General features: G+C 48.6%; 100 protein-coding genes, 2 tRNA genes, 3 other RNA genes, 3 pseudogenes and 1 other annotated feature (1 of these 109 cut by a window edge). Of the genes and pseudogenes, 57 read left to right on the forward strand and 51 right to left on the reverse strand.

Annotated features, from left to right (window positions below; translation table 11 throughout):
• Positions 1 to 94: 94 nt before the first annotated feature.
• From DES37_RS05150 to DES37_RS05180, 7 genes are all read right to left on the reverse strand, one after another.
• Positions 95 to 225, reverse strand: a non-coding RNA gene (locus DES37_RS05150) — RtT sRNA.
• 45 nt (positions 226 to 270) lie between these two features.
• A non-coding RNA gene (locus tag DES37_RS05155) (RtT sRNA) lies at positions 271 to 401 on the reverse strand.
• A 45-nt stretch (positions 402 to 446) separates the two neighbouring features.
• A non-coding RNA gene (locus tag DES37_RS05160) (RtT sRNA) lies at positions 447 to 577 on the reverse strand.
• Between the two features lie 45 nt (positions 578 to 622).
• Positions 623 to 707 (reverse strand) — tRNA-Tyr (locus tag DES37_RS05165).
• Between the two features lie 68 nt (positions 708 to 775).
• Positions 776 to 860, reverse strand: a tRNA-Tyr gene (locus DES37_RS05170).
• 140 nt (positions 861 to 1,000) lie between these two features.
• Positions 1,001 to 1,843 carry a formyltetrahydrofolate deformylase gene (purU, locus tag DES37_RS05175; RefSeq protein WP_036105290.1) on the reverse strand — a complete coding sequence of 281 codons (843 nt, stop codon included), beginning with the start codon at positions 1,841 to 1,843 and terminating at the stop codon, positions 1,001 to 1,003.
• 55 nt (positions 1,844 to 1,898) lie between these two features.
• Positions 1,899 to 2,357 carry a YchJ family protein gene (locus DES37_RS05180; RefSeq protein WP_110025104.1) on the reverse strand — a complete coding sequence of 153 codons (459 nt, stop codon included), beginning with the start codon at positions 2,355 to 2,357 and terminating at the stop codon, positions 1,899 to 1,901.
• A 111-nt stretch (positions 2,358 to 2,468) separates the two neighbouring features.
• Here DES37_RS05180 and rssA point away from each other — a divergent pair, with 111 nt between their 5' ends.
• The 5 genes from rssA (at position 2,469) to DES37_RS05205 (ending at position 7,960) form a co-directional block, all read left to right on the forward strand.
• The gene (gene rssA, locus DES37_RS05185) at positions 2,469 to 3,362 is read left to right on the forward strand and encodes a patatin-like phospholipase RssA (protein WP_110025105.1); all 894 of its coding nucleotides are present in this window, start codon (positions 2,469 to 2,471) and stop codon (positions 3,360 to 3,362) included.
• A gap of 90 nt (positions 3,363 to 3,452) precedes the next feature.
• Positions 3,453 to 4,466 carry a two-component system response regulator RssB gene (gene rssB / locus DES37_RS05190; protein ID WP_036105300.1) on the forward strand — a complete coding sequence of 338 codons (1,014 nt, stop codon included), beginning with the start codon at positions 3,453 to 3,455 and terminating at the stop codon, positions 4,464 to 4,466.
• 199 nt (positions 4,467 to 4,665) lie between these two features.
• Entirely contained in the window at positions 4,666 to 5,574 is a 909-nt protein-coding gene (gene galU, locus DES37_RS05195) for a UTP--glucose-1-phosphate uridylyltransferase GalU (RefSeq protein WP_036105304.1), read from the forward strand.
• Positions 5,575 to 5,598: 24 nt separating this feature from the next.
• Positions 5,599 to 6,942, forward strand: coding sequence for a UDP-glucose dehydrogenase family protein (locus tag DES37_RS05200; protein WP_110025106.1), 1,344 nt, complete (start codon positions 5,599 to 5,601; stop codon positions 6,940 to 6,942).
• 10 nt (positions 6,943 to 6,952) lie between these two features.
• Positions 6,953 to 7,960 (forward strand): NAD-dependent epimerase, encoded by a 1,008-nt coding sequence (locus tag DES37_RS05205; RefSeq protein WP_110025107.1) that lies wholly within the window; start codon positions 6,953 to 6,955, stop codon positions 7,958 to 7,960.
• Positions 7,961 to 8,130: 170 nt separating this feature from the next.
• Here DES37_RS05205 and hns read toward each other — a convergent pair whose 3' ends face one another.
• Positions 8,131 to 8,544, reverse strand: a complete 414-nt coding sequence (hns, locus tag DES37_RS05210) for a histone-like nucleoid-structuring protein H-NS (RefSeq protein ID WP_036105313.1) — start codon at positions 8,542 to 8,544, stop codon at positions 8,131 to 8,133.
• Between the two features lie 622 nt (positions 8,545 to 9,166).
• Between hns and tdk the strand changes: the two genes are divergently transcribed.
• A complete protein-coding gene (tdk, locus tag DES37_RS05215) occupies positions 9,167 to 9,778 on the forward strand; it encodes a thymidine kinase (RefSeq protein ID WP_036105316.1) in 612 nt (203 codons plus the stop codon).
• Between the two features lie 499 nt (positions 9,779 to 10,277).
• Here tdk and adhE read toward each other — a convergent pair whose 3' ends face one another.
• Positions 10,278 to 12,956, reverse strand: a complete 2,679-nt coding sequence (gene adhE / locus DES37_RS05220; RefSeq protein ID WP_036105317.1) for a bifunctional acetaldehyde-CoA/alcohol dehydrogenase — start codon at positions 12,954 to 12,956, stop codon at positions 10,278 to 10,280.
• Positions 12,957 to 13,433: 477 nt separating this feature from the next.
• Here adhE and DES37_RS05225 point away from each other — a divergent pair, with 477 nt between their 5' ends.
• From DES37_RS05225 to oppF, 6 genes are all read left to right on the forward strand, one after another.
• Positions 13,434 to 14,081 carry a YchE family NAAT transporter gene (locus DES37_RS05225; RefSeq protein ID WP_036105320.1) on the forward strand — a complete coding sequence of 216 codons (648 nt, stop codon included), beginning with the start codon at positions 13,434 to 13,436 and terminating at the stop codon, positions 14,079 to 14,081.
• 762 nt (positions 14,082 to 14,843) lie between these two features.
• Positions 14,844 to 16,475 (forward strand): oligopeptide ABC transporter substrate-binding protein OppA, encoded by a 1,632-nt coding sequence (oppA, locus tag DES37_RS05230; protein WP_036105323.1) that lies wholly within the window; start codon positions 14,844 to 14,846, stop codon positions 16,473 to 16,475.
• 87 nt (positions 16,476 to 16,562) lie between these two features.
• Positions 16,563 to 17,483: an oligopeptide ABC transporter permease OppB gene (gene oppB / locus DES37_RS05235; protein ID WP_036105328.1), complete on the forward strand. Its 921-nt coding sequence runs from the start codon at positions 16,563 to 16,565 to the stop codon at positions 17,481 to 17,483.
• A 16-nt stretch (positions 17,484 to 17,499) separates the two neighbouring features.
• A complete protein-coding gene (gene oppC, locus DES37_RS05240; RefSeq protein ID WP_036105331.1) occupies positions 17,500 to 18,405 on the forward strand; it encodes an oligopeptide ABC transporter permease OppC in 906 nt (301 codons plus the stop codon).
• A 9-nt stretch (positions 18,406 to 18,414) separates the two neighbouring features.
• Positions 18,415 to 19,428, forward strand: a complete 1,014-nt coding sequence (gene oppD, locus DES37_RS05245) for an ABC transporter ATP-binding protein (protein WP_110025108.1) — start codon at positions 18,415 to 18,417, stop codon at positions 19,426 to 19,428.
• On the forward strand, positions 19,425 to 20,429 hold the full coding sequence (gene oppF, locus DES37_RS05250; protein ID WP_036105337.1) for a murein tripeptide/oligopeptide ABC transporter ATP binding protein OppF: 1,005 nt from the start codon (positions 19,425 to 19,427) through the stop codon (positions 20,427 to 20,429). The genes oppD and oppF overlap by 4 nt, the downstream gene beginning before the upstream one ends.
• A gap of 100 nt (positions 20,430 to 20,529) precedes the next feature.
• Here the strand turns inward: oppF and DES37_RS05255 are convergent, their stop codons facing one another.
• Together DES37_RS05255 and cls are read right to left on the reverse strand one after the other, a co-directional pair.
• Positions 20,530 to 20,859, reverse strand: a complete 330-nt coding sequence (locus DES37_RS05255) for an HI1450 family dsDNA-mimic protein (RefSeq protein WP_072006907.1) — start codon at positions 20,857 to 20,859, stop codon at positions 20,530 to 20,532.
• 37 nt (positions 20,860 to 20,896) lie between these two features.
• Complete coding sequence (gene cls, locus DES37_RS05260; RefSeq protein ID WP_110025109.1) at positions 20,897 to 22,357, reverse strand: cardiolipin synthase; 1,461 nt, start codon at positions 22,355 to 22,357, stop codon at positions 20,897 to 20,899.
• 145 nt (positions 22,358 to 22,502) lie between these two features.
• Here cls and DES37_RS05265 point away from each other — a divergent pair, with 145 nt between their 5' ends.
• The 3 genes from DES37_RS05265 to DES37_RS05275 all read left to right on the forward strand — a co-directional run bounded on the left by DES37_RS05265 (position 22,503) and on the right by DES37_RS05275 (position 26,357).
• Positions 22,503 to 22,676, forward strand: a complete 174-nt coding sequence (locus DES37_RS05265; RefSeq protein ID WP_110025312.1) for a YciY family protein — start codon at positions 22,503 to 22,505, stop codon at positions 22,674 to 22,676.
• A 236-nt stretch (positions 22,677 to 22,912) separates the two neighbouring features.
• Positions 22,913 to 24,487, forward strand: a complete 1,575-nt coding sequence (locus DES37_RS05270) for an EAL domain-containing protein (protein ID WP_110025110.1) — start codon at positions 22,913 to 22,915, stop codon at positions 24,485 to 24,487.
• Positions 24,488 to 24,767: 280 nt separating this feature from the next.
• The gene (locus DES37_RS05275; RefSeq protein WP_110025111.1) at positions 24,768 to 26,357 is read left to right on the forward strand and encodes a methyl-accepting chemotaxis protein; all 1,590 of its coding nucleotides are present in this window, start codon (positions 24,768 to 24,770) and stop codon (positions 26,355 to 26,357) included.
• A 73-nt stretch (positions 26,358 to 26,430) separates the two neighbouring features.
• Here DES37_RS05275 and DES37_RS05280 read toward each other — a convergent pair whose 3' ends face one another.
• Positions 26,431 to 26,727, reverse strand: coding sequence for a YciI family protein (locus DES37_RS05280; protein ID WP_036105354.1), 297 nt, complete (start codon positions 26,725 to 26,727; stop codon positions 26,431 to 26,433).
• A gap of 69 nt (positions 26,728 to 26,796) precedes the next feature.
• Between DES37_RS05280 and DES37_RS25580 the strand changes: the two genes are divergently transcribed.
• Complete coding sequence (locus tag DES37_RS25580) at positions 26,797 to 26,952, forward strand: hypothetical protein (RefSeq protein ID WP_170123727.1); 156 nt, start codon at positions 26,797 to 26,799, stop codon at positions 26,950 to 26,952.
• Entirely contained in the window at positions 26,942 to 27,679 is a 738-nt protein-coding gene (locus DES37_RS05285) for an energy transducer TonB (protein WP_110025112.1), read from the forward strand. The genes DES37_RS25580 and DES37_RS05285 overlap by 11 nt, the downstream gene beginning before the upstream one ends.
• 19 nt (positions 27,680 to 27,698) lie before the next feature.
• On the opposite strand, the gene yciA is transcribed toward DES37_RS05285, so the two are convergent.
• Together yciA and DES37_RS05295 are read right to left on the reverse strand one after the other, a co-directional pair.
• The gene (gene yciA, locus DES37_RS05290) at positions 27,699 to 28,091 is read right to left on the reverse strand and encodes an acyl-CoA thioester hydrolase YciA (RefSeq protein WP_036105361.1); all 393 of its coding nucleotides are present in this window, start codon (positions 28,089 to 28,091) and stop codon (positions 27,699 to 27,701) included.
• A 142-nt stretch (positions 28,092 to 28,233) separates the two neighbouring features.
• Complete coding sequence (locus DES37_RS05295) at positions 28,234 to 28,614, reverse strand: hypothetical protein (protein ID WP_110025113.1); 381 nt, start codon at positions 28,612 to 28,614, stop codon at positions 28,234 to 28,236.
• Positions 28,615 to 28,877: 263 nt separating this feature from the next.
• On the opposite strand from DES37_RS05295, the gene DES37_RS05300 reads away from it, so the two are divergent.
• Positions 28,878 to 29,066 carry a YdiH family protein gene (locus DES37_RS05300; RefSeq protein WP_036105367.1) on the forward strand — a complete coding sequence of 63 codons (189 nt, stop codon included), beginning with the start codon at positions 28,878 to 28,880 and terminating at the stop codon, positions 29,064 to 29,066.
• A 273-nt stretch (positions 29,067 to 29,339) separates the two neighbouring features.
• On the opposite strand, the gene DES37_RS05305 is transcribed toward DES37_RS05300, so the two are convergent.
• Both DES37_RS05305 and DES37_RS05310 read right to left on the reverse strand, forming a co-directional pair.
• On the reverse strand, positions 29,340 to 29,876 hold the full coding sequence (locus tag DES37_RS05305) for a septation protein A (protein ID WP_036105370.1): 537 nt from the start codon (positions 29,874 to 29,876) through the stop codon (positions 29,340 to 29,342).
• A 53-nt stretch (positions 29,877 to 29,929) separates the two neighbouring features.
• Complete coding sequence (locus DES37_RS05310) at positions 29,930 to 30,673, reverse strand: YciC family protein (protein WP_036105372.1); 744 nt, start codon at positions 30,671 to 30,673, stop codon at positions 29,930 to 29,932.
• Positions 30,674 to 31,047: 374 nt separating this feature from the next.
• Between DES37_RS05310 and ompW the strand changes: the two genes are divergently transcribed.
• The gene (gene ompW, locus DES37_RS05315) at positions 31,048 to 31,680 is read left to right on the forward strand and encodes an outer membrane protein OmpW (RefSeq protein WP_110025114.1); all 633 of its coding nucleotides are present in this window, start codon (positions 31,048 to 31,050) and stop codon (positions 31,678 to 31,680) included.
• Positions 31,681 to 31,876: 196 nt separating this feature from the next.
• On the opposite strand, the gene trpA is transcribed toward ompW, so the two are convergent.
• The 5 genes and pseudogenes from trpA to DES37_RS05340 all read right to left on the reverse strand — a co-directional run bounded on the left by trpA (position 31,877) and on the right by DES37_RS05340 (position 38,453).
• Complete coding sequence (gene trpA / locus DES37_RS05320; protein ID WP_036105399.1) at positions 31,877 to 32,683, reverse strand: tryptophan synthase subunit alpha; 807 nt, start codon at positions 32,681 to 32,683, stop codon at positions 31,877 to 31,879.
• Positions 32,683 to 33,876: a tryptophan synthase subunit beta gene (gene trpB / locus DES37_RS05325; protein WP_036105402.1), complete on the reverse strand. Its 1,194-nt coding sequence runs from the start codon at positions 33,874 to 33,876 to the stop codon at positions 32,683 to 32,685. The genes trpA and trpB overlap by 1 nt, the downstream gene beginning before the upstream one ends.
• 61 nt (positions 33,877 to 33,937) lie before the next feature.
• Positions 33,938 to 35,296, reverse strand: a complete 1,359-nt coding sequence (gene trpCF / locus DES37_RS05330) for a bifunctional indole-3-glycerol-phosphate synthase TrpC/phosphoribosylanthranilate isomerase TrpF (protein ID WP_110025115.1) — start codon at positions 35,294 to 35,296, stop codon at positions 33,938 to 33,940.
• Positions 35,297 to 35,299: 3 nt separating this feature from the next.
• Positions 35,300 to 36,891 (reverse strand): annotated as a pseudogene (trpD, locus tag DES37_RS25845) (bifunctional anthranilate synthase glutamate amidotransferase component TrpG/anthranilate phosphoribosyltransferase TrpD).
• Positions 36,891 to 38,453, reverse strand: coding sequence for an anthranilate synthase component 1 (locus tag DES37_RS05340; RefSeq protein ID WP_110025116.1), 1,563 nt, complete (start codon positions 38,451 to 38,453; stop codon positions 36,891 to 36,893). The pseudogene trpD and the gene DES37_RS05340 overlap by 1 nt, the downstream one beginning before the upstream one ends.
• 23 nt (positions 38,454 to 38,476) lie before the next feature.
• Positions 38,477 to 38,572, reverse strand: a sequence feature (Trp leader region).
• A gap of 159 nt (positions 38,573 to 38,731) precedes the next feature.
• On the opposite strand from DES37_RS05340, the gene rnm reads away from it, so the two are divergent.
• From rnm to rluB, 3 genes are all read left to right on the forward strand, one after another.
• Entirely contained in the window at positions 38,732 to 39,610 is an 879-nt protein-coding gene (gene rnm / locus DES37_RS05350; RefSeq protein WP_036105417.1) for an RNase RNM, read from the forward strand.
• Positions 39,607 to 40,227: an L-threonylcarbamoyladenylate synthase gene (locus DES37_RS05355; protein ID WP_036105422.1), complete on the forward strand. Its 621-nt coding sequence runs from the start codon at positions 39,607 to 39,609 to the stop codon at positions 40,225 to 40,227. Before rnm ends, DES37_RS05355 begins: the two co-directional genes overlap by 4 nt.
• Positions 40,228 to 40,464: 237 nt before the next feature.
• Positions 40,465 to 41,328, forward strand: coding sequence for a 23S rRNA pseudouridine(2605) synthase RluB (gene rluB, locus DES37_RS05360; protein WP_036105425.1), 864 nt, complete (start codon positions 40,465 to 40,467; stop codon positions 41,326 to 41,328).
• A gap of 129 nt (positions 41,329 to 41,457) precedes the next feature.
• On the opposite strand, the gene cobO is transcribed toward rluB, so the two are convergent.
• Positions 41,458 to 42,048 (reverse strand): cob(I)yrinic acid a,c-diamide adenosyltransferase, encoded by a 591-nt coding sequence (gene cobO / locus DES37_RS05365; protein WP_110025117.1) that lies wholly within the window; start codon positions 42,046 to 42,048, stop codon positions 41,458 to 41,460.
• A complete protein-coding gene (locus DES37_RS05370) occupies positions 42,045 to 42,806 on the reverse strand; it encodes a YciK family oxidoreductase (protein ID WP_110025118.1) in 762 nt (253 codons plus the stop codon). Before DES37_RS05370 ends, cobO begins: the two co-directional genes overlap by 4 nt.
• A gap of 230 nt (positions 42,807 to 43,036) precedes the next feature.
• Between DES37_RS05370 and sohB the strand changes: the two genes are divergently transcribed.
• Entirely contained in the window at positions 43,037 to 44,086 is a 1,050-nt protein-coding gene (gene sohB, locus DES37_RS05375; RefSeq protein ID WP_036105554.1) for a protease SohB, read from the forward strand.
• A gap of 35 nt (positions 44,087 to 44,121) precedes the next feature.
• Here the strand turns inward: sohB and DES37_RS05380 are convergent, their stop codons facing one another.
• Positions 44,122 to 44,373, reverse strand: a complete 252-nt coding sequence (locus DES37_RS05380) for a YciN family protein (protein ID WP_036105435.1) — start codon at positions 44,371 to 44,373, stop codon at positions 44,122 to 44,124.
• Positions 44,374 to 44,565: 192 nt separating this feature from the next.
• Between DES37_RS05380 and DES37_RS25485 the strand changes: the two genes are divergently transcribed.
• The 6 genes from DES37_RS25485 (at position 44,566) to acnA (ending at position 52,345) form a co-directional block, all read left to right on the forward strand.
• Positions 44,566 to 44,796: a hypothetical protein gene (locus DES37_RS25485; RefSeq protein WP_146211493.1), complete on the forward strand. Its 231-nt coding sequence runs from the start codon at positions 44,566 to 44,568 to the stop codon at positions 44,794 to 44,796.
• The gene (gene topA, locus DES37_RS05385) at positions 44,771 to 47,368 is read left to right on the forward strand and encodes a type I DNA topoisomerase (protein ID WP_110025119.1); all 2,598 of its coding nucleotides are present in this window, start codon (positions 44,771 to 44,773) and stop codon (positions 47,366 to 47,368) included. The genes DES37_RS25485 and topA overlap by 26 nt, the downstream gene beginning before the upstream one ends.
• A 241-nt stretch (positions 47,369 to 47,609) precedes the next feature.
• Positions 47,610 to 48,584, forward strand: a complete 975-nt coding sequence (gene cysB, locus DES37_RS05390; RefSeq protein WP_110025120.1) for an HTH-type transcriptional regulator CysB — start codon at positions 47,610 to 47,612, stop codon at positions 48,582 to 48,584.
• A 314-nt stretch (positions 48,585 to 48,898) separates the two neighbouring features.
• On the forward strand, positions 48,899 to 49,057 hold the full coding sequence (locus DES37_RS05395; RefSeq protein ID WP_074388768.1) for a YmiA family putative membrane protein: 159 nt from the start codon (positions 48,899 to 48,901) through the stop codon (positions 49,055 to 49,057).
• 8 nt (positions 49,058 to 49,065) lie between these two features.
• A complete protein-coding gene (locus DES37_RS25595) occupies positions 49,066 to 49,236 on the forward strand; it encodes a hypothetical protein (protein WP_160173961.1) in 171 nt (56 codons plus the stop codon).
• A 424-nt stretch (positions 49,237 to 49,660) separates the two neighbouring features.
• The gene (acnA, locus tag DES37_RS05405; RefSeq protein ID WP_110025121.1) at positions 49,661 to 52,345 is read left to right on the forward strand and encodes an aconitate hydratase AcnA; all 2,685 of its coding nucleotides are present in this window, start codon (positions 49,661 to 49,663) and stop codon (positions 52,343 to 52,345) included.
• A 45-nt stretch (positions 52,346 to 52,390) separates the two neighbouring features.
• Here the strand turns inward: acnA and ribA are convergent, their stop codons facing one another.
• Positions 52,391 to 52,981 carry a GTP cyclohydrolase II gene (gene ribA / locus DES37_RS05410; RefSeq protein WP_036105452.1) on the reverse strand — a complete coding sequence of 197 codons (591 nt, stop codon included), beginning with the start codon at positions 52,979 to 52,981 and terminating at the stop codon, positions 52,391 to 52,393.
• Positions 52,982 to 53,183: 202 nt separating this feature from the next.
• Here ribA and pgpB point away from each other — a divergent pair, with 202 nt between their 5' ends.
• The 5 genes from pgpB (at position 53,184) to yciH (ending at position 56,764) form a co-directional block, all read left to right on the forward strand.
• Positions 53,184 to 53,915, forward strand: coding sequence for a phosphatidylglycerophosphatase B (gene pgpB, locus DES37_RS05415; protein ID WP_110025122.1), 732 nt, complete (start codon positions 53,184 to 53,186; stop codon positions 53,913 to 53,915).
• A 153-nt stretch (positions 53,916 to 54,068) separates the two neighbouring features.
• Positions 54,069 to 54,368 (forward strand): LapA family protein, encoded by a 300-nt coding sequence (locus DES37_RS05420; protein ID WP_110025123.1) that lies wholly within the window; start codon positions 54,069 to 54,071, stop codon positions 54,366 to 54,368.
• Positions 54,369 to 54,371: 3 nt separating this feature from the next.
• Positions 54,372 to 55,541: a lipopolysaccharide assembly protein LapB gene (gene lapB / locus DES37_RS05425; RefSeq protein ID WP_036105461.1), complete on the forward strand. Its 1,170-nt coding sequence runs from the start codon at positions 54,372 to 54,374 to the stop codon at positions 55,539 to 55,541.
• Between the two features lie 161 nt (positions 55,542 to 55,702).
• Positions 55,703 to 56,437, forward strand: a complete 735-nt coding sequence (gene pyrF, locus DES37_RS05430) for an orotidine-5'-phosphate decarboxylase (RefSeq protein ID WP_110025124.1) — start codon at positions 55,703 to 55,705, stop codon at positions 56,435 to 56,437.
• The gene (gene yciH, locus DES37_RS05435) at positions 56,438 to 56,764 is read left to right on the forward strand and encodes a stress response translation initiation inhibitor YciH (RefSeq protein ID WP_110025125.1); all 327 of its coding nucleotides are present in this window, start codon (positions 56,438 to 56,440) and stop codon (positions 56,762 to 56,764) included.
• A gap of 82 nt (positions 56,765 to 56,846) precedes the next feature.
• On the opposite strand, the gene osmB is transcribed toward yciH, so the two are convergent.
• Entirely contained in the window at positions 56,847 to 57,065 is a 219-nt protein-coding gene (gene osmB / locus DES37_RS05440; RefSeq protein WP_036105471.1) for an osmotically-inducible lipoprotein OsmB, read from the reverse strand.
• Between the two features lie 297 nt (positions 57,066 to 57,362).
• A complete protein-coding gene (gene yciZ / locus DES37_RS05445) occupies positions 57,363 to 57,542 on the reverse strand; it encodes a protein YciZ/DeoL (RefSeq protein ID WP_036105474.1) in 180 nt (59 codons plus the stop codon).
• A gap of 502 nt (positions 57,543 to 58,044) precedes the next feature.
• On the opposite strand from yciZ, the gene DES37_RS05450 reads away from it, so the two are divergent.
• On the forward strand, positions 58,045 to 58,914 hold the full coding sequence (locus DES37_RS05450; RefSeq protein WP_036105477.1) for a crotonase/enoyl-CoA hydratase family protein: 870 nt from the start codon (positions 58,045 to 58,047) through the stop codon (positions 58,912 to 58,914).
• Here the strand turns inward: DES37_RS05450 and pdeR are convergent.
• From pdeR to pspF, 9 genes are all read right to left on the reverse strand, one after another.
• Positions 58,911 to 60,902, reverse strand: a complete 1,992-nt coding sequence (pdeR, locus tag DES37_RS05455; RefSeq protein WP_036105480.1) for a cyclic di-GMP phosphodiesterase — start codon at positions 60,900 to 60,902, stop codon at positions 58,911 to 58,913. The genes DES37_RS05450 and pdeR overlap by 4 nt on opposite strands.
• Before the next feature lie 378 nt (positions 60,903 to 61,280).
• Positions 61,281 to 63,212 (reverse strand): exoribonuclease II, encoded by a 1,932-nt coding sequence (locus DES37_RS05460; RefSeq protein ID WP_110025126.1) that lies wholly within the window; start codon positions 63,210 to 63,212, stop codon positions 61,281 to 61,283.
• 497 nt (positions 63,213 to 63,709) lie between these two features.
• On the reverse strand, positions 63,710 to 64,498 hold the full coding sequence (fabI, locus tag DES37_RS05465) for an enoyl-ACP reductase FabI (RefSeq protein WP_110025127.1): 789 nt from the start codon (positions 64,496 to 64,498) through the stop codon (positions 63,710 to 63,712).
• A 183-nt stretch (positions 64,499 to 64,681) separates the two neighbouring features.
• Positions 64,682 to 65,491 (reverse strand): putrescine export ABC transporter ATP-binding protein SapF, encoded by an 810-nt coding sequence (sapF, locus tag DES37_RS05470; protein ID WP_036105487.1) that lies wholly within the window; start codon positions 65,489 to 65,491, stop codon positions 64,682 to 64,684.
• A gap of 2 nt (positions 65,492 to 65,493) precedes the next feature.
• Complete coding sequence (gene sapD, locus DES37_RS05475) at positions 65,494 to 66,486, reverse strand: putrescine export ABC transporter ATP-binding protein SapD (RefSeq protein ID WP_036105490.1); 993 nt, start codon at positions 66,484 to 66,486, stop codon at positions 65,494 to 65,496.
• Positions 66,486 to 67,376 carry a putrescine export ABC transporter permease SapC gene (sapC, locus tag DES37_RS05480; RefSeq protein ID WP_036105492.1) on the reverse strand — a complete coding sequence of 297 codons (891 nt, stop codon included), beginning with the start codon at positions 67,374 to 67,376 and terminating at the stop codon, positions 66,486 to 66,488. The genes sapD and sapC overlap by 1 nt, the downstream gene beginning before the upstream one ends.
• Positions 67,363 to 68,328: a putrescine export ABC transporter permease SapB gene (gene sapB, locus DES37_RS05485; protein WP_036105496.1), complete on the reverse strand. Its 966-nt coding sequence runs from the start codon at positions 68,326 to 68,328 to the stop codon at positions 67,363 to 67,365. Before sapB ends, sapC begins: the two co-directional genes overlap by 14 nt.
• Positions 68,325 to 69,962 (reverse strand): ABC transporter substrate-binding protein SapA, encoded by a 1,638-nt coding sequence (sapA, locus tag DES37_RS05490; protein WP_110025313.1) that lies wholly within the window; start codon positions 69,960 to 69,962, stop codon positions 68,325 to 68,327. The genes sapB and sapA overlap by 4 nt, the downstream gene beginning before the upstream one ends.
• A gap of 98 nt (positions 69,963 to 70,060) precedes the next feature.
• Positions 70,061 to 71,050, reverse strand: coding sequence for a phage shock protein operon transcriptional activator (gene pspF, locus DES37_RS05495; protein WP_110025128.1), 990 nt, complete (start codon positions 71,048 to 71,050; stop codon positions 70,061 to 70,063).
• A gap of 250 nt (positions 71,051 to 71,300) precedes the next feature.
• On the opposite strand from pspF, the gene pspA reads away from it, so the two are divergent.
• From pspA to tyrR, 7 genes are all read left to right on the forward strand, one after another.
• Positions 71,301 to 71,972, forward strand: a complete 672-nt coding sequence (gene pspA / locus DES37_RS05500) for a phage shock protein PspA (protein ID WP_110025129.1) — start codon at positions 71,301 to 71,303, stop codon at positions 71,970 to 71,972.
• Positions 71,973 to 72,018: 46 nt separating this feature from the next.
• A complete protein-coding gene (gene pspB, locus DES37_RS05505; protein WP_036105505.1) occupies positions 72,019 to 72,246 on the forward strand; it encodes an envelope stress response membrane protein PspB in 228 nt (75 codons plus the stop codon).
• Entirely contained in the window at positions 72,246 to 72,605 is a 360-nt protein-coding gene (gene pspC, locus DES37_RS05510) for an envelope stress response membrane protein PspC (protein WP_110025130.1), read from the forward strand. The genes pspB and pspC overlap by 1 nt, the downstream gene beginning before the upstream one ends.
• Positions 72,602 to 72,826, forward strand: a complete 225-nt coding sequence (locus DES37_RS05515; RefSeq protein ID WP_110025131.1) for a phage shock protein PspD — start codon at positions 72,602 to 72,604, stop codon at positions 72,824 to 72,826. The genes pspC and DES37_RS05515 overlap by 4 nt, the downstream gene beginning before the upstream one ends.
• A gap of 207 nt (positions 72,827 to 73,033) precedes the next feature.
• Positions 73,034 to 74,431: a YcjX family GTP-binding protein gene (locus tag DES37_RS05520; RefSeq protein WP_110025314.1), complete on the forward strand. Its 1,398-nt coding sequence runs from the start codon at positions 73,034 to 73,036 to the stop codon at positions 74,429 to 74,431.
• On the forward strand, positions 74,428 to 75,492 hold the full coding sequence (locus tag DES37_RS05525; protein WP_110025132.1) for a YcjF family protein: 1,065 nt from the start codon (positions 74,428 to 74,430) through the stop codon (positions 75,490 to 75,492). The genes DES37_RS05520 and DES37_RS05525 overlap by 4 nt, the downstream gene beginning before the upstream one ends.
• Before the next feature lie 194 nt (positions 75,493 to 75,686).
• The gene (gene tyrR / locus DES37_RS05530) at positions 75,687 to 77,252 is read left to right on the forward strand and encodes a transcriptional regulator TyrR (protein ID WP_110025133.1); all 1,566 of its coding nucleotides are present in this window, start codon (positions 75,687 to 75,689) and stop codon (positions 77,250 to 77,252) included.
• 50 nt (positions 77,253 to 77,302) lie between these two features.
• On the opposite strand, the gene tpx is transcribed toward tyrR, so the two are convergent.
• Positions 77,303 to 77,809, reverse strand: a complete 507-nt coding sequence (tpx, locus tag DES37_RS05535) for a thiol peroxidase (RefSeq protein WP_036104160.1) — start codon at positions 77,807 to 77,809, stop codon at positions 77,303 to 77,305.
• 221 nt (positions 77,810 to 78,030) lie between these two features.
• Here tpx and ycjG point away from each other — a divergent pair, with 221 nt between their 5' ends.
• On the forward strand, positions 78,031 to 78,999 hold the full coding sequence (gene ycjG, locus DES37_RS05540; protein ID WP_110025134.1) for an L-Ala-D/L-Glu epimerase: 969 nt from the start codon (positions 78,031 to 78,033) through the stop codon (positions 78,997 to 78,999).
• Here the strand turns inward: ycjG and mpaA are convergent.
• Positions 78,996 to 79,703 carry a murein tripeptide amidase MpaA gene (gene mpaA, locus DES37_RS05545; protein ID WP_036104164.1) on the reverse strand — a complete coding sequence of 236 codons (708 nt, stop codon included), beginning with the start codon at positions 79,701 to 79,703 and terminating at the stop codon, positions 78,996 to 78,998. The two genes, ycjG and mpaA, sit on opposite strands and share 4 nt — an antisense overlap.
• Positions 79,704 to 79,915: 212 nt before the next feature.
• Between mpaA and DES37_RS05550 the strand changes: the two genes are divergently transcribed.
• Together DES37_RS05550 and DES37_RS05555 are read left to right on the forward strand one after the other, a co-directional pair.
• A complete protein-coding gene (locus DES37_RS05550; protein WP_245930013.1) occupies positions 79,916 to 81,517 on the forward strand; it encodes a peptide ABC transporter substrate-binding protein in 1,602 nt (533 codons plus the stop codon).
• A 318-nt stretch (positions 81,518 to 81,835) separates the two neighbouring features.
• Positions 81,836 to 83,089 carry a mechanosensitive ion channel family protein gene (locus tag DES37_RS05555; protein ID WP_110025136.1) on the forward strand — a complete coding sequence of 418 codons (1,254 nt, stop codon included), beginning with the start codon at positions 81,836 to 81,838 and terminating at the stop codon, positions 83,087 to 83,089.
• A gap of 5 nt (positions 83,090 to 83,094) precedes the next feature.
• On the opposite strand, the gene DES37_RS05560 is transcribed toward DES37_RS05555, so the two are convergent.
• Positions 83,095 to 83,439, reverse strand: a complete 345-nt coding sequence (locus tag DES37_RS05560; RefSeq protein WP_110025137.1) for a hypothetical protein — start codon at positions 83,437 to 83,439, stop codon at positions 83,095 to 83,097.
• 47 nt (positions 83,440 to 83,486) lie between these two features.
• The gene (locus DES37_RS05565) at positions 83,487 to 84,668 is read right to left on the reverse strand and encodes a GGDEF domain-containing protein (RefSeq protein ID WP_146211494.1); all 1,182 of its coding nucleotides are present in this window, start codon (positions 84,666 to 84,668) and stop codon (positions 83,487 to 83,489) included.
• 163 nt (positions 84,669 to 84,831) lie between these two features.
• Here DES37_RS05565 and zntB point away from each other — a divergent pair, with 163 nt between their 5' ends.
• Positions 84,832 to 85,815, forward strand: coding sequence for a zinc transporter ZntB (gene zntB / locus DES37_RS05570; protein WP_110025139.1), 984 nt, complete (start codon positions 84,832 to 84,834; stop codon positions 85,813 to 85,815).
• 499 nt (positions 85,816 to 86,314) lie between these two features.
• Here the strand turns inward: zntB and ttcA are convergent, their stop codons facing one another.
• The gene (gene ttcA / locus DES37_RS05575) at positions 86,315 to 87,241 is read right to left on the reverse strand and encodes a tRNA 2-thiocytidine(32) synthetase TtcA (protein WP_110025140.1); all 927 of its coding nucleotides are present in this window, start codon (positions 87,239 to 87,241) and stop codon (positions 86,315 to 86,317) included.
• Between the two features lie 48 nt (positions 87,242 to 87,289).
• Positions 87,290 to 88,159, reverse strand: a pseudogene (locus DES37_RS05580) (tyrosine-type recombinase/integrase); the annotation flags it as partial.
• Between DES37_RS05580 and DES37_RS05585 the strand changes: the two are divergent.
• A complete protein-coding gene (locus DES37_RS05585; RefSeq protein ID WP_110025141.1) occupies positions 88,137 to 88,661 on the forward strand; it encodes a hypothetical protein in 525 nt (174 codons plus the stop codon). The pseudogene DES37_RS05580 and the gene DES37_RS05585 sit on opposite strands and share 23 nt — an antisense overlap.
• Positions 88,662 to 89,458: 797 nt before the next feature.
• Here DES37_RS05585 and DES37_RS05595 read toward each other — a convergent pair.
• Positions 89,459 to 89,965 carry a YrhA family protein gene (locus DES37_RS05595; protein ID WP_110025315.1) on the reverse strand — a complete coding sequence of 169 codons (507 nt, stop codon included), beginning with the start codon at positions 89,963 to 89,965 and terminating at the stop codon, positions 89,459 to 89,461.
• Positions 89,966 to 89,974: 9 nt separating this feature from the next.
• Complete coding sequence (locus DES37_RS05600) at positions 89,975 to 91,003, reverse strand: HNH endonuclease signature motif containing protein (protein WP_110025142.1); 1,029 nt, start codon at positions 91,001 to 91,003, stop codon at positions 89,975 to 89,977.
• A 454-nt stretch (positions 91,004 to 91,457) separates the two neighbouring features.
• Between DES37_RS05600 and DES37_RS05605 the strand changes: the two are divergent.
• A pseudogene (locus tag DES37_RS05605) lies at positions 91,458 to 91,623 on the forward strand (NADP-dependent isocitrate dehydrogenase); the annotation flags it as partial.
• 703 nt (positions 91,624 to 92,326) lie between these two features.
• The gene (locus tag DES37_RS05610) at positions 92,327 to 94,579 is read left to right on the forward strand and encodes an autotransporter outer membrane beta-barrel domain-containing protein (protein ID WP_170123730.1); all 2,253 of its coding nucleotides are present in this window, start codon (positions 92,327 to 92,329) and stop codon (positions 94,577 to 94,579) included.
• Between the two features lie 31 nt (positions 94,580 to 94,610).
• On the opposite strand, the gene nifJ is transcribed toward DES37_RS05610, so the two are convergent.
• Positions 94,611 to 98,144: a pyruvate:ferredoxin (flavodoxin) oxidoreductase gene (nifJ, locus tag DES37_RS05615; protein WP_110025144.1), complete on the reverse strand. Its 3,534-nt coding sequence runs from the start codon at positions 98,142 to 98,144 to the stop codon at positions 94,611 to 94,613.
• Positions 98,145 to 98,458: 314 nt separating this feature from the next.
• On the opposite strand from nifJ, the gene DES37_RS05620 reads away from it, so the two are divergent.
• On the forward strand, positions 98,459 to 98,734 hold the full coding sequence (locus tag DES37_RS05620) for a putative hemolysin (RefSeq protein ID WP_036112929.1): 276 nt from the start codon (positions 98,459 to 98,461) through the stop codon (positions 98,732 to 98,734).
• Here the strand turns inward: DES37_RS05620 and DES37_RS05625 are convergent, their stop codons facing one another.
• Both DES37_RS05625 and DES37_RS05630 read right to left on the reverse strand, forming a co-directional pair.
• Complete coding sequence (locus tag DES37_RS05625) at positions 98,735 to 99,157, reverse strand: META domain-containing protein (RefSeq protein ID WP_110025145.1); 423 nt, start codon at positions 99,155 to 99,157, stop codon at positions 98,735 to 98,737.
• Between the two features lie 125 nt (positions 99,158 to 99,282).
• Positions 99,283 to 100,272 (reverse strand): 2-hydroxyacid dehydrogenase, encoded by a 990-nt coding sequence (locus DES37_RS05630; RefSeq protein ID WP_036112937.1) that lies wholly within the window; start codon positions 100,270 to 100,272, stop codon positions 99,283 to 99,285.
• Between the two features lie 213 nt (positions 100,273 to 100,485).
• Here DES37_RS05630 and DES37_RS05635 point away from each other — a divergent pair, with 213 nt between their 5' ends.
• Genes DES37_RS05635 through DES37_RS05645 form a run of 3 tightly spaced genes read left to right on the forward strand, consistent with a single transcriptional unit; the run spans position 100,486 to position 103,620 of the window.
• Positions 100,486 to 103,119 (forward strand): YdbH family protein, encoded by a 2,634-nt coding sequence (locus tag DES37_RS05635; protein ID WP_110025146.1) that lies wholly within the window; start codon positions 100,486 to 100,488, stop codon positions 103,117 to 103,119.
• The gene (locus tag DES37_RS05640) at positions 103,116 to 103,304 is read left to right on the forward strand and encodes a YnbE family lipoprotein (RefSeq protein WP_036112943.1); all 189 of its coding nucleotides are present in this window, start codon (positions 103,116 to 103,118) and stop codon (positions 103,302 to 103,304) included. Before DES37_RS05635 ends, DES37_RS05640 begins: the two co-directional genes overlap by 4 nt.
• A gap of 46 nt (positions 103,305 to 103,350) precedes the next feature.
• Complete coding sequence (locus tag DES37_RS05645) at positions 103,351 to 103,620, forward strand: YdbL family probable chaperone protein (RefSeq protein ID WP_072006995.1); 270 nt, start codon at positions 103,351 to 103,353, stop codon at positions 103,618 to 103,620.
• A gap of 101 nt (positions 103,621 to 103,721) precedes the next feature.
• Here the strand turns inward: DES37_RS05645 and DES37_RS05650 are convergent, their stop codons facing one another.
• Positions 103,722 to 104,321, reverse strand: coding sequence for an FMN-dependent NADH-azoreductase (locus DES37_RS05650; protein WP_036112947.1), 600 nt, complete (start codon positions 104,319 to 104,321; stop codon positions 103,722 to 103,724).
• Positions 104,322 to 104,529: 208 nt separating this feature from the next.
• Here DES37_RS05650 and hrpA point away from each other — a divergent pair, with 208 nt between their 5' ends.
• Positions 104,530 to 108,423, forward strand: a complete 3,894-nt coding sequence (hrpA, locus tag DES37_RS05655; protein WP_110025316.1) for an ATP-dependent RNA helicase HrpA — start codon at positions 104,530 to 104,532, stop codon at positions 108,421 to 108,423.
• 156 nt (positions 108,424 to 108,579) lie between these two features.
• Here the strand turns inward: hrpA and DES37_RS05665 are convergent, their stop codons facing one another.
• Entirely contained in the window at positions 108,580 to 109,239 is a 660-nt protein-coding gene (locus DES37_RS05665; RefSeq protein WP_110025148.1) for an O-methyltransferase, read from the reverse strand.
• Positions 109,240 to 109,398: 159 nt separating this feature from the next.
• On the reverse strand, positions 109,399 to 110,721 hold the full coding sequence (locus DES37_RS05670) for an MFS transporter (RefSeq protein WP_110025149.1): 1,323 nt from the start codon (positions 110,719 to 110,721) through the stop codon (positions 109,399 to 109,401).
• A 391-nt stretch (positions 110,722 to 111,112) separates the two neighbouring features.
• Here DES37_RS05670 and DES37_RS05675 point away from each other — a divergent pair, with 391 nt between their 5' ends.
• Positions 111,113 to 111,925 (forward strand): YdcF family protein, encoded by an 813-nt coding sequence (locus DES37_RS05675; RefSeq protein ID WP_110025150.1) that lies wholly within the window; start codon positions 111,113 to 111,115, stop codon positions 111,923 to 111,925.
• Between the two features lie 2 nt (positions 111,926 to 111,927).
• On the opposite strand, the gene DES37_RS05680 is transcribed toward DES37_RS05675, so the two are convergent.
• Positions 111,928 to 112,839 carry an alpha/beta hydrolase gene (locus tag DES37_RS05680; protein ID WP_110025151.1) on the reverse strand — a complete coding sequence of 304 codons (912 nt, stop codon included), beginning with the start codon at positions 112,837 to 112,839 and terminating at the stop codon, positions 111,928 to 111,930.
• 183 nt (positions 112,840 to 113,022) lie between these two features.
• On the opposite strand from DES37_RS05680, the gene cybB reads away from it, so the two are divergent.
• Both cybB and DES37_RS05690 read left to right on the forward strand, forming a co-directional pair.
• Positions 113,023 to 113,556: a cytochrome b561 gene (gene cybB / locus DES37_RS05685; protein WP_036113612.1), complete on the forward strand. Its 534-nt coding sequence runs from the start codon at positions 113,023 to 113,025 to the stop codon at positions 113,554 to 113,556.
• Positions 113,557 to 113,853: 297 nt separating this feature from the next.
• Positions 113,854 to 115,343 carry the 5' portion of a putative bifunctional diguanylate cyclase/phosphodiesterase gene (locus DES37_RS05690; protein WP_110025152.1) on the forward strand. It continues 154 nt past the right edge of the window, so 1,490 of the gene's 1,644 nt are visible here — the first part of the coding sequence; it begins with the start codon at positions 113,854 to 113,856; its stop codon lies beyond the right edge, outside the window.

Genomic DNA, 115,343 nt, shown 5'->3' on the forward strand with positions numbered 1-115,343 from the left:
GTGTCGAACCTTAGTCGAACCTTCTCATCCTTCCCCATGCTGGAGAATATGCAAAAATATTTATTGGGGTTTAATAAGGATGAATTGGCGAGGATGGTGGTGGGGGAAGGATAACTCGTCACTGCGTTCCTCGCCCTGCGGGCCGTTGCTGAAGCAACGTTCCCTCACATACGTTCGGGTCGAACCTTAGTCGAAGCTTCTCATCCTTCCCCGTGCTGGAGAATATGCAAAAATATTTACTGGGATTTAATAAGGATGAACTTGTGAGGATGGTGGTGGGGGAAGGATAACTCGTCACTGCGTTCCTCGCCCTGCGGGCCGTTGCTGAAGCAACGTTTCCTCACATACGTTCGGGTCGAACCTTAGTCGAACCTTCTCATCCTTCCCCATGCTGGAGAATATGCAAAAATATTTATTGGGGTTTAATAAGGATGAATTGGCGAGGATGGTGGTGGGGGAAGGATAACTCGTCACTGCGTTCCTCGCCCTGCGGGCCGTTGCTGAAGCAACGTTCCCTCACATACGTTCGGGTCGAACCTTAGTCGAAGCTTCTCATCCTTCCCCGTGCTGGAGAATATGCAAAAATATTTACTGGGATTTAATAAGGATGAACTTGTGAGGATGGTGGTGGGGGAAGGATTCGAACCTTCGAAGTCGATGACGGCAGATTTACAGTCTGCTCCCTTTGGCCGCTCGGGAACCCCACCAAATTGTAGAAAACTAACCAACGATTAAAACTAAACTCGACACCCGTCACTCAACATTCAAGTGAAGATGGTGGTGGGGGAAGGATTCGAACCTTCGAAGTCGATGACGGCAGATTTACAGTCTGCTCCCTTTGGCCGCTCGGGAACCCCACCACTGGCCTGCTTCCTGATTAGGAAGCGGGGCGCATAATATCAAATGAAACGGCGCTGTAAAGCCCCGTTTTCATGAAAATGAACTGTTTGCATGCTTTTTGCCCATAAAGCATTAAAACCAAACAGTTCATTATTTGTAGTCAGAGAATAATTGTACGGTTACCGTAAACAAAGACACGCTGAGACAGCACTTTATCCAGAGCACGGCTCAGCACATTCTTTTCAACATCCCGTCCGGCTTTCATCATTTCTTCTGCGGTGAAGGTATGATCAACATTAATCACATCCTGCATAATGATTGGGCCTTCATCCAGGTGGTCATTAACATAGTGGGCGGTGGCACCAATTATCTTAACACCACGCTCATAGGCCTGGTGGTATGGACGGGCACCAATAAATGCCGGCAGGAAGGAGTGGTGAATATTGATGATTTTATTTGAGAAGCGCGAGACAAACGAAGGCGTCAATACACGCATATATTTAGCCAGAACCACATAATCAGGCTCATGAGCTTCAATGGCATCAGCCATCAGTTTATCGTGCTCTTCACGTGTCACACCTTCGTGGCTAACCAGTTCAAAAGGAATATCGAAGCGTTCGACCAGCGTGCGCAACGTGTCGTGGTTACCAATTACGGCTGCAATTTCTACATCCAGGCCACCAAATGATGCTTTCATCAGCAGGTCACCAAGACAATGGGCTTCTTTGGTAACCAAAATGACGATGCGGCGGCGCCCGGCAGGGTTGAGTTCGCGCACAGAACCTTCTGGTAAGGCACTGTCTAAATCAGCCAGTAAAGTGACATCATTAAATATACCTTCCAGCTCGGTACGCATAAAAAATCGTCCGGTACGATGGTCCACGAACTCATTATTGTGAACAATATTAAGTTCGTGCTTATAGCAAATGTTGGTAATACGGGCGATAAGACCTTTCTGGTCGGGACAAATAGTTCTCAGTACTTTTCGTTGTAGCGCTTGCATCGCAAGGTCAATCCTGTTGAATGGTGTTTGCATAAATGAGTATTGTTAGTGCGAATCAGCGACCACAACACTTCTTGAATTTTTTCCCGGAGCCACAAGGGCACGGGTCATTGCGACCAAACTCAGGCCGCATTCCGTCAATATAATACCACTGACCGTTTTGATTTAAGAACCTGGAACGTTCAATTATTGCGCTGTCATGTTGCTTATCACGATAGCGGGCGACAAAACTAACAAAACCTTCATTGTCATGGTTGCCTTTTTGTGTGGCAAAAATAGTCAACCCCAACCACTCTGTTTGTTCAAAACCCGCCAGTAAATCATGACGTAACTGCTCTGCATGGCAATCCGGATGCCAGGTATTAATGAGGTAATCCGCATTTTTAAGCACAAAAGCACAATAGCGAGAGCGCATTAATTGTTCCGGTGTTTGTGCAACCGCGCTACCGGCCAGGAAGGGGCCGCAACATGCGCTATACTCCAAACCGCTATGACAAAGACATTCCGATGACACAAAACACTCCTGTTTTAAACATACATTCACAATTAAGTGACAGTTAAATAATATACTAACGTAATGAGGTGTGATGCTACGGCATGTTAACAGGGGACACCAGATAAACAGATGAGACAAACTAAGATTGGTCTGGCTTTAGGTTCAGGCGCAGCAAAAGGATGGGCTCATATTGGCGTTATTCGGGGCCTTGAACAGGCAGGCATCCATGCGGATATTATCGCCGGGTGCTCTATTGGTTCGTTGGTTGGCGCAGCTTATGCCTGTAATTCACTGGATTCCCTGGAAAAGTGGGTGCGGTCATTCAGTTACTGGGATGTTTTAAGACTAATGGATGTTTCCTGGCGCCGGGGCGGGTTACTGCGTGGCGAACGTGTGTTTAAGCAAGTCAGGCAGCATATTCCAGCCCGGCACATTGAAGAATGCCTGGTCCGTTTTGCAACTGTCGCAACCAACCTGAGCACGGGGCGAGAAATCTGGTTCACCAAAGGGGATTTGCACGGTGCTGTGCGCGCTTCCTGCAGCATACCGGGGTTATTATCTCCCGTGCGCCATAAAGGCTACTGGTTGGTTGACGGTGGTGTAGTCAACCCGGTACCTGTTTCTCTGGCCAGAGCATTAGGGGCGGATATCGTTATTGCGGTTGATTTGCAGCATGATGCACATTTGATTCAGCAGAACCTGTTAACCTCGCGTCAGAATGAGGAACACGTACCGGTACACTGGAAAGATAAGGTATTAACCCGACTCGGTTTCGTGTCACCGCCACACCATCAGCAGCCCCCCGGGGCGCTGGAAATCATGACAACATCCATTCAGGTGCTGGAAAACCGCCTGAAACTAAGCCGTATGGCAGGCGACCCACCAGAGGTGACGCTTCAACCTTTTTGCCCACAAATATCAACGCTGGATTTCCATCGGGCAAAAGAAGCTATTGATGCTGGCAGGCTGGCGGTTGAAAAACACCTGGATGAGTTGCTTCCTTTGGTGAAAAGCAATGATTAACAGCATATTTACATTTCTTCAGTTCATTCTGAGAGGCGCAACCCCGCATACCATGCCACTATTATCGTATCATCAGGCAAGGGAGGGAGCATGACTCAACCGCTGCACGGAAAACTGATTTTGATAGTTGAAGACGAGCCTGTTTTCCGCGCGATGCTGGATGGATGGTTAGCTTCGTTGGGTGCCAATACGCTGTTAGCCGAAGACGGCATTGATGCCCTTGAGAAAATGTCCCTGCAGCCACCTGATTTGCTGATTTGCGATCTGGCTATGCCAAGGATGAACGGGCTTGAGTTTATTGAACAGATTCGCAACCGTGGGGATCAGACGCCTGTGCTGATTATCTCCGCAACAGATAATATGTCGGACATCGCCAGCGCGCTTCGGTTGGGGGTACAAGATGTATTACTCAAACCTATTAAAAACTTTGCCAACTTAAAAGAAACAGTTTATGCCTGCCTCTATCCTGCGATGTTCAATTCCAGAGTAGAAGAAGAGGAGCAACTGTTTGATGACTGGGATGCACTGGTGCGCAACCCCGGTGCCGCGGCCAAACTGTTAAAAGAGCTTCAACCTCCGTTACGCCAACATATCTCCGGGTGTGAATTGTCATATCACCAATTGGTGTTGGCAGATAAACCAGGGCTGGTGCTGGATGTAGCGCCTTTGTCTGCGCAGGATCTGGCTTTTTACTGCCTTGATGTTACGCGTGCCGGAGATAACGGCGTACTTGCTGCATTACTTCTGCGTTCGTTGTTCAACAGCTTGTTGCAGGAACAATTATCCCGGCAAGGGCAACGTTTGCCTGAATTAGGTCCATTATTAAAAAAAGTTAACCAGTTATTACGTAAAGCGAATCTTTCCGGACAATTCCCCTTGATGGTGGGTTATTACCATTCAGAGCTAAAAAATTTAATTTTAGTTTCTGCCGGGCTTAATGCGCAGTTGAAATCAGGTGACCATCAGATTCAGTTAAGTAATGGTGTTCCTTTGGGCACATTAGGCAATGCTTACCTTAACCAATTAAGCCACCGTTGTGATGCCTGGCAGTGCCGTGTTTGGGGCGCGGGCGGGCATTTGCGCTTAATGTTGCACACGGAATGAGCAAAATAAAGTTTCATTACAGATAGCTTTTCCCGCTATCTGTTCCCAGTGGTAATATCTGCAACAGCTTCTTCGTATTTGTCTTAAATTACAGGTGCAACGAGTATTAAGCCGCAGATTTTTAATTCAAGCTGATATACTCAAACGCGTTTATATTGACGAGCAAGTTTAAAACTTGAACAGTCCAGGAGATATTTTAATGGCTGCTATTAAATCGAAAGTAAGGAAAGCAGTAATCCCGGTTGCCGGTCTTGGCACCCGCATGCTGCCAGCAACAAAAGCAATCCCGAAAGAAATGCTGCCGCTGGTGGATAAACCACTGATCCAATATGTGGTTAATGAATGTATTGCAGCCGGCATTACCGAAATTGTACTGGTCACTCACTCATCAAAAAACTCCATTGAAAACCACTTCGATACCAGTTTTGAACTGGAAGCTATGCTGGAAAAACGTGTAAAACGCCAGTTGCTGGAAGAGGTTCAGTCAATTTGCCCGCCACACGTAACAATTATGCAGGTTCGCCAGGGCCTGGCTAAAGGTTTGGGGCATGCAGTGCTTTGCGCGCATCCGGTTGTGGGTGATGAGCCGGTTGCGGTTATCCTCCCTGATGTCATTCTGGATGAATACGAATCAGACCTTTCCCGCGATAACCTTGCTGACATGATTAGCCGTTTCGATGAAACAGGTCACAGCCAGATTATGGTTGAACCTGTTGAAGATGTAACGGCATATGGTGTGGTTGACTGCCAGGGCGCAACGCTCAAACCAGGTGATAGTGTGCCAATGGTTGGTGTAGTTGAAAAACCGAAAGCAGAAGTTGCGCCTTCTAATCTTGCCGTTGTTGGTCGTTATGTATTAAGCGCAGATATCTGGCCGTTACTGTCCAAAACACCTCCAGGTGCTGGTGACGAAATTCAGCTGACTGACTCCATTGACATGCTTATTGCCAAAGAAACTGTAGAGGCTTACCACATGAAAGGTAAAAGCCATGACTGCGGTAACAAACTTGGTTATATGCAGGCGTTTGTTGAGTACGGTTTGCGCCACAAAGTATTAGGGCCTGACTTTAAAGCCTGGCTTGATGCGACAGTCGGCGGCAAAAAGTAATTTTTTTCAACCCAGGATAATGCAATGAAAGTTACCGTTTTTGGGATTGGGTATGTTGGTCTTGTCCAGGCGGCAGTGCTTGCTGAAGTCGGTCACGATGTTATGTGTATCGATGTGGATGAAGCCAAAGTAGAAAATCTGAAAAAAGGAGTTATCCCAATTTATGAACCTGGCCTGACTCCATTAGTTATGAAGAACTATGAGGAAGGCCGCCTGCAATTCAGTACTGATGCGCAGGCTGGGGTAAGCCATGGGGTGATTCAGTTTATTGCGGTTGGTACACCTCCTGACGAAGACGGTTCCGCAGACCTGAAGTATGTCACAGCAGTTGCGCGGACTATCGCGCAACACATGACTGCTCATAAAGTTGTGCTGGATAAATCAACGGTGCCGGTAGGTACTGCAGATAAAGTCCGTGATGCGATGCAGGCCGTGCTGAATGAACGTGGTGTTGAATACCCGTTTGATGTCGTCTCTAACCCTGAGTTTCTAAAAGAAGGTGCTGCGGTAGCTGACTGTATGCGTCCTGAACGTATTGTAATTGGTACGGATAACGATGAAGTGGTTAACATACTGCGTGAGCTGTATGAACCCTTTAACCGTAACCATGACCGTATGATTCTAATGGATATCCGTAGCGCAGAACTGACGAAGTATGCCGCGAACTGTATGCTGGCTACCAAAATCAGCTTTATGAATGAAATCGCCAACCTTGCTGAGCATTTAGGCGCGGATATAGAAAAAGTACGCCAGGGGATTGGTTCCGATTCCCGTATCGGGTATCACTTTATTTACCCCGGTTGTGGTTATGGTGGTTCCTGTTTCCCGAAAGATGTGCAGGCATTGATCCGTACTTCTGAGCATATCGGTTACACGCCTCGTTTATTGCAGGCCGTTGAAACTGTAAACAATGAGCAGAAGAAAAAATTGCCGTCCTTCGTTGTCCGTCATTTTGGTGACGACCTGAAAGGTAAAACCTTTGCTGTTTGGGGGTTATCGTTCAAGCCTAATACGGATGATATGCGTGAAGCGTCCAGCCGGGTTTTACTGGAAACGCTGTGGGAAAAAGGTGCCAAAGTGCAGGCATTTGACCCGGAAGCGATGGATGAAACGCAGCGTATCTACGGTCATCGCGATGATTTGTCATTAATGGGTACTAAGGAAGCGGCCCTGCATAATGCAGATGCGCTTATTATTTGTACTGAGTGGCAGAATTTCCGGGCGCCGGACTTCGATTTATTAAAAAATACACTCAAACACCCAGTTATCTTTGATGGTCGTAACCTGTATGATCCAGAGAGATTGAATAAGCGTGGCTTCGTTTATTACGCGATTGGTCGCGGAGAATCAATTAATCTGAAAAAATAACGAGGGTTGTATGAAATTTCTGGTAACCGGCGCAGCGGGATTTATTGGGTTCCATGTCTGTAAGCGACTCCTGGCGGCCGGTCACCAGGTTATCGGTATCGATAACCTGAATGACTATTATGATGTCAGCCTCAAACAGGCTCGCCTCGATTTACTTGCCCCACACGCAGCATTCCAGTTCCAAAAAATAGACCTCGCAGACAGGCAGTCAATAGCCACATTGTTTGCAGAGGGAAGTTTTGACCGGGTAATTCATCTTGCAGCCCAGGCCGGGGTACGTTATTCCCTGGAAAACCCTCATGCCTACGCAGATGCAAACCTGACTGGTCATTTGAATATTCTCGAAGGGTGCCGTCACAACCAGGTTAAGCATCTGTTATATGCTTCCTCCAGCTCAGTTTATGGTTTGAACCGAAAATTACCGTTCTCTGTAGAGGATTCCGTTGATCATCCGGTATCACTCTATGCCGCAACGAAGAAAGCAAATGAACTGATGTCTCACAGCTATGCACATTTATATGGCATTCCTGTTACCGGTTTGCGCTTTTTTACGGTATATGGCCCCTGGGGGCGTCCTGATATGGCATTGTTCAAATTCACCAAAGCCATGCTGGAAGATAAAGCAATCGATGTATATAACCACGGTAAAATGCGCCGTGACTTTACTTACATTGATGACATTGTTGAGTCTATCTTTCGTTTACAGGATATTGTGCCGGAGCCTAATCCTGAGTGGACTGTGGAGTCTGGTAGCCCTGCAGAAAGTTCAGCACCATACCGGGTATACAATATTGGTAACAGCTCTCCTGTTGCGCTGATGGATTATATTTCTGCGCTGGAAAACGCTCTGGGGATAACGGCCAGAAAAAATATGCTGCCGATGCAGGCGGGTGATGTTTTAGAGACCAGCGCTGATACCCGTGCACTTTACGACACAATTGGTTTTAAACCCCAGATGTCAGTGGAAGAGGGTGTAAAACATTTCGTTGACTGGTACCGCGCATTTTATCAGCAGTAAGCTGCAATGTGCCTCTCAAAGTTTTGAGGGGCTAAACTCGCAGAATATGAACACCAGATGTGAAATTGCACCATAAGCTGAATTATTAAATATATCTACTGTTCATGGCAGCAACAAAAAAAGAACCGCTTTGCGGTTCTTTTTTAATGGTACAACAATCGATGATTTGATTATTCTTTAATCAGGAAATCATCCAGGCTTTTGCCTTGTTCGTCCATTGCTTTTTTGATAACAGCAGGGGTACGACCCTGGCCTGTCCAGGTTTTGGTTTCGCCGTTTTCGTCAACATAGCTATATTTAGCCGGACGTGCAGCACGTTTAGCTTTGCCGGTGGTTTTGCCGCTGCTCATTGAGTTCAGCAGTTCATTAGGATCAATACCATCAGCAATCAGCATTTCGCGATATTGCTGCAGCTTGCGGGTACGTTCTTCAATTTCAGCAGCTGCTGCGCTTTCTTCTTCGCGACGTTCATTTACGACAACTTCTAATTTTTCCAGCATCTCTTCCAGAGTTTCCAGAGTGCATTCTCTGGCCTGCGCACGAAGAGTACGGATGTTGTTCAGAATTTTAAGTGCTTCGCTCATTGTAGTAATCTCAAACTTATATTGGGGGTGGCTTGTTGGGCTAATAATAGAGCCTTAATTTATACAGTGCAATAGGTGTGAATGTAAGGAAATCAAAATAACGCGATATGCATCCATTTTTTAACTAATAACTTTAAAAAATGACCGTTATAAAAACCCGGCGCAGGGAGTATCAGCAACATCCCTTTTCCCATTATGGCTAATACCAAACACGTTTTGTAATAGAATTTAGCTTCTTTAATATCACTCTTTTGTATTATCTATAGATAAACCACTCAGATTGTTAAGACTTTCATTATGGAAAATTACTTTTCCATTCAGTTAGTAGCATCAGTGCAGAGCATAAATTCACCATTACAGGTAGTTCCTCTCCGCTTCAGTTCATGTTTTGCTAACTTCACAGTGCAGGGTTGTTTAGCAACCGTTTACTAAACGGATGTTGTATGGAGAGTAATCATTTGCACAAAGTCAGCTGGAATGAGTAATGAAAATCAAATTTTCGCCAGTGAATATAAGATAAATGTGACACCCAATGCCCCTGGCGGGAGCAAGGAAAAAGCTCCATAGCAACCGGAGTATGGTAAACTGCGCGCGTATTGTGTGTTGAAAGGTTTATTCATTCATGGCTCAGCTCTATTTTTACTACTCTGCAATGAACGCCGGGAAATCAACGGCATTGCTGCAATCCTCTTACAATTACCAGGAACGTGGGATGCGCAGCCTGGTATATACAGCAGAAATTGATGATCGCTTCGGTGCTGGCAAGGTGAGTTCACGTATTGGCCTGTCTTCGCCAGCGCAGTTGTATAACAATACGACGGATCTATTCACTGAAATTCGTGATTCCGCTGCACAGTCACCATTACATTGTGTATTAGTTGATGAAAGTCAATTTTTGACACGTGAACAAGTTCGGCAATTGTCTGACGTGGTTGATAACCTGGATATTCCTGTACTGTGCTATGGGTTACGAACTGATTTTCGTGGGGAATTATTTAGCGGCAGTCAATATTTGCTCGCATGGGCAGATAAGCTGGTTGAGTTGAAGACTATTTGTTTTTGTGGGCGGAAAGCTAGTATGGTTTTGCGTCTGGATGAGTCCGGCAGGCCATATAATGAAGGCCAGCAGGTAGTTATTGGGGGCAATGAGCGTTATGTTTCTGTTTGCCGTAAACACTATAAAGACGCAATTATTCACGGCGCCTTGCCCGGTATTCAGAAAAAGCTTAACTAAATCTAATAAGTTGCCTGGCTCAATCATGTGCTAATTAAACCAACCGGCTTCACGTCGTCCTGGCGGAATGCCGGTTGCTGGCAAGGGTGAATCACCCGGAATGATGCCCTGGTGTAATCGCTTCTGCCAGCCTGTACAGGCCGTTTTGATAAATGGCAGTACAAGTCATCAGGTGAACTATCGCAGCCGTGTACAGCCCTCGCAGGCCCTCTCATTTGCTCCCTTAGCAAACCAGATTAACGGTAACTTCCATTTACTGTTCCCGTGCTATCTAATCGCTGTGGTATTTAATCGCTGTGCCTTGTGTATATGAACCTGTATCAGCAATAAATATGCGTTCAAATACAGAGGCAGGAACCATGCAGCGAGCACTGAGAGTACTTGAGCAGGGGAGTACAACGGGAAGGGCTTACAGCGCATTTGAAGGGTAAAACAGCAAATGACAGATAAAAAAGAACCCGCCGTAGCGGGTTCAAAATCCATGTCGTTTTAACCGATGTTAAGCGGTTTTTTTGGCTTTTTTATCAGCCTTTTCTGCTTTAGGTGCAACTGCTTTTTCTGCTGGTTTGCCTTCTACGTATTCACGACCATAGAAAGTATCCAGAAGAATCTGTTTCAGCTCGGAGATCAGCGGGTAACGCGGGTTAGCGCCAGTACACTGGTCATCGAATGCATCTTCAGACAGTTTATCGACATGAGCAAGGAAGTCGGCTTCCTGAACACCCGCTTCGCGGATAGATTTAGGAATACCCAGTTCAGCCTTAATGCTTTCCAGCCATGCAAGCAGTTTCTCAATTTTCGCAGCAGTGCGGTCACCAGGAGCGCTCAGGCCCAAATGGTCAGCAATTTCTGCGTAACGACGGCGTGCCTGCGGACGGTCGTACTGGCTAAATGCAGTCTGTTTGGTTGGGTTATCGTTGGCGTTATAACGAATAACGTTAGCGATTAACAGGGCGTTTGCCAGACCGTGAGGAATATGGAACTGAGAGCCCAGTTTGTGAGCCATAGAGTGGCAAACACCCAGGAAGGCGTTGGCAAACGCGATACCTGCGATGGTTGCAGCACTGTGAACACGTTCACGCGCTACCGGGTTTTTAGAACCTTCGTGATAAGAAGCCGGCAGGTTTTCTTTCAACAGTTTCAGAGCCTGCAGAGCCTGGCCATCGGAGAACTCAGATGCCAGCACAGAAACATAGGCTTCCAGTGCGTGAGTTACTGCATCAAGGCCGCCAAATGCACACAGTGACTTCGGCATATCCATAACCAGATTGGCGTCGACAATAGCCATATCAGGAGTCAGTGCGTAGTCAGCTAACGGATATTTCTGACCGGTAGCATCATCGGTTACCACTGCAAACGGAGTAACTTCAGAACCAGTACCAGAAGTAGTGGTGACAGCGATCATTTTCGCTTTCACGCCCATTTTCGGGAATTTATAGATACGTTTACGGATATCCATGAAACGCAGAGCCAGTTCTTCGAAGTGAGTTTCCGGATGTTCGTACATCACCCACATGATCTTAGCCGCATCCATCGGAGAACCACCACCCAGGGCGATGATAACGTCTGGTTTGAAGGAATTAGCCAGTTCAGCACCTTTACGAACAACAGTCAGTGTTGGGTCAGCTTCAACTTCAAAGAACACTTCAGTTTCAACACCAGCAGCTTTCAGTACAGAAGTAATCTGGTCAGCATAACCATTGTTGAACAAGAAACGGTCGGTCACGATCAGAGCACGTTTGTGACCATCAGTAATCACTTCATCTAACGCGACGGGCAGTGAACCACGGCGGAAGTAGATAGATTTCGGAAGTTTATGCCACAACATGTTTTCAGCTCGCTTAGCAACGGTTTTCTTGTTGATCAGGTGTTTAGGACCAACGTTTTCAGAGATGGAGTTACCACCCCAGGAACCACAACCCAGCGTCAGGGAAGGTGCGAGTTTAAAGTTGTACAGGTCACCAATACCACCCTGTGAAGCCGGGGTGTTGATCAGAATACGTGCGGTTTTCATCATTTGGCCGAAGAAAGCAACACGTTCTGGTTGGTTGTCCTGGTCAGTGTACAGGCAGGATGTGTGACCGATACCGCCCATTGCAACCAATTTTTCTGCTTTATCAACAGCATCTGCAAAATCTTTCGCACGGTACATTGCCAGAGTCGGAGACAATTTTTCGTGTGCAAAAGGTTCGCTTTCATCAACAACGGAAACTTCACCAATCAAAATTTTGGTGGTTTCTGGTACGGTGAAACCAGCGAGTTCAGCAATTTTCACTGCAGGCTGGCCAACAATGGCGGCATTCAGCGCGCCATTTTTCAGGATAACGTCCTGAACGGCTTTAAGCTCTTTACCTTGCAGCATGTAGCCGCCATGGCTGGCAAAGCGTTCACGCACTGCGTCATAAACGGAATCGACAACAACAACAGACTGTTCAGAAGCACAAATCACGCCGTTATCGAAGGTTTTGGACATCAGTACAGAAGCGACAGCGCGTTTAACATCGGCGGTTTCATCGATAACTACCGGAGTGTTACCAGCACCTACACCAATAGCAGGTTTACCGGAACTGTAAGCAGCCTTAACCATGCCCGGGCCACCAGTGGCGAGGATCAGGTTAATATCCGGGTGATGCATTAATGCGTTAGACAGTTCAACAGAAGGTTGGTCTATCCAGCCAATCAAATCTTTTGGTGCGCCAGCAGCGATAGCAGCCTGCAGCACAACATCAGCGGCTTTATTGGTGGCGTCTTTTGCACGAGGGTGCGGAGAGAAGATAATTGCGTTACGGGTTTTAAGGCTGATGAGTGACTTAAAGATAGCAGTAGAAGTCGGGTTGGTAGTCGGGACGATACCACAGATAATGCCGATAGGTTCAGCAATGGTCATAGTGCCGAAAGTGTCGTCTACAGAAAGGACACCACAAGTCTTCTCATCTTTATAGGCGTTATAGATATATTCAGAAGCAAAGTGGTTTTTAATCACTTTATCTTCAATGATACCCATGCCAGATTCAGCAACGGCCATTTTAGCGAGTGGGATACGAGCATCTGCAGCAGCCAGAGCGGCGGCGCGGAAGATTTTATCTACTTGCTCTTGAGTAAAGTTGGCATATTCACGCTGGGCTTTTTTCACTCGTTCTACGAGTGCGTTAAGTTCAGCGACATTAGTAACAGCCATAATGCTCTCCTGATAAATGTTAAACTCTTTTAGTAAACCAGCTGCCCGAGAGTCAGTATAGACAGCGCCAGTTGTATCAAGAAACCATCACTACCAACTATGTTCAGTTTTCTTTAACTTTCTGCTGATTTACTAAAAGAGCCTTACCTTCAACATTACCTGATTGGGTCACTGTTTTTTTCCCTGGCGGCAAGTAAAGATTACTCACATATCAGGGCGTATTTCATGATCCAGGTCAATTTCTATTGAAGCTGACTCCTTTCAGCATAGGAAACGAACATATGTGTTAATGGTGGTTAATTTACTTACAAAACAATTATTTCACACTATCATATATGAAACATGTAAGTAACATGAATGCGGCTAAAATGTAACTTTTTCTAAGGTAATCGGATGAGTACAGTAAATCCCATAGTCTGTTGAAGGTTTTTCATTTAGAGTAGCGCAGTTATTTTCAGCGCGTGAACGGAGCTCTGCGTGACACAATCATTGTTCGATTTATCGACATTTTTTAAGTTCTTTATTGGACTGTTTGCACTGGTCAACCCGGTTGGCATCATTCCGGTATTTATCAGCATGACCAGCTACCAGACAGCGGCGGCAAGAAATAAAACTAACCTGACGGCTAATCTGTCGGTAGCGATTATTTTGTGGACCTCGCTGTTCCTTGGCGATGGCATTCTGCAATTGTTTGGTATCTCAATTGATTCGTTCCGTATTGCCGGAGGTATTCTGGTTGTCACTATTGCGATGTCGATGATCAGCGGGAAACTGGGCGAAGATAAGCAGAATAAACAGGAAAAATCAGAAACGGCCATCCGTGAGAGCGTGGGTGTCGTCCCCCTGGCGTTACCATTAATGGCAGGGCCGGGCGCTATCAGTTCCACTATTGTCTGGGGAACGCGCTATCACACATGGACCTATATGGTCGGGTTTACGCTGTCCATTGCACTTTTTGCGGTGTGCTGCTGGTTTATTTTCAGGCTTGCTCCATGGCTGGTCCGTTTTTTGGGGCAAACGGGTATCAACGTTATCACCCGTATTATGGGCTTGTTACTGATGTCACTTGGTATTGAGTTTATTGTCACCGGGGTGCGTGCGCTTTTCCCCGGTCTGCTCGGGTAAAATTTTTTTAGCCTTGATCACAAAAGCGGAAAAACTTATTCCGCTTTTCCTCTCCTGCGGCGTACACCACCTTGTCTTTCTTTGTACTCACCACGTATAAAACAGTCTGCTTACTATAAGAGAAACTTTTGAAAACACGTAAATTAGTAGCAATGCTGATTAATAATTAGGCGTTCAATTTGTTATTTGAATGACACGACAAATTGGCTCTTGCTGGGGCTTTCCTGAAATGATATTAGTAAAACTCACCTTCGCGCAGACGAATGTACTAAAAATAAGCAGTTGTTAAGTTTTTTGTGGAAAATGAGCAATGTTACAATTTTTACAAATGCACATAGCTCACCCCGTTTTTTTTAATTCTCTGTAATTACAAGGATTGTTCTGCCTTCCAGTGTGTTTTTCGGGAGGTAATTGTGAACGCATTCTTGTAGTGAATGCCTCTCAGTTTAACAAATCTGCAAATTGTATTAGCCTGGCCGGAGTGGGTTTGCTACTTTCCGCCAGAAAAGTCGTCACAGCGTCGTATTGCGCTGGCTTTTACACTTGAACAGAAATCCCCGCCTTTATGACAGGAAAGGTGAGGTGAGAAAGAATCGACACAGGCGGTACTTACAGGTGCGGCCGGTAATAAATGAAGTCGGTGATAGCAGTAAAACAACAATAACCTGGCAGACGCGAAAGCTCCTGCGCTGTACAGGCCCCCAAAGGGGAAAACAGTCTGGCTGTAAAGCCAGTAATTATAATGAGTGGAGTATCAACACAATGTCCGTCATCACGAAAAAAAATCTGGTAGCTGCAGGGATTTTTACTGCGCTATTTGCTGGTAACGTTGCAATGGCTGCGAATGTACCAGCCGGTGTCCAACTGGCAGAAAAACAAACACTGGTTCGTAATAATGGTGCCGAGATCCAGTCGCTGGATCCGCATAAAATTGAAGGTGTGCCGGAAGCTAACGTCAACCGCGATCTGTTTGAAGGCCTTCTGATTACTGATTTGCAAGGTCACCCCGTCCCGGGTGTTGCAGAAAAATGGGAAAATAAAGACTTTAAAGTCTGGACTTTCCACCTGCGTAAAGATGCGAAATGGTCCAATGGTGAACCTGTTACCGCACAAGATTTTGTTTACAGTTGGGAGCGCCTGGCTGACCCGAAGACAGCTTCTCCTTATGAGAGCTACCTGCAATACGGCCACGTAGCCAATATTGACGATATTATTGCCGGGAAAAAAGCGCCAGACACTTTAGGTGTGAAAGCGCTGGATGACCATACACTGGAAGTCACACTGAGTGAGCCAGTGCCTTATTTCTATAAATTGTTAGTTCACGCATCGTTGTCTCCGGTACCAAAAGCCGCAATTGAAAAATACGGTGAAAAGTGGACTCAGCCGGGTAACATCGTTACCAACGGTGCTTACACACTGAAAGACTGGGTGGTGAACGAACGTATCGACCTGGTGCGTAACCCACAATACTGGGACAATGCCAAAACGGTAATTAACCAGGTAACCTACCTGCCAATTTCTTCTGAAGTCACCGATGTTAACCGCTACCGTAGCGGTGAAATTGATATGACTTACAACCAGTTACCGATTGAACTGTTCCAGAAACTGAAAAAAGAAATCCCAAATCAGGTACATGTTGACCCGTATCTGTGCACCTATTACTACGAAATCAACAACCAAAAACCGCCATTCAATGATGTGCGTGTCCGTACTGCGCTTAAGTTGAGCCTGGATCGCGATATCATTGTCAATAAAGTGAAAAACCAGGGCGACCTGCCAGCTTATGGTTACACACCGCCGTATACCGATGGCGCTAAACTGACTCAGCCTGCATGGTTTGGCTGGAGCCAGGCAAAACGTAATGAAGAAGCGCGCAAATTGTTGGAAGAAGCTGGCTTTACTAAAGATAAACCGCTGTCCTTCGACCTGCTTTACAATACGTCTGACCTGCACAAAAAACTGGCTATTGCAGTTTCTTCTATCTGGAAGAAAAACATTGGTGCCAATGTCAAACTGGATAACCAGGAATGGAAAACATTCCTCGACAACCGCCATCAGGGTAACTTCTCGGTTGCGCGTGCTGGTTGGTGTGCAGATTACAATGAACCGAGTTCATTCCTGAATACTATGCTGTCCGACAGCTCTAACAACACCGCACACTATAAGAGTGAAGCCTTTGATAAAATAATGGCTGATACACTGAAAGTGAAAACAGAAGAAGAACGTGCTGAGTTGTATAACAAAGCAGAGCAACAGCTGGACAAAGATTCCGTCATTGTCCCGGTCTATTACTATGTTAACGCCCGCCTGGTGAAACCATGGGTTGGTGGTTATACCGGTAAAGACCCGCTTGATAATGTTTATGTGAAAGATTTGTACATTATCAAACATTAATGGCCGTTTGTGAGGCAGGGCGTTTGCTCTGCCTCACTGTGTCTTATTTCATCGCAGTGCAAAGGCACACGCCAGAAGGTACGGGCAATGTTGAAATTTATTTTACGTCGCTGTCTGGAAGCAATTCCGACACTTTTTATTCTTATTACTATTTCCTTCTTTATGATGCGCCTTGCTCCGGGAAGTCCATTTACCGGGGAGCGCAACCTGCCGCCAGAAGTTATGGCAAACATCGAAGCGAAGTATCATCTCAATGATCCAATGATGACCCAGTATTTTCATTATCTGAAACAACTGGCACATGGGGACTTTGGGCCTTCGTTCAAATATAAAGATTACAGTGTCAATGATTTGGTCGCTGCATCATTCCCGGTTTCAGCAAAACTGGGTGCGGCTGCTTTCTTGTTGGCTATTGTGCTGGGCGTTACCGCTGGGGTGATTGCCGCACTCAAACAGAACAGCAAATGGGATTACATAGTCATGAGTTTTGCCATGACAGGTGTGGTTATTCCCAGTTTTGTTGTCGCGCCACTGCTGGTCATGATCTTTGCCATTACATTACGGTGGCTGCCGGGTGGTGGCTGGAATGGGGGCGAACTCAAATATATGTTGCTGCCAATGGTCGCACTTTCGCTGTCCTATATTTCCAGTATCGCGCGTATTACGCGTGGCTCAATGATTGAAGTGTTGCACTCTAACTTCATTCGTACTGCGCGCGCTAAAGGGCTGCCTATGCGCCGCATTGTTATGCGCCACGCACTGAAGCCTGCTTTATTACCTGTGCTCTCTTATATGGGGCCAGCATTTGTTGGGATTATCACGGGTTCGATGGTGATTGAAACAATTTACGGTTTACCGGGGATTGGCCAGTTGTTTGTTAACGGTGCACTGAACCGTGACTACTCACTGGTACTGAGCCTGACGATTTTAGTCGGGGCCCTGACTATTGTTTTCAATGCTGTTGTCGATGTGCTTTATGCCGTGATCGACCCAAAAATTCGTTATTGATGCTGGAGTTAGCCAAATGTTGAGCAAGAAAAACAGTGAGGCCCTGGAAAACTTCAGCGAAAAGCTTGAAGTGGAAGGCCGTAGCTTATGGCAGGATGCGCGGCGGCGTTTTATTCATAACCGCGCTGCAGTGGCAAGCCTGGTGGTACTGGTGCTGATTGCACTCTTTGTTACCTTTGCCCCAATGTTGTCTTCGTTTACTTATTTCGATACCGACTGGAACATGATGTCCAGTGGGCCAGATTTTGCTTCTGGTCACTATTTCGGTACTGATTCATCTGGCCGTGACCTGCTGGTTCGTGTGGCAATTGGTGGGCGAATTTCCCTGATGGTTGGGGTGTCTGCTGCACTGGTCGCTGTGATACTGGGCACTTTATATGGTTCACTGTCAGGCTATCTTGGGGGAAAAGTTGACTCGGTGATGATGCGTCTGCTTGAGATCCTCAACTCCTTCCCGTTTATGTTCTTTGTCATTCTGCTGGTTACCTTCTTTGGGCAAAACATCCTGCTGATTTTTGTGGCAATAGGTATGGTTTCCTGGCTGGACATGGCGCGTATTGTCCGCGGGCAAACTTTAAGCCTGAAACGCAAAGAGTTTATTGAAGCAGCTCAGGTTGGTGGTGTATCTACCGGCAATATCGTTGTTCGCCACATTGTGCCAAACGTTCTGGGCGTGGTGGTCGTTTACGCCTCGTTGCTGGTTCCCAGCATGATCTTGTTTGAATCCTTCCTCAGTTTCCTTGGGTTAGGTACTCAGGAACCATTAAGCAGTTGGGGCGCATTGCTGAGCGATGGTGCGAACTCAATGGAAGTTTCCCCGTGGTTATTGTTATTCCCGGCGGGTTTCCTGGTAGTGACGCTGTTTTGTTTTAACTTCATTGGCGATGGCTTGCGTGATGCCCTCGACCCGAAAGACCGTTAAGGAGTACCCATGGCTTCGCTTATTAGTTCTGTAGTGGGTGCATCCCTGTTAGCGGGTGAGTCCTTATTAAATGTTAAAGATCTGCGGGTAACTTTTGGTACCCCGGATGGTGATGTTACTGCTGTTAATGACCTGAACTTTACCCTGAATGCCGGTGAAACTCTGGGGATTGTGGGGGAGTCCGGCTCGGGTAAATCACAAACCGCATTTGCTTTGATGGGGTTACTGGCTTCAAACGGGCGTATTGATGGATCCGCCACATTTGGTGGGCGAGAAATTCTTAACCTGCCAGAGCATGAACTGAACCGCCTGCGTGCGGAACAGATCTCCATGATTTTTCAGGATCCAATGACTTCCCTTAACCCTTATATGCGAGTGGGCGAGCAACTGATGGAAGTGCTCATGCTGCATAAAAAGATGAGCAAGGCAGAAGCGTTTGAAGAATCAGTGCGTATGCTTGATGCGGTCAAAATGCCTGAAGCTCGTAAGCGCATGAGAATGTTTCCCCATGAATTCTCAGGCGGGATGCGCCAGCGTGTGATGATAGCAATGGCATTGTTATGCCGGCCAAAACTGCTGATTGCTGATGAACCCACCACGGCACTGGATGTCACTGTCCAGGCACAAATCATGACGTTGTTGAATGAACTGAAACATGAATTCAATACCGCTATTATCATGATTACCCACGACCTCGGCGTTGTTGCAGGTATCTGTGACAAAGTACTGGTGATGTATGCCGGGCGCACCATGGAATATGGCAGCGCACGGGATGTGTTCTACCACCCGTCACACCCTTATTCATTGGGGTTGCTGAGTGCTGTACCGCGCCTTGATAAAGAAGGTGAGGCTCTGGACACCATTCCAGGTAACCCGCCGAACCTGTTGAAATTACCCAAAGGTTGTCCGTTCCAGCCGCGTTGCCCATATGCATCTGAAGGTTGTGAGAATACGCCACCGTTGGAATCCTTTGGTGAAGGCCGGTTACGCGCCTGCTTTAAGTCAGTGGAGGAGTTGGCATGAACGCGCTGGCAGAAGAAAAGAAAGTGCTGCTCGAAATTACTGACCTGAAAGTCCATTTCGATATTCGTGACAGCAAGCAGTGGTTTTGGCAACCCGCTAAAACCCTGAAAGCGGTAGATGGGGTGACCCTGCGCCTGTATGAAGGGGAAACGCTGGGCGTTGTAGGTGAATCCGGATGCGGTAAATCTACATTTGCCCGGGCAATTATCGGGTTGGTGAAAGCGACTGAAGGGCACGTTGCCTGGTTGGGTAAAAACCTGACAGGGATGAACCAGGAACAGTGGCGTGAAGTGCGCAGCGATATCCAGATGATCTTCCAGGACCCGCTGGCATCGCTGAACCCGCGCATGACGATTGGCGATATCATTGCTGAACCGTTGCGCACTTATCACCCGAAAATGCCCCGCCAGGAAGTAAAGGACCGGGTTAAAACGATGATGATGAAAGTGGGGCTGTTGCCGAACCTGGTCAACCGTTACCCGCATGAGTTTTCAGGTGGCCAGTGCCAGCGTATTGGTATTGCCCGGGCACTTATCCTTGAACCAAAGCTTATTATTTGTGATGAGCCGGTTTCAGCCCTTGATGTTTCCATTCAGGCGCAGGTCGTTAATCTGTTGCAGCAACTGCAGCGGGAAATGGGGTTATCTTTGATTTTTATTGCCCACGACCTGGCAGTGGTAAAACATATCTCTGACCGGGTACTGGTTATGTACCTTGGCCATGCCGTAGAGTTGGGGACTTACGATGAGGTGTATAACAACCCACTGCACCCGTACACCCGGGCACTGATGTCTGCTGTGCCGGTGCCGGACCCTGACCAGGAGCGCAATAAAACAATACAGTTGCTGGAAGGGGAATTGCCATCACCAATCAACCCGCCTTCAGGCTGTGTGTTCCGTACCCGTTGCCCTATGGCTGGCCCGGAATGTGCCAAAACGCGACCGGTACTGGAAGGTAGTTTCCGCCATGCGGTTTCCTGCCTGAAGGTTGACCCGCTGTAAATACACCCGGCCTGTGCGGCTGTGTATAGTGTGAATAAAAAACCTGAATGTTTAACGCATTCAGGTTTTTTTTCAGGCTGAGCCGTTATAACCGGGGCAATTATTCACGCCACAGAATATGGCACAGCTTATGGCTCTTCTCACGGCACAGAAGAATACGTGCAAACACATCATTCAGTTCACCACCGTCTTCCTCTGCCAGGCCAATAACAACCTCTGAGAAGAAGTCAGGATTCAGATCGAAATCGACATGCTCCGCCCATTCTTCAGACGGGTCAAAAAGTTCTGCACCGCCACGCTCTTCGAACTGGAGATTAAATAAAATGATGTCTGCCGGGTCCAGGTTATCGCCCGCCAGTTCCAGAAAAATATCGTAAGCCTGCTCAAGAGTTTCATCTTCAGTCAGGCGGTTATTCAGGTCCATATCCATCTTTATACATCCGCAGTCATAGGCTTTTGGGGCCTTTTTACAACAATGGACTAAAGAAGTAAAACACTCGCTCAGTTATTCGTTGCCATAGCGGTCGTTTTACCCAGTCGCTGGCATTAAGCAAAGTAGAACGCGAGATATAGTCATCCTGAACAGCAGCCAAATCGTTGCCAAAGCCCTGGTCATCGATAACCAGGGTAATTTCAAAATTCAGCCATAAACTGCGCATATCCAGGTTGACCGTGCCAACCAGGCTGAGTTCGTCATCGACCAGTACGCTTTTCGTGTGCAGAAGACCGCCTTCAAACTGGTAGATCTTAACACCTGCTGCCAGTAACTCCGCAAAGAAAGCTCTGCTGGCCCAGCCTACCAGCAATGAATCATTTTTTTTAGGTAAAATCAGGCTGACATTCACACCACGCAAGGCCGCCGTGCAGATCGCGTGTAAGAGATCGTCACTTGGAACAAAATAAGGCGTAGTGAGAACCAGGTTTTCACGCGCAGCATATACCGCAGTTAATAATGCCTGGTGTATCAGATCTTCCGGGAACCCCGGGCCTGAAGCAATGGTCTGTATTGTGTGGCCACTGGCTTCTTCAAAGGGCATGATATTCGCATCCGGTGGGGGAGGCAGCAGCCGCTTTCCGGTTTCAATTTCCCAGTCGCAGGAATAAACAATTCCCATTGTTGTAGCAATAGGGCCTTCCATGCGAGCCATCAAATCCACCCACTGGCCCACGCCGGCATCCTGTTTGAAATAACGCGGGTCAACCAGGTTCATACTGCCAGTGTAAGCAACATAATTATCAATCATGACCATTTTCCGGTGCTGGCGTAAGTCCATACGCCGCAGGAAAACACGCATCAGGTTAACTTTCAGTGATTCGACCACATCAATACCGGCATTGCGCATCATAGCCGGCCAGGGGCTGCGAAAGAACGCCAGGCTACCCGCAGAATCGAGCATCAGGCGGCAATGTACACCGCGACGTGCTGCAGCCATCAGTGACTCGGCAACTTCATCGGCAAGACCACCAGGATTCCAAATATAGAACACCATCTCGATATTATGCCGGGCTAACTGGATATCGCGAATCAGGGCATGCATGACATCATCTGTCTCTGTCAGCAACTGAAGCTGGTTCCCTTTAACACCACCCACACCCTGGCGGCGTTCGCACAGCTGGAATAAAGATTCCGCCACAGTGCTGTTTTCATTGGCGAAGATGTGTTTGCTTTCTTTTAAGGCTTTTAACCAGTTAGCAGTGGAAGGCCACATGTCGCGGGCGCGTTCTGCACGGCGTTTCCCTAAGTGAAGCTCACCAAATGACAAGTAAGCGATGACACCAACCAGAGGGAGAATATAAATAACAAGTAGCCAGGCCATAGCCGATGGTACTGCACGGCGCTTCATTAAAATACGCAATGTCACACTGGCTATCAGTAGCCAATAGCCCAAAATTACCAGCCAGTTCACCAGCGTGTAGAGCGTCGCCATAGGTAAAAATCCTTTATCTTCCGTATACTTTTGAGTGTACGCACAAGATTGTGCTTATCAAAGAAAAAAACGGGTGAAAACAGCTTTTCGGGTAATTACCTGGGCGTATAATACCCCTACTTGTTGTATTGTGAGCCAATATAAAATGAGACACAGTCGTACAGAAGTTGGGCGTTGGCGGATGCTACGCCAGTCGCAGCGGAGGAAAACCCGCTGGCTGGAAGCACAATCCCGCCGGAATATGCGTATTCACGCAATCCGCAAATGTATCGTTAATCGTCAGCGCAATTCTTTGCTGTTTTCGATCTACGATATATAGCCTGCCGGGCACATTACGTGCCCGGTTTTCTTGTCAATACTCTTCAAACAAAACCCGTCACTGGCGTCGCCAATGCGCGCATCTCTCCGTTTATTGGTTACTTTTGGTTTGTCAGTCATACTGAGTTGCCCTGTAATGGGGTAAAGAAGCTTGTCACGTTTGCCGATATTATCTTTAGCAAGATTCAGGGGCTGGCTGGTACCTTACTGGTAATAACTCGTGGAGATGGATAGCGCGTGGAAAATCAGAATACTCCAAATTTTAAGGCGCGCCTGTTAACTGGAAAACGCCTGATTCCCATACTGGCAGCGATTGTCAGTATGATTGTTACACTACTTCTGACACAACTGGTCAGCACAACATTGACACTTGAAAGTCAGACGGGGATGTCGGCACATATCCTGTCACAGGCAGAACGAGTGGCCAAAGAGTTAGACACTGCACAGCAGGTTGCCAGTAACAGCCCTTATCCCGAATGTACAGTTGATGATATCAACCTGTTGAGGCGTGTAACGCTGGAATATGAATTAGTGCAGGATATTGGGCGGGTCTGGCAAGGAAAAATAATTTGTACGGCAGGATGGGGGATTTTGAAGCATGCAGCAGTATTACCAGAAACGGGGTACTACTCGCATTCAGAAGGGCGCACTTTTTACCGCCATGCCGTAGATATGCTGCCGGTAAAGAAAACAAATGACCTGATTGTAAAAGGTAATACAGTGATATTTACCTCGCCGGTAAATATCAAAATGCAGTATATGAGTGATTTAATGCTGGACTGGCATCTGATTACCCGCAATGGTTCTTATGTCTTTGATGCATTTTCCGCACCATCACCGGTTGACAGCCATAGCTGGTTGTCACTGTTTACGCAGCGCTCACAACAACGTATCTGTAGCAAGCAATTTGATTTGTGTGTTGAAACGACAACACAAAACAACGCCTTGTCTGGCTTACCTTCAGGTGTGTTGCTGGTGCTCGTCGCGCTGGGGGCGGGTGCCGGTTATTTAGCAGGGTTTGCATTAATGGTGTGGGTGGGGCGGATTAACTCTATCGATGCCCGCCTGAAAAAAGCGGTTTACTACCATCTTCTTCACCTGGAGTACCAGCCACAGTATCGCCTGTCTGATGAGTCTATTGTTGGTGCAGAAGTATTGGTGCGTTGGAAAGATGATGTCTATGGCAACGTCTCCCCCGAGTTTTTTATTAAACTTGCCGAGCGCCTGGGAATTTATCGGCAGATTACCCGGTTTGTTATTGAGCAGTCACTGGTGGATATGTCCGGTTTAATTGCGCAGCATCCTGATTTCACCTTGAGTATTAACGTAGGCAAGCACGATATTACGGACGCAACGTTTTTACCCTATCTTAATGCTCTGGCAGACAGTTCCGGCTGTATGCGGCAGCAGATTAAAATGGAAATAACCGAAAAAACGGATATTAATTATAAAATTATTGCTGAGTCGGCGCGAGAACTCCAACGGTTGGGGTATCTGGTGTCGTTAGATGATTTTGGGACAGGTGTGGCAAACATTCATTGGCTTACAGAAATTACTTTTGATGAAATTAAGCTCGATAAATATTTTGTCCGCGGCCTGGGGGATGACTTTAAGAAAGCGATGCTAGATGCGTTGCTGAGCATTATTGTCCCGTTGAATAAGACGATAGTTTTTGAGGGTATTGAAACTCGGGAAGAGAAAGAGATTGTTCTGTCAGCCCATGCGACAGCCATTGGCCAGGGCTGGTATTATTCCCGTGCGGTGCCCGTCAATGAGTTTATCCGGCTTTACCATAGTAAGCTCAAACAGTAATGGAGCCTGGGTCGCCAGAGGCTGTTTGTTAATCGTGTATTTATTGTTTTATTTTTGTTAAAAATAAACAAACGGAGCATAAGATAACAATATAACCGGTGCCCTTTATTATATTGCTTACTTTTGAAACTAAAAAAACCGAATGGATATGCTACGGATTTCACTGAATATATTTCTCAGCGGTTCCTTCCTGTTGTATTACTGATCATTTTATACTCTAACGATCAAAGGCATAGTGCCGATAAATCGGAGTTATGGAAATGGACAAACAGGAAAAACTATGCGTATCGTACACAAGCTTCTTATTGCATTTGCAATTTCTATTATTTCCGTCATTGTTGTAGGTGTCTGGTCGTTGTCTGTCTATAAAAGTTCGATTACCAGCTTTGACTACATTACTACGAATAGCCTCCCCAGTATCAAACAGCTACAAAGTACCATCGATTTTCGTGAAAAAGCGCGCCGTGAAATTTATCTGTACTTGCTAAGCCATGATGACTCACTCATGAGCCAGCATAAAAACGATGCGCTCGATGCAATGAACCAGAGTATTGCATCACTCAAAAAGTATCGCAGTATGCTGGTTTCAGATACTAACGATAAGCAAATGGCAGACAAAAACCTCGCCATTATGGCGAATTATATGCAGGTACTTAATGACTTATTCACCGCGAATGAGGCAGTTGGCCAGGCTGCTGCTGTGTCGATGTTAAAGAGCGGTGGTGAGATGGCGAGAATGTCCGATGAATTAACTCACGGGCTTAACCAACAGATCCAATATAATTATCAGCACGCTGAAACATTCAGTGCTGCCAATCATAAAAAATTTAATACAACAATAATCATGCTGGCAGCATTTATAGTGCTGTCTGTTGCCATCAGCACGCTATTGTCCTTTTTCGTACTGCGATATATTGCGGTCTCGTTGCGTCTGTTCAGTGATAAAATCAGTACCATCAGTCATGAACTGGACCTGACTCAATCTGTCTCTGTTCGCCGTCGTGATGAAATTGGCCTGGCAGCATTAAGCTTTAACGCGCTGGTGGAAAAAATGGCTCAAGTGCTGAGCCAGGTGAAATCCTCCTCACGCCTGGTGGACACAGCAGCGCACGAAATTGCGGCCAGTAATGATGATCTTTCATCCCGTACTGAAGCACAGGCAGCCTCACTGGAAGAGACCGCTGCCAGTATGAATCAGTTGTCAGCCACAGTTCAAAGCAATGTGGAAACTACACGTAATGCTGACCAACTGATGCACCAGGTGCATAAATTAGTGCACAATACCAGCAGTGAATTAGGTGGCCTGAAAGAAACAATTGATGATATCGCCGTTTCCTCGGCAAAAATCTCCGAAATCACAGCCATTATTGAAGGGATTGCTTTCCAGACCAACATTCTGGCTCTCAATGCGGCGGTAGAGGCTGCGCGGGCAGGGGAACATGGCAAGGGCTTTGCAGTAGTTGCTGGTGAAGTGCGCACTTTATCACAACGTTCTTCTGGTGCGGCGCGTGATATCAAAGAGTTGATAGAGGCTGCGTTGCAGAAAGTGACCCTTGGTGTGAAATATACCCAGCAGGTGGCTGATAAAATGACAGAAGCTACCAGCGCAGTCAGTGAAACCAAAGATTTGATAAACCAGGTCTCACACTCATCCACAGAACAAAGCCATGGCATCAGCCAGGTGAATATCGCGGTCAACCAAATGGAAGGCGTACTGCAACAGAATGCTGCGATGGTGGAACAAATGGCTGCTGCAGCTAATTCACTGCGTGGGCAGGCTGGTGAGCTACTGGCGGATGTAGATGTCTTTGTTGTCGGGGAACATGTGCCATCTGCGCCATTAATCGCACTGGCTAAGCCCCTGGGCTGAAATTTGGTTTGCTAATAAAGCGAGTTGCAAAGCGGGCCTGCACACGCTGTGGGCCCGTTTCATTAAAAGCTGCTTAAAATACTTGCTTATAAGGCTTAACATCCACCTTATGATAAACACCGGCAGCGACATACGGGTCATCATTTGCCCAGGACTGTGCTTCTTCCAGCGATGAAAACTCCGCAATGACAGTGGAGCCAGTGAAACCAGCCTGGCCCGGGTCATTGCTATCAACAGCAGGCATTGGTCCGGCGGTAACTAAACGGCCTTCATCACGCAACAACTGTAAACGCGCAAGGTGAGCAGGGCGCACCGACATACGTTTATCCAGTGAGTTGGCTACATCCTCAGCATAAATCACGTAAAGCACAGAAAGGCTCCTGTATCAGGGACGAAAGTAACGATACGGTAAGTGAATCGTTCCGCAGGTGCAACGAAAATGTCATACATATTCGGTTGTACAGCCGATATTTTACCCAATACTGCGGAAATCGCGCCTGGCCGGTGTCTGGTTGTTGAATATGATTGCTATTTGCATTTAAAATTAGCTTTTCGCGCTATTAACCGGATAACTGATGAGTTCGATGACCCTTGATTTTCCTCGCCGTTTTCCATGGCCTGCCTTGCTTTCGGTAGTGATACATGGTGCTGTACTGGCAGGTATTCTGTATACCTCAATGCATCAGGTCACTGAGCTGCCTTCACCGGCACAGCCCATTTCCGTTACCATGGTTAACCCGGCAGATTTAGCACCACCCGCTCCGGCGCCTGCACCCCAGGTTACCCAGCCAGAGCCGGAGCCCGAACCCGTCGTTGAACCGGAGCCTGTGCCCGAAGCACCAAAAGAGGCGCCAGTTGTCATTCATAAGCCAAAACCTAAACCGAAACCAGTTAAAAAGGTTGAGCACCGCAAAGAGCCCGTTAAGCCAGTCGAAAAACCGGTTGAACAGAAAGCGCCTCCTCAGGACAACCCTTTTACAGGCAATGCTGCTCCGCGTGCATCATCTGCGCAAAATGCAACGGCAAATACGGCACCAGTAAACACAGCACCGCGCGGCCCTAAAGCGTTGTCACGCAACCAGCCACAATACCCGTCACGTGCTTTTGCTCTGCGCATTGAAGGTAATGTTCGGGTTAAATTTGATGTGGCTGCGGATGGGAGTGTGGAAAACATTCAAATTTTATCCGCCAAACCAGCCAATATGTTTGAGCGTGATGTGCGCCAGGCGATGCGTAACTGGCGCTACGAAAGTGGTCGCCCGGGGAAAGGCCTGGTGGTGAACATTATTTTCAGGATTAATGGTGGCGCATCTATGGAGTGATGCGCCGGTTATATCACGCTCACGGTAGTGGGCGTGGTTTCCCCTGGTTATCTACTGCAACATAAATAAATAGCGCTTCGGTGGCCCGGTAGCGCTGACCAATCGGTTCCGATGAAACTTTTTTCACCCACACTTCAACATTGATGCTGATGGAAGTCGTACCACGCTTCACACAGCGTGCATAGCAACAGACAACATCACCTACTGCTACAGGGCGCAAGAACGTCATCCCTTCTACACGCACTGTAACTACGCGGCCCTGGCCAATTTCTTTGGCAAGTATCGCGCCCCCCATATCCATTTGGGACATTAACCAGCCGCCGAAAATATCACCGTTAGCATTTGTATCTGCTGGCATTGCCAGGGTGCGTAAAACTAAATCGCCCTGAGGGGCATCACTTTGTGTGGTCATTTGTTATTCCTTGATCACGCATTTTCATTGTTATCTGTGATGCAACACCGAAAACATTGCCCTGAGGCCGTTCAGAGTGTGCAGGGCATTGTAACGTGAACCCTGACAGCAACCCAGAGGGATTGCTTCTGGATTTGTCACCTTATGCTACAGGGCCGCACCAGTAGAATGACACGCCTTTATAGTGAGTAATAAACAGTACCGCTTCACTCCAGTTCTTTCCCTTAAGAACTTCTGTAATACAGCTCATTGCATTGAGGCAATCAAGACCACACCACGCGTGATAATCGTCCTGCTCGGTTTCCATGTAAGCCAGTGATGCCGAAAACGTAGTTTTACCCTCGCTATCACACACTCTGTGGCACACCAGGCGAATGCGAAACCAGGTTACAGTGAGTTCTTCAGCAATAAATTCTGCTGCGATGGCAATCAGGGCATCAGTTTCTTTGTTGCCATCAAACCACTGGCACTGTGTTGCACAGTCAGAATTGGGTAATTGGTCTGTGAAAATATCCGCATTCATAATTATTTTCCCTGGGTAATTATGGTAATTATCGGCTGTGGCAAGAAAACCATAAGTGGTCAGTAACAACAAAATGTATTTGTGCGAACTGCAGAGCTGTTAATTGACAGTTTAGTCTGGCTGATTTTAATAAAATGATATTAATAATCATGTAATTACCATTTATGTTAGCATGCTAATCAGATTGTTTCATCCTTGCCACTGGTTGTTTTTTGTTCTCTTTGTGGTATTATTTACCCGTTGTCACATTCACTGAGGTTTATATGGAAAACGAGCTAAGCCCTACTGTTCTGGCTTTTGAATATCTTCGTCGGGAAAAAGAAAATTTAACTCCTGCACAATTTCTTAAACGTTTTAAACAACTGCAACTAGAGTTCGCTGACCTGATGGAACTCTCTTACATTGAGTTGCAGGAAGAAATTGTATTTGCTCACCGGCTGGGTATTCACTGATTTTCCAGTTTGCGCTTTACTGCGGTGTTAATGTGCTGTAGTGGCGAGAAGGGCTTATCACACAAGGCGAAAGGAGTGAAAGTTGCTGCAGGCACCTGAGTGCTGAGTGATTCTTCTATGTTGCCTGTCACTGAAACCACTGCATTTCACTGCAGTGGTTTTTTGTATTTGAGGCTTTCAAATTCAGCAAGCGCCCAGCAGAGGCTGGGCCTGTAGTTGATTAATTAGTTGATTAGTTAATCAGTAGATGGCGCCAGGCTGGCGCCATAGGTACTAATTCTCTTCGTGGGGCATATGGCGGTAAATATAGAGACCACTTAATAATGTGAACACCAGGGTCAGTGCCGTCAGGCCAAATACCTTAAAGTTAACCCAGATGTTTTCAGGCAGCCAAAAAGCGATATAAATATTCGCCAGCCCGCACAGGATGAAAAACAACGCCCAGGCATAATTAAGCCGTTTCCAGACAACCTGCGGCAGTGTCAGCTCTTTGCCTAACATGCTCTGGATAAGTGGTTTGTTCATGACCCACTGGCTGACCAGAAGCGCACCGGCAAACAGTACATAAATAACGGTTACTTTCCACTTGATAAACTCAACGTTGTGAAAAGCGATAGTTAACCCACCGAACACGGCAACCAGAATGAAGGTAACCAGTGTCATTTTCTCGAGCTTGCGAAACTTATACCAACTGTAAACCAGAGCGAGTGCTGTTGCGGCAATCAGAGCACCGGACGCGACATAAATGTCATACAGCTTATAAAAAGCAAAAAAGACAATCAGAGGAAGAAAATCAAGAAACTGCTTCATAAAGGCTTCCGTAATCGAAAATAACCCGACACGTGGGCAGGCCGGTTAAAGGCTTACTGACGGATCAGCATGTACAGGCGGTACAGGTAAATAAGCAACAATGCCGACAGCAGATTACTGATGGTATTGACGGTAATAGCGCCACCTGTTGGCGTCAAGGCTGCAAAGGTGCTTGAGAACAGCAACAGTGCTGTTTTGGCAACCAGCCAGCCGATAATCGCGGGGGCGACCAGGCGCATATTTGCCCAGCACAAACGGCTGCTGGAGCGTAATGCCGCAAAAATACCTGATTTATCCTCAACCAGGTGTACCGGCGCCATTGACAGAATAATAGCGAGGATAACGCCAGGCACAATAATCGCCATAATCCCAATCTGCACCGCGAACGTGGTGATAAACATTAACACGAGCATCCGTGGCATTAATGGTGCGGAAAGGCCAATTGCATGTAACGCACTGACGCGCTGACCAGCAGAAACCAGTTTTGCCAGAGTCAGTAAGCTTGCGGCAAGAATGGCGTTAGCAATCAGGCCAGAAAACGTCGTTGCCGCAGACGCCTTCAAAAGTGTCTGTTGCTGCTCAGGTGTCATATTCTGGATCAGCTCGAAAAACCCCTGGCTACCCTGAAGATTATCACCCTGCAACATGGCCGCCATCTGGTCCTCATCCGGGTAAAACGCATGCCCTAATGCTACAGCAACGAATGCGCAAAGCAGGGCAATCAGAAGGATGGAGACAAACTGATTACGGAAAAAATTACCTGTGTCACGGTAAACAGAACCTGCCGTGATTGTCATGCACTCTCCTTGAGTCGGTGTCAGGATGAAAATGCTGGCGATTGTACACCGCTCAAGGTGGGATGTCAGTCACATCCCCTGTAAAGGAATGTTGTCAGAACATTTTGTGGCTAAGTTGCCACCGGTTTACCTGTTTCCGAACTTCATAACTATTGTGCAATCTGGCCTGAAACAGGTCTGTTAAGTCGTAATTTGCGCTGATTACAGGAAATTGATCTAAAACAAATTCATTGTTTTTAACAAAATAAGTTCAAATTAACGTGGATCAATGAATGTCGAAATACCTGACAAAGTGTGACCAATGTTGGATCAAAAAAGGAAAATGTAAAGGTATAGTCAGGCCGTTTATAAAAAAACTTACAAAGGACATGGGCATGAAAAAGTTAACAGTGGCACTACTGGCGATGAGTTGTTTTTCTGGAATGGTGAGCGCACATGAAGCGGGTGAATTTTTCGTCCGTGCAGGTAGCGCCACTGTTCGTCCAACCGAAGGGTCCGATAACGTGCTTGGGTTGGGTGGCTTTAATGTCAGTAACAACACACAGCTGGGTATGACATTTACCTATATGGCGACTGACAATGTGGGGATTGAATTGCTGGCTGCAACGCCTTTCCGCCACAAAGTAGGCCTTGCATCTACAGGCACTATTGCAACTGTACACCAACTACCGCCGACATTAATGGCGCAATGGTACTTTGGTGACAGGCAAAGCAAAGTGCGCCCCTATATTGGTGCCGGGGTGAACTACACCACGTTCTTCAATAATAAATTTAACCAGACAGGCCAGGATGCCGGATTATCTGACCTGAGCCTGAAAGATTCCTGGGGCCTTGCCGGGCAGGCCGGGGTGGATTACCTGATTAACAGAAACTGGCTGGTGAATATGTCTGTATGGTATATGGACATTGATACCACGGTGAAATTTAAAGCCGGTGACCAGCAAGAAAGCATTAAAACGCGCATCGACCCGTGGGTATTTATGTTCTCTGCGGGCTACCGTTTCTGACAGGGAACGCCTGACCTCCATTGACTCGCAGCACAAAGACAGCATGCAACAAGTAATCAGTGCATGCTGTTTTTTTATGAAGTTTATGGCGGCAGAAAACAAAAACGCCAGCCTGATACATTTCAGGCTGGCGTTTTTTATCATCCAGACATTTTTACATTATAGCGATTACGCACGCACGGGCGTAGTGAATTGATTAACTGCGTGTTGCAGCTTTCATCACTGTGACAAACTCACCCAATGCTTTGAGCATTTCAGCGTGGTTACCCAGGTTCTTTTCAATAATTTTCACTACAGCTGACCCGGAAATTGCACCAGCAGCGCCCGCACTGATGGCATCTTTCACCTGAGATGGCTCAGAAATACCAAAGCCCTGCAACGGTGGTACTGCATGGTACTCAGCCAGTTTTTCCACCAAATGGTGTATGGGCAGGCTGGCACGTTGTTCCGCCCCGGTAACACCAGCGCGGGACAACAGGTAGGTATAACCGCGCCCGTAGGAAGCTATCTGGCGGAGCAGGTCATCATCGGAATTAGGCGGGCAAATGAAAATAGGGGCAATATTATGGCGCATTGCGGCCTGGCGGAAAGGTGCAGATTCTTCAACAGGTACATCTGCAACCAGTACGGAATCAACGCCCACTTCTTCACAACGCGCATAGAAGTTATCAATACCACGGCTATAAACCAGGTTGGCATACATCAGTAACCCAATTGGAATATCCGGGTGTTTTTGGCGAATCATTGCCAGCATTTCAAAACACTGGGTCGGGGTGACGTTTGCCGCAAATGCGCGCAGGGCAGCTCCCTGAATTGTCGGCCCATCGGCCAGCGGGTCAGAGAACGGAATACCCAATTCAAGTGCATCTGCGCCAGCTTCAACCAGCGTATCAATAATCTTAAGCGACTGCTCAACACCCGGGTCTCCCAGCGTAACGAAAGGAACAAATGCACCTTCATTGCGGGATTTCAATGTTGCAAAAAGCGTATCATAGCGTTCCATCAAATTTCCCCCCGGGATTTCAGAATATCGTGAACCGTGAAAATGTCTTTATCCCCGCGGCCTGACAAGTTAACAACCAGTAACTGTTCTTTATCCGGGTTTTGTTTGATCATTTTGAGCGCCCACGCAAGTGCATGGGAAGATTCCAGTGCCGGGATGATGCCTTCATGGCGGCTCAGTTCTTTAAACGCTTCCAGCGCTTCATCGTCAGTGATCGAGACATAATCTGCGCGGCCAGTGCTGTTAAGGAATGCATGCTGCGGCCCTACTGACGGGAAGTCCAGCCCGGCAGAAATAGAGTATGACTCTTCAATTTGCCCTTCATCAGTTTGCATCATGGGCGACTTCATACCGAAATAGATGCCCACGCGCCCGTGCTTGAGTGGCGCACCATGTTCACCGGTTTCAATACCATGGCCGGCTGGCTCAACACCAATCAGGCTGACACTGGTTTCGTCAATAAAATCTGCAAACATACCAATGGCGTTAGAACCACCACCTACACAGGCAATGACGGCATCTGGCAGGCGACCTTCTTTCTCAAGAATTTGCGCCCGGGTTTCCTCGCCAATCATGCGCTGGTATTCGCGGACAATAGTCGGGTAAGGATGCGGACCGGCAGCAGTACCCAGCATGTAGTGCGCGGTTTCATAACTACCAGACCAGTCACGCAGAGCTTCGTTACAGGCGTCTTTCAGGGTCGATGACCCGGAATGAACAGGAATAACTTCCGCACCCATTAAACGCATACGGAAAACGTTTGGAGACTGGCGCTCAACGTCCTTCGCACCCATATAGATTCGGCATTTCAGCCCGAGCAGTGCACTGGCGAGTGCGGATGCCACACCGTGTTGCCCGGCACCGGTCTCAGCAATGATTTCGGTTTTGCCCATGCGTTTGGCAAGCAGAGCCTGGCCCAGCACCTGGTTCGTTTTATGTGCGCCGCCATGCAGCAAATCTTCACGTTTAAGGTACAGCGTGGTTTTGGTTCCCGCAGTCAGATTACGGCAGCGGGTAAGGGCAGTTGGGCGCCCGGCATAATTTTTCAGCAAATCAGTGAACTGCGCCTGGAACTCAGGGTCACTTTGTGCACTGACAAACGCTTCTTCAAGCTGGCGTAATGCTGGCATCAGTATTTGCGGAACATACATTCCGCCGAATTCACCAAAATACGGGTTTAATAAAGTCGTCATGTTTGTTGTATTCCTTAACTACCGGGCTTTTCCCGGTGAATGCATTCGGGCAATACGAAAGTTAGTAGGCGCGCAAGGTGCGAAACGCAGCGGCAATCTTCTCGTGATCTTTAACACCAGGTTGGGATTCCACGCCTGAGTTAAAATCAAGGCCGGAACAGCCTGCTTTGGCAGCTTCGACGCAGTTGTCTGCACTGAGCCCACCGGCCAGCATTACGTCACTCAGGTCCTGGCCTTGTAACAGTGACCAGTCAAAAGACTGACCCGTTCCACCCTGGCCATTATCGAAAACATAGCGTGAGACGTGGTCAAACTGGCGTTTCGGGAGCGAATCACCAACGCTCAATGCTTTCCAGATAGCAATGTCATCAGGTAAAGCCGAACGCAGTTCATCGATATATTGCTGGGTTTCGTTACCATGAAGCTGAACTGCAGACAGTTTCAGTTGTGCTGCGAGTGAACTGACCTTAGCCACCGGCTCGTCGCGAAACACCCCGACATAGCGTAAAGGCGCGCCAGACATCACAAGACGCGCCTGTTCAGCGGTGACCGCACGCGGCGAACCTGATACAAAAATCAACCCGCCATAGACAGCGCCTGCACGGTATGCTGCCGATGCATCTTCAGGGCGAGTCAGGCCACATACTTTATTTTCCCCCAGTAACACCCGGCGTACGGCAGTATTCAGATCCGTTTCACCCATCAGTGCGGAGCCAATCAGGAAACCGTTGGCATAGTGGCTCAGTTCACGAACATGGCCATAGGTATGGATGCCGGATTCACTGATAACAGTCACGCCGCTACCCAGTTGCGGGGCGAGAGTCCTGGTACGGTTCAGGTCAATAGACAGGTCTCGCAGGTCACGGTTATTAATACCCACTACCCGTGCTTCAAGGTGAATGGCACGCGCCAGTTCCTCTTCATTACTCACTTCGGTCAGTACGCCCATATTCAGGCTGTGCGCGACAGCGGCCAGGCTACGGTACTGTTCGTCATCAAGGACAGAAAGCATCAGCAGGCAGGCATCAGCCTGGTAAAAACGAGCCAGGTAAATCTGGTATGGATCGATAATAAAATCTTTACACAGTACGGGTTGTGTAACGGTTTTGCTGACCAGAGGTAAAAAATCGAAGTTGCCCTGGAAATATTTCTCATCAGTCAGAACTGAAATAGCCGAAGCATAATGCTTATAGACACCTGCGATAGCGACAGGGTCAAAATCTTCGCGAATCAGTCCCTTTGATGGAGAGGCCTTTTTGCACTCCAGAATAAACGCGGTTTTGGCGCCAGCAAGGGCATGGTAAAAATCACGGGTACTCGGTTGCACATCATTCTGGAACGAAGCCAGCGGTTGTTGTTGTTTGCGTTGTTCTACCCAAATCGCCTTGTCTGCGACGATTTTTGCTAATACGGTTTCCATCTCTTACCCTCTTGCAGCCAGTGCAGTAACGCGCTGATAAGCTTCGCCACTGCGCAATACAGCCAGTGCTTTACTGGCGTTAACACGGAGGTCTTCTTCACCAAACAGCCGCATCAAAAGTGCGACATTGGCAGCTACAGCCGCTTCGTGAGCAGGTGTACCTTTACCTTGTAACAGACGCGCCAGAATGTCACGGTTTTCTTCTGGTGTGCCACCGGCCAGGTCTTCTTTGGCATAAGGCGTTAAACCAAAGTCACTCGCCTGTAATTCATAACTGCTTACTTTACCGTCTTTCAGCTCTGCAACCTGGACTGTGGCATGTAATGACACTTCATCCATTCCGCCGCTGTGTACTACTGCCGCGTGTTGGTAACCCAGCACTTTCAGGGTTTCTGCAATCGGCAGAACCAGTTCAGGGCTGTACACACCAATCAGCGCCAGTGGCGGGTGCGCCGGGTTGATCAGCGGCCCCAACACGTTGAACAGCGTGCGTGTTTTCAGTTGCTGGCGTACCGGCATGGCATGGCGGAAGCCTGTGTGGTAAAGCGGTGCAAACAGAAAACACACACCCAGTTCATCGAGTGCCTGGCGTGAAGTTTCCGCTGCCATATCCAGCTTAATACCAAATGCTGCCAGTAAATCCGAAGAGCCTGAACGGCTCGAAACACTCCGGTTGCCATGTTTAGCAACCTTCAGCCCACAGGCGGCAGCCACAAATGCACTGGCGGTAGAAATGTTAATGCTGTTACTGCCATCGCCACCTGTACCAACGATATCTGCGAAGGGGTAATCAGGGCGTGGAAATGGTTGTGCATTATCCAGCAGTGCATTGGCTGCACCTGCGATTTCATCAGGGTGCTCACCACGAACTTTCATACTTATCAGGGCCGCAGCCAGTTGGCTTTGCTCCAGTTCACCGCGCACAATAGCACTGAATAACTGCTGGCTTTCCTGTTGGCTGAGTACCTGAGCCTGGAAAAGTTTTTCAAGAATCGTTTGCATATCAGGCTCCTTTATTTGCTGAGCGCCCAGGCCAGTGTCTGTTCCAGCAGACGTGCGCCTTGTGTTGTCAGAATAGATTCAGGGTGAAACTGGAAACCGCATACACGGTCTGTATCGTGGCGTACCGCCATAACCATCCCCGCATAGCTGGCGCTGACGGTCAATGTGGCGGGTATTTTGCTACCGACCAGTGAGTGATAGCGGGCCACCGGCAATGGGTTTGGCAGGTCGTGAAACATGGCCAAACCATCATGTTCTATGGAGGACGCTTTACCGTGGAGAATTTCTCCCGCCTGGCCCACGTAGCCGCCATAAGCTTCGACAATGGCCTGGTGCCCAAGGCAGATACCAATAATCGGCAACTCACCCCGCAGGCGTTGCAACAGCTCTGGCATACAGCCTGCTTCAGACGGCGCGCCAGGTCCTGGTGAAAGCATTAATATCGGATTAGTGAGTTCAGCCAGCCGGGCGATAATCGTGTCAGCGGGAACCTGGTTACGGTAAATCACAACGTGATGGCCGTTGGCACGCAACTGGTCAACCAGGTTGTAGGTAAATGAATCAACGTTATCGAGTAGTAAGATATCGGCCATCAGAACATCTCCTTCGCCTGGTGTGCGGCAGCAATGGCGCGCAACACTGCGCGTGCTTTATTTCGTGTTTCATCGGCTTCAGACTGAGGAATGGAATCAAGCACCACACCAGCACCAGCCTGCACGGTTGCAATCCCGTCTTCGACCCAGGCAGAACGAATCACAATACAGGTATCAAGGTCGCCGTGAGCGGTGAAATACCCAACCGCACCACCATAGCTACCTCTGCGTGTGCCTTCGGCATCGGCAATTAATTGCATCGCGCGTACTTTTGGTGCGCCACTCAGTGTGCCCATATTCATACAGGCGCGATACGCATGCAGCACATCCAAATCTTCGCGCAATTCGCCCACAACCCGGGAAACCAGGTGCATAACAAAGGAGTAGCGGTCAACTTTTGTCAGGTCAGCCACATAGCGAGACCCAGGAGTACAAATCCGCGCCAGATCGTTACGGGCAAGGTCAACCAGCATCAGGTGCTCGGACAGCTCTTTATGGTCGGTGCGCATTTCCAGCTCAATACGGCTGTCCAGATCATTATCCAGCGAGCCATCTGCTTTACGCCCTCTGGGGCGAGTACCGGCAATGGGGTAAATTTCAATCTGGCGGTCAGTCGCGTCGTATTTGAGGGAGCTTTCAGGTGAGGCACCAAACAGCGTGAAATCCTCATCCTGCATAAAGAACATATAAGGGCTGGGGTTACTTTTCTTCAGTGTCTGGTATGCCGCCAGTGAAGAAGGGCAAGGCAGTGTGAAGCGGCGCGAGGGAACAACCTGGAAGATTTCCCCGGCCCGAATTGCCTGCTGCATTTGGCTCACTACCGCACCATAGGCTTCGTCACTCTGGTTACAACTCAATTCCATGGACTCGATTTTTTGCACCGGTACGGCAGGTGGAGCTTCCTGCATCTGTTTTTGTAACTGGCTGATGCGTTGAGTCAGCCGTTGGTGTTCAGCCGCAGAGTCAGTAAACAGGCTTGCCTGGATACGGGTGGATTTCTTTTGGTGATCGATAACCAAAAGTGTTTCCGCCAGGTAAAAACAGTAGTCCGGGCAGCGCTGGTCCTGGCGCAGATGAGGAAGGTTTTCGAAACCGGCAACCAGGTCATAAGCAAACAAGCCACCAAAGAACATGGCTTCGCGCTCATCCTCCGGAACACTCACCAGTGTCAGCATCAGGCGCAACGCATCGAACACCGATAATGCTTTCAGGCGGGCATCTTCATCCATCACTGCGGTGATTTCCGGAAAACGCAATTCTCGCCCGTCAGGGTGCACTACCGATTCCACTTCCGCCGGTAATGCTTTATCCAGTAAAGGTAATAACGCACAGCCATTGGCTGATAACGCTTTAATAGTCACGACGTTTTCGAAGGCTGTGATGCGCAAGGCACTGTCGACCAGCAGCAGGCTTTTTAAATCATTCTTGCTGGTAATATCCGCCGATTCGAGTAACAGAGAAGAAGGACGAGCCCCGCAGATTTGGTGAAACAGTGCGGTAGGGTTATCACGATAAGGCCCTTCCTGAGCGAGAAGTGTTAAAGCTGGTTTGGTTGTTTGCATGGTGCGTTCTCATTATTTTGTTCAAAAAAAAACCCGCTTAGTGCGGGCTGTGGTATCTGTTTTGCCAGAAGCAAACTGTATTACACCGCCCGTAATCAGGAAGTGCGCCACCATTTGCTGTTGTTGGAAATGAACTGTGCCATTGCAGATACCTCATCAGTGAACTTGCGTACTAGTTAACTGGTTCATGAAAAGAAAGTCAAGCATCATTTTTTATTATTGTCAGGAAATCGGTATGATGCCTGGCAAACAAGCACGACTGGGGACAGGGAGCACACTTGCAAGAATCAATCTACGCCAATATTTATGACCTCCACAGCCATACCACGGCATCGGACGGATTATTAACCCCCGCTGAGCTGGTATTACGGGCAAGTGAAATGCGTGTGGGAACGCTGGCAATAACCGATCATGACACGATTAATGGGATCCCGCCTGCACGCCTGGCGATTGCCGATGCAGGTCTGAGTCTGCAACTTATTGCTGGTGTAGAGATATCAACGGTGTGGGAAAACCATGAGATCCATATTGTGGGCCTGGGGGTTGATATCGAGTCTTTGGAGTTAACAACGTTTCTTGCTCAACAAAGTGAACGGCGCAACCTGCGGGCAGAAATGATTGCCGAGCGTCTTGAAAAAAATCATATTCCTGGCGCTTTGGCGGGGGCTCGTCGTCTTGCCGGGGACGGAGCCGTGACCCGGGGCCATTTTGCACGTTTCCTCGTCGAAAGTGGGGTAGCCCGTACTCATAATGACGTGTTTAAAAAGTACCTTGCACGCGGGAAAACCGGGTATGTCCCACCACAGTGGTGTACAATAGAACAAGCTATTGATGTGATTCACCATTCTGGCGGGCAAGCGGTATTAGCCCATCCAGGCCGCTACCGGTTATCTATGAAGTGGTTGAAGCGCTTACTGGCGCAATTTCATGCTGCAGGCGGCGACGGGATGGAAGTGGCACAATGCCAACAGGCTCCGCAGGAACGCAAGCAACTGGCCGAACTGGCTATCCAGTTTGACTTACTCGCCTCACAAGGCTCCGACTTCCACCAACCTTGTGCATGGATAGAGTTAGGGCGGAAACTGTGGCTGCCCGCAGGTGTAACGCCGGTTTGGGCAGGCTGGAGTGGTGCCAATGAAGGAGTAAACGAGGTATGAGTCAGTTTTTCTACATCCATCCGGAAAACCCGCAATTGCGGTTAATCAATCAGGCCGTCGAAATTATCAGAAAGGGCGGCGTAATTGTTTACCCCACAGACTCCGGTTATGCATTGGGGTGCCAGTTGGAAGATAAAAATGCCATGGAACGTATTTGCCGGATTCGCCAGCTACCTTCAGGGCACAATTTCACCCTGATGTGCCGGGATTTGTCGGAATTATCCACATACGCATTCGTCGATAACGTGGCTTTTCGGTTGATAAAAAACAACACTCCGGGCAACTACACATTCATTCTTAAAGGCACCAAAGATGTACCACGGCGTTTGTTGCAAGAAAAACGCAAAACCATCGGACTGAGGGTGCCTTCCAACCCTATTGCTATTGAGCTGCTGGGCGCACTGAATGAGCCTATGCTGTCTACCTCACTGATGCTGCCAGGCAGTGAGTTTACAGAGTCCGACCCGGATGAAATTAAAGACCGCCTGGAAAAACAGGTAGATTTGATTATTCATGGCGGTTATCTCGGCCAGCACCCTACAACGGTGGTTGATTTGACGGATGATGCTCCGGTAGTCATTCGTGAAGGTGTCGGAGATGTTCGTCCGTTTCAGTAAGCCCGGCTTAACCCGATACACACAGATATAACCACTCATATTCTGTGTGTATTCTGACATAAGCTTTTGGCAATAATTTCGTGTACTATGTGCGGCCACAATGGTGAATGTGTGGCTTTTTTATTGCCAAAACATATTCCAGACAAATTTAACAGCCTTACGTTAAGCTCAATTAAATAACGTAAGGCGTTTGCAGGTATCAAAGACGCCTGGGAAGGCGACACCCGAGGAAGCTCCATGAGCGAAAAGTTACAAAAAGTTTTGGCGAACGCGGGCCATGGCTCACGTCGTGAAATTGAAGGCATGATTGCAGCAGGGCGTGTCAGCGTGGACGGTAAAATCGCCACTCTGGGCGACCGTGTTGAAGTCAGCCTCGCATTGAAAGTCCGTATCGACGGGCATCTTGTTTCTTTGCGTGAATCCGCACAACAAATTTGCCGGGTTCTGGCGTATTACAAACCGGAAGGCGAACTGTGTACACGCAGTGATCCTGAAGGTCGTCCTACTGTTTTTGACCGGTTGCCTAAGCTACGTGGTGCGCGCTGGATTGCGGTAGGGCGCCTGGATGTGAATACTTGTGGTTTGTTGTTGTTCACAACCGATGGCGAACTGGCAAACCGTTTGATGCACCCCAGCCGTGAAGTTGAGCGTGAATATGCTGTCAGGGTATTTGGGCAGGTAGACGACAGTAAGTTACGCGATTTACAGCGTGGTGTTCAACTGGAAGACGGCCCGGCAGCCTTTAAAACCCTGCGTTTCACCGGCGGTGAAGGCATGAACCAGTGGTACAATGTTACACTGACTGAAGGGCGTAACCGTGAAGTGCGCCGCTTGTGGGAAGCCGTGGGTGTGCAGGTTAGCCGCCTGATCCGTGTGCGCTACGGCGACATTCCATTGCCGAAACAGTTGCCGCGTGGGGGCTGGGTTGAACTGGATCTGAAGCAAACAAACTATTTGCGCCAGTTAGTGGAATTACCCGCTGAAACGGAAACTAAAGTGGCGGTGGAAAAAGACCGTCGGCGCACTAAAGCTAACCAGATTCGTCGCGCTGTTAAGCGCCATAGCCAGACTGGCGGGCGTCGTAACAACACTTCCCGTTAATTACTGGTTGTTCTCAAGGCGCGCCGCTGTGTCACAGGGGCGCGTTTTTTATTGCACAGTTTTATTAAGCTAACTATTTGCTTTTATGTTGTTAATAAACCGCCGGGTGTTACAGGTATCATTCCCTGACTAGTAATCAATCCCCAATTGTGCCTTAATCCCGGCATCAAATGCATGTTTCACCGGGCGTAACTCACTAACAGTGTCGGCATATTCCAGAATATCTCGGTGACACCCCCGTCCTGTAATGATAACGCTTTGGTGCTCAGGGCGTTGTTGTAAAGCCTGCATCACGCGCTCGAGGGGTAAATAGTCGTAGGCCACCATATAGGTCAGTTCATCCAAAACGACGAGGTCAAGTGCTGTATCTGCCAGCATCCGTTCAGCATGCACCCAGACTTCCAGGCAGGCTTGTGTATCCGTTTCCTTATTCTGTGTTTCCCAGGTAAACCCTGTTGCCATCACCTGGAATTCCACACCGTGTGGCTCAAGGAGATTACGCTCACCGTTAGGCCACTGCCCCTTAATAAACTGAATCACGCCAACTTTTTTGCCATGCCCGACAGCACGTGTTGCTGTACCGAATGCGGCGGTTGTTTTCCCTTTACCATTGCCAGTGAAAACCATAACAATACCCCGAACAGACTGTGCGGCTGCGACACGGGCATCAACTTTCTCTTTAACGCGTTGTTGGCGTTCCTGGTAACGTGAATCACTCATTCTGCAATCCCCGGTTTTCGGTTTGGTTGTGCATCAAAACTCATGCCTGTTTTACGGCGGCTGTCATCCCCCATCACCCAAAGATACAAAGGCATCAGGTCTGCAGGGGTTTTCAATTTATTTGGATCTTCCTGTGGAAACGCACTGGCCCGCATTTTGGTGCGAGTACCACCTGGATTAATACAGTTCACCCGCAGGCTGGTGTGCTTATATTCATCGGCCAGCACCTGCATCATGCCTTCGGTGGCGAATTTCGACACTGCATACGCTCCCCAGTTTGCACGCCCCTGCCGCCCAACACTTGAACTGGTGAAAACCAGTGAGCCGGCATCAGACCTGAGTAACAAGGGGAGGAGTGCCTGAGTCAGGAAAAAGGTGGCGTTAACATTTATATCCATTACGTGCTGCCAGGTTTGCGCTGTTTGTTCAACCATTGGCGCAACATCGCCCAGCACGCCAGCATTATGGAGAACACCATCGAGCAACGGTGCAACTTGCTCTACCTGACGGGCAAATTCCATGCAGCGTTCAGGAGTGGCGCTGGTGAGGTCAAATAAAAAACTGCCTGCGACCTGGCCGCCTTCCGCGATAATAGCGGCTTCTGTCTGGCGTAACTTTTCAGTATCGCGCCCGGTCAACACAACTTTTGCGCTGAAACGGGTGTAAGTGAGTGCCGCTTCCCGGCCAATACCATCAGTTGCGCCAGTCACCAGAATGGTTCGGCCAAGTAACAAATCGCGCTGTGGTTGATAATGCATAAACACTCCTGTGCCATTTGATGGTTCAGGTATTCAAAAACCTAACGGGCTTTATGCCTGAAACAACAGGTGAATTCAATCAGCCGTAAAGAGAGTTTAGTTAATTCAGGGTAACCACGGCGTGCAAATTATTTCGGATATTCCGCTGGTTGCGTTTATAGTTGCACAGCAGAGGCGGCTGTTTTCTGTTGCCCTGCTTGTCTTTATTACTGATTATCAAGGCGGATGAAGTGGATTTACTCTCTAACTATGGGTTGTTCTTGGCCAGAGTTGTGACCATTGTTCTCGCGATAGTGGTTGTAGTGACTGTCATCGTTAACCTGTCACAACGTAAAAAGCAGCAGCGCGGTGAGTTGCGCATGACGCGGTTATCGGAGCAATACGATGACATGAAAGAAGAAGTGGCGGCGGCCATGATGGATCCCCATCAGCAAAAACAATGGCACAAATCCCAGAAGAAGAAACACAAACAAGAGGCAAAGGCCGCAAAGGCACGTGCAAAACAAGGTGAATTTGACGCGTCAGGTAAGCCAGTTCTGTGGGTGATGGATTTTAAAGGCAGTATGGATGCGCAGGAAGTGTCGTCATTACGTGAAGAAATCACTGCCGTGCTGTCGGTAGCCAAACCGAAAGACGAGGTGCTGTTGCGCCTGGAAAGCCCCGGTGGCGTGGTGCATGGTTACGGCCTGGCCGCTTCACAACTGCAACGCCTGCGTGCGCATAAAATTCCACTGACTGTAGCGGTAGATAAAGTAGCGGCAAGCGGTGGCTATATGATGGCCTGTGTGGCAGACAAGATTATTGCAGCGCCGTTTTCTATCATTGGCTCGATTGGTGTGGTGGCGCAAATACCCAACATCAACCGTTTGCTCAAACGCAATGATATTGATGTTGAATTGCATACTGCGGGCCAGTACAAGCGCACGCTGACGGTTCTGGGGGAAAACACCGAAGAAGGGCGCCAGAAATTCCGTGAAGACCTGAACGAAACACACAAATTATTCAAAGATTTTGTTCATGCAATGCGGCCTTCACTGGACGTTGATGCAGTGGCGACTGGTGAACACTGGTTTGGTACCCAGGCGTTAGAAAAAGGGCTGGTAGATGAAATAGGAACCAGTGATGATGCTTTGCTGGAACGTATGAAAGACTACGAAGTCATTAACTTACACTATGTTGAACGTAAAAAAATGGTTCAGCGCCTGACCGGAGCTGCTGCTGAAAGTGCGGACCGCCTGTTATTACGCTGGTGGCAACGTGGTGGCAGCCCGCTGCCATGATTGGTTAATTGGGTGGGGCCTGTGAGCCTCACCTGTTAATTTTGCAGGTGGTATTTTTCTGAAAGTACGTGTGCGAGGTATTTGAACATATTGAACACTGCCGTGGTTTTGCGAGTAGGCAGGCCTTGTTCATCGAGATAATACTCTCCCTGAAATACCAGAACGCTTCCTTTTTGCACCACGTTTGTGGCCTCTATTCCTGCGATAAAATCATCATGTTCACGGATAAGCTTATTGGCTTCAAGTAAGAGGGTTTCACGGTCGATAGGTTGGGTATTGCCTTGCATGACTTTTCTCCTTACAAACTGCAGGTATTCTACGCCTGCGCCGGGCTTGTGCGCAAATTTGGTTAGTGTGGCAGGTCTCTGGTTAGTTTTTGTTGTGACTGGCAATATTTAATTTTGCATGCTAATTAAAGTTGCGTAACGAATTTTATCAGGTAGAGTGTGACGCTTTCGCATATCTGGCAACGGAATTGCTTGACATTCAGCCAGGATGCTGTTGCACCAGCCGTTTTGCATAAAACGCGTCAGGACAACCTGTGGCCGGGTGTAAGCTGGCCAGTTGTTAAGAAATGGGTTGATCTCCCTGAAGACAGCCGCAATATAAAACAGGCTCGTCGCCAGTGGATGGTGCATCAGGGTGCGACGTATTCCTGGAAGAATCAAAAAGGTAAAGGTGAATATGGGCAAAGCTCTCGTTATCGTTGAGTCCCCGGCAAAAGCCAAAACGATAAACAAATATCTTGGCAGTAACTACGTGGTGAAATCCAGCGTAGGCCATATCCGTGATTTGCCGACCAGTGGTTCAACAAAAAAGAGTGCCGACTCTGCATCTGCAACACCTGCCAAGAAAAAGGTGAAGAAAGATGAGCGGAGCGCGCTGGTTAATCGAATGGGTGTTGACCCCTGGCATAACTGGGCTGCGCAATATGAAGTGCTGCCTGGCAAAGAGAAGGTGGTTTCTGAACTGAAATCACTGGCAGAAAAAGCTGATCATATCTATCTCGCAACCGACCTTGACCGCGAAGGGGAAGCCATTGCCTGGCACCTGCGGGAAGTAATCGGTGGTGATGACAAACGCTACAGCCGGGTGGTTTTCAACGAAATCACCAAGAATGCAATTCGTCAGGCTTTTGAGAAGCCAGGTGAGCTGAATATCGACCGGGTGAATGCGCAACAGGCACGGCGTTTTATGGACCGTGTTGTCGGTTATATGGTTTCGCCATTGCTGTGGAAAAAAATTGCTCGTGGCCTTTCAGCCGGGCGGGTTCAGTCTGTGGCTGTTCGCCTTGTTGTTGAACGCGAGCGTGAAATCAAAGCGTTTGTCCCTGAAGAATACTGGGAAGTTGGCGCTTCACTGACCACAGCACAGGGCGACAGTTTACCGGTACAGGTCTCTCATGAGGGTGATAAGCCATTCAGGCCAGTCAACCGTGAGCAAACTATGGCTGCGGTCAGTTTGCTTGAGAAAGCGCGTTACACTGTCACGGAACGCGAAGATAAGCCGACCAGTAGTAAGCCGGGTGCGCCTTATATCACGTCCACTTTGCAACAGGCTGCCAGCACACGTCTGGGCTTTGGTGTGAAGAAGACGATGATGCTTGCCCAGCGCCTCTACGAAGCCGGGCATATCACCTATATGCGTACTGACTCTACCAATCTCAGCCAGGACGCCGTGAATATGGTGCGTGGTTATATTGAGGATAACTTCGGTTCTCAGTATCTCCCGGGTAGTCCTAATCAGTATGCGAGCAAAGAGAATTCTCAGGAAGCGCATGAAGCAATTCGTCCTTCCGATGTGAACGTGGTTTCTGAGTCGCTCAAGGATATGGAATCAGACGCCCAGCGTCTCTACCAGCTTATCTGGCGCCAGTTTGTGGCCTGCCAGATGACACCGGCGAAATATGATTCAACAACCTTGACTGTAAGTGCAGGTGATTTCCGCCTTAAAGCGCGCGGGCGTATTTTGCGTTTTGATGGCTGGACTAAAGTCATGCCGGCACTGCGCAAAGGCGATGAAGACCGGACATTACCTGCGGTGGAAACGGGCGAAGAGCTTAGCCTGGTTGAATTGATGCCAGAGCAGCATTTCACCAAACCACCGGCACGTTTCAGCGAAGCTTCGCTGGTTAAAGAGCTGGAAAAACGCGGTATTGGCCGCCCGTCAACTTACGCCTCTATCATTTCTACGATTCAGGATCGTGGTTATGTGCGCGTTGAGAACCGCCGTTTCTATGCGGAAAAAATGGGTGAAATTGTTACTGACCGCCTTGAAGAAAACTTCCGTGAGCTGATGAACTATGACTTCACTGCTCAAATGGAAGATTCCCTTGATGCGGTTGCCAGCCATGAAAAAGAGTGGCACAGTGTTCTGGACAGCTTTTTTGACGATTTTGCCCGCCAACTGGAACAGGCTGAGAAAGATCCAGACGACGGCGGGATGCTGCCGAACCAGATGGTTCTGACCAGTATTGATTGCCCAACTTGTGGTCGTAAGATGGGGATTCGTACCGCCAGCACCGGTGTGTTTCTTGGTTGCTCCGGTTATGCTCTGCCGCCGAAAGAGCGCTGCAAAACAACTATTAACCTGGTTCCAGAAAATGAAGTGCTGAACGTACTGGAAGGCGATGATGCCGAAACCAATGCGTTGCGTGCCAAACGCCGTTGCCCGAAATGTGGTACAGCGATGGACAGCTACCTTATCGATCCGAAACGGAAACTGCATGTCTGTGGTAACAACCCGGGCTGTGATGGTTACGAAATCGAAGAAGGTGAATTCCGGATTAAAGGTTATGACGGGCCGATTGTTGAGTGTGAAAAATGTGGTTCTGAAATGCACCTGAAAATGGGGCGTTTTGGTAAGTACATGGCCTGTACCAACGACGAGTGTAAAAATACGCGTAAGATCCTGCGTAACGGGGAAGTGGCTCCGCCGAAGGAAGACCCGGTTCCGTTGCCAGAATTACCTTGTGAAAAATCCGACGCGTACTTCGTATTGCGTGACGGTGCAGCAGGTGTTTTCCTGGCGGCAAATACTTTCCCGAAATCACGCGAGACACGGGCGCCTCAGGTTGCTGAGTTGTATCGTTTCCGTGACCGGTTACCGGAAAAGCTGCGCTACCTTGCTGATGCGCCGCAACAGGACGCTGAAGGCAATCCAACCATAGTCCGCTTCAGTCGTAAAACGAAACAGCAGTATGTCGCGTCTGAAAAAGACGGAAAAGCGACCGGCTGGTCTGCGTTTTATGTCGACGGAAAATGGGCTGAAGCCAAAAAATAAAGTTGTTTGCATGAACAGAAAACCGGGCTTGTCCCGGTTTTTTCATGGATAATGCACGTGAACCCCCCAGCGCAGTATTACCTCTCCTGAATGTTCTTCCCTCACACCGATATAACCAGAAAGTAATTAATAAGAGAAATCTATACAACATGGGTATAAGTGATATAGTTGAATAAGCCTGGCTGCCATAAGCTCTTGAGAGTTGGTTGCTTACTCAAATACGTGGGAAGTGAAGTGATACATGAAATTACAACAATTGCGCTATATCGTCGAAGTCGTGAATCATAATTTGAACGTCTCTTCCACAGCGGAAGGGCTTTATACATCCCAGCCTGGTATCAGTAAGCAGGTTCGCATGCTGGAAGATGAACTGGGTGTTCAAATTTTTTCTCGCAGTGGTAAGCACCTGACTCAGGTAACACCGGCGGGCCAGGAGATCATTCGCATTGCGCGTGAAGTGCTGTCCAAAGTTGATGCAATCAAGTCGGTTGCTGGGGAACATACCTGGCCCGATAAAGGCTCTCTGTATGTTGCCACGACCCATACGCAGGCACGCTATGCGCTTCCAGAGGTCATCAAAGGCTTTATTGAGCGTTACCCTCGTGTGTCATTACATATGCATCAGGGCTCGCCCACACAGATTGCTGAGGCGGTTTCTAAAGGGAATGCTGACTTTGCTATCGCAACCGAAGCCCTTCATCTTTATGAAGACCTGGTAATGCTACCTTGTTATCACTGGAATCGCTCGGTTGTAGTCACCCCGGATCATCCTCTGACCGGGAAGAAGGAGATAACGATAGAAGAGTTATCACAATACCCGCTGGTAACTTATACCTTCGGTTTTACCGGGCGTTCTGAACTGGATACAGCATTTAACCGGGCCGGGCTCACTCCCCGGATTGTGTTTACGGCAACGGATGCCGATGTCATCAAAACCTATGTTCGCCTGGGGCTTGGCGTTGGTGTGATAGCCAGTATGGCAGTAGACCCGGTATCGGACCCGGACCTGGTCAAACTGGATGCCAACAGCATTTTCAGCCACAGTACGACTAAAATTGGGTTCCGCCGCAGTACATTTTTACGTAGTTATATGTATGATTTTATTCAGCGTTTTGCGCCCCACCTGACAAGAGATGTAGTGGATACCGCAGTCGCATTACGTTCAAATGAAGATATTGAAGCGATGTTTAAAGACATTAAGCTGCCATCCAAATAATCCTTGTTGTCGGCACGAATAATTTAGCTTAAGTGCCGACATTTTCTGTCTTTAATGCAAATAAAAATAATAACGCGCTAAATTTTATAATAAATAGAAAAACCATAATCAGCCTAAGGGTTATGTCGCCAATATGAGACACCGATCAGAAAAAAACTAAAACTTTTGCATTAGAACGACTTCAATTATTTATTTCACGTCAAAAGATTAAATTATTCACTGGAAGATTCAGGTAAATTTGCTGGAAATTAACGCGAATATTCTTTAGGATTACTCCGAGTTGTCCACGACATTTACGGTAGTTCCAAATGAAAATGATTAGCGATACAGAAGTAATCAGGACGGCAATGTCATCAGGAAAACAATCTCCACGTAGTCCGGTCTCTGCGAAGCGCAAAGCCTGGCTTGCAGCCTTTGCTGTATCAGCTGTGTTCTGGGTGGCGGTAATCCTTTTAGTCCTGAAATATTGGTGATAATTAATATGTGCACGCAACAAAATACATCCTCTCAAGAGGCAATTGCGGTATCACATTTTGATAAAGCCGCTAAAACCAGGAAACAAGAGTTAGTAGAAATCCCTGAGTCCTGGGAGCTGAATCAGCAGCAGAAAGCATTTATTGATGCTTTTCTAAATGAAGATGACAATCTTTAACCTTGTTACACATAACGTAACAACAGTTGCATAAAAACAAGTAATATACGTTTCTTATTGATTATTTATTCACACTACACACAGCAATACTCTCTTAGTAGTATGTCAATTACTCCTTTCGGCTTAAGGTTATTTTAAGAAAAAGCCACGAATATATGTGATCGATCTGCACAAAATTAACACATATATTTTTATTAGCGAGATATTAATCACATTTGTAATTGACCGAATTGAAGATTCATTTTTTTCATCTATGAATCACCTTCATCTGCAATATCTCTTGCATTAATTTGCCTGGCAGGCGCGCAATCTTGTGTGCCTGTTTGTGCTGTTGCAAAAGTGTTATCAATATTTTGTGTTATCTTTAATGACAACTCCCTGCACCTGAAAGGGGAATGCCAGACTTGCTCGTTAAGGAGGCGCTATGTCGTTAACAACAGGAGAAGCCTGTAAAGCAACACTTGCTCTTAATAACCGCCGATATACCTACTACAGCCTTCCTGAGGCTGCACGTCACCTGGGTGTGGAGTTATCCCTGCTGCCCAAGTCTCTCAAAATTCTGCTGGAAAGCCTGTTACGTTTTCATGATGAAAAAACAGTCACTCAGAGTGATATCAGCGCTTTGGTTAGCTGGCTTTCTGGTGGGCATGCCGGGCGTGAAATAGCCTGGCGGCCAACGCGTGTTCTGATGCAGGATTTCACTGGGGTGCCCGCTGTTGTCGACCTGGCAGTGATGCGTGAAACAGTATCACGGTTAGGGGGTGAAGCCCGCCAGGTTAACCCCTTGTCTGATGTTGACCTGGTGATTGACCACTCAGTGATGGTTGACCATTTTGGCGACAGCCACGCATTCGAACAGAATGTCTCGCTGGAAATGACCCGTAATCACGAACGCTATACATTTCTGCGCTGGGGGCAGCAGGCATTTAACCATTTCCGTGTAGTGCCGCCTGGCACCGGTATTTGCCACCAGGTGAACCTGGAATACCTTGGTAAAACAGTTTGGTCTGAACAAAGTGAGGACGGCGAATGGTATGTATTCCCTGACTCTCTGGTTGGAACCGACTCCCACACGACAATGATAAATGGACTTGGGATCCTGGGCTGGGGTGTTGGCGGGATCGAGGCAGAGGCCGCGATGCTCGGGCAACCTGTTTCTATGCTGATTCCTGATGTGGTTGGTTTTGAATTGAATGGGCACCTTACAGAAGGTATTACTGCCACAGATCTGGTGTTAACGGTGACGCAGATGCTGCGTAAACATGGTGTGGTGGGCAAGTTTGTCGAGTTTTATGGCGACGGCCTGAGTGAACTCCCGCTGGCAGACCGTGCAACTATAGCCAACATGGCTCCGGAATATGGCGCCACCTGTGGGTATTTCCCTGTTGATGATGTCACGCTTGATTACCTGCGCCTGACCGGGCGTGACGAAGAGCAGGTGGCTTTAGTTGAGCAGTATACAAAGGCTCAGGGGCTGTGGCGCCAGACAGGTGATAAACCACAGTTTACTTCCACTCTGCACCTTAATTTGCCTGATGTAGAACCCAGCCTTGCCGGGCCTAAACGCCCCCAGGACCGTGTTGCTCTGGGCGATGTGCCTGGTGCGTTTAAACAAGCCTGTGAGCTTTCAGTCAACCGGAATACCACTACAGACACACTACCTGAAGTTACTTATAACGGTGACACTTTCACACTCAAAGACGGTGCGGTGGTAATTGCAGCGATTACTTCCTGTACCAATACCTCAAACCCCAATGTCATGCTGGCTGCAGGGTTACTGGCAAAAAATGCTGTTGAAAAGGGGCTACAACGTGCACCCTGGGTCAAAGCCTCCCTGGCTCCCGGCTCAAAGGTCGTAACAGATTACCTGCACGAGGCCGGTTTGATGCCCTGGCTGGAAAAACTGGGGTTTAACCTTGTTGGGTACGGTTGTACAACCTGCATCGGTAATTCAGGCCCACTACCACAGCCCATTGAAGAGGGCATTAAAGCAGGCGATTTGACAGTCGGGGCGGTGTTATCCGGCAACCGTAACTTTGAAGGGCGAATTCACCCACTGGTCAGAACGAACTGGCTGGCTTCACCCCCGCTGGTAGTGGCCTATGCACTTGCCGGGAATATGAACTGCAATCTGCATCATGATCCATTGGGTTATGGGCATGACGGCAAACCGGTATACCTGAAAGATATCTGGCCCGGTAGCGAGCAAATTACCGGAGCTGTTTCAGCGGTTACCAGCCATCTGTTCAGGCAAGAATATGCTGAAGTATTTACTGGTACAGACGCCTGGCGTGCTATTACTGTTGCCGGCAGTGAAACCTACCCATGGCAGGCAGACTCCACCTATATAAGGCGCCCACCGTTTTTTGATGACATGCAAAAGGTGCCAGCTCCTCTCAAACCTGTGGTTAACGCCCGGGTTCTTGCAGTGTTGGGAGATTCAGTAACGACAGACCATATTTCACCTGCAGGTAATATTAAACCCGACAGCCCGGCGGGGCTTTACCTGCAACAACACGGCGTTCAGCCAGAGGAATTCAATTCCTATGGTTCGCGCCGGGGAAATCACGAAGTCATGATGCGTGGTACTTTTGCCAATATCCGTATTCGCAATGAAATGGTGCCGGGTACAGAAGGCGGCATTACGCGCCATTTGCCGGGCAATGAAACATTGCCCATCTATGATGCAGCAATGGCTTACCAGGCGGAAGGCGTACCACTGGTTGTAGTTGCAGGTAAAGAGTATGGGTCTGGTTCCAGTCGTGACTGGGCGGCAAAAGGACCGATGCTGTTGGGTGTCAAAGTGGTCATCGCAGAGTCTTTTGAGCGTATTCACCGCTCCAACCTGATAGGCATGGGGGTATTGCCACTGGAATTTCCTCAGGGCGAAACGCGAACCAGCCTGGCCATTACCGGTGAAGAGTTAATCTCAATTGATGACGCGAGCCAGGTAGCGCCAGGCAGCACAGTTAACGTCACTTTTGCCCGTGATGGCAAACGCCAGTCAGTAGCATGCCGGTGCCGTATTGATACCAGTAATGAATATGAGTACTACCGCAATGGCGGAATACTGCATTACGTTATTCGCAAAATGGCGGGGGCGGTATAATGTGAATTCCCCGGCAGAGCAATGCTTGCCGGGGATGAGAAAGGGTTATTCAGATAACAGGTGGCCCATTTTTGCCGCTTTGGTTGCCAGATAACGTTCGTTGTTGGGGTTGCGGCCCACAATCAGGGGGACACGCTCAACAATGTTAATGCCGGCTTCAGTCAGTATTTCCACCTTCTTAGGGTTGTTTGTTAGCAGGCGAACCGCTTCAACGCCCAGCAATTTGAACATGTCTGCGCATAAAGTGAAATCGCGCTCATCGGCAGCAAAACCTAACTGGTGATTTGCTTCGACGGTGTCATAGCCCTGGTCCTGCAGCGCATAGGCGCGAATTTTATTCAACAGACCAATATTACGGCCTTCCTGGCGGTGATACAGTAAAATCCCCCGGCCTTCTTCGGCAATGTGCGCCAGTGCCGCTTCAAGTTGAAAACCGCAATCGCAACGCAGGCTGAATAATGCATCGCCTGTCAGGCATTCAGAATGCACGCGGGCAAGCACAGGCGTATTACCACTGATATCACCGTAGACCAGTGCAACATGGTCCTGGCCCGTTGCCAGTTCTTCAAAACCCACCATCAGGAAATCGCCCCATGGGGTAGGCAGTTTGGCTTCTGCCACACGTTTAAGCTGCATGTGAATCTCCAGTTTACAGCACAAGTTATGTCGGCCAGATGGCTGGCCTCACTTTTATTATCCAGCATTTTGCCATAACCAGCGGCAATTCGCTTCATTGGCTTTTGTGCGGCTATTTTTACTCTGTTGTTTTTGGATATGTTTACCCATGCGTGCACAATTCAGGTATTCTGCCTGGGCCTTACAGAACAGTGGAGTCGTGATGCCAGCGCAAGCTATACGAATTTTGGCGGGTATGTTACTGCTGATGTTATTACCTTTGGCTGTAATGCTGAGTAACTGGCACTGGCAACCCAACGGTTACCCTGCCTGGTTGTTACCCTTATTCTGGCTAACTGAAACTGTGACGCAGCCCTTCGGGATCCTTACGCATTGTCTCCTGTGTGGCTGGTTTTTATGGTGCCTGCGGTTCCGGTTAAAATCTGCTGTGTTACTGCTGCTTCTGCTGGGCTGCGCGGTACTGGCCGGGCAGGGCATAAAGTCGGCCATTAAAGAGCATGTGCAGGAGCCAAGGCCTTACGTTGTCTGGCTTGAACAACAACACCAGGTGCCGGTAGAACAATTTTACCGCCTGCCCAGGCACCAGCGTGCGGCGCTGGTTGCACAGCAATTACGCAATAGCCCGGAATTGCCTTCCTGGTTACGCAAACACTGGGAAAAAGAAACTGGCTTTGCGTTCCCTTCCGGGCACACCATGTTTGCAGCCAGTTGGGCGTTACTGGCAATTGGCTTGCTTTGGCCTCGCGGGCATCGAATAACCGTTATACTGGTAACTGCCTGGGCCGTGGGCGTTATGGCCAGCCGCCTGGCTCTTGGAATGCACTGGCCTCAGGATTTACTCATGGCAACGGGTATTTCTGCCTGCATTGTATTAGTTGCCTGCTGGCTGACTCAGCTATGGTGCCGGGGGCAACCTGTGCAAGAAAACTCTTAGCGTGAGGCTTGATTTCGCTACTTTCGTCACCATCTAAAGGAAATGCCTTGTTTTGTATTTTGCGCGGGCCCAGGTAAATGATAATTTATAGGGCAGAATGAGGCATTTAAGGCGGCATAACCTGCCGCGCTACTCCACATTACGGGAAGTCGTGTGAAATATATTCTTATCTTCTTAGTCGTGCTGGTTATCTTTGTTATCTCAATCACTCTGGGGGCGCAAAATGATCAGCAAGTCACCTTCAATTTCCTGGTTGCTCAGGGCGAATACCGTGTTTCAACGCTTATGGCTTCGTTGTTTGGCCTCGGGTTCATCATTGGCTGGGTGGTTTGTGGGCTGTTCTGGCTGAAGACTCGTTTATCTTTAGGGCGCGCGCAACGCAGAATTAAACGCCTTGAACAGCAAATTTCCCCAGCTTCTGGTGAGGCAACAGTGTCGGACTCCCGGGGTTAATTTATGCTCGAATTGTTGTTCCTGCTCTTACCTGTGGCGGCTGCATATGGTTGGTATATGGGGCGTCGTAGTGCTCAGCAGGACAAGCAACAGGAAGCAAACCGGCTGTCTCGCGAATATGTTGCTGGCGTGAACTTTCTCCTCAGTAACCAACAAGACAAAGCTGTCGATTTGTTCCTTGAAATGCTTAAGGAAGACACCGGTACCGTTGAAGCTCACCTGACTTTAGGTAATTTGTTTCGCTCGCGGGGTGAGGTTGACCGGGCTATTCGTATCCATCAGGCATTAATGGAAAGCGCCTCGTTGTCCTATGAACAACGCTTGCTGGCTATTCAGCAACTGGGCCGTGATTATATGGCGGCAGGGCTGTATGACAGAGCCGAAAGCATGTTTATTCAGCTTACGGACGAAACTGATTTTCGCATTGGGGCTTTACAACAGTTACTGCAAATTTACCAGTCAACCAGTGACTGGCAAAAAGCAATTGATACCGCAGAGCGCCTGGTAAAACTGGGCAAAGATCGCCAGCGTATGGAGATCGCCCATTTTTATTGTGAACTGGCGTTGCAGGCATTAGGCAGTGACGATACCGACAAAGCGTTAACCTTCCTGAAAAAGGGCGATGCGGCGGACAAAAACAGTGCCCGTATCTCCATCATGCTGGGGCGTATTTATATGAACCAGGGTGATTTCCGCAAAGCCATCGAACACTTACTTCGTGTGCCTGAACAAGATAAAGAACTGGTTCCCGAAATTCTGGAGATGCTGCGCACCTGTTACCAGCAGGCTGGCCGTGAAGGGGAATGGGTGGCATTTTTGCGCCGCTGCGTTGAGGAAAATACCGGTGCCACCGCAGAGCTAATGCTGGCAGAGATCATTGCTGAGCATGAAGGGCACGAAGCCGCGCAAGTTTATATTACCCACCAACTACAACAGCACCCGACTATGCGTGTGTTTCACCAACTTATGGATTACCACCTGAATGATGCCGAAGAAGGGCGGGCGCGGGAAAGCCTGGTGGTACTGCGTGATATGGTGGGGGAGCAACTGCGTAGCAAACCACGTTACCGTTGCCAGAAGTGTGGTTTTACTGCGTATACGTTGTACTGGCATTGCCCGTCATGCAGGGCCTGGGCTTCAGTAAAACCAATTCGTGGGCTGGACGGCCAATAATTTTTTATCATACATTAGTTACAACATACTTGTTGTTGGTAAATTACTTTACCCCAGCTCCGAGCTCGGGCTTTGCAGGGCAAAGCACCTGTCATTTTTACGTGAGGGCAGGTAGAATGCTTGCCGTTTGTTTGCTTCCGCTACCAGAACAGGATCTGACTATGACGCTATCTGCTTCATCTTCTCACCGACACACGACGAACTCACCGATTGTTGTCGCGCTTGATTATGACAAACGAGATGAGGCACTTGCCTTTGTCGACCGTATCGATGCCAGCGACTGTCGGCTGAAAGTAGGGAAAGAAATGTTCACCCGCTTTGGGCCAGATTTTGTTCGTGAACTTCATCAGCGTGGCTTCGATGTCTTCCTCGACCTTAAATTCCATGATATCCCCAACACAACAGCAAGAGCTGTTGCTGCGGCTGCTGATTTAGGCGTGTGGATGGTCAATGTGCATGCCAGCGGTGGTGCGCGAATGATGAGTGCGGCGAAAGAGGCACTGGTGCCTTTTGGAGCAGACGCGCCATTATTGATTGCTGTTACTGTGCTCACCAGCATGGAAGCTTCTGACCTCGCGGATCTTGGCATTACTGTTTCGCCTGCAGAATACGCGGAACGCCTGGCGCTGTTGACCAACCGGTGCGGGCTTGACGGGGTTGTATGTTCTGCACAGGAAGCTGTGCGTTTCAAACAGGTCATTGGCAAAGAGTTTCGCCTCGTTACCCCAGGAATACGCCCTGAAGGGAGTGAAGCAGGCGACCAGCGTCGTATTATGACCCCGGTAGCCGCTCAGGCAGCGGGCGTAGACTATATGGTTATCGGCCGGCCTGTGACTCGTGCCGCAGACCCTGCACAGGCACTTAAATCGATTCTCGCGTCGTTACAGGGGCTATAAATGAGTGATAAAGACAGCCGTCTTGTTTATTCGACGGAAACCGGGCGTATCAAAGAAGCCCCAACGCCAGTGTCCCGGCCTGCGGGCGACGGAATTGTCCGTATCCAGCGCCAGACCAGTGGCCGTAAAGGTAAGGGTGTCTGCGTAATTACCGGGATTGATGCTGATGACGCAACCATTGCCAAAATCGCAGCAGATCTCAAGAAGAAATGTGGTTGTGGCGGGTCAGTTAAAGACGGGGTTATCGAAATTCAGGGTGATAAGCGAGACCTGCTGAAGAGCGTGCTTGAAACGCAGGGTTTCAAAGTGAAACTGGCTGGCGGTTAAATACTCGATATTGCTTCAACTTCCCATGCTCCAATTTTCATAGCTGGCTTTCCCTGCCAGCTATGACTCATTCATGATTTCTTTATTTTCCAACCTGGTGGCCAATAATACCGCCAATAGCAGCTCCGCCTAATGTACCCAGTGTGCTGCCACCTGTAAGAACAGCCCCGCCAAGAGCCCCGGCACCTGCACCAATTGCGGTATTTCGGTCACGATTGGACCAGTGTGAGCAGGCAGATAACGACATCGCAAGAGTTAAGGCTAACGCCGCTGAGGCAATTTTTTTGCTAGAAACTGACATAACATTCTCCAGAGTAATTACTTCATAACGGCGACTGACTAATCTCTGCCGCTATGAATCTACCAACCGCGAAACAATGCGTTGCCAGCATCGCGGTTTGTTTAATTGTAAATTTCCCTGATGGTTTAAACAGGTAAATAGTCTTAATGCCTGCCAGGAATAATCCTGAATACCAGACAATAGCCGGGTGGGCTGTATTTTTAAGCGAGAGATTGAGCAATTTAGCTGCAAAATTATGTAGTGGCAGGATATGTCACTGCTGAAGAGTAATCCGATGCACCAGGCACCGGATACCGGTTAAACTTCCCAGGGATAAGGGGGTGTGCCTTGTTTGTCCGCAGACTGGCTATATTGTGACTCCAGTTCTTGCTTAAGAATTTCCAGGTTGTTGATTGCTGAAGCGTAATCACCAGCAACAAGAATATTTAGCACGGTATCAATTCGTGCGGCCAGTTCTCGGGGGTCAAGTTCTGCCATGGTGCCTCCTTATAAATCACTTTTATACCTCAGCATGCAGCTACCACGCTTGCCACAGGTTAATTGGCAGAACAATATCTTTTATAACCCTGCTTGCCCATTACACCCATAACGTGAACTACATAGCTGTATGTTGTTTATAGTGCCTGAATCTGCAGGGCGCGAGAAGCACAAATCTATAGTTATAAAGACGTTTTAGCGCTTATTTATACGTTTTCAGTTATAGCCGTCTCTCAAGTAATTGCAGTTGAGACGAATCTGCCAGCTAGTGGTTATTAATTGCACTGAGTTTCCCTCTGATAACCTCAGGTATTTTGAACAATATTGCTGTTTTCGCCGTCAGTCAGATGCGGAACTATTATCTGGCAATGAACATGTGTCAATTTTGCCGCAAACTCTCAGTTGCTGCCCAGAGAAAGCCAGAATCAGGCAATCCTTTGTTCAGCAAGGGGATCTAATGACATTAGATCTGTCTTCATGATGAATTTGGCAGGATACGACTATGACATTAAACAACCAACCGGGCTGTGAACGCTTTACAGATACTAATCGTTTTACTCAACTTGTCGGGTATTACGAAGAGGAACGACGTACCGTGTGGATGATGCTGAGTTCTCAACCCCGCCCATGCTTTAATCACCAATTAATTGAGGAAATCATGAACCTGAGTTATCTGGTGAAAAAACTAGGTATGGCTGTGGATTTTTGGGTTACCGGTTCTTTAGTCCCCGATATGTTTAATACCGGCGGAGACCTTAACTTCTTTATTGATTGCATCCGTAACGGCAAACGTGAGGCGTTACGCGCCTATGCAAGAGCCTGTGTAGACTGCGTACATGCAGCCGCACGTGGTTTTGACACTGGAGCAATCAGTATGGCTATGGTTGAAGGTAGCGCGCTGGGAGGTGGCTTTGAGGCCGCTCTGGCACACCATTTTGTGCTGGCGCAACATGATGCCCGAATGGGTTTCCCTGAAATCGCGTTTAATCTTTTTCCAGGAATGGGCGCGTACTCCCTGGTTGCCCGCCGTTCTGGTATGAAGCTCGCCGAGGAGCTTATATACAAAGGTGAATCTCATACTGCTGAGTGGTACCAAAACCACGGCCTGGTTGACCAATTATTTGAACCAGGAAAGGGCTATATAGCAACGCGGACGTTAATTGATACCTTTCGCACTAAACTTAATGGTATCAGGGCGATGCTGCGAGCCAGAGCCCGGGTAATGACGTTACCCCGGTCGGAGCTCATGGATATCACTGAAGACTGGGTGGAGAGTGCCTTTGCACTTGAATCCCGGGATATCAGTTATATGGAAAGGCTGGTGATGTTACAGGATCGCCATGTTGCCACGGCGATCCGTAAGGCAGGTTAAAACCCGGTTCTTGCCTGATAACGTTTATACCATCGCTCGAAAGAAGCTGCAGGCATAGGTTTAGCAAATAGAAAACCTTGCCGTTCATTGACGCCGTTCTTAATAAGAAAGGCGTCTTCTTTTTTGCTTTCCACCCCTTCGGCAATCACTTGCAGGTTGAGAGCTTGCGCAACAGCGACAATCGCCCTGACTAAAGATTGTGAAACCGGGTGCTTATAAACTTCTTTCACAAAACTCTGATCGAGTTTAATAGCGTCAATGGGGAAACGGGCAAGCTGTGAAAGGGAAGAGTACCCCGTGCCAAAATCATCCAGGTGAATCTGTGCGCCTAACCGGCTGAATTGCTGAATCACTGACAGTGCCAGTTCCTCATTTTCAATCAGGCAGCTCTCGGTCAACTCAACATCAACCGGGCAATATTCAAAGTTGAGATCAGCCAGTGCCTGTTTTAAATCACTGAAGATAGTCTGGTCAGACAGTTGCCGGGCAGAAATATTGACGGCGACACGCAAATTTATCCCTTTTTTGCGCCATTTCGCGACTTGCTGAATGACATCAAGCATTACCCAACGCCCCAAAGGCACAATCAGCCCGGACTCTTCGGCATAACTGATAAAATCTGTTGGTGCTATCAAACCCCGTTCCGGAGATTGCCAGCGCACTAAGGCTTCGACACTCCTCACTTCACCACGCCAGGTGACTTTTGGTTGGTAATGAATAACTAATTGCTGGTTATCCAGCGCCTTGCGTAAATTGGTGTCCAGCCATAAATATTCGAAAACACGCTGGTTCATTTCTGGGGAGAAAACACAAAATTTACCCCGGCCATTTTCTTTGGCTGTGTACATGGCCGTGTCTGCGTTACGAATAACGCTTTCACGATCAGTACCGTGTTGCGGGGCGATAGCGATACCCAGTGAACACCCGGTGTAGACTTCAATAAGCCCAATACGGAAAGCCTGGCGCAGGCGGGAAATAATCCGTGATGACATGGCTTCCAGCGCCACCTGTGTGGTGTTGCTCGCCAGAATAATAAACTCATCACCGCCCAGGCGAGCCAGCGTTTGTTCCCCATCCAGACAACCGAGAATTGCAAGAGACACTGCCTGTAACAACTGGTCGCCAAACATATGCCCATAGGCATCGTTCACTTTCTTGAAATTATCCAGGTCAAGATAAACCACACCAACCTGGCTGTCACCGCGCTTCTCTATTGCATCGGCAATCAGGTCATTAATGGCATTACGGTTAGGCAGGCCAGTTATGGCATCGGTGTTAGCCAGAACACGCAGGCGCTCCTGAGCTCGCCGCTCTTCTGTAATATCTGTCCCGGAGCAGATAAGGAAAATTTCATTCTTACCGCTGCCGTTATGCACAAACTTATTGCGAAACAGAAACAGGCGCTGCCCCTTGAGCGTTTTCACCCAACGCTCAACCTCATACGCATTTCCGTTGTGAAAAAATGCGCTGACATTACGCCTTGAAGCTGCGGCTTCAGTTGGCGTCATGAAAAGTTTGAAGACATTTTTACCCACAACCTCATGCTCTTTGAGGCCGGTATATTCTTCACTCAAACGGTTAAATCGCTGGATATTCCCGAGTTTATCCAGCACCACAATAACTGAATTGGCTTCGGCTACAACCTGTTCAGCGAAAGACAGCCCATGGATTAAATCGCGAGTTGTAGACGGTGTGTCATTCCAGCAGGAGACAGAGCCTCCCCATTCCTGGCGCGACAACTTACGGCCAACAAGGTGCAGCGTGACATCAGCACCGAACAGAGACACCAAAATTGTCTGGCTCGAAGTAATAACCGTCATTTCACGGATATGGTCTGCCTGCTCCTGGGTAAGAGCAACCACTTGCGACGTTTCCGCGTGTTCTGCGGCGGATAACTGAAGCGCATTGCTGTCAGCAGGTAAGCGCCAGAAAGGACTGTAGCTGCCTGAATAACGAAAAAGGAGGTTCTGCTCCAGATCGTCTTTCATGGTTTCTCCTGAACCCACAATGTTGCACATTAATAAGTGCGGTTAACTAATCAACCTTAATATAGTAGGGCGAAAATTACAAAACTGATTGTTTTTACAAGTGATGTGACCACCACGGCGTGAACAAATCAGATGCGCCTCACAATACCCGCAGAATTTATCTTAAAAATAATCAGCACTCCCCATGCTATACATTAACGCATTTGAGATAAGGGAATTCTGCAGATAAACGATAAAAAAAGCCTCCAATTGGAGGCTTTAACTATGCAGACAACCAGGGATAACACGATGATTCCCCTCTTTAATTGCTGTTCATAAAAAAGAGCAACCGGCCCCTGATGCCTGATGATGGTGAGTGATAATCACCCACCATCAATATTAACCAGCGATACGGGCAATAATATTGCGTGTTTCCATACGAACTTCCGCAATGGTAACCCGGATGACATCGGTAACTTTGAAACAGGTTTCACCTTTGATTTGCACAGTACCCAGCTCCTGGCTACACACCAGTTCATCACGAACAGCATGAATAAACGGTGCAGGAATAAAGGCAACTGCGCCGTTATCAACCAGACGTACGCGCATACCACCACGTGAAACATCAATTACCTCAGCATTAAACTGAGTATCCGTGCCTGCTTTATCATTCAGGAACCGTGCATACAGCCAGTCACCGACATCACGTTCAGCCATGCGGTTAAGACGGCGACGCTCAGCCATTTGAACAGTCAGTTCATCTGCAGGGCGGGCAATTGTTTCACCTTTGATAATCGCTTTCAGCAAACGATGGTTTACCATGTCGCCATATTTACGAATCGGTGATGTCCAGGTTGCGTAGGCTTCAAAACCCAGTCCAAAGTGGGCACCTGGTTCAGTGCTGATTTCCGCAAAAGACTGGAAACGACGGGTGCGGCTGTCCAGGAAAGAGGATGGCTGGCTGTCGAGTTCACGGCGCAGGGTGCAGAAACCTGGCAGGGTAAGCAATGCCTGAGCATCTGCTTCAATTCCGTGGCTTTTCAGTAAAGTCGCAAGTTGCTCAACAGAAGATGGGTCAAAACCGGCATGGATGTTGTAAATGCCAAAGCCCAGTTTTTCTTTCAATACCTGTGCAGCACAAAGGTTGGCTGCAATCATGGACTCTTCAACAATGCGGTTGGCAATACGGCGCGGCTCAGCAACGATGTCCAGCACTTCACCTTTTTCACCGAGAATAAAGCGGTAATCCGGGCGGTCTTTAAACACCAGCGCATTGGTTTCACGCCATTGACTGCGGCGCTGGCAAATTTGAGCCAACAGACCAATTTGTTGTGCTACAGCTTCAGAGTCAGGCTGCCACTCGCCTTGTTTCTCAAGGTAATCAGAAACATTGTCATAAGCCAGTTTGGCCTTAGATTCAATGGTTGCGGCAAAGAAATGGATGTTCGCAATCGCGCCATCAGCAAGAATATCCATGCGGCAAGCCAGCACCGGGCGCGGCATGTTCGGGCGCAGTGAACACAGGTCATCAGACAGTTCACGTGGCAGCATTGGAATGTTGAAGCCAGGCAGGTAGTTGGTAAAGGCGCGAACCTGAGCAATTTTATCCAACTTGCTGTTTTCAGCAATCCAGGCTGTTGGGTCTGCGATAGCAACAGTCAGTTGCAGTACATCACCTTCTGTAACCTGAACAAACAGCGCGTCATCCATATCTTCCGTGCTGGCGCTGTCAATGGTGACAAACTCCAGTTGGGTTAAATCTTCACGGTTCAGGTGCTCATCCAGTTGTTCAGTGGCAACACCATCGGGTGCTTCACGTTCCAGGTTATGGCGTGCAAGCGTTACCCACCATGGGACGAAATGATCATCACTGAAGGTGATAAATTGAGTCAGTTCGGCATAAAAAGTGCGGTCACCTTTTAACGGGTGACGGCGCATTTCTGCTACAGCCCAGTCACCTTGCTGGAACTCATGACTCACCTGGCGGGCAGGGCGGCAAGGAATGGCATCACGCAGCAGTGGATGATCGGGAATAATAGACAGTTTATCGTCTTTCTTTTGGACCCGGCCCACAAAGCGAGACAGGAAAGGTTCAACCAGCTCTTCGGGTTCAGCCGATTCACGATCCTTGTCTGTGTGAATGACGGCAATAATCCGGTCGCCATGCATCACTTTCTTCATTTGCGGAGGTGGAATGAAATAGCTTTTTTGCGCGTCAACCTCAAGGAAGCCAAATCCTTTTTCAGTTGCTTTGACCACGCCTTCTGCTCGCGGGGTTTGAGAATGAAGTTGCTGTTTTAGCTGCGCAAGCAGCGGGTTATCCTGAAACATAATATTAGTATCGGTAGCCTAAAGAGCGGCAGACAGTTTTACGCGAATACGGGTATGGCGGCAAGTGAAGTTTGCCTGTGTTATCACTTGTCCGTGCAATTATTCCCCTTGACGTAACCTGATTACAAGCAGGTTGTCCGGATAAATACGTTTTATCAGTACAGTGCTTTAAGGTCGTTCGGCCATTGGGTAATGTAATGGTTAACTGCTAAACAACCCGGGACTGGTAATCTATTACAGGCCGCTTATCCGGAATGCGTTCAGTGTTGTGGGCATAAAAAAGAGCAGTGTTTCACTGCTCTTTCAGATTGATGAAAAAGAAGGAAAAAGCGTGGTTTTTTCTTCTTTTTAGTTAGCAGACGAAAATCAATGACTTGATTTTCCTGTTTTTTTATTGGGTGACATCCTCTCGTGCTGTGCGAACATGAGGTTTGTCATCAGACTCAGAGCAGTGTTTCACTGCTCTTTGCTGTTGAACCAGAAAACGCCAGGGCGAATTATTTCAGTTCAAGCTCATTCATTGCAGCAATGCTGAAGCCGCCATCAACATGGACAACTTCACCGGAAATCCCGGCTGAAAGGTCTGCACACAGGAACGCAGCCGTATTACCCACGTCTTCGATAGTCACGGTACGGCGAATGGGCGTTACCGCTTCGCAGTGGGCAAGCATTTTACGGAAATCTTTAATGCCGGAGGCTGCCAGGGTACGAATCGGACCCGCTGAAATAGCGTTTACACGCACACCTTCAGGCCCCATGGCATTGGCCATGTAACGGACATTGGCTTCCAGAGACGCTTTAGCCAGCCCCATAACGTTGTAGTTAGGAATAGCACGTTCAGCACCGAGATAAGACAGCGTTAACAATGCTGAGCCTGGATTCAGCATTTGGCGGCAGGATTTAGCCATTGCGACAAAGCTGTATGCACTGATGTCATGAGCAATTTTGAAGCCTTCACGGGTGACAGCATTGACGTAGTCACCATCTAACTGGTCGGCTGGAGCAAAACCAATAGAATGCACAAAACCATCGAATTTCGGCCAGCTTGTAGCCAGCACAGCAAACATGCTGTCGATACTGGAATCTTCAGCGACATCACACTGCAGTACGATGCTGGAACCAAAATTGGCAGCAAACTCTTCCACGCGGCCTTTCAGTTTGTCAGTCTGGTAAGTGAAAGCAAGCTCAGCACCTTCACGATGCATAGCCTGAGCAATACCGTAGGCGATGGAGCGGTTGCTGGCCAGGCCAGTAACCAGAATGCGCTTACCGGAAAGAAAACCCATAGTTTTAATCCTTATCGTCAGTACTTGTTTGCTTTTAAATTCAAATTATTAAAAGCAATTTTTTCAATTAGTTATTCGCAATCAGCCCGAAGTTATAACTCACTGCCGGGCAGGCGGAGCAGTATATCACTCAATAACCAGGCGCCTCATCCAACCAGCGTGCCACGAAAAGCGGGGGCACATCTATTTGTTATCTTTACGCCAGGCATCTGCGGTCAGCGCTTCACCAAAGTGGCTGGTGATAAGCCTGCGAGTTAGTTCATGCAACGGGGAAGCAAGTACATCCGCGGTACTGCCACGCTCAACGACCTCGCCATGTTGCATCACCATCACCTGGTCACTAATGTGTTTCATCATGCCAATATGCTGGGTAACATAAATATATGAAATACCTTGTTTTTCCTGCAGTTCCAGCATGAGGTTAATCAACTGAGAACGCATCGACATATCCAGAGATGCCAGTGCTTCATCGGCAATAATCACTTTTGGCCTGAGGATTAACGCGCGGGCAAGGCCCAGGCGCTGCTTTTGCCCTGGGGCAAGCATATGCGGGTAATAGCTGGCGTGATCAGGTAACAACCCAACCATGCGCAGTGTTTCCACTATTTGTTTGCGTCGAGCCTCTGGCTCTAACTCGGTATTCAGCCGTAATGGGAAATCGAGAATTTGGGAAACCCGTTGGCGAGGGTTGAGTGATGTCGAAGGATCCTGAAAGATCATGCGTATTTGCTGGCATCGCCATGCATAATCGCCATAATGCAAGGGGTGATCATTAATCACCACTTCTCCGTCTGTTGGCTCTACCATCCCTGCCAGCATTTTCGCCAGCGTAGATTTACCAGAACCATTCTCACCAATAATAGCCAGTGTCTGCCGCTCCCTGAGCATAAAACTCAGTGGTTTAACCGCTTCAACCAGTTGCCGGTGAAACATTCCTGTACGATAGCGGAAGGTTTTACTCAGGTTGCGGACTTCGAGTAATGTTTCCACCATGATTACTGGCTCTCCATGTTTAACGGGAAGTGGCATGCATACTGGCGGCTACGCGCACCGGTCAGGCGAGGTGTCTCAATGCATTCACGCTGGGCATAAGGGCAGCGTGGGCCAAGGCGGCAACCAATGGGCAAATGTTCCAGTAACGGAATGGCGCCAGGCAGGGTGTTAAGCCGGCTTTTGTGCGGCATTGCACTGCCGAAATCAGGGATGGCACGAATCAGTGCCTGGGTATATGGGTGGTAAGGCATTGATATCAGTTCATCGCTGGGGGCCGATTCCACGGTTTGCCCGCAATACATAACAATAATACGGTCTGTCCATTGGCTGAGCATTTGCAGGTCATGGCTTATTAACAAAATCGTCGTATTGTTGTTCTGGTTTAACCGGCTGAGTAAGCGGAAAATTTGCGCCTGCGTGGTGGGTTCCATTGCATTGGTGGGTTCATCGGCAATCAACAACCTTGGTTGGTTTGCCAGGGCAATGGCAATCATCACTTTCTGGCATTCACCTTCCGTCAACTCATACGGATAACTGCGCATGGCGTCTTTGTGATCTTTGATGCCCACACGGTGCAGCAGCTCAATAGCCCGGCGTTTACGCCAGCCAAACCGTTTCCACCAACGGCCTTTCCAGGTCCAGCCCGGGATATTTTGCATTAACTGGCGGCCAATGGATTCCGAAGGATCCAGGCAAGACTGGGGTTCCTGAAAAATCATTGAAACATTGTGGCCAATAAGCTTACGGCGTTCCCGGGTAGACAGGCGCATCAAATCGATGTCATTAAAGCGCATACGGTCTGCCGTGACACGCCAGTTATCTTTCGTGATACCGCATAACGCTTTGGCTATCAGGCTTTTACCTGAACCAGACTCCCCAACCAAACCACGCACATCGCCTTCATTCAGCGTCAGGCTTACCCGGTCAACAGCTTTAACCCAGCCTTCGTTGGTTTTAAATTCAATGGTCAGATTACGTATATCTAATAGTGGCATTATTCCACCCCGGAGATGATTGCGCGGCGAATACCATCACCCAGCAGGTTAATCAACAGGACACTTACCATGATAGCAGCACCGGGTAACATCACGGTCCAGGGCGCGACATAAATCAACTCAAGGGAATCACCCAGCATCGCGCCCCATTCAGGAGAGGGAAGCTGTGCGCCAAGGTCGAGAAAACCAAGTGCCGCAATATCCAGAATCGCAATAGAAAAAGCGCGGGTGACTTCCCCAACCAGCCCGGCGGCAATATTGGGCAGAACTGAGTAAACCAGAATATTCAGTGTGGAAGCGCCATCAAGGCGTGTGGCGATGACATACTCTTTTTCCAGCTCATCATGCACCAGCAAATAAACGGAACGCACCATGCGCGGTAACAACGCAAGCCAGACCGCAAACATGGCATGAGACAAATGTGGCCCGGCGAAAGCAACAACAATAATCGCCAGTAACAGGGACGGAATCGACAACAACGTGTCCAGAATATGGTTAAGCGCTGCAGAACGCAGACCATGGGTTGAACCAGCAAATACGCCCATGATTAGCCCGCAAAATGCTGCCGCCAGGGTGACAGCAAACGCACCACCAACCGTGGGTAATGCGCCGCTGAGCAACCGGCTTAATACATCGCGCCCTAAATCATCCGTGCCGAGAAAGAAAGACACATCACCATAACGCGACCATGAAGGCGGCAGTAGCTGGTAGCCCAGAAATTGCTGGTCAATACCATAAGGGGCAAAAAAATGACCGAACAGGCACAGCAGTAATAACGCACCACAACCATACAGGCCAATCATTGCTGGCGTGTCACCATAAAATTTTCGCCAGGTAATCAGCAACGGGCCAGGTGGGCGCTTTTCGCTGTAAACATTATCGTAGGGCATACCATTCCTTATGTTTCAATGGGTTGGCAAGCGCACCCAGAATATCTGAAACAACATTGACAATGATAACTAACGAGCCAATAACCATCACTCCCGCAGAAATGGCGGCATAGTCTTGTTGGCGAATAGCGTTAACCAGCCAGCGCCCAAGACCCGGCCAGCTAAACACCACTTCGGTTATCATGGCGAGCGTGAGCATCGTTGAAAACTGTAAACCCAGACGGGGAATAACCGGTGGAAGGGCATTATGCAATACGTGGCGGTGCAGCACGGTAAAACGTGACATTCCACGCGTGGCTGCTGCTTTAATGTAATTAGTATCAAATACTTCGACTGTACTGATACGCATCAGGCGTACTACTTCAGTCATTGGCGCAAGAGTCAGCGTGGCAACTGGCAGCACCATATGGCGCAGCACACTCATAATCATTTGGTCGCGATAAGGTGAGTCCGAAAGCCAGGCATCAATCAGCGCAAAACCTGTCACATCTTTGACCTGGTATAGCAAGTCAATTCTGCCCGAGACAGGTAACCAGCCCAGCGTGAGAGAGAAAAATAATGTCAGCAACAGCGCCAGCCAAAAGACAGGAATTGAAAAGCCTACCAGAGCCAGAGTTGAAATCACGTTATCCTGCCATTTATAACGGGTGATACCAGCCAGCATGCCCAGAGGGATACCTATTACCAGTGCCAGGCCGAACGACAGGATACATAATTCTAGTGTTGCCGGGAAAACCTCAGCAAGTTGCTCATTAATAGACTGGCCATTAATACTGGAAACACCAAAATCCCAGTGGATTAAGCTATTGAACCAAAATAGCCACGCGTTCCAGAAAGAGGCTCCCTGTAAGGGCGCATGTGGGGTGAAATAACACAGGCTGAACCCAACAAACGACAACAGAAACAAGGTAACCATCAATAGTAACAAGCGGCGCAATGTGAAAATAATCATGGTTTTTTCACCTCAGGGATTTCACGCCATACACCAGCAAATGAAGCACTGCCGAAGGGGCTCAGCACCAGTCCTTTCATATCAAACCGGTAGGCCTGCAAACGCAGGGAAGATGCCAGCGGCAGGACAGGGAGTTCCTGCGCCAGAATTTGCTGAGCGTGGTGGTAGGCTTCAATACGCGATGAAAGCTGTGGTGAATCCAGCGCCTGTTGTAGCACTGCATCAAAACCCCGGTCACACCAGTGAGAAAAGTTGGTTTGCGAACGGCTTGCAGCGCAACTCAATAACGGGCGGAAGAAACTGTCCGGGTCATTACTGTCTGTTGCCCAACCGGTTAATGTCAGGTCGTGGCTCATATCCATTAAACGGGCTTCCTGGAAACGGCCTTCCACTGCACGGATAACCACCTTCACACCCACTTGTGCCATATCTGCCTGAATCAGCTCAGCGGTTTTAAGTGGGCTGGGGTTCCAGGGCTGTGAAGTGGTGGGAACCCAAAGTTGTAATGTCAAATTCTTGATACCCAGCGCTTCCAGTTGCTGGCGTGATTTTTCCGGGTTGTATTCGGTAATTTTGGAGCTGCTATCGTAAGCCCATGATGCGCGCGGCAGAATAGAAGCCGCTGTTTCCGCCGTACCATAATAAATTGACTGCATCAGGCGTTGGTTGTTAATCGATAACGACAACGCATGGCGCACGGCCGGGTTATTAAGCGGTGGTTTGTTGGTGTTAAACGCCAAAAATGCAATGTTCATCCCGGGGCGCAAAGTCAGGCGCAAACGCGGGTCATCACGCAAAACGGTCAACTGGCTGGCAGCAGGCCACGCAAGTACATCGCATTCCCCAGTAAGCAGCCGCGACATACGCCCGGTGCCACCGGTACCCATATCAACCACCACCTGGGGCATTTTAGGCTCTCCGCGCCAGTAATGTTCATGCCGTGCCAGGCGAATAAATTGCCCCGAGCGGTATTCGGCGAGTTTAAACGGCCCGGTGCCTACCGGCAGGCGGTCAATTAACTCCTGCTTTCCTGCATTTTCCAGCTTGTGGGCATATTCAGCAGACATTACCGACGCATAGTGCGTGGCAAGATGCCATAAGAAAGAAGCATCCGGGCGCTTAAGACGAAACTCAACTGTGTAATTATCAAGCTTGCGGATACTTTCAATGGTATCGGCAAACTGAAGGCTATCGAAATAGGGGTAGCTGTCGCCGTTAACGTTATGCCATGGGTCGTTTTTGTCGAAAATGCGTTTAAAACTGAACACCACATCATCAGCATTAAAATTACGGGTTGGTGCAAACCATTCAGTAGTCTGAAATGCCACGTCATGGCGTAAATGGAAGCGGAAGGTCGCGCCATTATCCAGCACTTCCCAGCTTTGAGCGAGCTCAGGCACCAGGCGGTAGGTGTAGGGATCTACGTCGAGCAACCGGTCATAAAGCTGAGCCGCAAGGGTATCTACCGTTAATCCTTCACTGACTTTTTGCGGATTAAAGGTATTAACCTGGCCGTTGGCACAATAGACAAAGCCACTCTGGCGAATGTCTGGTGGCGAGTCCTGTGACGTAGCATAAGCTGTGCTGCTAAAAGAACCCAGCAAGGCCAGCAATGAAACGAGAAATGAGCGCATATTTTTTTGAGTGACGATAACCAATAACTTAAGTGTATCGCACTCTTATCGGCATCCCAAAAAATGTCGGGATGTTTGCTGTAAATATCACCAACCAGCTAGTGAATTTGATGTTTTTTGAGCAATGCACGTAACTGGTGGTAGGTTAACCCCAACTTTTCCGCTGCCGTTTTCTGGTTAAACCTGGCTTGTTGCAGGCTGGTTAGTACCAAATCTTTCTCTTGTTGCAACTGAAATGCCCGTAAATCTATGGGTAAAACCGGTGCCGAAAGCGCTGGTGATCTGGCAGGCTCTTCCCCGGCTAACTGCGAACCGGAACTTAAAAAAGGGTTGAAGACAATATTGTCGAGAACATCCGGGTCCGGACCATGGCGGTAAACCGAGCGTTCAACAACATTTTTCAGTTCACGAATATTACCCGGCCAGGTCCAGGCCAGTAACTGCGACTCGGCCTGTTCACTGAAACCGGTAAAGAGCGGCAACCCCATTTCACGGCACATTTGAATGGCAAAGTGTTGGGCCAGTAACAGAATATCTGGCTGCCGCTGGCGTAACGGGGGCAGGGTAACTACATCGAAGGCCAGGCGGTCCAGCAAGTCGGCCCTGAACTGGCCGCTGTGTGCCAGTGCAGGTAAGTCGGCATTTGTGGCACAAACCAGCCTTACATCAACCTTGAGCGGCTGGGTACCACCGACACGTTCAAGCTCGCCGTACTCAATAACCCGCAATAGCTTTTCCTGAACCTGCATGGGAGCCGTTGCCAGTTCATCGAGAAAGAGAGTGCCGCCTTCGGCGCGTTCGAACCTGCCAGGGTGGCGTTTTTGCGCCCCTGTAAATGCACCTGCCTCATGCCCAAAAAGCTCTGAATCCAGTAAGTTTTCATTAAGTGCCGAACAGTTGAGCGAGACAAACGGCCCCTGCCAGCGCGGCGATAAGTAGTGAATACGGTGAGCGACCAGCTCCTTACCCGTTCCCCGTTCGCCAACCACCAGAACGGGTTTGTTCAGTTGGGCCAGGCGTGAGGCATGCTCCAGCACCTCAAGAAAGTTATTGGCTTCGCCAACCAGGTTATCTTTCTCATCCATCATGGTTAAATTCACTATTTAATGGTGTATCTAACCACTATAGCCAGGTCTGGCTGGCAGGTAAAATAGTTAAAAATGTTTTATTTCAATCAGATAAAACATTGGCACGCAATTTGTAATAACCAGAGGGTACAGCAAAAGTGTAATCGCGATGGTGATAGCGAATACCAGAGCTAAGTAAAAGGTATGCCAGCCTGGCATGGCTCAACACAGAACCTGGCGACGTTAAGTGTGGCAGGTTAAGGAGATTTAAATGGGAATTTTTTCGCGCTTTACTGACATCATCAATGCCAATATCAACTCCTTGTTAGAGAAAGCAGAAGATCCGCAAAAACTGGTGCGGCTGATGATTCAGGAAATGGAAGATACACTGGTTGAAGTACGGTCAACGTCTGCCCGTGCGCTGGCAGAGAAAAAACAGCTGACCCGCCGTATTGACCAGGCACTGGCTCGCCAGCAGGAGTGGCAGGAAAAGGCCGAGCTGGCGCTGAGAAAAGAAAAAGAAGATCTGGCTCGTGCAGCATTGATCGAAAAACAAAAGCTTACAGATCTCATTACCAGCCTCAATGACGAAGTCGGGCACATTGATGAAACCTTGCTGCGCATGAAAACAGAAATCGGTGAGCTTGAGAATAAACTGACTGAAACCCGTGCCCGCCAGCAAGCCCTGGCTTTGCGCCATCAGGCAGCGGCTTCATCACGTGATGTGCGTCGCCAGCTTGATAACGGAAAACTGGATGAAGCAATGGCACGTTTTGATGCGTTTGAGCGCCGTATCGACCAGATGGAAGCAGAAGCAGAAAGCCACCGGTTTGGTAAAAGCAAAACCCTTGATCAGGAATTTGCAGAATTAAAAGCCGATGATGAAATCAGTGCGCAAATTGCGGCACTGAAAGCCAAAATGAACAAGGACAGCAACGCCTGATTGCACGCAGAGACCCTGTGTGAGCGTCATAGATTAAGGAGAACAAATGAGCGCGCTTTTTCTGGCTATTCCGTTAACCATTTTTATGTTGTTTGTCGCACCTGTCTGGCTGTGGCTGCACTACAGCAACCGCGACAAAGGCGAGAGTGTTTTATCAAATAACGAGCAGCAACGCCTGCAGCAACTCACTGGCGAGGCGAAGCGGATGCAGGACCGGATACAGGCACTGGAACAAATACTGGATGCTGAGCATCCGGGATGGAGGGAACGTTAATGGCAGCATTTCATAAACGCAAACTCTGGCGTAACCCACAACAAGGGATGATTAAGGGAGTTTGTGCCGGGGTTGCCGAATACCTTGATGTGCCAGTAAAACTGGTGCGGGCAATAACAGTACTTTCGCTGTTTTTCGGCCTGTTCTTTTTTGTTGTGGTGGCTTATATCGCGTTAACATTTGCACTAGACCCGCGCCCGGAAGGCTTGCAGGACGAACAGGAACCGGTACCGGACAACCACCACTTGCTGGCACAGGCAGACCAGTTACTTGGCGAAAGTGAAAGGCGGCTACAGGCAATGGAGCGTTACATAACATCGGATTCCTTTACTCTGCGTAGCCGGTTTCGTCAGCTATGAAGACCGCAAACAGCACAATAGCGCCAGGCTATCGCCGCCTGGCACCGCTGGCCATGGTAGCCACGACGGTTGCGCTACGCTTTGTGCCCGCAGGGGTTGCCACTCTGGTGATTAGCCGGGTGGCCCATAAACCTTTGCGGCTGTTGTTGGGCGTTGTTCTGGAACCCGTGTTACGCACTGGCGTGAAAAAATTCACCCAACGCTGGCACAATAAACCCTGATTTATAAACCACCCGCTGCACATCCGCGGCTGTGTGGTGGCTGGTGTTCATGTATATACTGTGGTCAGTACCTTGATTTTGCCTGGTGTGTGTCATTATCTACAGCATTGCTGTTTCCCATAAGTAGTTATCACCGCCAAATGAATCAATGTGATGCAGGTACCTTTGCAGCAGGCAAAGGGTGTACTGGCAAATAACAGGAATGTTATGAAGCGAATAAAAAATGAGTTTCAGGCCCTGGTCAACCGCGGAGCAGACAGGCACTTGCGCCTGGCGGTCACCGGGCTGAGCCGTAGCGGTAAAACCGCCTTTATTACTGCCTTCGTTAACCAACTGCTTAATACTCAAACCGGCGCGCGCCTGCCTTTACTTAACGCAGCGCGGGAAGGGCGCCTGTTTGGTGCCCGCCGGGTACCACAGCAAAATTTGGGTATCCCACGCTTTACCTACGATGAAGGTATTGCACAGCTTTATGGCCACCCTCCCGCCTGGCCGACACCAACCCGTGGTGTCAGTGAAATCCGTCTTGCTCTGCGCTTTCGTTCTGGTACCAGCGTTATGCGGCATTTCAAAGAGAATGCCACGCTGTATCTCGATATTGTGGATTACCCGGGGGAATGGTTACTCGATCTCCCTATGCTCGGGCTGGACTACGCGGCCTGGTCACGCCAAATGACGGGGTTGCTGAAAGGGGCCAGGGGTGAGATGGCGGCAAAATGGCAGGCATTATCGCAAGGGCTGGACCCGAATGCCCCGGCGGATGAAAACTGCCTGGCAGAAATAGCTGCCGCCTGGACCGATTACCTGCATTCCTGTAAACAGGCCGGACTGCACTTTATTCAGCCTGGCCGTTTTGTATTACCAGGCGATATGTCTGGTGCGCCTGCATTGCAGTTTTTCCCCTGGCCGGATGTAGATAATGTGGGTGACCATGTTATCAGCCAGGCCGGTAAACAAACCAATGCAGGCATGTTACGTGCCCGTTATGACTATTACTGCCAGCACGTGGTTCGCGGTTTTTACCGCGAGCACTTTATTCGGTTTGACCGGCAAATTGTGCTGGTGGATTGCCTGCAGCCACTTAATAGCGGGCCGCAGGCATTTAACGATATGCGCCTTGCACTAACGCAATTAATGCAGAGCTTCCATTACGGGCAGCGCACACTGTATCGGCGGCTGTTTTCACCCGTCATCGATAAACTGTTGTTTGCTGCCACTAAAGCAGACCACGTGACTCATGACCAGCATGCCAACCTGGTCAGCCTGCTTCAGCAACTGGTGCAGGATGCCTGGCAGAATGCTGCCTTTGAAGGCATAAAAATGGAGTGCATGGGGCTGGCATCTGTACAGGCAACCACTGCCGGGCTGGTGGATTACCAGGGTGGCAAAATGCCTGCGTTACAGGGTCACCGGTTGTCTGATGGCACACCACTGACATTCTTCCCCGGAGAGGTGCCATCGCGCTTGCCTGGTAACGCTTTCTGGGAACAGCAGGGGTTCTCATTTGAGCAATTCCGCCCGTTACCCATGGATATTGACAGCCCTTTACCACACATTCGGCTGGATGCCGCAATGGAATTCCTGATAGGAGACAAGCTGCGATGAGTGAACCTATAAAACCACGCATTGATTTTTCGCAGGAAAAACCAGTGCAGGAGGCAAAAGCAACGGTGCGCCCGGCCAAAATGTTTGATGAGGCTGAAAACTTCGAACCCGTGCAGGTGAGTGAACCGGAAAACGAAGAAGCTCTGCAGGCTGAAGTATTAGTGTCCCGCGCGCTACAACCGAAAAAAAGCGTGTGGCGGCGCATGGTTGGGCTTGGGCTGGCCGTTTTCGGTGTGAGTGTGGTGGCACAGGGTGTGGCATGGGCACACAATGCCTGGGTGACTCAGGACTGGATAAGTCTGGGTGGCTGTGCTGCGGGGGGGCTGATTGTCATCGCAGGAGCTGGTTCACTGGTAACAGAATGGCGCAGGTTATGGAAGTTACGTCAGCGGGTTGAAGAACGCCATGAAGCGGCCGAAATGTTAACCAGCTACGCGTCTGGCAAGGCACGGGCGTTTTGCGAAAAACTCGCCACTAAGGCGGGGCTCGATCAGCGCCATCCTGCCATGCAGCGCTGGTATGCAGCGTTACATGAAACCCACAATGACAAAGAAGTCATCACTCTGTACGGGCAAATGGTGCAGCCGGTTCTGGATAACCAGGCGCGTAAAGCCATCAGCCGTTCGGCGGCGCAGTCTTCACTGATGATTGCTGTCAGCCCACTGGCACTGGTTGATATGGCGTTTGTGGCCTGGCGCAATATCCGGCTAATTAACCATATTGCCGGGTTGTACGGCATTGAACTGGGCTACTTCAGCCGTATCCGCCTGTTTCGCATGGTGCTGCTGAATATTGCCTTTGCCGGAGCAAGTGAGTTGGTTCGTGAAGTGGGTATGGACTGGATGTCTCAGGACCTGGCCGCTCGCCTTTCTGCCCGGGCAGCTCAGGGCATAGGTGTAGGCCTGTTGACCGCACGGTTGGGGATCAAAACCATGGAGTTATGCCGCCCACTCCCGTGGACAGGTGATAAACCGAAACTGGGCGATTTTCGCCGCGAACTGATAAGTGAGGTTCGTGCAACTTTGCAACGCAGTAAACAGACTAATACACCCTCTGTATAATCAGAGCACCGCGCTGAATAGCAGTGTGGTGCTGCTCATGCTTTTTTGATGCCTTTCACGTTGTTACCTGTAACGACAAATCAATTGATTGATAACGCCAGGCTGTCAATATTTGTTGACAGATAGCTTCTGGATAGCGCAGAAGTGCAGTATCATCACAGCTTGTCCTTTTGACTGATATATAGGTTCCTGCCATGCGCCTTGAAGTATTTTGTGAAGACCGCCTTGGGCTCACACGTGAGTTGCTCGATTTACTGGTGCTGCGTGGCATCGATTTACGTGGCATTGAAATTGACCCCATTGGGCGCATTTATCTCAACTTTTCTACTCAGGCGTTTGATACCTTCAGCAGCCTGATGGCAGAAATCCGCCGCATTCCGGGCGTGTCTGATGTGCGTACCGTACCCTGGATGCCGACAGAGCGGGAGCACCGCGCGTTAAGCGCATTGTTGGAAGCTTTGCCTGAACCCGTGCTATCGCTGGATATGAAAAGCAAAGTGGAGATGGCAAACCCGGCGTGCTGTGCATTGTTTGGCCAGGATGCCGATAAACTGCGTAACCATAATGCAGCCAGCCTGATTCCCGGTTTTAATTTTGTCCGCTGGCTGGAAAGCTGCCCGGTTGCGTCACATACCGAACATGTAGTGATTAACGGGCAAAACTTTCTGATGGAAATTACTCCGGTGCCGGTTGAAGCCGAAGAAACCGGTGAAACAGTTCCGGGTGGTGCGGTGGTTATGCTCCAGTCAACGATTCGTATGGGCAGGCAGTTGCAGAACCTGAATAACCACAATGTTGAAGCTTTCAGCCAGGTTGTCGCGGTTAGCGGTGCAATGCGCCATGTTGTCGAACTGGCACGCAAAGTGGCCGGGCTGAATGCCCCATTGCTCATTATTGGTGAAACGGGGACCGGTAAAGACTTGTTTGCCCGTGCCTGCCATATGGCGAGCCCCCGTGCAGAAAAACCTTACCTGGCGCTTAACTGTGCTTCAATCCCGGAGGATGCGGTTGAAAGTGAGTTATTCGGCCACGCTGCCGGCGCCTATGCTAATGCCACTGAAGGGAAAAAAGGGTTTTTCGAGCAGGCCAACGGCGGGTCTGTCTTATTAGATGAAATTGGCGAAATGTCGCCGCGCATGCAGGCAAAACTGTTGCGTTTTCTCAACGACGGCACCTTCCGCCGCGTGGGCGATGAACATGAAGTGCATGTGGATGTAAGGGTTATCTGCGCTACCCAGAAAAACCTTGTTGAACTGGTGCAAAAAGGCGCATTCCGCGAAGATCTTTATTACCGGCTGAATGTCCTGACATTAAATCTTCCACCATTGCGCGATTGCCCGCAGGATATCATGCCGCTTACTGAGTTGTTTGTTGCGCGTTTTGCCGATGAACAGGGCGTGCCGCGGCCTAAATTGTCCTCGGAATTAAATTCAGTGCTTTCCCGCTATAGTTGGCCAGGTAATGTACGACAGTTAAAAAATGCGATTTACCGGGCTTTGACCCAGTTGGAAGGTTATGAACTGCGTTCGCAGGATGTGTTATTACCCGATGTTGATGCCAGTGTGATGCCAGTGGGCGATGACGTGATGGAAGGCTCATTAGATGACATTACGCGCCGCTTTGAACGTGCGGTACTGACGCAGCTTTACCGTAATTACCCCAGCACACGTAAACTGGCAAGGCGGCTCGGGGTGTCGCACACCGCTATAGCAAACAAGCTAAGGGAATATGGCCTGAGTGGGCGTAAAACGGAAGAGTGAATAAAAAAGCCGGTTGTAATCCAACCGGCTTTTTATCAAAGAACTAACAATCAGCCTTTCAGTGCGGCCAGTGCAGCACTGTAATCTGGTTCTTCAGTGATTTCATTGACCAGTTGGCTGAAAATCACCTCATCTTTCTCGTTGATCACGACAACAGCACGGGCGGTCAGGCCTTTCAGTGCACCATCATCAATCCCCACACCATAAGTATCCTGGAATTCAGGGTGGCGCAGAGTAGAAAGTGTCACGACGTTGCTGAGGCCTTCAGCGCCGCAGAAGCGAGACTGGGCAAATGGCAGGTCAGCAGAAATACACAACACAACGGTGTTATCCATTTCAGTAGCCAGTTGGTTAAATTTGCGAACAGATGCCGCGCAAACACCAGTATCAATGCTTGGGAAAATATTCAGAACTTTACGTTTACCCGCGTAGTGGCTCAGGGAGATATCTGCAAGGTCTTTTGCGACCAGAGTGAATGCCGCAGCAGCACTACCAGCCTGAGGGATCTGACCTTTAACGGCAACCGGGTTACCCTGAAAATGAACGAGTTGTGACATAGTTATTTTCCTGTTCTCATATTGTTAACGCTTAAGCTAGTGTAAGCCAACTCATAGCGAATGAATATAAAAAATTATTTACATCCCGGCAATTGTAGCCCCAAAACAGTTAACAGAGAGCCGCAGGAGAGGTATTTACACCAGAATTCTAAACCGATGTCCGTGAAGCTAATCTGGGGCAAGGGTATATACTGCATGAAACATAAAAGGGAAAAACCGTGATGAAAAATATCAGTGTGTACGAGGAGTCATGGCCACTTAATACCCCCTTTACGATTGCCCGCGGAACACGTGAACAGGCTACTGTTGTGGTGGTCGAAGTCATGGATGAATCTGGGGTAAAAGGTGTAGGGGAGTGCACACCTTATTTGCGTTATGGGGAAACAGCGGCTTCGGTGATGGCTCAGGTGGTAAGTATCCTGCCTGCCCTGGAGCTGGGAATGAACCGTAATGAATTGCAGGATGCACTGCCTGCCGGTGCCGCCCGCAACGCAGTAGACTGTGCATTGTGGGATCTTGAGGCCCGCCTCGCAGGGCTGGCGCTGCCGCAATACCTGCAAACCCCCTTGCCAGAAAGTGTGGTAATGGCGCAAACCGTGGTCATCGATACCCCGGAGCGCATGGCGCAGGCAGCACAGCGGCTCTGGTTGAGTGGTGCGCATTTATTGAAAGTAAAACTCGACGACCGCCTGATAACGGAGCGCATGGTTGCTATTCGTGCCGCGGTGCCGGATGCAACACTGATTGTTGATGCTAACGAATCATGGCATGTGGAAGGGCTTGCAGCCCGTTGCCAACTGCTTGCAGACCTTAAAGTGGCTATGCTGGAGCAACCCTTGCCAGCCAGTGAAGACTCCGCACTGGCCAATTTTATTCACCCATTGCCTGTGTGTGCAGATGAATCCTGCCATACGCGGTCACACCTGGAAGCGCTGTCTGGCTACTATGACATGGTCAATATTAAGCTTGATAAAACGGGTGGGCTGACAGAGGCATTATTATTACAACAGGCGGCAATAGCTGCAGGTTTTGAGATTATGTTAGGTTGCATGCTGTGTACCTCACGAGCTATCACTGCAGCGCTACCATTAGTGCCTTCAGCCCGTTTTTTGGACCTGGATGGCCCAACGTGGCTGGCAGTGGATGTTGAGCCCGGGCTTAATTTCACACCGGGCATGTTACATTTTTAACCCTTATAAGTAAGCAGGCTGGTAAATCCATCCAGATAACGCTCGCAGGCGAGGTCTGCTGATACCGGTGGTAGTTCGGCTGTAATACACGGCAGGCTGTTATCTTTGCACCAACTGCCAAATGAACCCGGCGTGGCATAACCCACGCTGGTAACCAGGGGTAACATCAGTGTGGTTGCCAGCCATTCCCCGAGTGGTGTGCGGTATGGGTCTTCAACGCAGGCTAATGGCTCATGAAACGACACCGCCCAGGCCGGTTTTATTCGGGTGATTAACTGGCACAATGCCTGGGTTTCTGGCTCGGAACCGGCAAATTCACCTGCTGAGAGTTTCACATCACGAACCGGTGCCTGTGTGTTCCAGCGATAAACTGTCTCGCCTGGTTTCCAGTTAGCTGCCGGAAAATTCCGGTTCAAATCCACTCCGCGCAAGTTGGCACGCAAACCACTCTGGCAACCATCCGGGTTAACACAAAGAATGACATGGTGGCGGCGGTGTGTTTCTTCCAAAGTGCGCAGTGCACAGGACAAGGTGATAACACTTGCGGTTTCGTCACCGTGTGTTCCGGCCATAATCAACCCTGCGGAGGGTTGCATTTCTGTGGCCGGGTACCAGAGCAGCTGAGCTCCACCAACGCTGGCGCCGTATTGTTGTGCGGGTGTCTGGAAATTACCGCGGAATTGTCTCGCACGTGAAAGTGGCATAAATCACCTTGTTGTCAGAATAACGTTAACCGGGACGCATCAGTTTGAGCGGCTGTCTGGCAGGCGTTCGTGCAGTTTGCCGCAAAACTTACCACAAAGTATTACAGAATATTTGCAATTCTTCCTATCAAAACAAATAATTATCAAAAGTTCCGATCAGTGCGGAAAAGATAAAATCTAACCAGGGCTGCCAAATGAAACTTGTTACCCGAATGCTTTGCAGTGCGATTATCGTTGGTGGTGCCACAACGGCTACCTTTGCTGCCGATGTGCCTCCAGGGACTCAACTTGCTGCAAAGCAGGAATTAAATCGCCATATTAAAGATGAACCTGCATCACTGGACCCTGCTAAAGCAGTTGGGTTACCGGAAATTCAGGTAATTCGTGATTTGTTTGAAGGGCTTACTAATCAGGATGCTACCGGAGCACTGATCCCCGGTGTGGCAACAAAGTGGCAGACCAATAACAACCGTATCTGGACGTTCACTCTGAGGCCCGATGCCCGCTGGTCTGACGGTTCTCCGGTCACTGCAGAAGACTTTGTTTATAGCTGGCGCCGCCTGGTAGACCCGAAGACCAGCTCACCTTTTGCATCATTTGCTGCATTAGCCGGAATAGATAATGCCCAGGCTATTATTGAAGGGAAAATGGCTCCGGAAAAGCTGGGTGTCAGTGCGCTTGACAGCCGAACCCTGCAGGTACAGCTTGATAAAAACGTGCCTTTTTTCCCACTGCTAACAGCCAGCTTTGCGCTTTATCCAGTAAAACAGGCAACAGTGGAAAAATATGGTAATGACTGGACGCGACCGGGAAACCTGGTGGGTAATGGCGCTTTTGTACTGGCTTCCAGAGTCGTCAATGAGAAACTGGTCGTAACACCTAACAGGCAGTATTGGGATAATGCCAAAACAGTACTCACCAGAGTGACATTTATTCCGATTAACCAGGAATCATCGGCAACTAAGCGTTATTTGTCCGGTGGCATTGATATAACTGAGTCCTTCCCGAAGAATATGTACCACAAGCTGCTGGAAACCATTCCAGGGCAAGTCTATACACCGCCTCAGTTAGGCACATATTACTACGCGTTTAATACTCAAAAAGGGCCGACAGCAGATCAACGCGTGCGTGTAGCGCTTAGTCTGACTATTGACCGCGATATTATTGCTCATAAGGTTCTGGGTACCGGCGAAAAACCCGCCTGGCATTTTACGCCAGATGTTACTCAAGGGTTCACGCCACAACCGGCTTTATTCCAGGAAATGACGCAGGAAGAGCGAGATTCGCAGGCAAAAATGTTGCTGAAAGCTGCAGGCTACGGGCCTGAAAAACCGCTTAAGCTTTCACTGCTGTACAATACGTCAGAAAACCACCAAAAAATTGCCATTGCCATTGCTTCAATGTGGCGTAAAGCACTGGGTGCTGAAGTCACCCTTAAAAACCAGGAGTGGAAGACATATCTCGATAGCCGCCGTAGCGGGGACTTTGATGTTATCCGTGCTTCATGGATTGGTGATTACAATGAAGCATCAACATTTTTATCTCTTCTGACATCCACTAACAGTGGCAACATTTCTCGTTTCAGCTCCAGTGCTTACGACAAAATTATTGCCCAGGCTGCCAGTGAAACAAACGAAAAAGCGCGCAATAAAGACTATGATGAAGCCGAAAAAATCCTCGCGGAACAGGCCCCAATTGCGCCGATTTACCAGTACACCAACGGGCGTTTGATTAAACCCTGGGTTAAAGGTTACCCAATAGACAACCCTGAAGATGTTGCTTACAGCCGGACAATGTACATCATTAAGCATTAACGCAGGCTATGCTGCAGGCGGGGTTGTGCCAGGATTAGGCCACAATTTGTGATGCCGGGCGATTTTTGCTCACAGGAGTGTTGATCAGATTTATCTGATATCTTATTATCGTTTTGCCCCCAAAGAGCTAACACCACATTGTGAGTGCCGGAGATAAGCGCCGGAGGGGCAAATCCCTCTTATCTGCCTCTGAAGTTCATCGTCTCTATTATCTTTTAGCCAACCATTAGCATCAAAGCTCGTCCATTCTGTACGTTACAACCATTGCACCAGGGATTGTGGGAAGGCAAGATAGCGCCTGAATAAAAAGGAGATTGTATGCAGGAACTCATGCATTTTGCCGGGCGTTACGGCATTAATTTAACTAACTCACTAGCGCTGGTATCGGTATTAGCGATCATTTTGTTTACGGCTGTCGTTGTTCACCTCATTTTACACCGCCTGGTGTTACGTGCTTTTGAAAAGCGCGCGCAAAGCAGTAACAAGCTCTGGCTGCAGGTTATTACCCAGCACCATCTGTTTCGCCGCCTGGCCTTCGTGCTGCAGGGTATTATTGTGCACATTCAGGTTTTACTGTGGTTAGAGGTGGGGAGTGAAGCCAGTTTGTTTTTACTCACTGCAGCACAGTTATGGGTGATGCTGTATGGGCTGCTGGCCTTTTTCTCCCTGATGGACGTCTCATTTGTGGTTTCCCGCAAACTGCCATTCGCCGGGAATCTGCCGCTTAAAGGGATTGTCCAGAGCATGAAACTGCTCAGTGCCATCGTGATTGGCATCATGATGATTTCGGTATTAATTGGCAAATCACCGGCGATTTTGATTAGTGGCCTGGGTGCCATGGCTGCGGTGCTCATGTTGGTATTTAAAGACCCCATTCTTGGCCTGGTGGCTGGAATCCAGCTTTCAGCCAACCGTATGCTAAACCAGGGAGACTGGCTGGAAATGCCCAAATATGGCGCTGACGGTGCCGTTACTGATATTGGGCTGACAACGGTGAAGGTCAGAAACTGGGATAACACGATTACCACTATCCCAACCTATGCACTGGTTTCTGATGCATTTAAGAACTGGCAGGGGATGTCGGAGTCTGGCGGGCGCCGCATTAAACGCAGCATTAATATTGATACCACCAGCATCCATTTCCTCTCTGACGATGAACTGGCACACTTGCAGCAGTCGCGTATTCTAACGCCTTATTTAGCACAGAAAAACGACGAGTTATCAGCCTGGAACCGGGAAAATGACCACGAGTCTGGATCAGTGCTGAATGTACGGCAAATGACTAATGTCGGTACCTTTCGCGCCTATTTGACCGCGTACCTGAACCAGCACCCGAAAATTCACCCTGACATGACTACCATGGTTCGCCAGTTATCCCCCGGGGTGGATGGCTTACCGCTGGAGATTTATGCATTCACCAATACTGTCGCCTGGCTTGAATATGAAGCCATCCAGGCAGATATCTTTGACCATATCTATGCAGTAATTGGTGAATTTGGTTTACGTGTGCACCAGTCGCCAACGGGGAATGATATGCGCAACCTTGCTACCTCTGCGCGTGCTGGCTCGTAGCCGTATCACGCTTCGCGGATAACAAATAATGCCAGTGGCGTTTTCATTAAACTAAGCAGTTGAAATTGTGTGGCAGTGGTAACATCGCGTGTGATTTTGCCACCGTGCCACACAATATTTCCGATATAGCCCAGTTGCCGCCATACCACTAAAATGGGCACCAATAACGCAGCGATAGCGTCATTTTGCTGGCATTCCAGTGTGGCGTAATTTTCATCATCAAGCTCATTAATAAATATTTGAATCCCTTCATGGGGAAGCAGTGCTTTGATGTCGCCAAGAATGGCAGCACTAACGGAGCGGGAGAGTCGCAGGTTGACTCGTGGGTTATGTGTCCAGTTATCAGTCATCTGGTACCATTGCGATGTAATTTATAATAGACCCAGTATATCAATATTTAAGCCTGTTTTACTGTTTGCTCTTTTACCGGGTTATTTGCCGGGTAGAACATTTGATATTGGTTGCGGCCACTATGTTTTGCGTAATACAGCGCGCTGTCTGCCCGGGAAACCAACTGGCTGGCAGTCAACCCGGGCGACCATTCTGCAATACCAATACTTACTGTCACTTTATTGGTAACATCTGAAGCCATGTGCTCAATATTTCGCATGCTGAGTGCGCTTTGTATCCGCTTTGCAATGTCGGCTGCGTCCGTGGCCGATGCCTGGGGCAATAAAACAATAAACTCCTCACCGCCAAACCGCCCAACTAAATCCAGGTTAGCCCGAACTGCGTTTTCAATAGATTCCGCAACCTGAATCAGGCATGAGTCACCAGCCTGGTGACCATAAAAATCATTGTAGTTTTTGAATTTATCGACATCGAGCATAAGCATTGAGAAGGTACTGTCGCCCTGTTGAAAAGAAGCGCGCTGCACGGCCTTATCTAACATGACCTGGAAAGCCCTACGGTTAGCTAAACCAGTAAGAGGGTCACAATTGGCCTGAATTTCCAGGCGTTGAATCAAATCGTTATTTTCTTGTTCCCGGTGTATGGCGAGAACAAACCAGGTATTGAGCATGCGCCGGGCAGATTCAACCAATAAAGCCAGAGCAATATAAGCCAGTACATTCACTACGGTGATGTAGCTGGTGAAAACCAGGCTGGTAATAATAATGGCTGCCTGAAGTGGCACACTGAACAAAAACCACGCCAGAGCATCAACATAAAGTGCTATCAACCCGGTAAGCAATAAGATAGACGCAAGAGCGAAAATAACCGGGCGCCCGCCACTGGCAAACAACAAAAACAACACCAGGCACCAGTTCAGGCTGAGGATTAGCATCGTTACGCGCAGCATAGTCCATATATTACGCGAGAGCCTGTCTGGTGAATATTTCAGCATATACAGCACCGCGGCGCTTATCACCATGACTGCAAATAGTGGTAAATGTGAGAAATCCGCATGCCCGGCCGGAATGGCAAGATTTACGCTGGGGTTAAAATAGTAACGGACTAAAATGACGATACTGAACAAAAGGTTAACCCACAGAAACCAGTTGGCGCTCATAATAATGGCGTGCTGGCGTGTCTGCTCATAGCGCAAGTCAAATGCCTTACATACTTTACGTCTGAACAAATCAGCTTCCTTTTGGGTAAAGTGTTACATACCAATGCTACAAAGGATTTTAGTAGAATGTTATATAAGATGTAATGTTTTGCTAAATTAATAGTAAAAACTGAGTCATAGCTTCATCTGCATAACACAATGATGGAACACAAAGAGTGAACAGGGGGTAGATTTGAGTGGGTTAACCGGGCGAGATTTTTTCGTTTCTGATGCCGTTTTTATCTGGCGTTTTGATGGCATGGGTGGCATCGTGCCGTTAGAGCAATCCGAATGTGTTGATAAGCAACACCCATGCTGGCTGCATCTTAATTATACCCATCCGCAAAGTGCCGACTGGCTGGCAAATTCCCCTCTGTTACCGGATATGGCAAGAGACTTGCTGGCCGGAGAAAGCCTGCGTCCACGCGTTACCCGCATGGGTGAAGGTACCTTTATTACTCTGCGCTGCATCAATGGCAGTACAGATGAACGCCCGGACCAACTGGTCGCCATGCGGATGTATATCAATGAAAACATGATAATCACATCGCGGCAGCGTCAGGTTCTGGCTTTAGATGATGTGATTAATGACCTGAAATCCGGTACCGGTGCGAAAGATGTCGGCGGGTGGCTGGTTGATGTGTGTGATGCGTTAACTGACCATGCCAGTGAGTTTATTGAACAACTCCATGATCAGATTATCGATCTGGAAGATGATTTGCTTGACCAGCAAATTCCTCAGCGTGGGCAACTTGCGTTATTGCGCAAGCAACTGATAGTAATGCGCCGTTATATGGCACCACAACGTGATGTGTTTGCGCGTCTTGCCAGTGAACGCCTGCCATGGATGGATGACGATGAAAGACGGCGGATGCAGGATATTGCAGACCGTTTGGGCCGTGGGCTGGATGAAATTGATGCCTGTATCGCACGTACTGCAATAATGGCCGATGAAATATCACAAATGATGCAGGAATCATTATCCCGCCGCTCTTATACCATGTCACTTATGGCTATGGTTTTTCTTCCGAGTACATTTCTGACAGGTTTGTTTGGCGTTAATCTCGGCGGTATTCCTGGTGGTAGCTGGGGGTTTGGCTTTGCATTTTTCTGCCTTATGTTGGTAATTCTTGTTGTCGCTGTTATTGTGTGGTTAAAACGTAGTAACTGGCTGTAAACAACAAGAATTATCGAACTAAAGGGGCAATTATATTGAGCCATATCAATAAATTTGCCTGATGAAAAAGGCAATATCAATTTCGCAGGTGAATGCAACGTCAAGCGATGGGCGTTGCGCTCCATATTGTCTTACTTCCTTTTTTGAATTACTGCATAGCAAGATTAATTCGTACGACGCCGACAAAATTTGTCGGCTTTTTTTTGCCTGTTTTCCGGGGCGTTCTAAGCTTATGCAGGAAGCAAAAGGAGGTGATATGAAATGTGACCCTTTTCCCGCGGAGCCGGTGCCTGTAACCAAACCACACCCGCGGCCTGACCCTGTGCCTCATGAGCCTGTACCGGATCCTGATCCGCACCCTTTGGTGCATTAGTTGTAGGTATAAAACACGCAATGTAACCCGCGGGGCCGCAGCCGGGCAGGTATCAGGTGAATTAATACATCAGGAAACGGGGCGGAGATATAAAACGGGCCTGGTAGCCCGTTTTATATTCATCAGTTATTTTACTTCAAGGATATCCAGCCGCTGGGTTTTCGATTCATTGTCTTCTTCCCAGCCAACCGGGGTCAAAGGGATCTCCTGGCGGTCAAAAGCCAGATCGCCGCCATCAACAACTTCACTACCGTGGTGAATCCCTTTGAAATCGAATAATTCCGTGTCACAAAGGTGAGAAGGAACAACATCCTGCATGGCGCGAAACATGGTCTCAATACGGCCCGGGTAGCGCTTATCCCAGTCACGCAGCATGTCGCCAATCACCTGGCGCTGCAAGTTAGGCTGTGAACCACACAGGTTACACGGAATAATTGGAAATGCTTTTGCCGTGGAGAACCGCTCAATATCTTTTTCTCTGCAGTAGGCAAGGGGGCGAATAACAATATGTTTGCCATCATCGCTCATCAGTTTGGGTGGCATGCCTTTAAGCTTGCCGCCATAAAACATGTTGAGAAACAGAGTTTGCAGAATGTCATCACGGTGGTGACCGAGCGCAATTTTGGTGGCACCAAGTTCAGTCGCTGTACGGTACAAAATACCACGCCGTAAACGTGAGCAAAGTGAACAGGTCGTTTTACCTTCCGGAATTTTGTCTTTGACAATAGAGTACGTATTTTCTTCAACAATTTTGTACTCAACGCCAATGGTATCAAGGTATTCAGGCAGAATATGCTCGGGGAAACCAGGCTGTTTCTGGTCAAGGTTTACTGCAATCAGCGTAAAGTTTACTGGTGCGCTTTGCTGCAGGTTACGCAGTATTTCGAGCATGGTGTAACTGTCTTTCCCGCCAGAAAGGCAAACCATAATGCGATCGCCTTCTTCTATCATATTGAAATCAGCGATAGCTTCGCCCACATTGCGCCGCAGACGCTTTTGCAGTTTATTGAGGTTGTATTGTTCTTTCTTGTTAATATCTTGATTATCTTGCATTTATTACTACCTTCGGAGCCAGCAGGGGCATAATAGGGGCAAAATTTTTTAAAGCGCCAGCTTATCGTTAAGCATCAACACCTGTTCGCCGTTCAATTCTTCAATCCACGCACCGTAGACTTCATAAACCATTTGCGCATTTTCATGCCCCATCTGGCTCGCAATGAAAGAGGGGTTAGCGCCGGCAGATAAAAGCCAGCAGGCAAAAGTATGCCGCGTATGGTACGGATTCCGGCGACGAATGCCAGCACGTTTTATAGCTGCGTTGAATCTCGCACCGATGCTCGATAAAGAGTAGTAGGCTTTCTGTTCACCCTTGCGTACCCTGGGCATGAAAACGAAACGCAGATTTTGAGATTCCGACGCGCCATATTCCCGATGATAAAAAACGATCTCTGTTTTCGGCTACAGTGCTGTCAGTTTGCGCTGCGCTTTAAGAGCCTTAAGCGCTGGCTCTAATAGAATGATAACCCGATTGCCAGCATCGGTTTTGGGTGGGCCGAACATACCCAAGGCATTAAGATTACGCTGGATACGAGCCGTGCCTTTTTCCCAGTCGATATCTTCCCAGGCTAGCGCGGCCAACTCACCGTGCCGAACGCCGCTATAAATGGCGAACGTCCACATATTCAGACTCTGACCAGTCTCGGAGCCTGACAGCAAACTAAACTCCTGCTTTGTTAAAGGGTCCGGTTTAACTTTACCTTTCTGTAGTTTCTTGATCCCTTCAAAGGGCTTATTTTTGATAAAGCCTGATTTGTGAGCAAACCGAAGAAGGGAGCACAGTAGTGATATATAGTTGTTTACGGTACGCACCGTGCGACCCTGTTTATTACTCCTGGGGTTCGCCAGGTAAAGTGTCTCACCGTTCAGTAGCTCCTTTCTGTATTTCAGAATGTCGCTGTGGCGTATCGTAGAAAAGGAATTGAAAAAATATTTACTTTGCCCTGAATGTGAACATAAACTAAAGATAAATGGTGAAGATTATTTTTCTGAAAAATGTTTGCCGTCAGTAAATAAAGTTGACGTTGCTGAATTATTTAAAATTGCAAAATATAAACTCATCCCAATATGGAATAAAGGTGGTAACTTAGCTCCCCAAGTATCTATAGGCCCTGGCTTCGCTAATGAAATTAAAATGAATGATCTTTATTACTTTGCAATAAGCATATTTTGGCGTGGAACTTTCGAGTGGGGTAGCAACTATAAGCCTATTGAAATCAATGAGCATATCAAGGAGGCAATGAGGTTATATTTATATGACAAAGAGACAAACCCTTTAAATTTTCGAGTTGAAATATCACCAGCATTTTGGACCGCGAGGTATAGCGTATTATTCCCGGCAAAAAAAAAGAAAAAGATAATTTTGTATTTTCAATTTTCTCTTTCGATTTTCACATTGATTTATCCAGACCTGTGACTCGTTTTTCTAATCACAATCCAGTTTCACTTCTCGCTAGCCCCTCTCTGGATGTTAAAATGCACAATACGTTATCCAGAAAACACGAGACAGCAGTTGAAAGGGGGAAGATAGATAAAGCTGTAACATGGCTAAGAAAGGAAAATTGATTTCTTAGTCCGCTGTTCGCTCATTGCGGACCCAACAGCCAGCCTTGGGGAGAATGATATGGTTTTCAGTTTTTAATATTCATTGTTATAATTAACTTAAGAGTCTCGGTACTATTGAAGCAATTTTTCCTTAGCCACCTGTAATGCTTCTTGTAACCATTCAAGACTGATTGGGGTATTACTGTTTGAAAATTCGACTTTGAAATTATTTTTTTCCTTCTTCTTGCTGTGTGAGCCCTATAAATGCATCATTACAGTAAATTTCAGTAATCAGATTTTCGTAATCTCTGTCACTTGCGATAACGACTTTCATTGTATTTTTATTATTCACAAGTATTAATTTCTATTTTTTAATTACTGGTAAGAAAACTGTATGTTAGTGTTTAAAAAAGATGATTCACTGATAAGTTTCAGCTATTTCCTATAGTGAATCAGCTAAAGCCTCATGTGTTACGGCTTGCTGAGATATAAGAGCGCTGATGTCATGCTACGCATTATCAAAATCGAGCCGGGACATAGACTCTTGGCTGGTTGGTACTAAAATAGACTTCATTGCACTACCCCTGCTATAATTTTATTACGTATACAATAAATAATAAAAACAGATACTTACTACACATAAAATAAGTATCTGCTTTGATTTGATGATCAACATACAGTTGAATATAAAGCAGTTAAAAAATCCGCAAAATCCTTATGTGATTCTATCACGTAGTCTGGCGCAACTCTGTCACGGATTTCGAAAATATCATCAGTAAAGTTGTAGCAAAACACAGACATGCCATCTTCGCCAATAATTATCTTATCAGTAAGATGTGGTGAGGCATAAATATCATTATCTCGATTGTCTAAATTTTGAATGTATATGTTGTCCCATGAGGGTATCCCATTTTCTGCCTGAGCAAGACTATAAATCGTTAGACCATTGTATTCCAGTCCATCCATTTCATTAAATAGCTGCGCATATTCTGGTCTAATTGATAGAACTTTCTGAATATCGTAGAAGACTTTTTGTTTGGTCTCATCCCAATCGGCAGGGGGTAGGCTTTGCATCAAGTCTGACATAACTTTAGCAGGTACAGGATTAGTTACGTGATACTTGTCGGCAACCATAAGCTTCTTAAATTGGTTTATACACTGTTTGGTATCGTTCACATTGATCACCTATTTCCCTACTGGGTAAATGACGCCATTCGGCGAGGGCCACAAAACATCTGTACCTGAATTATACGGAAGATCTTTAGTTATGATCGCCTGTGTTTTTGTTAGTGCTGAATGATAGGGTGAATTTTGGATGAGAACGAGGTTATCAAAATCGTTGGTTCCACCATCATCAAGAGGGATCTTGTGATGAACCTGCCACCCAGCGGGAGTCTTACCACCTGCAAGCCTTTCCAGACTACCAGCATCAAACGTTGACAATGCATCAGGATGTTCGGACAGTGACTTTAGAAAATTAGGTCGGACTGAACTATTAAATTGATTACGAAGCAATGCATATTCACCACGGTCGCGTCTGAGATAATTTATCTGCTGAACATTCATGTCATCCAAAAGAACATGGGCTTGCTTGTATTTCCCAAGATAACTTGTAAGTTCTTCTGCTGCCATTGGGTTTCTTACGACCAGAAGTGATGCTGCCGATATTAGCAATCCTGAGGTCGTTTGATTGAGTACCTGATCATATCCTTTTGCAGCATCGCCGCCTAACTGCTCGGCAGTACGCCGGAAGCCTTCAATATTACCATTATATAGCCCACCAGCTGCCAGCAGTCTGCCCGCGGCTTTGCTGTTGATCGTCCGGTAGTGTACTGGGCGTTTTAACTGATTATCTGTTATGTAGCTGAGACGGAAATACATTGATGCCGGTAAATCATTACGTAGTTGTCCTGATTGTGTGATAACCGGGAAGATCTCGCTTCCTGAATGATTATTTCTCAAAAGAACAATTTTACCGTTTCTTAGGTCATTAAGAACATCGCGGTATGCCATCCAGGTGAATTGACGGTGGAATACACGATATTTGTTAACAAATGCACCGTATCCGACAGGAAGGCTCCACTCCTGAATGATACTGTTTGAGTTGGCGGTGTATTCCATATCTCGAACAGCAGCAGCGGGGTGCCGTATATTCGGTATGTCATCAAGATAGATGTCATCCACTGATTTTGTTTGGTATGAGTGGGGTGTCACGATCCCTGGCACCTTATGCGTATTAAGTGAAAGGGTATTTCACGAGTGTGAGAGATCTGTTTCTATAGGTTTAATCTGAAAATTAACGGGTGAAGTAGCTACAGGGTGCAGAACTGATGTAAGAATTCACTCTATACATGCACGAAATCAACCCGATCTTTCACGCCAAAAATAGCAACTAACTGAATTCTAATGAAAAAAACTTAACGTATTTGCGTGGTTCTTTTGAAAGAGAATGAAATTATCTAACTGATTCATATGAACTTTATAGAAGAAAAGCAAGAACAGGAATCATATGTGACATTTTATCTATTTTGTCCCTAAAACCGATTATCAAAATGAAAGCACGTTCTATACAAAACAACAAGTTATAAACTCAACCAGAGCACATGAAATGACGCTGGTTTAGCTAATTTATCTCTTAAAATCGACAAATTAAAAACATGTCTTTTAACTACTGCTGCTCCACATGCAGTGGTTCGAAGTAGCTGACTTAATCGTTAAAGGTATGGAAGGTGCAATCGCTGCCAAAACCGTAACTTACGATTTCGAGTGTCTGATGGATGGCTAACCAGCTGAAATGTTGTGAGTTTGGCGACGCGATTATCGCGAACATGTAATCTGCCAAAAACAGGGGCAAAAACAGGGGCAAAAATTACATATAGGGGCAAAAAAGGGGCATTAAAAATGTTGGTGTAGGTACTTTAATGTGAATGTCGTTAGTTCATAACTAATTGAAATAAAAATAAAATATAGAAATATCAATGGGTTTAATAATTCATCGCAGTTTGTTCAGGTTGTATTGTTCTTTCTTGGTAACGTCTTGATTATCTTGCATTCTAAAACTCTCGGGCAGTAACGAGAAGGCAGTTCACTTCTGTGCAGCAAATGCTATACAGGTTTGCGCTGATGCTTCGCGTTTTCAACAGGGTGGCCGAACAGGTTAAGGCACAGTAAAAAAGTATGCTGCGTATGGTACGGATTACCACGGCGAAAGCCAGCACGTTTTCACCACTTCCCGCTTTTATTGCCTGATTTCTGGGCGTAACTGATTCAGGAGCTAACTGGCCAGTCCAGGTGGTGGGGCAGATGTATAATCAGCAAGATTAGCTCTATGCAGTCTGTAAAATTAATTTATCTATAAATTCACTGAATAGGTTTTATAGATAATTAATTACCAGTAGTTATTTAAATAACTGATTGAGTATTTTGACGTAAAGATTTAGAAAATTGATCGCTGCCGGGTTCTCAAAAAAATAATTAAGCTATAGGATGGCGCCGTTTTTTGGTGTGAAAGAATTTTTAATAAAAGCAGGAGGCTTAATGAAACAGTACGCAATGAAACCGTTAGCGTTGTCACTTGCTGTGGGAAGTGTGTTTTTTTCTGCAAAAATCTCCGCTCAAAATGCCGGAGATATAAATGCTGGTGAGAGTGTTACTAATATCATTCTCGGTGCGGGTGATATACAGAATGTTTTTGGTGAAGCAATAACGACAACTATTAATTCTGGTGCTTATCAATATATCTATGGTAATGCTCAAGATACCACCATTAATTACCGTGGCACACAAACTATTCAGGATGGCGGCTTAACTACAAAAACAGTAATAAAAGATGGCGGTAAACAAAGTATCTCGAATGGAGGCGTATCATTTGATACAGTCATTGAATTTGGTGGCTTCCAGGATGTTGATGGCGAAGCACATTTCACCACGATTTTAAGCGGTGGCGATCAAAATGTGCTGGTAGATGGTAAAGCGGAAAACACAGAGATCCGCGGGGGTACTCAACTGGTTAGTGGCCAGGCCGTTAACACAATTATGTTGGCAGGTATCCAGGATGTCAGGGGCGAGGCAACAGATACCCAGGTTTATGGTGGCCAGCAAACCGTTCGGGCCGGAGCGGTAGCGAACAGTACAACGCTTCATGAGGGCGGGCTGCAGGTGGTAAACGCGGGTGGTAAAACCGTCAATACAACAATTAATGAGGGCGGTAAAACCTGGCTTGAATCCGGTGCGCAGGCGGTCAATAACGTTAACCTGAATAACAATGGTCAGTTATGGATGGATGACGGCGCAACAGCTGATTCTGTGAGCAACCATGGCGGGGTACTCGTTATTACTGGTAATAACTCTGGTTCTGGTTGGGAGTCTGCGCATATTGATAATCTGAATGTCGCCGATGGCATTATTGCCTTTCTGCCAGATAACAGCCATGAAAACTTCCCGGCACTAACTATAGGTAATATAGAAGGTAACGGGCAGTTTATGTTTAATACCTCATTAGCTGACCGCGCGACTAATTTTGTCACTATTGATCAGGGTAGTGGAACCTTTGGTGTAATAGTTAACGACTCCGGAAGAGAAATTAGTGACCATGATGATTTAACTGTCAATCTTATTCAGGATAAACAGGGTGATATTGATTTTTACCTTGGCAATGAACAACGCACCACAGGCTACGCTGTTGATGGCGGCGCGTATATGTATACGCTTTATAACCAACAAGATAAAGACAATCTGAATGGCAATATCTGGTATCTGGGCGTACTGACCGACGAGCCGGGGAATGGTGGGGACGGCGGCGGTGATGGTGGTGATGGTGGAGACGGCGGTGATAATGGCGGTGATGGGAATGAAAATGGTGGCGGAAAACCCATTACCACCCCCTCAACTGACGCCGTTCTCAATATGGCAACCGCACCACTCAATGTGATGAGCCATGAACTGGATGCACTCAGAGCATACCGGCAAACACTCCCAATGCGTAGCGATGAAGACCGCCATATATGGGGGCACTATTTGGGAGGCTACAGCCGGGTTAATGCAGATAATGGCGCTGCATTCAGCATGCAACAACATGGTATGGGCATTGGGGCAGACAGGCGTAATCGCTTTGAGAGCGCAGACTGGGTTTTGGGTAGCTATATTGCGTTTTCCGATAACCATGTTGAGCATGCCCGGGGTGGTAAAAGCAAAATCACCAGTGCTTCTGGTGGCCTGTACACCTCGTGGTTGCAGGATTCCGGATTCTACCTCGATGCCGCTGTAAAAACACATCGCTTCAAAAATCAGTTAAGCGCAACCATGACGAACGGCCAGCGTACAACAGGCCACTGGCTACGCTATGGTTACACACTGGATGGCGAAGCAGGCTGGCGGCTAATGCAGTCACAACCGGTAAATCTCACACCTTATGTGCGTGGCACGCGTTTTCAGGTGCGCAATGGCGATGTGTCATTAACCAATGGGATGACGGCACAAACGGGCCGCAGCCTGTCGAATAAACTGGAAGCGGGAACGCGGGTAGGGACGCAATGGCAGGCAAATACCTGGTCAGTTAAGCCTTATGCCCATGTGGCGGTGGTACAGGAGTTTGCCAAAGGCAATAAAGTTGTTATCAACGGGCAGCACCATATTACCAATAATACAGATGGTACCTCAGCAAGATATGGTGCAGGCACCATAATGGCGCTTAGTGCCCACACACATATTTATGCTGAAGCAGCTTACCAGAAAGGGCGCTATATAGAGTCACCCATTGAAGGCACTGCTGGTTTCCGTATTGCATTTTGATTTTTCCCCGGGCAACACCCGGGGTTTACTCTTATTCAGCGGGCTGGCCTGGCCCGCCTTTCCCGGCCAGCATCGCCAGGAAGTCGTAGCGTTTTTGCAGGTCATGCGCTGCTTCTTGCCACAATTGCTCTGCCACCTCAGGTTGCTGGCTGTTCAGGCGCTTAAAACGTTGCTCATTGAGTAATGCTTCCCGTAGTGCATCTGAAGGTGGTCTGGAATCAAGTTGTAAAGGGACTTTCCCCTGTTCTGCCCGTTGCGGGTCGAACCGGTATAGTGGCCAAAAACCACTGGTAGTCAGTTGGCGCATCTGGTCGTGGCTCAGGGCCAGGTCGTAGCCATGTTCTTCACAAGGGCTGTAAGCAATGATCAGCGACGGCCCGGGCCATGCTTCCGCTTCCTGAATGGCTTTAACTGTCTGGTTTAACTGGGCTCCCAGAGAAATCTGTGCAACATACACATGCCCGTACATCATCACACTCACGCCCAAATCTTTACGCGCCTTGCGTTTGCCGCGCTCGCCAAATTTAGTCACCGCACCCAGCGGTGTGGCTTTCGATGCCTGCCCGCCCGTATTTGAATAACACTGGGTATCCAGCACCAGCACATTAACGTTCTCGGTCAGGCTCATCACGTGGTCCAGCCCGCCATAGCCAATATCATAAGCCCAGCCGTCGCCACCAATCAGCCACACAGAGCGCTCTGCCAGGTAGTCCGCCACATGCAGCAGTTCAGCCGCTGCGGGTGAGGCTATATCAGGAAGAAGAGCGCGCAGCTGGCTGATTTGCTCGCGGCGTTCCTCAACACTTGCCGGTTCACTTAACGCACTGCGTAAGGTACCAGGTACAGTGCCACCCAGCTCTGCCAGCAGGCGTTCAGCCCGTTTGCGATGCTGAGTCTGGGATAACCTAAAGCCCAAACCAAATTCAGCGTTATCTTCGAACAACGAGTTTGCCCATGCCGGGCCGCGGCCATTGGCATCGGTTGTCCATGGTGTGGTTGGCAGGTTGCCACCATAAATAGAAGAGCAGCCAGTGGCATTGGCTACCAACAAACGGTCGCCGAAAAGCTGCGTCAGCAGCTTGATATAAGGCGTTTCACCACAACCAGAACAGGCGCCGGAATACTCAAACAATGGCGTAAGCAGTTGTGACGTGCGGATATCAATCCGTTCAAGTGTGCTGCGATCCCGGTCTGGCAGTGACAGGAAGAAATCGTAATGCTGTTTTTCCTGCTCAACATGCACAAGACGTGGCTGCATATTGATCGCTTTAATATCCGGGTTTTCGCGGTCTTTGGCCGGGCAAACTTCAACACACAAATCACAACCTGTGCAATCTTCCGGTGCCACCTGCAATACGTACTTCTGACCCCGCATATCCCGTGATTTAACATCGAGTGACTGCAATGTTTCCGGCGCTGCATCAAGGGCTTCAGGTTCAACAACTTTTGCTCGTATTGCGGAGTGCGGGCAGGCGGCAACACAGTGGTTACACTGGGTACAAATTCCCGGGTTCCAGATGGGAATCGCTTCAGCAATATTGCGTTTTTCCCAGCGGGTAGTGCCAACGGGCCATGTGCCATCTGGTGGAAATGCGGAAACCGGGAGTTTATCTCCAAGCCCGGCAATCATGGCACTGGTGACGGTTTTCACGAAGTCCGGTGCGGTGTGCGAGACCACCGGCGGCATGTGGTGGCTGGCATTGTCAACATCACCTGTTGGTACTTCATGAAGCGATGATTCGGCCAGTGCTAAAGCTTGCCAGTTGCGCTCTACCAGCTCCTGGCCTTTACTCTGGTAACTCTTCGCAATGGCTTCCCTTAATGCATCCAGCGCCTTATTACCCGGTAATAACTGCGTTAAATGGAAAAAAGCCATTTGCATGACCGTATTTATCCGTGCGCCTAACTGGCACTCGCGGGCGATTTTTGCAGCATTGATAACCCATAACCGGGCTTGTTTATGGCGTAATATCGCCTGCACTTCCTGTGGAAGCCGTTGCCACACTTCCTCTTCCGGGTAAGGGGTATTTACCAGGAAAATACCGCCAGGTTTCAGCTTGTCCACCATTGAGTATTTATCAACGAATTGCCACTGGTGGCAGCCAATGAAGTCGGCTTCTTCTACCAGCCAGGTAGAGCGTACCGGTGTATCCGCAATACGCAGGTGCGAAACTGTCAGCCCACCGGCCTTCTTTGAGTCATAAACGAAGTAACCTTGTGAATACCAGGGGGTGCTGTTGCCAATAATTTTGATGTTATTTTTGGTTGCTGAAACAGAACCATCGCTGCCCAGGCCATAAAACAGGGCTTCAAGGCGGGAGGACGATGGCAGGGATTCATCAGGTAACGGCAAAGAAAGGTGAGTAATATCATCAAATATCCCCACAGTAAAACGGGTGGGGGGCTCGGCCTGGCTAAGTGCATTAAAGATAGCCAGCACGCAACGCGGGTCGAACTCTTTAGAAGATAACCCATAGCGGCCACCGATAGCCCGGGGCAGTGTCGCCCGTTGGTGCTGTTGCCAGGCCTGGGCCAGCGTTGTCATGACATCAAGGTAAAGGGGTTCAGCAACAGCACCCGGTTCCTTGGTGCGATCCATTACCGCAATATCAGTAACGCTACCGGGGAGTGCGGATAAAAAATGGTGCGCACTGAAAGGGCGGAATAGCCGGACTTTGAGCAATCCGACTTTCTCACCTCTGGCGGCCAGGTAATCAACAACTTCCTCACAACAACCGATGGCTGAACCCATGATAATCACCACACGTTCAGCTTGTGGGTGCCCGTAATAATCGAAGGGCTGATAGTGCCGCCCGGTTTGCTCGCCAAATGCTTCCATGGCCTGCTCAACTATACCACTGAGCCTGTCATACCACGGGTTTGTGGCTTCCCGGGCCTGGAACCAGGTGTCCGGATTAGCCGATGTACCACGAATAGCCGGGTGCTCCGGGTCCAGTGCCCGCTCGCGGTGAGCCTGGATGGCTGATTCAGGTATCAGTTTGAGCAATGTATCATCGCTTAGCGGCGAGATTTTATTGATCTCATGGGAAGTACGGAAACCATCAAAGAAGTGCACAAAAGGCACCCGGCTTTCAAGAGTTGCCATGGTCGAAATTAGGGCAAAGTCTTGAGCTTCTTGTACGTTGGACGAACACAACAGCGCACAACCGGTCTGGCGGACTGCCATGACATCCGAATGGTCGCCAAAAATGGATAACGCGTGGGTTGCTACGGTTCTTGCTGCCACATGCAGCACAAAGGGCATAAGTTGCCCGGCAAGTTTATAAAGCGTTGGGATCATTAACAACAACCCCTGAGATGAGGTAAAAGAGGTGGCCAGCGAACCGGTTTGCAACGCACCATGAACTGTTGCTATCGCACCACCTTCAGATTGCATCTCGACAACTCTGGGGACATCACCCCAAACATTTTTTACCCCATTTTCAGACCAGGCATCTGCCTGTTCCGCCATCACGGAACTTGGGGTTATGGGGTAAATGGCGATAACTTCATTTAAACGATACGCGACGGACGCAACAGCGCCATTGCCATCAGTGGTTATCATAAAAGTTCCTCAACATTGCATTCATAAGGCCTGCATAGTGCAGGCTTTTTGTCATTATGTTTTGAGTCTAGCAAACCCGAAGCGAAGCAATTTTTCTCCCCGTGTCCTGGCATTTTGGTTGTTCGTTACAGAATAATTCGTGACACTGTCACTTAATGTATGAGTTAAAAATGTGCGCCGTAACAAAAAAAATAGCAAAAACCCTGAAAACTCGCGGGTTTCAGGGTCGACGTAGTGAAAAGTGTGGCCTATGATGCAAAGGTTTTGTCAAAAAAGACTATACAGACACAGCCCGGGTGGACAGGAGAAAACGCATGAAGGCAGGTTTTATTGTGGCGGCAGGGGTGGCGCTTCTTTTTCTCACAGCATGCAGTAGTAATGAACCGGTACAACAAGCAACTGCGGCACATACCCGCAGCCCACTCGAATCAGTCATGTCCGGCACAGGCCAGGCAAACTGTGCAATGGTAGGCGGAATGGTACTTGCGGCACGCCAGCTTGATGGCTCCATGATTGGCACTTGTGCATTACCCAACGGCAAACGCTGTAACGAGAACGCACTTGCCGCGGGTAATTGTGGAACGTACTGATTATTTACCGGTACCTGCCATACGCTGGTAAACCAGAGTATCGTCATTAGCTTTCAGGGTAAGCGTATCAGCAGTTAATGTTACTGTTGCGCCCTGGGTTAGCATCTTGCCGATAACATTATCCAGTTGGTTCATTTGTGGTTCAACGCACAGCATTCTGGTGCCTGCCATTCCTGCAACCGTTAGGGTATTACCTTCAAGGCTACCCTGGCCCATAAAGCGGTTACACATATTGCCTGATACTTGCAGCGTATTGCTAAAGCGCAGGCTTGCCGGACGCGAGTTATCTGCCAGTGGTTTGCCATTGAATGTTTTCAGTACAAACGACTGGTCAGCAAGTTGTGCGCCTACAGGGGCCGAACCTTCCTGAGCGCAACCAGCCAGAGCCATCATAGCCAGTAAAGCGGGTATCACTTTCTTCATTTTATTACTCCCTGAGAGTGTCCATGTCCGTTATTCACAGGATAAGGTATGCCGGCAACGTATACGTACTGCTGTTACGCTGCCAGCAACAGCTAACTATCCGGCAACAGACTTAGTGTAGCAAATCAGGCAATCTGATTGGTGCAGGATTCGCCCGCTTCCAGTTGTTTAAGATTATTCAAGGTTGTTTCCGCAATGCTGATTAATGCTTCAGCGGTCAAAAACGCCTGATGCCCGGTAAACAACACATTGTGGCATGCAGAAAGACGGCGGAAGACATCATCCTGGATGACATCATTGGATTTATCTTCGAAGAACAGATCGCGTTCATTCTCATAAACATCCATGCCCAGCGCACCAATTTTCTGTGTTTTCAGTGCATCAATTGCCGCTTGTGAGTCAATTAACCCGCCACGACTGGTGTTTATAATCATCACACCATTTTTCATTTGGTCGAAAGCACTGTGGTTTAATAAATGGTAGTTTTCGGGCGTAAGCGGGCAGTGCAGAGAAATTACATCGGACTGGGAATACAGTGTTTGCAAATCCACATATTCCACACCCATATCCAGTGCTGCCGCATTAGGGTATGGGTCAAACGCCAGCAGGCGCATACCAAAGCCTTTCAAAATGCGCAGCATAGCAACGCCAATTTTCCCAGTGCCAATCACGCCCGCTGTTTTGCCGAACAAAGTAGTACCTGTGAGGCCTTCCAGGGAGAAGTTGGCATCGCGGGTACGCTGATACGCACGGTGGATACGGCGATTAAGGCTCATCATCAGGCCAATGGCATGCTCAGCAACCGCTTCCGGTGAATAAGCCGGCACACGTACAACAGCAAGCCCAAGTTCTTTTGCGGCATCGAGGTCAACATTATTAAAGCCCGCACAACGCAAGGCGATAAATTTGACACCCAGACTTTTCAGTTCCTCAAGAACCGGGCGGCTGCCATCATCATTAACGAAGATGCACACGCCATCACACCCAACTGCAGTTTTTGCCGTTTTTTCGGTCAGGAGAAAGTCGTAGAATTCCAGTCCGAAACCGAAATCCTTGTTCACATGCTCTATGTATTTTTTGTCATACTGTTTGGTACTGTAGACCGCAAGTTTCATCGGGTTTCTCCAATCGAAGTTTATATAAATTCTGTCACCATTTAATAAGTTAAACAAATAGTTAAAAGTGGTTTAATTAAGATATTTCCATGTTAAGCCAGGTCAGCCAGCAACTGGCCGACGACAGGGTTTAAAGCACTGCCCAATCATGTAAAAATAACCGGGTACCAACTGGCGACAGATTTACCTGGCGAAGAAGGACGGCGGCTACCCATGAAGGGTTCTTATAAGATAATTATTACACTGGCTTTGCTGGTTGCCTTGCTGCCATTTGTGCTGTTTGCGAGCGTACAAGTGTGGCTCCCTGCGCTTGCCCGTTTGTGGCTGCCAACAGGTATGCAACTGGTCTTAACCGCTGAACCCAAAATCACTTTACGCCAGCTAACCTTGCCTGGTCTCCAGCTCAAAGTGGGAGACTGTACATTGGTTGATGTCAGCCAGTTACAACTTTCACACCCCCAATACTGGCGTCTTTCAGCAAATTCTCTGACGGCAGACCCGCAGTGTGCTGCCGGTTTGCCTGCACAACCAGGGAGTGAACCGCCACAAACATTAACCCGGATACAGCAATTGTTGCCCAGAGGCGACCTGTGGATAAAACATGTCAACGTTGTGCCCTGGCAGCAATACGGTGGGCAGGTACATCTTTCGGTTTCTTCTGAGCGTCAACTGCTATCCTGGCAGGGCGATAAGCTCAAATTACATGCCCGGCTCGCCGGGCAATCGCTAACTATCAGTGATATGGCGGTTGTTGTGCCAGGGCAGGACAAGCCGGTCACTTTACAGGGCGCAGTTTCACTAAATTTAGTGCCAGATGGTTTGCCAGAACAGGGTGAATTGTATGCCCACTTTGTTGTGCCGGATTTGCCTGAACCCGTGCTGGCCGAATTTCACTGGCAGGGAAACCATGGAGAAATTCGGGCATCCGTGCCGGGTAAACAACCACTGTTGGTCCTACCGTGGAAAGTGTCACCCCAACAAATAAGTATTGAACATGGCCAGTGGCAGTGGAGTGAATATAACCGCAAGGCAAGAGGGCAAATTTACCTGACTATAGACAACTGGTCTGGCGGCCCTGAGCAGGCGGTGGTATCCGGGCGCCTTAATGCACTCACTGAAGGGGATGCCGGGAAAGGGAACCTGGTAATGACTTTGGGGCCGGGTAAACTGAGTCTGGTTGACAGTGCGCTGCCCGCACGCCTCACAGGTGAAATAAAACAGGACAACATGATTTTCTATGTGGGGTTGCCTGTAATGCTGAGTGGCCCGTTGCAATCTTCTGTGTTGCATTTCCTGCCCGGTGCGCTGCTGCGCTCTCGTGGCAGGCTGGTTGATTCTCTGGATATCGATGATGTCCGTCTGCCACTTGCTGGTGTACAACTGACTCGCAATGGCGTTGCTGGCAGGTTACAGGCAATTCTGAAAGCCCATGAAAACCAGTTGGGTGCATTTGTTATTCACCTGGATGGTGTGGCGAATGACTTTTTGCCAGACAATGGCCGCTGGCGCTGGCGTTACTGGGGTAACGGCGTGTTTGACCCTATGCAGGCGCGCTGGGATGTACAGGGCGAAGGTGAATGGCATGACAGCCTGATTACCCTGAATACGCTCTCCACAGGTTTTGACCAGTTGCATTATGGCAGCATGACAGTATCCAAACCTCGCCTGACGCTGAGTGAACCTTTGAGCTGGCAACGTAACCCACAGTTGCCAGCTTTTGCCGGGAAACTGGCGCTCGAAACGGGGAAAACAACGTTTAGTAACGGCAGCTATCTTGACCCGGCAAGTTTCACCTTCCAGCTAATGGGGCAAAACCCTGACGCGTTTAATCTGCGTGGCGAACTGGTAGCCGGGAAACTGGGGCCTGTCACGGTCTATTCTCGCTGGGATGGTACGCGTTTGCGGGGTAAAGCGTGGTGGCCAGTACAGGGGTTGTCTCATTTCCAGTCACTTATTCCTCCGGATATGAAGTTACACCTCACTGATGGTGGCCTTGCGGCCCAGGTTGCGTTTTCTGCGGCTGTCAGCCAGGGTTTTGAAGCCGGTGGGCATGGCGTTATCCGTAAAGGCGCAGCACAACTGCCTGATAACGAAATCAGCGATGTTAACTTCACCTTACCTTTCCGTTTCTCTCAGGGGGTATGGCACCTGGGGACCCGTGGCCCGGTGCGTTTGCAGGTAGGCAAGGTGTCCAGCCAGTTTACGGCAACCCATTTAAATGCGGATTTACAGGGCTGGGTCCCATGGGACGACAGCCATCCGTTGCAACTGAGCAATGTCAGTGTTGAAGTGCTGGGCGGCAAAATTGAGATGCGCCAGTTACGCCTGCCACAGCATGACGCCGCGTTGTTGCGCCTTAATAATCTGTCTTCCAGTGAACTTCTCACGGCGGTACATGCCAAACAGTTAGCGGTCTCAGGCCGTATCAGTGGCGGGTTGCCACTGTGGCTGAATAATCCGCAGTGGATTGTGAAAGATGGCTGGTTGACCAACCCCGGGCCGCTCACTTTCCGGCTCGACAAAGATATGGCCGATGCAATAGTGCGTGACAACGTAACGGCTGGCCCGGCGATAAACTGGCTGCGCTATATGGAAATTAACCATTCATGGAGCAATATCAATGTCGATAACCTGGGCGTGCTGCGGTTATCAACCCAGGTTCAGGGCACCAGCTATAGTGAAGGTAAATCAGCGAAAGTTAACCTGAATTACCACCATGAAGAGAATATTTTTACGCTGTGGCGAAGTTTGCGTTTTGCCGACAATCTGGAGTCATGGCTGGAGCAAAATGCACAATTGACTGAACAGCGCTGCACTGGCAGCCATCAATGTAAGGAGAAACAATGAAACAACAGGCTTTCTGGTTGCCTGTTCTGGCAGTGATGCTGGCTGGCTGTACCCCAAGAATTGAGCTGGCTGCCCCTGAAGCGCCAATTACTATCAATATGAACGTGAAAATTGAACATGAGATCCATATCAAGGTGGACAAGGACGTGGAAACACTCCTTAAAAACCGCAGCGACCTGTTTTAAGCGAGCCATACCAGGGCTGGTACTGTTAGTGTTAAGCACGCCGGTAATGGCGCTGACACTGCAACAGGCTCGTGAACAAGGTAAAGTGGGCGAAACCTTCAGTGGGTATATCGCCGCGCGCAGCAATGACCGCGAAACAACAGCCCTGGTGGCCAAAATTAACCAGGCGCGGGCAGAGAGCTACCGGCAACTGGCTGCTCAAAACAATGTTCCGCAGGATGATGTCGCCCGCCTGGCTGGCAGCAAACTGGTTGAAAGAGCAAAACCAGGTGAATATGTGCGGGGCGTAAATGGCCTGTGGGTACAAAAGCACTAATACATACCCGGCCCGAAGCCATACAGCAAAGAGCAAAAAAGGGAAAAGAAGTCTTTTCCCTTTTTGCATTTATAAAGCTAATTTATGAACGGGTATAAATATTACACCAGTGCATCAATGGCGGCTTTGGCTTCAGCCTGAGCTTTAGCCAGAACCTCCGGGCCGTAACCCACACCTTCTTCGTAAATAAAATCAACTTCAGTAATGCCAATAAACCCGAGGAACAATTTCAGGTAAGGGGTGATAAGGTCGGTCGGGGAATCTTTATGGATACCACCACGGGTAGTCACGACAATTGCGCGTTTACCGGTCAGCAAACCTTCCGGGCCGTTTTCGGTATAGCGGAAAGTTACGCCTGCGCGAGCAATAAAATCGATGTAGTTCTTAAGCTGAGTCGTGATGTTGAAGTTATACATCGGTGCGGCAATAACAATCACATCGTGTGCTTTAAGTTCATTGATCAGCGTATCAGACAGGTTCAGGGCATCCTGCTGGCGTGGGGTAAGCGGAGCTTCACTGGGGCGTAACGCGCCTACTAACTCACCATCAAGTACCGGCACAGTATCAGTCGCCAGGTCACGTACCGTAATGGTATCGGCACTGTGTTTTTCCTGCCACTGAGTGGTCAGGTGGTCAATCAACAGGTTGGACTGGGAAAAACCGGCCAGAATACTGTTCTTCAAAACAAGCACTTTGCTCATTCATACTTCCTTTTTGATACGAGTGGGCGCGTAAACGCGCGGAATCATCTCACTCTATTTACAAATGGCTGGCAGAGATAGTGCAATTAATCGAACTGTATGTTCGAATTTTTTGAACAAGGCGTATTGCTGCTGAATGTGTTACCCTGAAGGCATGCTTGTTATTGGGCCCGGCAAACCTGCAACGGGCCGCGTCGATACAGAATATATGGACAATAAAACTATAACTTTGAATGCGTTATTTGCGCAGCTTGATAACTTGATGTTGCGTGACCGCCAGGCGTTTTCTCGCCGTCTGCATGGGGTTAAAAAGACCCGTCCGGAATCCCGCGAAGCCATTCTGACTACGCTCGCTGAAGAGATGAACCAGGCTCAGGAGCGTGTGTTACAACGCCTGGCAAGCCGCCCGGAGATAACCTACCCGGAAAACCTGCCAGTCAGCCAAAAGAAAGCGGCTATTTTTGAAGCAGTGCGCGATAACCAGGTCGTCATTGTAGCCGGGGAAACCGGTTCCGGGAAAACAACCCAGTTACCTAAGATCTGTATGGAATTAGGGCGGGGTGTGAAAGGCCTGATTGGCCATACTCAGCCACGGCGCCTGGCAGCGCGAACTGTTGCCAACCGCATTGCGGAAGAGCTCAACACTGAACCCGGTGGGTGCGTTGGATACAAGGTGCGGTTTACCGACCAGGTGAGCGAACAGACGCATGTCAAACTGATGACCGACGGTATTTTGCTGGCGGAAATTCAGCAAGACCGCATGCTGATGCAGTACGACACATTAATTATTGATGAAGCCCACGAACGCAGCCTGAACATCGATTTCTTGTTGGGTTACTTAAAAGAGTTACTGCCTCGCCGCCCGGACTTAAAAGTTATTATCACCTCGGCAACCATTGACCCGGAACGCTTTTCGCACCATTTCAATAATGCGCCCATTATTGAGGTTTCCGGGCGCACTTACCCGGTTGAAGTGCGTTACCGCCCGATTGTGGATACAGAAGACGACACCGAACGTGACCAACTGCAGGCAATTTTTGATGCAGTGGATGAACTGGGCCGTGAAAGCCCGGGTGACATTCTTATTTTTATGAGTGGTGAACGGGAAATCCGTGATACTGCAGACGGTCTTAATAAACTGGACTTGCCGCACACAGAAATTCTGCCGTTGTATGCCCGTTTGTCTAACAGTGAACAGAACCGGGTATTCCAGTCTCATACCGGGCGGCGCATTGTACTGGCAACCAACGTGGCAGAAACATCACTGACAGTGCCGGGCATTAAATATGTGATTGATCCGGGTACTGCGCGTATCAGCCGCTACAGTTACCGTACCAAAGTTCAGCGCCTGCCCATTGAACCCATCTCTCAGGCTTCAGCTAACCAGCGGAAAGGCCGTTGTGGGCGTGTATCTGAAGGGATCTGTATTCGTCTGTACAGTGAGGACGATTTTCTCTCGCGCCCTGAGTTTACCGACCCGGAAATCCTGCGCACCAATCTGGCCTCAGTCATATTGCAGATGACTTCGTTGGGGCTTGGTGACATTGCAGCTTTTCCCTTTGTTGAGGCGCCGGATAAACGCAACATTCAGGACGGCGTGCGGTTACTGGAAGAACTCAGTGCTATTACCCACAATAAGCAAGGGGATGGCTGGCGGCTGACAGCAGAAGGCCGCCAACTGGCACAGTTACCTGTAGACCCGCGTCTGGCGCGTATGGTTCTGGAAGGTGCGAAACAAGGCTGTGTGCGCGAAATGATGATAATCACATCGGCCTTATCTATTCAGGACCCGCGCGAGCGTCCGGTAGAGAAACAGCAGGCGTCAGATGAAAAACATCGCCGTTTCCATGATAAAGAATCGGATTTTATGGCCTGGGTAAATCTGTGGAATTACCTGGGTGAGCAGCAACGTGCGCTTTCATCCAGCCAGTTCCGCCGCCTGTGCCGTGCTGAATACCTCAATTACCTGCGGGTAAGAGAGTGGCAGGATATCTATACCCAGTTACGCCAGGTAGTTAAAACTTTCCGCTTACCGGTCAACAGCGAACCGGGTGATTACCGTGCCGTACATACCGCGTTACTTACCGGCCTGTTATCTCACCTTGGCATGAAGGATGCCGAAAAGCAGGAGTTTACTGGTGCTCGTAATGCCCGCTTTGCTATTTTCCCGGGCTCCGGGTTATTTAAAAAACCGCCGCGCTGGGTAATGGTGGCCGAACTGGTTGAAACCAGCCGCTTATGGGGCAGAATTGCCGCAAAGATTGAGCCAGAGTGGGTTGAGCCGCTGGCACAGCATTTGATTAAACGCAGTTGGAGTGAACCGCACTGGTCACGGGCACAGGGTGCCGTTATGGCAACAGAAAAAGTCACTCTGTTTGGCTTACCTGTTGTTGCTGCCCGGCCGGTTAATTACAGCCCGATTGACCCGGTATTATGCCGTGAGTTGTTTATCCGCCACGCGCTAGTGGAAGGCGACTGGCAAACCAGGCACAGTTTCTTTCGTGAAAACCAGAAACTGCGTGCGGAAGTGGAAGAACTGGAGCATAAATCCCGCCGCCGCGACATTCTGGTAGACGACGACACACTGTTTGATTTCTATGATCAGCGTATCAGCCACGAAGCTATCTCTGCACGCCACTTCGACTCCTGGTGGAAACAAGCCAGTAAAGCGTCGCCTGATTTGCTCAGCTTCGAAAAAGGCATGCTGATCAAAGAAGGTGCCGGGCAGGTCAGCAAGCTTGATTACCCGAACTTCTGGCATCAGGGTGCACTGAAACTACGCCTGACTTACCAGTTTGAACCGGGTAATGATGCCGATGGTGTGACAGTGCATATCCCGTTACCACTGCTTAACCAGGTTTCGCCCGCCGGGTTTGAGTGGCAAATCCCCGGGTTGCGGCGTGAACTGGTTATTGCATTGATTAAATCCTTGCCTAAGCCAGTACGCCGTCATTTTGTCCCTGCGCCGAACTATGCCGAGGCATTTTTGGGCCGCACCGATGGCCAGCAACCATTACTCGACAGCCTGGAGCGTGAGTTACGCAAAATGACCGGTGTCACTGTTGACCGCGAGTCGTGGCACTGGGAACAGGTTCCCGATCACCTGAAAATGACTTTCCGTGTGGTTGATGACAAAAACCAGAAACTGCGTGAAGGCCGGGATTTAGATGCACTCAAAGAAACTCTGAAAGCAAAAGTTCAGGAAACGCTGTCTGCGGTTGCTGATGATGGCATTGAGCAAAGTGGCCTGCATGTCTGGAGCTTTGGCGCTTTACCTGAAAGTTACGAGCAAAAACGCGGTAACTACCGGGTAAAAGCATGGCCAGCACTGGTGGATGACAAAGACAGTGTTGCCATTCGTTTGTTTGATAACCCCCATGAACAACAGCAGGCTATGCGCCTGGGGCTGCGGCGTTTACTGCTACTCAATATCCCATCGCCCATTAAATACCTGCATGAAAAATTGCCCAATAAAGCCAAACTTGGGCTCTATTTTAACCCTTACGGTAAGGTGCTGGATTTAATCGACGACTGCATTGCCTGTGGTGTAGACAAGCTGGTTGCAGATGCCGGAGGGCCGGTTTGGGATGACGCGGGGTTCCAGGCGTTGCATGAAAAAGTGCGTGCGGAATTAAATGACCAGGTGGTGGATATCGCAAGCCAGGTTGAGCAGATCCTGACGGCCGTTTTCGCTGTCAACAAGCGCCTGAAAGGGCGGGTGGATATGACCATGGCACTGGCTCTTTCCGATGTGAAATCGCAGTTGTCAGGGCTGGTTTACCGTGGGTTTGTTACACAAAACGGTTATAACCGACTGGGCGATACACTGCGCTATTTACAGGCTATCGAAAAGCGCCTCGAAAAACTGGCCATTGACCCGCATCGTGACCGGGCGCAAATGCTGAAAGTGGACCAGGTGCAGCAGGCGTGGGTGAAATGGCTCAACAAATTACCTGCCAACCGCCGTGAAGACGAAGATGTGCTGGCAATTCGCTGGATGATAGAAGAGCTACGGGTGAGTTATTTTGCCCAGCAACTGGGCACGCCTTTTCCGGTATCTGATAAACGGATTCTCCAGGCGATGGATGCCATAACGGAATAACTGGTTACCTGAGGTATTGCAATACAGGTATCTGAAAACAGGTACTAACGATACCGTGATTAACGGCACCGTTACTAACCACTCCGTTACTAACCACTCCGTTACTAACTACAGGGCTACTGAGCGGTTCAGTAGCCCTGCCAGTATGCAGCCTGCTTAATGGTTAACCCGCGCCAGCATAAAACCATCCCATCCCTTGATCCCTGTGGTTTGTAGAGCCGTGGCGGTTAATCTTCCCGATTGCCCTGCGTCCTGCAAAAATGCCTGTATACCCTGAACATGGGGATCGGGGTGTTGTGCATCGGTAATTGCGCCGTTGCGCACCACGTTGTCGCCAAAAATCAGTGTGCCAGGGCGCGACAGCCGTAGTGCCCAGTCTAAATAGGCCGGGTTGTTGCGCTTGTCTGCGTCTATAAAAATAAAATCAAATGGCGGTTGCTGAGCCAGATTCGGCAGCGACTCCAGCGCCGGGCCAATGATAATTTCTGTTTTGCCAGTAACACCGGCTAAATCAATATTCTGTTGTGCAATACGCCCGTGGTGCGGGTCAAATTCGAGGCTGACAATTTTACCGCCTTCAGGTAATGCTCTTGCCATCCAGATAGCACTGTAGCCACCCAGAGTGCCGATTTCCAGAACACGTTGTGCACCAGAAATAGTAATCAGCATCGCAAGAAATTGTCCCTGGGCTGGGGAAACGTCAATGGCAGGCAGGCCTGCCTGTTGGTTATTTTTCAACACCCGTTCCAGTATCTCATCTTGCGGCAGTAACGCTGACATTAACCAGTTATCTACAGCTGACCACTGTTCTTGCATTGTTCACCTCGCAGGGATTAACCTAACAAAAATTCAACAACCACTATACATAAAAATAATGAAGAACAGTGACATCGTAATTACCATCCAGGCTGAGTCTGCAACCAGCTACGATGCCCTGGCATTTTAACCACGCGCCGCGCAGTGGCGGCACGGCAGCTAAGATAGCGACTCTGGTTCTGTATGCAGAGCTCCGCAATGCCTGGAGCGGGTGGCAGCATAAATGGCGACCAGTGAAATAAGCACGGTAATGCCCAGGTAAATAGCGACAGGCTGCCAGTCACCGCCTGATTGCGCGAGAAGCGCGGTGGCTATGAGTGGCGCAGTGCCACCTGCCAGTGCCGCACCAAGTTGGTACCCCAGCGTAATCCCCGTATAACGCACATTTGCGTCAAAAATCTCTGAGCACAGTGTGCCGAGCACTGCCGTGACCGGCGCCCACAAAATACCGAACGCAATTACCGTAGCAACCACAATACCCCAGGTGGTGTGGGTATTGAGCAACATAAACCAGGGCACAATAAAAATTCCCAACATGATAACGCTGACGGTATACATGCGCGCCCGGCCAATTTTGTCCGAAAGCAAACCCATCAACGGAATCATCACTGTGGCGACTAATGCCCCGAGTGTGACGGCTTCCAGTGTCTGGGATTTTTCATAGGTAAGAATGCCGGTGGCATAGCTAACCACAAACGTTGAAAAAATATAAAATGGTGCCGTTTCCACTACCTTCAACCCGGCAGCGATTAACACTTGTCTCCAGTGGTATTTCAGTGTTTCACGTAATGGGGTCTTACTAAGTTTCCCTGACTGTTTGACTGCTTTGAAATCAGGTGTCTCATCAATATCTTTCCGGATCCAAAGCCCCAACAGCACCAGTACGGCACTTAAAATAAACGGAATTCGCCATCCCCACGCCAGAAATTGCTCTTCGCTGAATAAGGTCATCAGAGATACCATGAATGTCGCCATCAACATGCCAATGGTGACCCCAGCCTGAGGAATACTGCCAAAGAAACCTTTACGCGATGCAGGTGCGTATTCGTAGGCCAGTAACAATGCGCCACCCCATTCACCACCAATACCCATTCCCTGAATAATCCGCAATAAAATCAGTAAGGCTGGAGCCCACAAACCAATACTGTTGTAGTCCGGCAGTAAACCAATCATTACCGTGGCACCTCCCATAAGAGAAAGGGTCAGTACCAGCGTCTTTTTGCGCCCGATTCGGTCGCCAATATGTGCAAACACTACGCCGCCAATTGGGCGAATGAAGAAGGTGAGTGAGAAAGACAACCAGGCAAGCATCATCCCGATAACGGGATCCACCATGGGAAAGAATAATTTGTTAAATACCAGTGCGGCTGCCGTGCCATAAAGAAAATAATCGAACCATTCAATTGCGCTACCAGTCAGGCTGGCAATCAGCACCTTTTTGTTTTTCCGTAAAATCGTGGTGCTGCTTTCATGTGTAACCATAAACATCCTCGCCACGTGAATGAAGTAATACAAAGTACAACCACTGGCCTGTTTAGCCCGGTGCGACTCTGTGTGAAATATTTGTTAACGCTTTAGCAAATTAGGTATGTAAAAATGATTAATCAAGTTATCTGAATGTTAATTTCAGTGAGAAAGTGAAAAACAGTGGCGATAAATTTTGTTTAAATGTGTCAGCAGGTAACTAAATTCTTAAAAAGAATTAAAAATCAGGGGTTGATCCAGGTGCAACCTGGTATTTTTTGGAGGATTCTGGCTTTTTTACTCGTAAAAAGAATAAGATGGCACAAGCATGGTTTTGGGGTGAAGTGATCGGTTATGCCGAATAATTCATCGTCCTCATTACCGGGACAAACAGCGCAGGAGAGAATCATTGGAAGCATCTTCAGGCAGCGTTATGGCAGCACATGGCAAAAATTACAATATGGTTGAAGACCTTAACCTGGTCAGTAACTGGCTTGCCCAGCGGGATACTGATATTGATAGATCACGTTCTTCAATAGTTGTACTGGCTGGCAATGCTGTATTGCCAGTTATTGAGCATGCTTTTCATCAGGCCCGTGAATTACAGGCACTCTTGCTGATAACCGGTGGTGTCGGCCATTCTACGGGGTGGTTATATCAGGCGGTGCAGCAAAGCTCTTGCTACCAGCACATTCATACTGGCGGGCGTACCGAAGCATCAGTGATTGGTGAAATGGCAGCCACCGTTGCTGGCCTGCCGCCCGAGCAAATATTACTCGAATGTGAGGCGACCAACTGCGGTGAAAATGTTGATTTTTCGTGGCGTTTAATGCAATTACGCGGCCTGGCACCACAGCAACTGGTTGTGGTTCAGGACCCAACCATGCAACGGCGTACAATGGCTACATTTGCCCGCCTGAAAAACCAGGTTTCCATCCTGCCAGACTGTGTGTCATCGCCAGGGTTTGTGCCCAGGTTAACCGGCCAATGCGAAGATATTGCATTTGAAAATGAAGCCACAGGCTTATGGCCGGTTCACCGTTTTATTGAGCTGACCATGGGGGAACTGCCACGCCTGTATGATGACAACAATGGCTATGGGCCCGCAGGTAAAGGTTTTATTGCCCATGTGCCTCTGCCTGAAGAAATCATGCTAGCGTGGCAACGTTTATCTGCCTGCGAGCCTCTGCGGGGCATGCTTGCTGCACGCAAACTTGCATAGCATCACGGGTATTGTGCTTCGACCCAGTTCATGAGCAGTTCAGGCCAGCTTTGGGCTGGTAAATCAAGGCAACCGCGAATACCAAAACCATGCTGCCCTTGTTGGAAGATATGCATTTCGGCAGGAACCTTGTGGGCAAGTAACGCCTGAAACATGAGCAGGCTGTTTGCGACAGGCACCGAAGGGTCATCAGCAGCATGGGCAAGAAATACGGGGGGCATATCATCACGAACCTGTAATTCCAGTGAATGGTGTTGCCGCCAGAGTGGCTCGGGAGTTGCGCCCAGTAAAGCACGGGCTGAACCCGGGTGAGTTAACGCTGCATCCATGGTAATAACCGGGTACATCAGCGCAGCGAAATCCGGGCGTGCACTGAGGCTGTCTGCTTCATCCATTGCCGGGTAAGCAGGGTAGTCAAAGTGTGTTGCAAGGCTGCCGGCAAGGTGCCCCCCGGCAGAAAAGCCAAGAACACCAATACGTTGTGCATTTAACCCCCACGCTGGTGAGCGTGTGCGAATAACCCTGATGGCACGTTGAATGTCTGCAAGTGGCGCCAGGCTGGCTTCACTGTGGCCGCCATCGGGCATGCGGTAGGTCATGACAAACAATGTATACCCTTGTGCTGTAAAGCGTGCTGCCAGGTCGCTGCCTTCTTTATCAACCACCACACGGTTATAACCACCACCGGGTGCCACTAATAGTGCAACCCCATTAGGCTCCTTTGGCCGCCAGGCGCTGATGAGTGGCGCCCTGATTCCAGTTGCGGCACGGTCAGGCAAACTGGCGAGTGTACTGCGTTCAGTAAGAACATAGTGCGCCGGGCTGGTATGTGCGCCCGGTGCTTCGCCCGCAGGCCAGATGGTAAATGTTTCGTCTGGCTCCAGGCGCGCTATAGTTTGGTAATCAGGGGGCATATGTGTCCTTCTCAAAGCATAACTTGTGCTCTCAACGGGTAAACAACAGCTTACCACTAACCCTGAAACGGTTGTTACTTATGCAAAACACCGTTTTTTCGCACTGAAAGCAAAGAAAAACTAATGAATTCTTAATGCGTAATCAGTATGTTGAACACTTCACTGAATATTGAGGATGTCGTTATGCGTGGAAAGTACAGTTCGGTTCAGATAACGCTGCACTGGCTGGTTTTCTTATTGGTGATTATCGCTTACTGCTCCATGGAGTTGCGGGGCTTCTTCCCGCGGAGTTTCCGTCCCGTACTCAGCAGTCTGCACTATGGTTCAGGGATCCTTGTTATGGTGCTGATGGTAGCGCGCCTCGCCGGGCGGGCCATCTGGCCAACCCCACCGATTGAGCCTAAACCATCGCCCATGGTGACGGGGTTATCTCACCTGGCACACCTGGTGCTGTACCTGATGTTTATCGCACTGCCGCTATTAGGTGTTATTTATCGTTACTATCGCGGTAATGACTGGGCGATTTTCGGCCTGCCCATGCCAGTCTCCGCCACACCGAATGAAGATTTCGCCTGGCAGGTAAAAGATATCCATGAGCTGGTGGCAACTGTCGGCTATTATATTATTGGTCTCCATGCCGCTGCCGCACTTGCGCACCATTATTTCTGGAAAGACAACACGTTGTTGCGCATGATGCCGCGTAAAAAATCCAGTTAATCACCTCTGAAACCTGCCGCTGCACACTGGCAAATCGGTGGCAGGTTTTTCCTGAAGCATTCTCTCGTTCTTTTCTGCGACCCAGACTGTAAACCTGGTTAAATACTCTGTCTGTCCGATACCCGCTGCGCGGTTTGTGGGCTATACACACAGTGTGAACTGCGCTACAAAACAGCACGGGTGTAAATAATCTATCCGGGCGAAAAACATAAAGAAAAACGAGTGACAGGCGATAAAGCTTGTGAGAAAAAGTTTTTATTTTACTAATTACAATACCTGGAACAGGGGCCATCTTACATGAGCCACAAGCGACTGAGTGATTTTGTCTATCGCCATTTTATTGAGCAAGTAAAGGATTACGCCATTTACATGTTGAATCCTGACGGAACGGTCGCCAGCTGGAATGAAGGTGCAAACCGGGCAAAAGGTTACAGTAGCGATGAAATCGTCGGCCAGTATTACGGTATTTTCCACAGTGAACAGGACCGCAATGCGGGTTTGCCACAACGTAACCTTCAACTGGCTTTAGAACATGGTCAGTATGAAGGAGAAGGCTGGCGCTACCGAAAAGATGGTTCCCGTTTCTGGGCTCATGTGGTTATCGACCCGATTTACGATGAAGAAGGTGTGCATCTTGGCTTTGCCAAAATCACCCGGGACGTTAGCGAACAAAAAGAGATCAACGACAAAATCTCCTGGATGGCGCGGTACGATGCACTAACCGGCCTGCCAAACCGTGTTGAGTTTTTCTCGTTTGTCGAACAGTTACTGAACAATAGCGAATACCAGCGTATTGCGGTTTGCACTATTGATTTGGATAAGTTCAAAGATATAAACGATATCGAAGGCCACCATATCGGCGACCAGCTCTTACAACGAGTTGCCGCACAAACCCTCAAAATACTGGGTAAAGACGAAATTGTTGCCCGTTTTGGCGGTGATGAGTTTGTTGCGGTAAAAGGTTACAACAACCGCCTGGAAGCACGCGCGTTCACTTCCCGCTTATATGCCTGTTTTTCCGGGTTGCAAAAATTTGCCACAACCGAATTTTCTGTGTCGGCCAGCATGGGCGTTGCGGTTTACCCTGATGATGCAACGGATATTAAAAAGCTCCTCAGTAATTCAGACCTTGCAATGTACCGGGCAAAGCAGGCTACGGACGTGAAAATATGCTGGTATGAAAAAGACATGGATGAAGAAACACGTTATCGCAATATGCTGGCAGGCGATATCCGCAAGGGCATTAAAGAAGGGCAGTTCTATCTGCATTACCAGGAAAAACGCGCCATCAAAGATAAAGAGATTTCAGGTTATGAGGCACTGTTACGCTGGAATCATCCACGCCTTGGGCCGGTTTCACCCGATGTTTTTATCCCTATCGCTGAAGAAAGTGGCGCGATTGTTCCATTAGGCTACTGGGTGATAAGTACCGTATGCCAGGAAGCGATGGAAAGGCAAATTAATAAGAAAATATCTATCAATATTTCACCAGTGCAATTACGCCACCCCAACTTTATTGAGCGAGTACGCACATTGTTGCAACGTTCTGCTTACCCAATGAGCTTGCTGGAATTCGAAGTAACGGAAACCGCGTTTATTGTTAATAAGAAGCTTACATTCAATGTGTTGCATCAGTTTCAAAAAATGGGAATAAGTATTGCGCTGGATGATTTCGGTACTGGATATTCTTCTTTGAGTACTCTGCGGGAGTTCCAGTTTGATGTGATAAAACTGGATAAAAGCTTTCTCAATAACGTTGAGAAAAGCTATGAAGCACGTTCTTTTGT

It is taken from the genome of Mangrovibacter plantisponsor, from assembly GCF_003182475.1.
Classification (GTDB): Bacteria; Pseudomonadota; Gammaproteobacteria; order Enterobacterales; family Enterobacteriaceae; genus Mangrovibacter; species Mangrovibacter plantisponsor.

Coding starts and splice junctions, on each gene's coding strand:
- purU (WP_036105290.1), bottom strand. CDS start 1,843: ATGCAAGCGCTACAACGAAAAGTACTGAGAACTATTTGTCCCGACCAG.
- rssA (WP_110025105.1), top strand. CDS start 2,469: ATGAGACAAACTAAGATTGGTCTGGCTTTAGGTTCAGGCGCAGCAAAA.
- rssB (WP_036105300.1), top strand. CDS start 3,453: ATGACTCAACCGCTGCACGGAAAACTGATTTTGATAGTTGAAGACGAG.
- galU (WP_036105304.1), top strand. CDS start 4,666: ATGGCTGCTATTAAATCGAAAGTAAGGAAAGCAGTAATCCCGGTTGCC.
- DES37_RS05200 (WP_110025106.1), top strand. CDS start 5,599: ATGAAAGTTACCGTTTTTGGGATTGGGTATGTTGGTCTTGTCCAGGCG.
- DES37_RS05205 (WP_110025107.1), top strand. CDS start 6,953: ATGAAATTTCTGGTAACCGGCGCAGCGGGATTTATTGGGTTCCATGTC.
- hns (WP_036105313.1), bottom strand. CDS start 8,544: ATGAGCGAAGCACTTAAAATTCTGAACAACATCCGTACTCTTCGTGCG.
- tdk (WP_036105316.1), top strand. CDS start 9,167: ATGGCTCAGCTCTATTTTTACTACTCTGCAATGAACGCCGGGAAATCA.
- adhE (WP_036105317.1), bottom strand. CDS start 12,956: ATGGCTGTTACTAATGTCGCTGAACTTAACGCACTCGTAGAACGAGTG.
- oppA (WP_036105323.1), top strand. CDS start 14,844: ATGTCCGTCATCACGAAAAAAAATCTGGTAGCTGCAGGGATTTTTACT.
- oppB (WP_036105328.1), top strand. CDS start 16,563: ATGTTGAAATTTATTTTACGTCGCTGTCTGGAAGCAATTCCGACACTT.
- oppC (WP_036105331.1), top strand. CDS start 17,500: ATGTTGAGCAAGAAAAACAGTGAGGCCCTGGAAAACTTCAGCGAAAAG.
- oppD (WP_110025108.1), top strand. CDS start 18,415: ATGGCTTCGCTTATTAGTTCTGTAGTGGGTGCATCCCTGTTAGCGGGT.
- oppF (WP_036105337.1), top strand. CDS start 19,425: ATGAACGCGCTGGCAGAAGAAAAGAAAGTGCTGCTCGAAATTACTGAC.
- DES37_RS05255 (WP_072006907.1), bottom strand. CDS start 20,859: ATGGATATGGACCTGAATAACCGCCTGACTGAAGATGAAACTCTTGAG.
- cls (WP_110025109.1), bottom strand. CDS start 22,357: ATGGCGACGCTCTACACGCTGGTGAACTGGCTGGTAATTTTGGGCTAT.
- DES37_RS05265 (WP_110025312.1), top strand. CDS start 22,503: ATGAGACACAGTCGTACAGAAGTTGGGCGTTGGCGGATGCTACGCCAG.
- DES37_RS05275 (WP_110025111.1), top strand. CDS start 24,768: ATGCGTATCGTACACAAGCTTCTTATTGCATTTGCAATTTCTATTATT.
- DES37_RS25580 (WP_170123727.1), top strand. CDS start 26,797: ATGTCATACATATTCGGTTGTACAGCCGATATTTTACCCAATACTGCG.
- DES37_RS05285 (WP_110025112.1), top strand. CDS start 26,942: ATGACCCTTGATTTTCCTCGCCGTTTTCCATGGCCTGCCTTGCTTTCG.
- yciA (WP_036105361.1), bottom strand. CDS start 28,091: ATGACCACACAAAGTGATGCCCCTCAGGGCGATTTAGTTTTACGCACC.
- DES37_RS05295 (WP_110025113.1), bottom strand. CDS start 28,614: ATGAATGCGGATATTTTCACAGACCAATTACCCAATTCTGACTGTGCA.
- DES37_RS05300 (WP_036105367.1), top strand. CDS start 28,878: ATGGAAAACGAGCTAAGCCCTACTGTTCTGGCTTTTGAATATCTTCGT.
- DES37_RS05305 (WP_036105370.1), bottom strand. CDS start 29,876: ATGAAGCAGTTTCTTGATTTTCTTCCTCTGATTGTCTTTTTTGCTTTT.
- DES37_RS05310 (WP_036105372.1), bottom strand. CDS start 30,673: ATGACAATCACGGCAGGTTCTGTTTACCGTGACACAGGTAATTTTTTC.
- ompW (WP_110025114.1), top strand. CDS start 31,048: ATGAAAAAGTTAACAGTGGCACTACTGGCGATGAGTTGTTTTTCTGGA.
- trpA (WP_036105399.1), bottom strand. CDS start 32,683: ATGGAACGCTATGATACGCTTTTTGCAACATTGAAATCCCGCAATGAA.
- trpB (WP_036105402.1), bottom strand. CDS start 33,876: ATGACGACTTTATTAAACCCGTATTTTGGTGAATTCGGCGGAATGTAT.
- trpCF (WP_110025115.1), bottom strand. CDS start 35,296: ATGGAAACCGTATTAGCAAAAATCGTCGCAGACAAGGCGATTTGGGTA.
- DES37_RS05340 (WP_110025116.1), bottom strand. CDS start 38,453: ATGCAAACAACCAAACCAGCTTTAACACTTCTCGCTCAGGAAGGGCCT.
- DES37_RS05355 (WP_036105422.1), top strand. CDS start 39,607: ATGAGTCAGTTTTTCTACATCCATCCGGAAAACCCGCAATTGCGGTTA.
- rluB (WP_036105425.1), top strand. CDS start 40,465: ATGAGCGAAAAGTTACAAAAAGTTTTGGCGAACGCGGGCCATGGCTCA.
- cobO (WP_110025117.1), bottom strand. CDS start 42,048: ATGAGTGATTCACGTTACCAGGAACGCCAACAACGCGTTAAAGAGAAA.
- DES37_RS05370 (WP_110025118.1), bottom strand. CDS start 42,806: ATGCATTATCAACCACAGCGCGATTTGTTACTTGGCCGAACCATTCTG.
- DES37_RS05380 (WP_036105435.1), bottom strand. CDS start 44,373: ATGCAAGGCAATACCCAACCTATCGACCGTGAAACCCTCTTACTTGAA.
- topA (WP_110025119.1), top strand. CDS start 44,771: ATGGGCAAAGCTCTCGTTATCGTTGAGTCCCCGGCAAAAGCCAAAACG.
- cysB (WP_110025120.1), top strand. CDS start 47,610: ATGAAATTACAACAATTGCGCTATATCGTCGAAGTCGTGAATCATAAT.
- DES37_RS05395 (WP_074388768.1), top strand. CDS start 48,899: ATGATTAGCGATACAGAAGTAATCAGGACGGCAATGTCATCAGGAAAA.
- DES37_RS25595 (WP_160173961.1), top strand. CDS start 49,066: ATGTGCACGCAACAAAATACATCCTCTCAAGAGGCAATTGCGGTATCA.
- acnA (WP_110025121.1), top strand. CDS start 49,661: ATGTCGTTAACAACAGGAGAAGCCTGTAAAGCAACACTTGCTCTTAAT.
- ribA (WP_036105452.1), bottom strand. CDS start 52,981: ATGCAGCTTAAACGTGTGGCAGAAGCCAAACTGCCTACCCCATGGGGC.
- pgpB (WP_110025122.1), top strand. CDS start 53,184: ATGCCAGCGCAAGCTATACGAATTTTGGCGGGTATGTTACTGCTGATG.
- lapB (WP_036105461.1), top strand. CDS start 54,372: ATGCTCGAATTGTTGTTCCTGCTCTTACCTGTGGCGGCTGCATATGGT.
- pyrF (WP_110025124.1), top strand. CDS start 55,703: ATGACGCTATCTGCTTCATCTTCTCACCGACACACGACGAACTCACCG.
- yciH (WP_110025125.1), top strand. CDS start 56,438: ATGAGTGATAAAGACAGCCGTCTTGTTTATTCGACGGAAACCGGGCGT.
- osmB (WP_036105471.1), bottom strand. CDS start 57,065: ATGTCAGTTTCTAGCAAAAAAATTGCCTCAGCGGCGTTAGCCTTAACT.
- yciZ (WP_036105474.1), bottom strand. CDS start 57,542: ATGGCAGAACTTGACCCCCGAGAACTGGCCGCACGAATTGATACCGTG.
- DES37_RS05450 (WP_036105477.1), top strand. CDS start 58,045: ATGACATTAAACAACCAACCGGGCTGTGAACGCTTTACAGATACTAAT.
- pdeR (WP_036105480.1), bottom strand. CDS start 60,902: ATGAAAGACGATCTGGAGCAGAACCTCCTTTTTCGTTATTCAGGCAGC.
- DES37_RS05460 (WP_110025126.1), bottom strand. CDS start 63,212: ATGTTTCAGGATAACCCGCTGCTTGCGCAGCTAAAACAGCAACTTCAT.
- fabI (WP_110025127.1), bottom strand. CDS start 64,498: ATGGGTTTTCTTTCCGGTAAGCGCATTCTGGTTACTGGCCTGGCCAGC.
- sapF (WP_036105487.1), bottom strand. CDS start 65,491: ATGGTGGAAACATTACTCGAAGTCCGCAACCTGAGTAAAACCTTCCGC.
- sapD (WP_036105490.1), bottom strand. CDS start 66,486: ATGCCACTATTAGATATACGTAATCTGACCATTGAATTTAAAACCAAC.
- sapC (WP_036105492.1), bottom strand. CDS start 67,376: ATGCCCTACGATAATGTTTACAGCGAAAAGCGCCCACCTGGCCCGTTG.
- sapB (WP_036105496.1), bottom strand. CDS start 68,328: ATGATTATTTTCACATTGCGCCGCTTGTTACTATTGATGGTTACCTTG.
- sapA (WP_110025313.1), bottom strand. CDS start 69,962: ATGCGCTCATTTCTCGTTTCATTGCTGGCCTTGCTGGGTTCTTTTAGC.
- pspF (WP_110025128.1), bottom strand. CDS start 71,050: ATGATGGATGAGAAAGATAACCTGGTTGGCGAAGCCAATAACTTTCTT.
- pspA (WP_110025129.1), top strand. CDS start 71,301: ATGGGAATTTTTTCGCGCTTTACTGACATCATCAATGCCAATATCAAC.
- pspB (WP_036105505.1), top strand. CDS start 72,019: ATGAGCGCGCTTTTTCTGGCTATTCCGTTAACCATTTTTATGTTGTTT.
- pspC (WP_110025130.1), top strand. CDS start 72,246: ATGGCAGCATTTCATAAACGCAAACTCTGGCGTAACCCACAACAAGGG.
- DES37_RS05515 (WP_110025131.1), top strand. CDS start 72,602: ATGAAGACCGCAAACAGCACAATAGCGCCAGGCTATCGCCGCCTGGCA.
- DES37_RS05520 (WP_110025314.1), top strand. CDS start 73,034: ATGAAGCGAATAAAAAATGAGTTTCAGGCCCTGGTCAACCGCGGAGCA.
- DES37_RS05525 (WP_110025132.1), top strand. CDS start 74,428: ATGAGTGAACCTATAAAACCACGCATTGATTTTTCGCAGGAAAAACCA.
- tyrR (WP_110025133.1), top strand. CDS start 75,687: ATGCGCCTTGAAGTATTTTGTGAAGACCGCCTTGGGCTCACACGTGAG.
- tpx (WP_036104160.1), bottom strand. CDS start 77,809: ATGTCACAACTCGTTCATTTTCAGGGTAACCCGGTTGCCGTTAAAGGT.
- ycjG (WP_110025134.1), top strand. CDS start 78,031: ATGAAAAATATCAGTGTGTACGAGGAGTCATGGCCACTTAATACCCCC.
- mpaA (WP_036104164.1), bottom strand. CDS start 79,703: ATGCCACTTTCACGTGCGAGACAATTCCGCGGTAATTTCCAGACACCC.
- DES37_RS05550 (WP_245930013.1), top strand. CDS start 79,916: ATGCTTTGCAGTGCGATTATCGTTGGTGGTGCCACAACGGCTACCTTT.
- DES37_RS05555 (WP_110025136.1), top strand. CDS start 81,836: ATGCAGGAACTCATGCATTTTGCCGGGCGTTACGGCATTAATTTAACT.
- DES37_RS05560 (WP_110025137.1), bottom strand. CDS start 83,439: ATGACTGATAACTGGACACATAACCCACGAGTCAACCTGCGACTCTCC.
- ttcA (WP_110025140.1), bottom strand. CDS start 87,241: ATGCAAGATAATCAAGATATTAACAAGAAAGAACAATACAACCTCAAT.
- DES37_RS05585 (WP_110025141.1), top strand. CDS start 88,137: ATGTCGCTGTGGCGTATCGTAGAAAAGGAATTGAAAAAATATTTACTT.
- DES37_RS05610 (WP_170123730.1), top strand. CDS start 92,327: ATGAAACAGTACGCAATGAAACCGTTAGCGTTGTCACTTGCTGTGGGA.
- nifJ (WP_110025144.1), bottom strand. CDS start 98,144: ATGATAACCACTGATGGCAATGGCGCTGTTGCGTCCGTCGCGTATCGT.
- DES37_RS05620 (WP_036112929.1), top strand. CDS start 98,459: ATGAAGGCAGGTTTTATTGTGGCGGCAGGGGTGGCGCTTCTTTTTCTC.
- DES37_RS05625 (WP_110025145.1), bottom strand. CDS start 99,157: ATGAAGAAAGTGATACCCGCTTTACTGGCTATGATGGCTCTGGCTGGT.
- DES37_RS05630 (WP_036112937.1), bottom strand. CDS start 100,272: ATGAAACTTGCGGTCTACAGTACCAAACAGTATGACAAAAAATACATA.
- DES37_RS05635 (WP_110025146.1), top strand. CDS start 100,486: ATGAAGGGTTCTTATAAGATAATTATTACACTGGCTTTGCTGGTTGCC.
- DES37_RS05640 (WP_036112943.1), top strand. CDS start 103,116: ATGAAACAACAGGCTTTCTGGTTGCCTGTTCTGGCAGTGATGCTGGCT.
- DES37_RS05645 (WP_072006995.1), top strand. CDS start 103,351: ATGGCGCTGACACTGCAACAGGCTCGTGAACAAGGTAAAGTGGGCGAA.
- DES37_RS05650 (WP_036112947.1), bottom strand. CDS start 104,321: ATGAGCAAAGTGCTTGTTTTGAAGAACAGTATTCTGGCCGGTTTTTCC.
- hrpA (WP_110025316.1), top strand. CDS start 104,530: ATGGACAATAAAACTATAACTTTGAATGCGTTATTTGCGCAGCTTGAT.
- DES37_RS05665 (WP_110025148.1), bottom strand. CDS start 109,239: ATGCAAGAACAGTGGTCAGCTGTAGATAACTGGTTAATGTCAGCGTTA.
- DES37_RS05670 (WP_110025149.1), bottom strand. CDS start 110,721: ATGGTTACACATGAAAGCAGCACCACGATTTTACGGAAAAACAAAAAG.
- DES37_RS05680 (WP_110025151.1), bottom strand. CDS start 112,839: ATGCCCCCTGATTACCAAACTATAGCGCGCCTGGAGCCAGACGAAACA.
- cybB (WP_036113612.1), top strand. CDS start 113,023: ATGCGTGGAAAGTACAGTTCGGTTCAGATAACGCTGCACTGGCTGGTT.